The organism is Paraburkholderia ginsengiterrae (genome assembly GCF_001645125.1).
Classification (GTDB): domain Bacteria; phylum Pseudomonadota; class Gammaproteobacteria; order Burkholderiales; family Burkholderiaceae; genus Paraburkholderia; species Paraburkholderia ginsengiterrae.
This window is the reverse complement of the sequence record NZ_LXKA01000011.1, coordinates 57,100-172,442: the sequence shown is the minus strand read 5'-3', so window position 1 is coordinate 172,442 and position 115,343 is coordinate 57,100. Positions and strand designations below refer to the sequence as shown.

Below are 115,343 nucleotides of genomic sequence, written 5' to 3'. Positions count from 1 at the left end.
CGATGCGATTCCACCACATACGATTGCAGCAGCGTGTCGTGTTCGATGCCGCGCATTTCGATGCCGTAGTTGGCCAGCACCTGCTCGTCATACTTGAGATGCTGACCGACCTTCTTGTGCGTGGTGCTCTCCAGCCACGGTTTGAGCTTCGCAAGCACCTCGTCGCGCGGTAGCTGCACAGGCGCGTCTGGGCCGCGATGCGCGAGCGGCACGTATGCGGCGCGACCCGCTTCCACCGACAATGACAGCCCCACGATCTGCGCCGTCATCGGATCGAGCGACGTGGTCTCCGTGTCGAACGAGGTCAGCTCGGCCACGTTGATCTTCTCGAGCCAGGCATCGAACTGCTCCCACGTCTGCACCGTGTCGTAATGCCGTTCGTGATTCACGGTCAACGCCGGCGGCACGTCGGCGGCCGGCGCGCCCTCCACCGGCTCCGCGCTCGCGCTTTCCACCTCGCGCAGCCAGGTCTTGAAACCGTGCCGCATGAACACGTCACGCAGCTCCTCGCGCGCTTCAGGCCGGCTTGGCAGGCTTTCCCCGATCGACACGACATGCCCGGTCAGATCGCAATTGCGCTCGACGGTGACGAGCTTTTTCGCCATTGGCAGAAAATCGAGCGCGCGGCGCAGATTGTCTCCTACCGCACCTTTAATCTCGTCAGCATGTGCGACGATGCCATCTAGCGAGTCGAATTGCGTGAGCCATTTGATCGCTGTTTTCGGCCCGCACTTATCGACGCCCGGCACGTTGTCGACGGTATCGCCGATCAACGACAGGTAGTCGATGATGCGCTCCGGCGGCACGCCGAACTTGGCGATCACGCCTTCGCGGTCGAGCGTTTCGTTGGTCATCGTATTGATGAGGGTGACATGATCCGACACGAGCTGCGCCAGATCCTTGTCCCCAGTCGACACGATCACCTTCATGCCGCGCTGTTCCGCCGCGGTGCTGAGGGTGCCGATCACGTCGTCGGCCTCGACGCCTTCGATCATCAGCAACGGCCAGCCGAGCGCGCGCACGGCCACATGAATCGGCTCGATCTGGCGCGAGAGATCGTCCGGCATGGACGGACGATTCGCCTTATAGTCGGCATACCAATCGTCGCGGAACGTTTTGCCCTTGGCGTCGAACACGCACGCGCTATACTCTGCGGTGACTTCCTTGCGCATGCGCCGCAGCATGTTGATCATTCCGTAGAGCGCACCTGTCGGACCACCATCGGGGCCGCGCAGATCCGGCATCGCATGATAGGCCCGGTACAGATAACTCGAACCGTCGACCAATAGCAGGGTCTTACCTTCAAGGCTTCGTTCTTCAGGCATTATGACTAAGAGAAAAGTGATTCCGAGTCTGCGATCACTCGCAGATCAAGAGCGCGCAACGGCCAAAAAGGCGCGCGCATCGTGGCAGATGTTCACGATTATGGCAGAGTTTATCGAGGCGACCGAGTACCTCTCGGAGATTCGCCCGGCGGTCAGCATTTACGGTTCGGCGCGCCTGAAACCGAACTCGCCTTACTACAAGCTCGCCACGCAAATCGCGCGCAAGCTGTCGGATGCCGGCTTCGCGGTGATCTCCGGCGGCGGCCCGGGCATCATGGAAGCGGCCAACAAGGGCGCGCATGCCGGCAAGGCACCTTCGGTCGGACTGAACATCGAATTGCCGCATGAGCAATCGGGCAATCAGTGGCAAGACATCTCGTTGCGCTTCCGCCATTTCTTCACGCGCAAAGTCACGTTCGTGAAGAATTCGGATGCGGTGATCGTGATGCCGGGCGGCTTCGGCACGCTGGACGAACTCGCTGAAGTCCTCACGCTGATCCAGACCAAGAAGTCGCGCCACGTGCCGATCATTCTGGTGGGCGGCGAGTTCTGGGAAGGCCTGCTTGCGTGGTTCAGGAACTCGCTCTTGCCGATGGGCCTGATCAATCCGACCGACATGGACCTCATGCAGGTCATCGACGATCCGGATCAGGTGCTCGAAGCAGTGCTGAAGTTCTATGAAGACCGCGAAGAAGCCGAACCGCATCCGGCCAAGTCGGACGAAGACCGGATGTTCTATCTGTAACGTTGCGAACGCACCGTGAATATCAGCGGGCGGCCTCCTGGCCGCTCGCTTCCGCTTGGTCATTCTGATCGCCTTGCGCTTGCAGCCACTCACAGAACTGCGCCACCAGCGGCGCCTGCGCAACCTCTCGCCTCGCCACCCACCAGTAGCCGCGCGCATCGATACGCGGACCCGCCAGCGGCACCACGAGCCGCCCCGAAGCCAGTTCATCCGCGAGCAGCGGCAATGGCCCGAGCGCCACACCAAGACCATCCACTGCTGCCTGCAAGGCCAGGTAGAAGTGATCGAACGATTGCTTCTTGCGGCACCGGGCCGTCACCCCCGCCGCCGATAACCAGTTGCCCCAGGCGTCCGGCCGCGTGTCGGAATGCAGCAGCACATGCCGCGCGAGATCGTCGGCGACTTTGATCGGCGAGCGCTGCAATAGCGCGGGACTGCAGACCGGAATCTCGCTCTCGCCAAGAAAATGACCGCTCACGCAGTTGGGCCAATGCGCCGGACCGCGCCGCACCGCCACATCGAAGCTGTCCAGCGTTTCTACCGGAGCGTTCGACGTGGCCAATCTCAACTCCACGTTCGGCACCTTGCGCTGGAATTGATGCAGCCGTGGCAGCAGCCACTTCATCGCAAACGTGGGCAGCGCATTCACGCGCAGCACGTGGACGACACCCGTATCGCGCAACTGATCCGTGGCGAGCGCGATGCTGTCGAACGCGGCCTGCACGGTGGACAGATAGCGGCGGCCATCGCCGGTCAGACGCACGCGCTTGCCGCGGCGCTGGAACACCTGCACGCCCAGCCATGTTTCGAACGCCGCGACTTGCCGGCTGATTGCACCGTGCGTCACATGCAATTCGTTCGCCGCAGCCGTAAAGCTTTCATGCCGCGCCGCGGCTTCGAAGGCGCGCAGCGCCGGAAAGGGAGGGAGATTGCGAGCCATGCTTGTGATTCTAGATCACAAGCGCGCGCCCAAAAATCGTTTTGCGCGCCGCCAGTTCGGCGCTACCCTCCTGAGCTTGAACTGCAAGCTTCTCGATATGGACCAAGATCTCACTTCGACCGAGCCATCATTGGCTACGCCACCCACATTGCGGGAAATTTTTGGCGGCTTTCTCGGCCTTGGGCTGATCTCATTCGGCGGCGCGCTGCCGCTGGCGCGGCGCGCCTTGGTCGAACAACGCCGCTGGCTGAGCGCCAAAGAATTCACCGACCTGCTGGGCCTTTGCCAATTCTTGCCGGGCGGCAATGTCATCAATCTCTCGGTGGCTATGGGCATGCGCTTTCGCGGCGTGCCGGGCGCGCTGGCCGGCCTGCTCGGGCTGATCGCCGGTCCATCGCTGGTGGTGATCGGCCTCGGCGTGCTGTACGAACACACGCAAAACGACCCGCACGTGCGCCATCTGTTTGCAGGTCTCGCGGCCGCCGCGGCCGGCCTGTTGATCTCGATGGCCGTGAAAATCCTGCTGCCGTTGCGGCATGACCCGATGGCCGCGCTTATCGCGGTGCTCGGCTTCATCGCGATTGCGATCATGCGGCTGCCGCTTCTGCCCACCATGCTGGTACTGACGCCGCTCAGCATCTACATCGCGTCGAGGAGAGCACGATGAACGACACGCTCGTTTCCCTCGCCGTCATTTTCAGCCAGCTTTCACTGCTCGCGTTCGGCGGCGGCAATACGATTCTTCCGGAGATGCAGCGTCAGGTGGTGGACGTGCATCACTGGATGCCGGCCAGCGAGTTCAGCGCCTTGTTCGCGCTCGCGCAAGCCGCGCCGGGGCCGAATCTGATGGTCGTTACGTTGGTGGGCTGGCACGTGGCGGGTTGGGCGGGGATGCTGGTGGCGTCGGTGGCGAAGTTCGGGCCGTCATCGCTCGTGACGATCCTCGCGCTGCATGCATGGGAGCGCTTCAAAGACCGCCCGTGGCGGCGCTATGCACAGATGGGACTGGTGCCGGTCACGGCTGGCATCGTGGCGGCAAGTGCGGCGTTGATCGCCGAGGCGTCGGACCCGACCGCGATTGCGTGGGCGATCACCGCTTTCACCGCCGTCATGGCGATGAAGACGCGCATTCATCCGCTGTGGCTGCTGGCCGCCGGCAGCTTGATCGGGCTGACGGGGTTCGGGCAAATGTAGGTGCTGTTTTAGGTGCGGGCGGCCGGCCCGCACCTGATAAAAACCCGCTTATTGAAACGCCACTTCCGCAAAGCTGCGCAGCTTGCGACTATGCAAGCGATGCAGCCCGTTCATCCGCAGCAACTCCATAGCCTTCACACCGATCTGCAAATGCTGATCGACCTGCGCGCGATAGAACTGATCCGCCATGCCGGGCAGCTTCAGTTCGCCGTGCAAGGGCTTGTCCGACACGCACAGCAAGGTGCCGTAAGGCACCCGAAAACGGAAACCGTTGGCGGCGATCGTCGCGCTTTCCATATCGAGCGCCACCGCGCGGCTTTGCGACAGCCGCTGCACCGGCTCGCGGTGATCGCGCAATTCCCAGTTGCGGTTGTCCACGCTCGCCACCGTGCCCGTGCGCATCACGCGCTTCAATTCGGCGCCGTCCAGTTGCGTGACCTGCGCGACCGCGCGCTCCAGCGCCACCTGCACTTCGGCGAGCGCCGGAATCGGCACCCACAGCGGCAAATCGGCGTCGAGCACGTGATCCTCGCGCACATAGCCGTGCGCCAGCACATAGTCGCCGAGACGCTGCGTATTGCGCAGACCCGCGCAGTGGCCGAGCATGACCCACGCATGCGGACGCAGCACGGCGATGTGATCGGTAATGGTCTTCGCATTCGACGGTCCAACCCCGATGTTGACCATCGTGATGCCGCTGCCGTCCGCGCGCTTCAGGTGATACGCCGGCATTTGCGGCAGACGCGGCGGCGCCGTGCCTTCCTGCGCCTGTTCGCCGAGATTCTCGTTGTAGGTGATTACGTCGCCGGGCTCGACGAACGAGGTGTACTCGCTGCGATAGGCGCGCAGTTCCGCGTCGTCGGTATGAGCCATCATCGTGCGGCCGAGTTTGACGAACTCGTCGATATAGAACTGGTAGTTCGTGTACAGCACGTAGTTCTGGCAATGCGTTGGCGATGTCGCCGTATAGTGCTTCAGCCGATGCAGCGAGAAATCGACCCGCGCCGCCGTGAACAGCGCGAGCGGATGCGGCTCGCCCGGCGGCGGCTCATAGGTGCCATTGACAATGCGGTCGTCGAGCAGCGCGAGGTCCGGCGTGTCGAATACGTCGCGCATCAGGAACAGACGCTCGCGGTCCAGATCGCCCTCGAGGTGAATGCCCTCGGCGAAAGCGAAATGAATTGGAATCGGCTGTTCCGACACGCCGACTTCGATCTGCACGTGGTGGTTCTTCGCTAGCAGGCGCAATTGCTCGCGATAGTAATTGCCGAACAGATCCGGCCGCGTGACGGTCGTCTCGAACACGCCCGGCCCCGCCACAAAGCCGTACGAACGGCGCGAGTCGATATGCGTGTTCACTTCAGTGCACACTCGCACGAACGGGTAGCAGGCGCGCACCCGGCGTTCGAACAGCTCGTTGCGGCGGTAGCGCGCGAAGGCGTCGCGCAGGAACGAAGTGTTCGCTTCGTAGATCGCTGAGAGGCGGGTAACGGCCTCGGCGGCGTCGGCAAAGGATTCGGTTGGGAAGCTGTTGGCGGGAGTCTGCACCGCGCGTTGATTGGTATCGTTGTTCATCGTCATTCGCCTCGATTGATGAGACCACATTACCACGGAACCCATGATCGCCATATGTCCTGGCGAGCCTTCCCGCACAGGCCGTCATCCGGCCCGCAGGATTGCCGGCATGCGGCGCGAAAGGGGCGCAAAATAAGGCGGTCGCGCCCGAAGGCCAGGCTGGATTTGCTAGAATCGGGGCACCATATTGGAGAATCACCATGAAGCCGCTCCTTCCCGTCGCCGTTGCACTGGCCCTCGCCTTTGGCAACGCCGCGATGGCTGCCCAGCCTGTCGATGAGACTCCGCCTGCCGACGTCGCTCAATCCGCCAATGAACGGGCGGGTCTGCCAGACCTGGCGAAGATCAATCGTCCGGCCGCCGAGGTCAGCTCGAAGGTCGAAATCAACGTCCCGCGCACGCCGAGCTTCCACGAGCGCAGCGCCAACGGCACCGAAATCACCGAATACCGTGACAAAGGCAAGCCTGTCGAAATCAACGTGCATTCGAATTTTGGCACGCACTACCAGATGAGCGCACCGCTCGACACGTCGCCCACCGTGCGCGATAACGGCCGCGCGAGCACGCGCTTGCCGTCGGTGAACCTGACCTATTGACTTATTGATTGCCAAGCCGGGGCGGCGCCCCCGGTGTAGGCCACCGCCCCGGATCCGGACGCTCACGAGGCGCCCCCTGGGCCTTCAGCCTGCTTGCCGAGCCTTACCCTGGCCGTACGGTGTCGATATGCCGCAGCGCTTCGCGGCTCCGGAAGCGCGCGTTGCCGACATCGCATTTGCCACACATCGCACTGGCCCTCACCGCGCCAGCCCGACCAACCTGATCTGACGTCTCCCGCATGGCTGTCTTCACCGCTGTCACCGAATCCCAACTCGCAGAATGGATGGGCCATTACGATCTCGGCGATGTCGTCGACTTTCGCGGCATTTCCTCCGGTATTGAAAACAGCAACTTCTTTCTGACGACGACGCGCGGCGAATACGTCCTCACGATCTTCGAAAAGCTCACGGCCGAACAGCTGCCGTTCTACCTCGAACTCATGCGGCACCTGGCCGCGCACCACGTGCCGGTGCCGGACCCCATGCCTCGCGAAGACGGCGCGCTGTTCGGCACCTTGCATGGCAAGCCCGCCGCCATCGTGACCAAGCTCGAGGGCGCGCCGGAGCTGGCGCCGGGCGTCGAACACTGCGCGGAAGTCGGCCACATGCTGGCGCGCATGCACCTGGCGGGCCGCGATTACCCCCGCTACCAGCCGAACCTGCGCAGCCTGCCGTGGTGGCAGGAGACCGTGCCGACGGTCCTGCCGTTCCTCGACGGCGCGCAACGCGAGCTGCTGTCGTCCGAACTGGCGCATCAGGAGGCCTTCTTCGCCTCCGCCGATTACGCCGCGCTGCCCGGCGGCCCGTGCCATGCCGATCTGTTCCGCGACAACGCGATGTTCGCGCACGCCGCGCCGGAAACCGGCCACGAAGTACGCCTCGGCGGCTTCTTCGACTTCTATTTCGCGGGCTGCGACAAGTGGCTGTTCGACGTCGCGGTCACCGTCAACGACTGGTGCGTCGACCTCGCCACCGGCAAACTGGACGACGCGCGCACCGAAGCCCTGCTGCGGTCCTATCAGACCGTGCGCCCGTTCACCGCCGAAGAAAACCGCCATTGGGGCGACATGCTGCGTGCGGGCGCGTACCGCTTCTGGGTCTCGCGCCTGTATGATTTTCATTTGCCGCGCGCGGCCGAGCTGCTCAAACCGCACGATCCCGGCCATTTCGAGCGCATTCTGCGCGAACGCCTGTCCGGCGTAGCACTTCCTGGCATTCATATCCCATGCAACTGATCGAAGTCCCCGCGAAAGCCGGCTATGTATGGTTCCGGCAGGGTATCTGGCTGTTCCGCAAGAACCCGCTCGCGTTCCTGACGCTGTTCTTCACCTATCTGCTGGTAATGACGCTCGTGTCGCAGATTCCGGTGATCGGCGGCGTGCTGCCGCTCGCGTTCATTCCTGGCGTCGCGGTCGGGTTCATGGCGGCGTGCCGCAACACGATTGCGGGCAAGCCGGTGTTCCCGACCATTCTGGTGGACGGTTTTCACTCTTACGGCCCGGTGGTCGCCAAACGGCTGCTGGTGCTCGGCGTGCTTTACGTCGTCGCCATGGCGCTGGTGCTGGCAGGCTCCGCGCTCGCCGACGGCGGCATGCTGCTGAAGGTGATGCTCGGAGGCGCCGCGCTCGATCAGGACGCGATCGCCAACAGCAATATCCCGCTCGCGGTCATCACGGCTTTCGCGTTTTACGTGCCGGTGGCGATGATCTTCTGGTTCTCGCCGATCCTCGCCGCGTGGCATGACGTGCCGCCCGTCAAGGCCATGTTCTTCAGCATCGTCAGTTGCTGGCGCAACCGCGGGGCGTTCATTGTGTTCGGCGCGCTGTGGTTCGCCGTGGCCATGACCGTATCGCTCGGTTTGTCCGCGCTCATGCAGGCGCTGGGCGCGGGCGACTTCGCGTTCGCGATCCTGATGCCGGCCACGATGATCGTCACGACCATGCTGTATTGCTCGTTTTACGCGACCTATCGCGGCTGCTTCGGTGTGCAGACGCCCGAAACACCCGATCTGCCGACCAACAAGCCGGCGGCCTGAGCATCATTCCGGCGCGGGCGCTGTTCTGGCGCCCGCCCACACGCCCCGTTCACGGCGGCGCTTGTTTTTGCTACTTGTCTTCGCCCCTTCCCGGTCTACGCCACGCCCCCCAGTCTGCCGCCGCACTCGTCATCGCACGCCGATTTGCGGCACAATAGTTTGCACGCAATCGATTTGCACACTCTTTTTGCACGGGAGGCATCATGACCCAGCGCCTGGCTTTGCCCTTCACACTCGACGAGCAACTCTGCTTCGCCCTCTATTCGACCTCGCTCGCCATGACGAAGGCGTATAAGCCGCTACTCGACAAGCTGGGCCTGACCTACCCGCAATATCTGGCCATGCTGGCGCTCTGGGAGAGCGACGACATCACGGTCAAGGACATGGCCGCACGCCTGAACCTCGATCCGGCGACGGTCACGCCGCTGCTCAAGCGCCTCGAGACACAAGGGCTTCTGGAGCGGGTTCGCGGCGTGGACGATGAGCGCCTCGTGTATATCCGTCTCACCAAGGCCGGCTTGGCACTCAAGCGCCAGGCGCGCGAAGTGCCTGCGGAAATCCTCTGTGCGACCCAACAGACGCCCGACTTCCTGCTTCAATTGCGCGACGACCTGACCCGCCTGCGCACCACGCTCAACGATTACATGGACCACTAGCCGGAGCGTTGCAAACGCACGCTATCGCGACGATGCAAAAAAATTAATTTGCACACAAATGATTTGTGTACTATCTTTATCACATGCCGCTTCGATAGGGCTCCGCCAGAACGGCGGGCAAGGCGGAGCGGCAAACATGCAGATCCCAACAAACCAGACATAGGAGCAACACCATGAACATCCTCTACAAGGCAAGCGCAACGAGCACCGGTGGCCGCGACGGCCGCGCCGTTTCGTCGGACAACGCTTTGGACGTCAAGCTGGCAGCACCGCGTGAACTGGGCGGCAACGGCGCAGCAGGCACGAATCCGGAACAACTGTTTGCAGCCGGCTACTCGGCGTGTTTCCTGAGCGCGATGAAGTTCGTGGCCGGCCAGAAGAAGCAGGCGTTGCCGGCGGACACGCAAGTCACGGCCGAAGTCGGCATCGGCCCGAACGACAAGGGCGGTTTCGCGCTGGACATCGATCTGCGCGTCTCGCTGCCGGGCCTCGAAGCGACTGCGGCCAAGGAGCTGGTCGACGCGGCGCATCAGGTGTGCCCGTACTCGAACGCCACGCGCAACAACGTCGCGGTCCGTCTGCAAGTCGCGTAAGCTGCGGCCTCGGCCTATCGCCAGAAAATCGGCTAAGGAGCCAAGCGGCGCGGAAAACCGCGTCGCGGGCCACAAACAGCGCCCGCACCCTGCACAATAGGGGCGGGCGCTGTGCCATTTTGCGAACGCGGCATGTCTTGTGCGACGCGGGTTCGTGCCGCCTCTTGCGGTCGACGGCAAGCCCGACCGCTCACCCAGATTCCATGATCCCCGTTTCTGATGACACTAGCCCGACGACTGAACGCCGCCTTCGACACCGGTCTTGTCTGGTTTCGCCGCGACCTGCGCAGCACGGACCATGCCGCGCTCTATTACGCGCTCAAGCATTGCGAACGGATCTGGTGCGTATTCGTGTTCGACACGACGATCCTGAATCCGCTGATTGAGACCTGGCAGGCACGCCATCCGGGCGCTCAGCCGCAGGACCGCCGCGTCGAGTTTATTCTTGCGGCGCTAGGCGAACTCGATGAGGCGTTACGTGCCGCCGGCGGGGGCCTGATCGTGCTGTACGGCGATCCAGCCGAGCTGGTGCCGACGCTCGCCGACGAACTCGGCGTGGATGCTGTCTTCGCGAATCAAGACTACGAACCAGTCGCGATCGAACGCGACGAGACCGTACGCGAGCGGCTCACCGACGCCGGACGCCAATGGCTGACGTTCAAGGATCAGGTGATTTTCGAACGCGACGAAGTGCTCACCGGCCAAAACAAGCCCTTCACGGTGTTCACGCCCTATAAGAACGCGTGGCTCAAGCAGCTAACAGCCTTCGACTTGAAGCCGTACCCGGTTGAAACCTACGCGAACCATCTGGCCGCACTGCCGCCGAAGCTGGATCGCCAGTTGCCCGCGCTCGACCAACTCGGCTTTGCACCGAGCAACCTGGCTGAATTGAATCTGCCGACCGGCATGAGCGGCGCGCGGCGGCTGCTCGACGACTTCACCACCCGTATCGACAGCTACGCGGACCGGCGCGACTTCCCCGGCGCCAAAGGCCCGAGCTACCTGTCGACGCATCTGCGCTTCGGCACGGTGTCGATCCGCACGCTTGCGCGTCTCGCTCACGAGATGTCGCTGCAGCCCGACGGGCAAGGTTCGGCCACGTGGCTGTCAGAACTGATCTGGCGGGATTTTTACTTCATGATCCTGGCGCATCATCCGCGGCTGGCGAGCGGCGCGTCATTCAAGGAAGAGTACGACCTGGTACGCTGGGAACAGGGTCCGGAAGCGGACAAGGCTTTCGCCGCCTGGTGCGACGGCCGCACCGGCTATCCGCTGGTCGATGCGGCCATGCTGCAACTGAACCGCACCGGCTATATGCACAACCGCTTGCGGATGGTGACGGCGAGTTTTCTGGTGAAAGATCTGGGCGTGGACTGGCGGCTCGGCGAGCGTTATTTCGCCGAACAGCTGAACGACTTCGATTTCTCGGCCAATAACGGCGGTTGGCAATGGGCGGCGTCGACGGGTTGCGACGCGCAGCCGTACTTCCGGATCTTCAATCCGGTCACGCAATCCGAAAAATTCGATGCGGACGGCCGCTTTATCAAACGCTATTTGCCTCAGCTTGCGAAGCTGCCGGCGAAATGGATTCACGCGCCATGGCTCGCGGGCGCGGAGCGGCTCGCGGAAGCGGGCGTGGAGCTAGGCAAGGACTACCCGGCACCGATTGTGGACCATGCCGAAGCGCGGGCGCGCACGTTGATCCGTTTCGGCAAATCTGACGGCCGAACCACGGGGCAGGCGGACCGCTGATGCGCTATTTCACACGTTGCGCGGCGTTAACCTGCGCAGCGTAGGCCATGCTTAGTGCTGGCTCATCCACGACGGGTGACGCAGGTTCGCTTCACGGTCGAGCTTGCGCATACGGAATTCCAGATCGTACAGATCGGTTGCTTCAGCGAGGAATGCGTCAGCGCGTTCTTTCGCGAGCTGATCGGGCGACTTGGTCAGAAACAGAAACAGGCGGCTGAGCAGATACATGGCTAACCTCGGAAATGAGTTTAGGCGTTAACGCCTAAGGGATAACCCGTATTATAGGGAAAACCCTAGGAAAGCGCCAATACTCATTTCGAAGTGTTGCTCCAACCTCACCGGGCACCGGCCGAGGCCGCTGTGGCGGTGTTTTCCACTACGCGGCCGGCGCCGGTGCGGCGCTGGTGTCTGAAAAACTCCCACACCATGGCGCTCGCGTCCGGACCTTTGGCGGAATGGAACGGCACGGCGTCGTCGCCGCCGCTCCAGGCATGGGCGAGCCCTTGCACGCGGCAGAACCGCACCACGCGCCGACCGCCGCGCACGTAGTCGCGCATCACCACACCGCTCTTACGCTCTTCCCGCACTTCGCCCGACTTGCGCGCGCCGGTTTCGTCGACCATACGGTTCAGGCGAAGAAACTGCTCCGCCAATTGGTCCGCGTTGACCGGCGAGACCACATGGTCGGCGTCGCCGTGGATGATGATGGCCGGCATACCCGGGTAGTGCGCCACATCGACGGTCTCGTCGACCAGTTCGGCCGGTTCACCGCGTGCGCCGCGCCGCATCACGTCCATGGCCGCAATGCCGGAGCGCGCCTCGCCGAACGCGGGGCCGGAATGCAGCGCGACCGCCGCGAACCGGTCCGGATAGGTGGCGGCCAGAAGCGCCGTCAGGCCGGCTCCGGCCGAGATTCCGGCAACATAGACACGCTCGCTGTCGAAACCATGCTGCGCGACCAGCGCATCGACGAGCGACACCACTGCGCGCGCCTCAGCCCCGCCCGCGTGTTCGCCGGCGTCGTACCAATGCCAGCAGCGGTGCGAGTGCGCGTGCTTCGACTGCTCGGGATAGACCACGGCAAAGCCAAAGCGGTCGGCCAGCACGTTCATCCGCGTGCCTTCCGCGAATTCGTCGATCGACTGCGTGCAGCCGTGCAGCATCACCACCAGCGGCAGCGCCTCGCGCGCATGACCTGCCGGGACATACAGACCGTACTGAAGATGATTGACGAGACGCCCGGGAGAAGCCGGCGCCGAGTGGAACGAGCGCGTCCACGAACCGCTCGCCCAAGCAGACGCACGCGGACGCACACGCGACTCGCGGGCGGCGGGATGCGGCGCTTCCCGCTTGGCGGGCGCGCGTAGCACAGCCACTTGCTTGAGCGGGCGAACCTTGGCGGACGGCTTGCTGGTGGCGGCCTTGGCCGGTCGCGTCGTCGTCCGCTTGGCGGTTTTGCTGGCGTGGTCGGTTTGGATCGCGAGCAGCCGCTTGAGACCGCCCAGCCAGATTTTCGATAGACTTTTTGCCATCGGTGGATAACCTCGCAAAAAGGGACAGGGTCCGTTCGATAAACGATGCTTTCTTGTGCAATGCACAATAACATCATTCCTCATGCGATGCTGGAACCCTCCGCGTTATCCAGGCTTGAAATTTCCGCTCGGCGAACCTTGTCGCGCAGGCGGCGTCCAACCCCCACAAGGCTTTGCCGGCTGCTTGTTCGCCAACCGGCGTTCGGCGGCAAAAAGCCAGGCGCACGGCGCAACTGCCTTGCAGCACCCGTCTATACTGACGGTTAAATCTTTGACTTAAGCGCCTGTGTCACGTCGGCGATTCAAGCCGCTCACGCGTTAAGTCATTACCAATCCGATTCTACGCGGCCCGGGTCGCACTTTTTGCCATGCCCGATTTACCTGCTCACCTGTGGTATTCGATCACCAATCTCGGCGGCGCCGGCATCACGCTGCCGCTGGCGCTCGCGATCGCGCTCGGGCTGGCCGCCGGTTATTCGTGGCGCATGGCAGCGGGCTGGCTGCTCCTGCTCGGCGGCGCCATCGGCGTGGTGACGGTGACCAAGCTGGCGTTCCTCGGCTGGGGTGTGGGTGTGCGCGAGCTGGATTTCACCGGCGTCAGCGGCCACGCCATGCTGTCCACCGCCGTTTATCCCGTCGTTCTGTTTCTCATGCTGTTGCCCGCGCGTCCGGCCGTTCGTCTGCTCGGCGTGCTGGCTGGCCTGGCCGCGGGGATCGCGGTGGGCTTGTCGCGGGTCGTGCTGAGCGCGCACTCGCCGTCTGAAGCCATCACCGGCTGTCTGGTCGGCGCCCTGGCCGCGCTGGTATTCGTGCGTCTCGCGTGGCATGCCGAGCCGGGCCGTCTGTCGGCGCTGCCGGTTGCCGTCAGCATGATGGCGCTGGCGATATTGATGCACGGCGTGCATGTGCCGACCCAGCGCTGGGTCACGCATATCGCCCTGAAAGTGTCCGGTCATGAGCGGCCGTTCATTCGCGCCAAGTGGCGCTCCGTGCGCGATGTCCGCCCTGCAACTGCGCCGCTGTCGCAAACGCGCAATACGCTGGCGCCGCTGCAATCATCTGACGTTTGAACCCTCGCCTTCCGCTTGAAGAGCCGCGTTATGCGCGCGGCTGAATAATTGTCATGGGTCACCGCTATAACCTTTCATATATTACGATAGCGTTTTAACCCACTGCTCCGGCTCAAGCCGGACTTCAAGACCTTCATGACACTCTCCCGCCGCCTTCTGAAGCACGCGTTGTTCGTCGCCAGCACTGTCTCTGTCATGGTTAGCGCCCAGGCGCGGGCCGACGAACTGGTGGTCTCCGCCGCCGCTAGCCTGACCAACGCGTTCAAGGCGGTCAGCGAAGTGTTCGAACAGCAGCATCCGGGCACCAAGGTGCTGCTGAACTTCGGCGCCTCCGACGTGCTGATGCAGCAAATCGTCAAGGGCGCGCCCGCCGACGTGTTCGCCTCTGCGGATCAGAAAGCCATGGACAAGGCCGCCGCCGAAAAGGTCATCGTGCCGGCCACGCGCAAGGATTTCGCCGCCAATTCGCTGGTGCTGATCGTGCCGGCTGACAGCCATTTCGCGCCGGCCGGGCTGAACGATCTGACGTCGGCGAATGTGAAACGTGTCGCCTACGGCGATCCGGCCTCCGTGCCGGTCGGCCGTTATACGCAAGGCGCGCTGCAAGCCGCGGGCGTGTGGGATGCGGTGAATGCGAAAGCCGTGCTGGCCGCGAACGTGCGTCAAAGCCTGGACTACGTGTCGCGCGGCGAAGTCGACGCCGGCTTTGTTTTCAGCACCGACGCCGCGGTCATGCCCGACAAGGTGAAAGTGGCGCTGAACGTGCCGACGCAAACGCCGATCACCTATCCGATCGCGCAAGTCGAAGGCAGCCACCATGCCGCGGATGCGCAAGCGTTCGTGAATTTCGTGCTGTCGCCGGCCGGCCAGGCCGTCCTGGCGAAGTACGGTTTCAAGCCCGCGCATTAAGCCCACCCTGCGCCCCCTGGAATAACGCACGCTCATGCAACAGGCCTGGATTCCGCTCTTGCTGTCGCTGAAAGTGGCGGGCTGGGCCACCGCGCTCAATCTGGTGTTCGGTGTCGCGGCCGGCTTCGGTTTGTCGCGCTGGCGCTCCGGCGCGCGCGACGTGATCGATTCGCTGCTGACGTTGCCGCTCGTCATGCCGCCCACCGTGCTCGGTTACTACCTGCTCGTGCTGCTCGGGCGGCGCGGCGTGATTGGCGGGTGGCTCGACCGTTTCGATATCCAGCTGGTGTTCACCTGGCAGGGCGCGGTGATTGCGTCGACGGTCGTGGCTTTCCCGCTCGTGCTGAAATCGGCGCGCGCCGCTTTCGAAGCCGTCGACCCGCAACTCGAGCGGGCCGCGCGCACGCTCGGCGTCAGCGAGACGGCCGTGTTCTTTCGCGTGACGCTGCCGCTCGCCGCGCGCGGCATTCTTGCCGGCGGCCTGCTGGCCTTCGCGCGGGCGCTCGGCGAATTCGGCGCGACGCTGATGATCGCGGGCAACCTGCCGGGGCGCACGCAGACGCTGTCGGTCGCGGTCTAGGCCGCCGTGCAGGCCGGCGACGACAGCACCGCGAATTTCCTCGTGCTCGTGACCTCGGTGACGTGCGTGGTGATCCTGTTGCTCGCCGGGCGTCTCGTGCCGCAGCACTCGCTTTTGACGTCCCGCTGATATGCCTCTCACCGTCGACATCCGCAAGACCTTTGAGAGCGCCGAGCGCCGCTTTACGCTCGACGTCGCTTTCGACGCCACCTCGCAACGCGTCGTGCTGTTCGGGCCGTCCGGCGCGGGCAAGAGTCTGACCTTGCAGGCTATCGCTGGACTGCTGCGTCCCGACCATGGAACGATCACGCTGCACGGCAAGGCGCTATTCGACAGCGCGAGCGGCGTCGATCTGAAACCGCAGGCGCGCAAGATCGGTTATCTGTTTCAGGACTACGCGCTATTTCCGCATCTGAACGTGCGGCAGAACATCGGTTTTGGCTTGCAGCAGGGCTGGTTCAATGCACGCGCGCGGCACGCGCACCCGCAAGTCGACTATTGGCTCGACACGCTGGAATTGAAGAGCGTGGCGGGCAATCATCCGGTACAGCTTTCGGGTGGACAGAAGCAACGCGTGGCGCTGGCGCGAGCGCTCGTCGCGCAGCCTCAGGTGCTGTTGCTCGACGAACCGTTCTCGGCGCTCGACAGCGCGCTGCGTCAGCGCATGCGGCGCGAGTTGTCCGACCTGCAAACGCGGCTCGATATCCCGATGGTGTTGATCACACACGATCCCGACGATGTCGCCGCCTTCGGCGATCAGGTCGTGCAGATCGGCGATGGCCGCGTGCGCGAAAATCTTCCGTTCGCCGGCTACGCGCGCAGCGAGCCCTGAAAGCGGCACGATCCGGCGCGAGTGCAACGCACGCTCAGTCCTTCACTCCGAGTATCACGCTCGATGCCTTGAATGCCGCGACAGCGCTGCCGCCTTCCACGAGGCCGAGCGTATCGGCGCTTTCATTGGTGACGACCGCGGTGATCACCGCGCCGCCGTCCAGCACCAGCGACACCTCGGCATTGATCGCGCCGCGCTTCACGCTCTGCACCGTGCCGCGCAGCTGATTACGCGCCGACAGCTTGAGCGGCGCCCCGCTGCCGTTGTCGACAAGCAGCACGACCCACGACGCCTTGATCAGCGCAAACGCCACCGCGCCCTCGACGAGGCCGAGCGTCTCGGTGCTTTCATGCGTGATGACAGAGACGATCGCGTGACCGCCGGGCAGCGCCAGCGTGATCTCATCGTTGACAGTACCGCGCGAGATCGCCGACACCGTGCCATAGAGCTGATTGCGCGCGCTCGTCTTCACGCCGATGCGGCCAATCAGATCCCAATCGTTCGCGAACCCTTCGATCACCTGACCCGCGCGTTCGAGAAAGCGCCGATGCTCGCGCTCCACCGCGCGAAACGTCTCGATCAGCTTCACGGCGCGCGGCGTGAGCGTGGTGCCGCCGCCGCCCTTGCCGCCGGTCAGCCGGACGACGAGCGGCTCGCCGGCAAGATTGTTCATAGTGTCGACGGCATCCCACGCGCCTTTGTAGCTCATCCCGACGGCTTTCGCCGCACTGGTAATCGATCCGGTGTCGCCAATCGCCGCGAGCAGCGCGATGCGCGACGCACCGCCGAGCGTTTGCGCACCCGCCTGGAACCAGACCGAGCCGCCTAGTTCGAGAGGTTCGTGACGCGGATCGGTGTGGTCGGATGTCATGGCGTAGAGCGGCCGATGGCCGGGAAAAGGCGACGAATCATTATAACGACGCCAACCCGCGCCACGGCGCGCACGCTACACAGCGACGACCGCCGTCACAGCGCGTACTGCGCAATGCCGTTGCCGAACGACCAGTTCTCCTTCAGCACCTCGACGAGATTGATGAGCACGTCCTCTCGCCGCAGCCCCGGCGACTTCGCCAGTTCGTCCGCCATGCGCGCGTACAACGCTTTTTTCTGTTCGAGCGTGCGGGTGTTATTGAGCGTGATCTGGATCATCACCAGATCGTCGCTGCGCTCGACGTTCAGATACTGGTTGTCGTACACAAAATTGCCGGCATCGTGCTCGGTGATCAGCATGAAGATGTCGTCCTTCGGCACGTTGAAGGTGTCCACCAGCGAGCGCTGGATGCTGTCCGACACCGCCTTCCGGTACTCGACGGACTTGCCGGTGCGCAATGCAATTCGTGTGAGCGGCATGATGAATCTCCTTGGTTGCGTTGATGTGGTGTTGCTTGGGTAAACACACTTTAGGCGCGCTCAGTCATAATAAACAGACATCATTGATTATTTCATCTATTTATACTGAAAATGAAAGTCCTCGATCTCGATGCGGTTCGGGCCTTCGTTCTGGTCGCCGATCTGCACAGTTTCACGCGTGCCGCGGACGCGCTCGACACCACGCAATCGGCCGTCAGCCTGAAGCTCAAGCGGCTCGAAGCGCATCTGGGCAAGCAATTGCTGGAGCGCACGCCCCGCGTGGTGCGCCTCTCCGCGGACGGCAACGCGTTTCTCGGCGCGGCCCGCGACCTGTTGAACGCGCATGAACGCGCGCTGGGCTCGCTGTCGATCGAGCGGCGGCGGCTCGTGCTGGGGCTGAGCGAGCATGTCGCGGGGCCGGACCTGCCGCTGTTGCTCGGGCGGCTCAATGCCCACGATCCGGGTTTGGTCGTCGAATTGCATCTGGGTACGTCGGCGGCGCTGCTGGCGCAATTCGACGAACGCCGTCTCGACGCGGCGATCGTCCGCTACGGCGCCGACGAGCCTCCGCGCGACGACGCCCAGGCTTTGTTCAGCGAACCGCTTGGCTGGCTCGCCACGCCGGCCTGGCTGCCGCGCGTCGGCGAGCCGTTGGCGCTGGCGCTATTGAGTCCGCCGTGCAACGTGCGCGACGTGGCGCTGCGAACGCTCGTGGAGGCTGGTATCGGCTGGCAGGAGGTGTTCGTGGGCGGCGGCGTGGCCGCCGTGGGCGCCGCGGTGGCGGCGGGGCTGGCGGTGTCGCCGCTCGCGCGCAGAGTGGCGCCGCGCGGACTGGTCGACGTCGGCGCGCGGCTGGGTTTGCCGCCACTGCCGGAGTCGCGCGTGACGCTGCATTCGCGTGTGCGGGACAAGCGGTCGGTGGAGACGCTGCGGTTGGTGACGAGTGGGCTGGCGAGCGCTTGAGGCAGACGCACGCGAGATCCCATAAACCCAAGCGGCTACGGTAATTCAATGATATGGTGCCGTTCCTGTGCTCCGCCTGGAGAGGAATCCACTCATGAACAGCAGCGAAGAATGGCGGCTTGCGCAGGAGCGCGGCGCCGAGACTGCCAGGCGGCCCGCCGCACGCAGCGCATGCTACAAGCCGCGTACCAAACGTCTCGACATCATGCTGACCAACGGCATATCCCTGCTGGTGCCAGTCGCCTATATCGAAGGCCTGCACAACGCGACTGCCGCGCATCTTCGCGAAATCCAGCTCTTTGGCCTCGGTTCGGCGCTTGTGTTTCCGGCGCTCGACGTCGTGGTGTCGGTACACGGTTTGATCGACGGCGTATTCGGCTCGAAAGCTTGGATGCGCGATATCGGGCGCAGCGGCGGCAGCGTCAAATCCGAGGCAAAGTCAGCGGCTGCACGCGAAAACGGCAAGAAAGGCGGCCGTCCACGTAAAGCGGCGTGAGACGGCCTGAGCGCTTGATCAGTGCAAAATCGGCGGCAACGAACCGCTGCTGGCAGTCGCCGGATTGTTCGTTACGTTTGATGACGGGCTGGCGCTAACGTTTGCGCTTTGGGCCGGCACATTCGCATGAGATGCCGCCGGCTTCGCCGCGCCGGTTTTGGCCGCGACCTTCACCACATGAGGACGAGCCGTGTGGCCTTGGACCAGATTGGCACGCACGATCTTGCCTTGCCCCGTTTTCGCCTGAGCGACTTGCGCATGCGACGCCGCGTGTTGCTTCGCATGTGGCTTGTCACTCTGCACCATCAGGGCCGCTTTCGATGGCGTCTTGCGCGCACCTGCCGTCCCGGCCCCGCTCTTCGTTACACCCTTGGCCGCCACTGGCTTGACATGTCCCTGCGCCGCCTTATTGCTGTGTCCCGATGCCGATGCAGCCATCACGTGCGGCGCAGAATGCTTTGCACCCGCCACGTGCTTCGCGCCGGCTTTTGAACCGGCGGCAGGCTTGACCTTGGCCGCACCCGACTTTTTCTTCGGCTGTTTCGCGACATGCCCGGTCGACTCGGGCGGATTCCATACTTCGGCGTAACCCGAGGCCATGGCCGCGCCCGACACACACAACGCGGCAAACGCCGCGGCTACTGCTACTGCTCGAACCCGCATCTCCTGCTTCTCCTGATTTTCGGCTTGCATGACGAGCCGGAATTATATTCTTTTGCAAAAATCCATATTTAGACTAGAATTAATTTCAAGTACACATAAGGACTTACCCGCTCATGGCTCATGCTGCCCGTGCCACCCAGCCCGAAGCGCCGATTCGCCGGCCCGCTTCGACGCCTTCGCTAACGGAAATGTCCGCGGCGGGTCTACGCGCGTTCTTCAACATCGCGCGCGACTGGGACTTGAGCGCCGAGGAGCAAATCGTGCTGCTCGGCTCGCCCGGCCGCTCCACCTATTTCAAATGGAAGGCCACGCCGGAGACCGCCCGCCTCGGGCGCGACACGCTGGAACGCCTGTCGCTGCTGCTCGGCATCTACAAAGCGCTGCAAATCCTGCTGCCGCAGGCCAGCGCCGCGGACACCTGGATCAAGCGCCCCAACAGCGCGCCGCCATTCGGCGGCCGCCGTGCGCTGGACCGCATGCTGGCCGGCAACATCAGCGATCTCGTGGCCGTGCGCCAGTATCTCGATGCAATGCGAGGCGGCTGGGCGTGACACAACCGCATTGGCAGGACCGCTGGCGCACCGCGCCGCTCGACTGGTCGCCCGCGTATCGCGTGATTCCCACACGCTTTCCGGCCATCAATCTATTCGACCGCGTGGCTTCGCCGGAAGATTTCGACGCGCTGTACGCGCTCGAGGCCATGACCAACGACCGCTTGCGCACCGAAGTCGGCGAACTCGATCTGGTGCCACGCGAAGAGCGTCGCTTCGGGCCCGGTTACGGGCCGATCATGGCCGCGTTGACGCATCTGAATCCGCTCGGCAGCCGCTTCTCCGACGGCACCTACGGCGTGTTCTATTGCGCCCGCTCACGCGCCACCGCAATCGCCGAAACGCGTTATCACTCGGGAAAATTTCTGGCGGCGACGGCCGAGCCGCCCATGCGCCAGCAGATGCGGCTCTACACGGTCGTCGCGCAAGGCCTCGTGGTGGACATCCGCGAAGACACTACGCTCGATCTCGCGGTGCTGTCGCCCGACGACTATCTGCCCGGACAATCGCTCGGCCGCGCAGTGCGCGAAGCCGGCGCGCCAGGCATCGCGTATCCGTCCGTGCGGGATGATGGCGGGGAATGTCTCGCCGCGTTCAGCACAACGCTGCTGCGCGACTGCCATCACGCGGCGTATCTGGAATACAACTGGAACGGCACGAGTGTGGATATCGTGTTCGAACTCAACCAGATCGGCTGACGACTCAGCACGCAGGCGCGCGCCGCATCATGGCAGCGCCAGCGCCGCCGCCCCTTCCGCGCGAGCTTCGTCGACCGAGATCGACCAGCGCCGCAACGCCAGCGGCTCGACGATGGTGAGCTTGCCGCCCGGTCCGAATGCACCGGTGTCGATAAATACCTGCGAGCCGACCTGCTTGATGTCGCGCATCGGCGTATGGCCGCAATAGGTCAGCGAGAGACCGCGCTGCCGTTGTGGATCGCCATTACCCAGCGCGAGGTCGCGTCCCCATAGCAAGCGCTGGCGGGTTTCGTCGGAATAATTCCCCGCGTCGAGTTCGGCGTCCGAGCCGAAAAATTCGGCATGCAAAATATTGAAGCGGTCTTTGCCACTGCCGACTACACGTGCCAGCGGCAGCGTCTGCAGGATTTCCGCGTAATGCTGCAAGCGTTCGTCGGACAGGGCCGTCGCCCATAGGCCGCCGATGCCATACCACCACTGGCGCCGCACGCGTCCGTCGGCGACGGCGCACAGCGTGTCCTCGTGATTGCCAAGCACGGCGAAGAACCACGGCTTGTCGAGCAGCGCCAGGGCCTGTTCGGAATGCTCACCGCGGTCCACCAGATCGCCGACCGAAAAGAGCCGGTCATTCTCCGGGTCGAACGTAATCACGCGCAGCAGATAGCGCAATGCATCGACGCAGCCATGCAGATCGCCAACCACGAAGTCGCGCCCGCGCACGTTGGTCGCGTGATGTTGAACTGAATTGACGAGTACGGAAGCCATGGGATCATGATAATGCCGCACGCACGACCGTGTGTGAGCGTTGCCTATCCTATCCTGGCGCTCCGGAGAGTGAAGATGACCGAAATTCACGCGAAAGCAGGGGATTTCCGGCAGGCCTTACCGGAAATCCCATCTCTACGCGGTCACTATTGCTGAGTCCGCAATTTGGCAACCTGGTCGGCCGTCACGGTCGACTGCGGATTGCCGAACTGCTGGGTCACGTAGTTGGTGATGGCGGCCACCTGCTCGTCGGTGAGTTCGTTGCCGAAGGCGGGCATCAACACATCCGCATCCTTGGTCGTACGGCTGACGCCGTGCAGGATCACCATCGTCAGATTGTTGGCGTCGCCCGCGCCCACCGCCGAGTTGTGAATCAGCGAGGGATACGCACCCGGTGCGCTCGCGCCCACGCCCTGGCCCGTCCAGTTGTGGCACGTCGCGCAATTGGCCACGAACAGTTGCGCACCGTTCACCCCCGTGATCGCGGTGCCGCGAAGCGCCGTAACGGCGTCGGCGGGATGGCCCCATTGATCGCGCGCGCGCACTTCGCCGCCGCTGACCGCCGGCACCGTGCGCAAATACTTGACGATCGAACCGAGGTCCTCATGCGTCAGGTATTGCGTGCTGTCGCTCACCACTTCGGCCATCGGACCGGCTGCATTGGCCCGGCCAGGCGCAGCGCCGGTCGACAGGTACGACACCAGTTCGTCGTCGCTCCAGTTGCCCACGCCGCTGTTCTTGTCCGGTGTGATGTTGTAGGCGTGCCACCCGGCTTGCACCTCGCCTGAAAAACGCGAACTCGACTTCAGCCCCTGCATGAAATTACGCGGCGTATGACACTCCTCGCAATGCGCGAGTCCCTCCACCAGATACGCGCCGCGATTCCACTCGGCGCTTTGCTTGGGATCGGGCACAAAGCGGCCCTCGGTGAAATTGAACAGATTCCAGAACACCATCAGCCAGCGCTGGTTGAACGGGAATTTCAGGCTGTTGGCCGGCGGTGCGTAGTGGATCGGCGTGAGCGTATTCAGGTACGCGCGAATGGCCAGCACGTCCTGATCGGTGACCTTGGTGTACTCCGCATACGGGAACGCCGGATAAAGCCGCTCACCGCTCTTGCCGATGCCTTCATGCATCGCGCGCAGAAAATCGGCATCGTTCCATCGGCCGATGCCGGTGTCGGGGTTCGGCGTGATGTTCGGCGTCACGATAGTGCCGAACGGCGTGTTGATCTGCAGACCGCCCGCGTAAGGACGGGCTTTGTCGGCCGTGTGGCAGGCCACGCAGTCGCCGGCGCGTGCAAGGTACTCGCCGCGCTTGACCAGATCGCCGCCGGCCGCGGCAGCGGGCATTGCCGCGCCATCGGCCGGTTGTGCATTGTCGTCCGCGCGAGCCTGGAGGATGGGCAGCTCATCGTTATGCCGCGCGCCGGGGCCGTGTGCCTCGTGCCAGGCGACATAGAGCGCAAACAGCGAAAAAGCCGCCGCCAGCGTCGCGACCCTGAAGGGATGGCGGCGCGCTTGCCGCATCAGCGCATCGGCCGGTTGCACGCGAGAGGTGTTCTTCGTCATGGTGGCTCTCCGTGGCGGCTCAGATTTCGCGCTTGAGCTTGTCGGCCAGTTTCAGCGACAAGGCGGCGATCGTCAGCGTGCAATTCACCGATGCAGCGGTCGGCATTACGCCGCTGCTGGCGATGAACAGATTGGAGTGGTCATGCGTGCGGCAATCCGCGTCGACCACCGAATCCGCCGGGTCGCTGCCCATGATCGTGGTGCCCATGATGTGATTGTTGGGCGCGAAGGTGTCGTCGAACGACACCTCGGCGCCGCCGAATAGTCCGGCGATCTGTGCATACAGCTCGTGTGTATTGGCCGCGCTTTTCTTTACGTAGTCGTTGATCGAGTAGTAAATCTCGGGCTGCGGAATGCCGAGCGCGTCTTTATGATCCGCCGAGGGCAGCACGCGATTCTGCGGCTCCGGCAGATGCTCGTGAAAGCTGTTGATGTTCAGCGTGCGCGCCGCGCGATCGCGAATCTGACGGTCAAGCTCGGCACCGGTGAGACCTTTTTTCAGCAGGTCGGCGGTCACGCTCATGGTCGGCACGCCGTTCGACAGATGCAGTTTTTTCGACGAGTAATCGGAGCGGAACGCGCCGTCGCGGAAATTGACGATCGAGGTCATCTCCATCGGCCCGCGTCCGGGCCACAGCGGCTCATTGGCGAGAAAGGTGACGCCGGTGCCGGGATGGTCCATCAGATTGCGGCCCACCTGATCGGAGCTGTTACCCACGCCATGCGGAAATTTATCCGAGGTCGACATCAGCATCAGCTTGGGTGTTTCGATGCCGTTGGCGGCGAGCACGAACAGCTTGCCGGTCACGCGCGTGCTGTTGCCGCTCGGGTCCTTGTAGTGAACCGCCGTGATCAGCCCTTTGTTGTCCGCTTCGACGCGGTACACCACGGCTTCGGGAATCAGCTTCGCTCCGGCCTGCTCGGCCTTTTCCGCGTGCACCACGCCGTTGTACATCGCGGCAATCGGGCAGATCGGCATGCAATTGTTGTTGCCGCAACAGGTCGGCCGCGCATCGTAAGGACGGCTGTTGCGCGCCACCGGCTCAGGCACCACCTTGAAACCCTGTGCGTTGAGCACTTCGCTGAAGCGCTGATCCATGTACGACAGCGGCAGCGCGCTCATCGGATAAGGCCGCGAGCGCGGCGAGCCGAGATCGACCGAACTGTCGGGACCCGATACGCCAAGCTGCACTTCAGCCGCGAAATACCACGGCTCCAGCGTTTCATACGGATACGGCCAATCGCGTCCCACGCCATACAGCTTGTGCAACTGGAAGTCCGACGGCAACAGACGCCACGCGGCGGCGGCCCAGTGCCAGGTCGTGCCGCCCACCAGTCGCACGTACTGTGAGTTGTACGGATAGTCGCCCTTCTGGATCAGATAGTTGTTGGCCGGCGCGTACTCGGGATGTGGCGCATACGAGGTCGACGGATACGGCGTTGCGAAGTCCGACTTGGCCGGCGAGTTGCGGAAGTTCTCGACGATCTGCCAGCGCGGAATGCGCGGTCCCGCTTCGAGCAGGATCACCGACGCGCCGGCCAACGCCATCTGATGCGCGACCAGTCCGCCTGCCACGCCCGACCCGACCACGACGATATCGGCGGAATTTGTGTTTGCCATTGTTGCCCTCTTCGACTGGCATATCGTTGCTTGCGGTACTCGCGCGTCGATGCCTCGCCACGTCATTCAATCGAGCGATGCGGCACGCGCGAGAGGCATGCCGTTCACGCGCTCACCGGTTTCTTCGTCCAGTAGAACGGCACGTCGCGGCAATAGGACGGAATCGTCAGCACGTCCTTGACGGGATCGAACATCAGCGCTTTTTCATACGCGACCACTTCCACGTGCGGCATGTCTCCGACGAGGCCGAGATACCACGCGCGCATGATCGCGCTCACGGACTTCGCGAGCGCGGGCTGGTCGACCTGCAAGGCCTGCGTGACGGTATCGGACGGCACGCCGCCATGGCCTTGCAGCCACGTGTTGAGCGCGGCGACGTTCTGCGTGAACTGGCTGTCGGATATGGCGAGGGCCGTATAGACACGCTTGCCGAGCGTAGCGTCGAAGCCCGTGCGGCCGGTGAGGCGTTGCGAGAGTGCAAGGAACGCGTCGAGTCCGCCGCCTGCGGGTGCGTCGGCGAAGGCCGGCGTGATCCACGAGAATGGGCGACCGGTTCCGGCAAACGCAAGTGCCGCGGCTGCGGCGCATGCGCCAAGCACCCAGGTTCTGCGCGATGAGGAGAATGAAACAAACGGCGGCGGCTCGGCCGAATGCGTCACTTCGTGGTGCGCAGGGTTGTTCTCTCGAACATCTGTCATGGGGACTCCAGATGGTGAGTCATTCTCAACTTGCAATGCGGTGGCGTAGCCGTTCGCGTTGCATGGATCTCTACCCCAAACCTGGTCTGACGCCGCTCGAGCGGTCTTGTGAGCCGGCGCGATACGGGTGCGCGCCGCCTTATGCTGTGCCGATGACACTCATATGAAATCGCATGTGCCGCATGGCACGCACTGCGAAAAATACCTGCCGCCTGCCAATCGCCTTTCAACTGAAAGCGGCACGCAAGGGCGTTGCGAAAGACTATAGCCTGTGACCACCCGATTCGACAAATGGTGGTCGAGGCGCGGGTAGAATCCGCGACACTGAGAGTCCTCCACACGACAAACCATGCTCACAAAATACTATCCGCAGATTCTTCGCAACCGGCCGCGCATGGTGATCGGCCTGATATTCGGCCTTGCCGCTGCCCTCGCCGTGCCCGAACACACGCGTCCGATGGCCCGTGGACTGGTCGGCTGGGACGCCGCCGTGTGGAGCTTTCTGGTTCTGATCTGGGTGCACATGGCCACCGCCGACGAAAGCCGCGTACGTGACTTCGCCCGCCGCGACGATGAGAATGCAGGCGTGGTGCTCATGCTGATCTGCGTGGCAACCGTGGCGAGTCTTGCCGCGATCGTGCTGGAACTGGCCTCGGCGAAGGGCACGGCCGGCGCTTCCACCGTGTGGCACTACACGCTCACCGGGCTCACGATGATCGGCGCCTGGTTCATGATTCCGACTATCTTCACGCAGCATTACGCCCGGCTTTACTACGACACCGATGCTACGGAAACACCGTTGCTGTTTCCCGACCACAAGCTCCAGCCGAACTACTGGGATTTCATGTACTTCTCGTTCACCATCGCGGTCGCCTCGCAAACGTCGGACGTGGTGCTGCGCTCGCGCTCGATTCGCCGCGCCGCGCTCGCACAATCCATTCTCTCGTTCTACTTCAACGTCGCCGTACTCGGCTTGTGCGTGAATATCGCAGCGGGCCTGGTAGGCTCGTAACATGGCTGACATCATGATTCTGGGCGCATAGAGCGCCGGTTTTCACGATCACCGCCCCAGTCTTTGCGCGCGGCATGTAAAACCCGGACGCTGCCGGCCTGTTTTACATGCCGCGCCGCCTACCGCCGCGCATCCCTCCTCGCGCACGCCGGCGCATCCATCCCTCGACATCGTCCGCCAAGCGCACCCTGGCGCGCCGGCTCAACCCGGCATGACGCCACGCCGAACCGCACTGGCACAGCGTTTGCTGCGGCTAATGAGTCGCTCTGATCAGCCCGTTCCAGCAACGCATGGCGTCAAATCACCCCTTACTGGCCAGCGGGGCGACGATCTTTGCACTACATTGACCAGTACGCGCCATTGCTTCGTGCATTGCGCGGTTGCCGGCTCTGGAAGCTCAATGAGCGCTGTGATCGCATGCCAACTGCATCCACACCGCAGCAGGACGAATCTGGAAACGACCGATGGAATCTCCAAACGGGTACGCGCCGCGGATTTACTTTCTTCATTCACTTCTGGTTGGGCCGCTCGACGCATGGCCTGCGCAGTTCGCGCACGCCGCCGCGCTGGGCTTCGATCACGCGCTGATCGGCAACCTGTTCGAGCCCGGGCAGGCGGGCCACGGCCAGGTGGTCGGCAACCATGCCCGGCTGCATCCTGTGTTCGGAGCCCGGCAACCGGCGGCCGACACGATACGCACGCTTGCGAGCACCGCCCGTCAGCATGGCTTGACCTTGCTGGTCGATCTGGTGATCGACCGGATGGCCGCCGACGGCGCGCTCTATGCCGAGCACGCCGACTGGTTCCATGCCTTCGAATCGGACGAGGCGCGGCTCGATCCGCGCCATGTGCATCGCGAAGACAACGTCGCGTATGCGAACTTCAATGATGCCGGCAGCCGCGCCGCGTTGACCGGCTGGTGGACGCGGCACCTGCTGGCGCTCGCCGAAGCCGGCGTGGGCGGCTTCCGCTTCGATTCACCGCATCGCGTGCCCGCAGCCGTCTGGCGGCAGCTGGGCGACGCCGTGCGCGCAAAGCACCCTGGCGCGCGCCTGCTAGCCGCTACCCCCGGCCTCGCGCGTGGCGACCTGGCCGGGCTGGAAGGCGCGGGCTTCGACAGTGCGTTCTCCTCGGTGCGCTGGTGGGACTTCCGCGCGACCTGGATGGCCGAAGAGCACGCCGCGCTCGCGCGCATCGGCGCGCCCATCGCGTTTCCCGAAGCCCCTTACGGCACACGTCTGGCCGCCGAGCTAAGCGATGCCCACGACGCCGCCATCGTGGAACGGGCGTACCGGCGCGCGCTCTTCACGTCCGCCGCCATCGGCACGGGCTGGATGATGCCGATGGGTTTCGAATACGGCATCACCGAGCCGATGTCGCAAACGCGCGGCGACGCATCGCAGTTCTCGCTTGCCGTTCAAGCGAAGCGATTCGATCTCTCGGCGCCCATCAAGCAGGCGAACGCCGCCGCGCACAACAGCAACGTGCTGTACGCCAACGGAGAATTGCGCTCGCTCAGCGGGCCCGGCGCAGCCGCGGCGGTCCTGCTGCGCGCTAATCAGCCCGACTTGCGTACCGCCGACGAAGCGCTTCTGATCGCCATCAACCCTGAACTCAGCACGCCGGTGCGCGTCGATCCCGCGCGCTTCCTTGCGGGCGTGCCCGGCAATTTCACCCGTTTCGTGCAGCTCGACGCGCCGGCCAGCACCGAGCCCGCCTCACTTGCACCGTTCACGCTCGCGCCTGGCGCCGTCAGCCTGTTCCATGCGTCCGCGGAAAAGCCGGTCTGCCTTGCACCACCTATCGACAAGGCGAACTCGACGCGCAGCGGTCACAAGAGCGTGCTCGACGCGATCAACGCGCCGCGTGTGGCAATCGAAAGCGTGACGCCTTCCGTCGATCACGGCGCTTTCCCGGCCAAGCGCGCCGTGGGCGAGCGGGTCGAGATCAGCGCCGCGATCTTCGCCGAAGGCCACGACAAAATCGCCGCCGCCGTAATCTGGCGCGCCGCCGACGAAACCGCCTGGCACGAAGTGCTGATGACGCCTGCACCACCCGCCGGCCTCGACCTCTGGCATGCGCGCATTCCGCTCGAACGCGTGGGCCGTCACGAGTTCACCGTGATCGCGTGGCGCGATGACTTCGCCTCGCTGGTGGAGCATGTCCAGAAGAAGCTGAAAGCGAATCAGACCGTCGAGCTCGAACTCGACGAAGCCGCGCATCTGTTCGCGCTGGTGCTCGCCGAAGTAGAGACCGCCGACGGCGCCGCGACGAAACCGCTCGAACAGATCGTCAAGACGTTCACCAAGTCCGACGCGCAAGCCAAGCTCGCCATTCTCCTCGCGCCGGCCACGGCCAGCGCGATGACCGCCGCGCGCCACCGGCCCTCCCTGAGCCGCGATCCGGTCATCTACAAGCTTGACGTCGATCGGACCGCCGGGCGCTTCGCGAGTTGGTACGAGATCTTCCCGCGTTCGATGAGCGACGACGAAACGCGCCACGGCACCTTCGCGGATGTCACGACGAAACTGCCGCGCATCCGCGACATGGGTTTTGACGTGCTGTACTTCCCGCCGATTCATCCGATCGGCCTCGCGAATCGCAAAGGCCGCAATAACGCGCTGAACGCGCAGCCGGGCGACGTCGGCAGTCCGTACGCGATCGGCGGGGCGGAGGGCGGCCACACCGCCGTGCATCCGCAACTGGGCACGCTCGACGACTTCAAGGCGATGCTTGCCGCCGCGCAAGCGCATGGCCTCGAGATCGCCCTCGATTTCGCCGTGCAGTGCTCGCCGGATCACCCCTGGCTCAAGGAACATCCGACGTGGTTTGCGTGGCGACCCGACGGCACGCTGCGCTATGCGGAAAATCCACCGAAGAAGTATCAGGACATCGTCAATCCCGACTTTTATGCGCACGACGCCAAGCCCGATTTGTGGCTCGCGCTGCGCGACGTATTTCTGTTCTGGATCGCAGCGGGCGTGCATATTTTCCGCATCGACAACCCGCACACCAAACCGCTGCCATTCTGGGAATGGGTGATCGCCGATGTGCGCGCGCGCCACCCCGAGACGATTTTCCTCGCCGAAGCCTTCACGCGCCCGCGCATGATGAATCGCCTCGGCAAGATCGGCTTCTCGCAGTCCTACACGTATTTCACGTGGCGCGAGTCGAAGCGCGATTTCATCGAATACATGAGCGAGCTCACGCAGACCGGCGCGCGTGATTTCTATCGCCCGAACTTTTTCGTCAATACGCCGGACATCAATCCGCGCCATTTGCAGTCGCAAGGGCGCGCGGGCTTTCTGATTCGCGCGGCCCTTGCTTCGACGCTGGCCGGCTTGTGGGGCGTGTATAGCGGTTTCGAGCTTTGCGAAGCGGCCGCGCTGCCCAACAGCGAGGAATATCTCGACTCCGAGAAGTATCAGTTACGCGCGTGGGACTGGAACCGGCCCGGCAATATCGTCGGCGAGATCACTGCGCTGAACCGGATCCGCCGTGCGAATCCGGCGCTGCAAACGCATCTCGGCCTGACGTTTCTGCCCGCGCACAACGACCATATTCTGTTCTTCGAAAAAGCAACCGAATCGCGCGACAACGTCATAGTTGTCGCCATCAATCTCGACCCGTTCAACGAACAGGGCGCGGATATCGAACTATCGTCGGACACGTTCCAGCGATGGAATCTGCACGATCACAGCGCGCTGGAAGTCGTCGACCAGATGACCGGCGCGCGCTTCGAATGGCATGACCGCTGGCAGCACATACAGCTCGCCTCGGACCAGCCCTTCTCGATCTGGCGCCTCGCGCCGCTCGGCGGCCTGCCCGCCGAACGGCCGGATGAAGCCGACGGCGGCACCAATGGCGCCCTTCACGCAGACGCTGGCTACCAAACTCCAATGGAAGGTGGGACATGAAGCGTGACGATCCAGCTCAAACCACGTCGCAGGCCCATACCAGTGCAGCGGCCGGCAGTGCCACGAAAGCACGCTCGCATCGGCGCGGCAAACCCGCCGCCTTGAGCGACGATCCGCTCTGGTACAAGGACGCGATCATCTATCAGGTGCACATCAAGTCGTTCTTCGATGCGAACAACGACGGCGTGGGCGACTTTCCCGGCCTGATCGCGAAGCTCGACTACATCGCCGAACTGGGGGTGAACGCGATCTGGCTGCTGCCGTTCTATCCGTCGCCACGACGCGACGACGGCTACGACATCGCCGATTACCGCAGCGTGCATCCCGACTACGGCCAGATTGCCGACGTGAAACGCTTCATTCAGGAAGCGCACGCACGCGGCATTCGCGTGATCACCGAACTGGTCATCAACCACACGTCGGATCAGCACCCGTGGTTTCAGCGCGCACGCCGCGCGAAGCCGGGTTCGAACCATCGCAACTACTACGTGTGGTCCGATACCGATCAGAAGTACCAGGAAACGCGGATCATCTTTATCGATTCCGAGCCGTCGAACTGGACGCACGATCCGGTGGCGGGCGCGTATTACTGGCATCGCTTCTATTCGCATCAGCCCGATCTGAACTTCGACAATCCGGCCGTGCTGAGGGAGGTGCTGCAGGTCATGCGCTTCTGGCTCGATATGGGCATCGACGGATTGCGGCTGGACGCGGTGCCCTATCTGGTCGAACGCGAGGGCACGAACAACGAGAATCTGCCGGAAACGCACGCGGTGCTGAAGAAAATCCGCGCCACCATCGACGCCGAGTATCCGAACCGGATGCTGCTCGCGGAAGCGAACCAGTGGCCGGAAGACGTCAAGGAATACTTCGGCGAGGAAGACGAATGCCACATGGCATTTCACTTTCCGTTGATGCCGCGCATCTACATGTCGATTGCGAGCGAAGACCGGTTTCCGATTACCGACATCATGCGGCAAACGCCGGATCTCGCCGAATCGAACCAGTGGGCGATTTTCCTGCGCAACCACGACGAACTCACGCTAGAGATGGTCACGGACTCCGAGCGCGACTATCTGTGGAATACCTATGCGAGCGACCGCCGCGCGCGCCTGAATCTCGGCATACGCCGCCGCCTCGCGCCGCTGATGGAGCGCGACCGCCGCCGTATCGAGCTGATCAACTCGCTGTTGCTGTCCATGCCCGGCACGCCCGTGATCTATTACGGCGACGAACTCGGCATGGGCGACAACATTCACCTCGGCGACCGCGACGGCGTGCGCACGCCGATGCAGTGGTCGTCCGATCGCAACGGCGGTTTCTCGCGGGCCGATCCTGAACAACTCGTGCTGCCGCCGGTCATGGGTTCGCTGTACGGCTTCGACGCGGTCAATGTGGAAGCGCAAAGCCGCGACCCGCATTCGCTGCTGAACTGGACCCGGCGCATGCTCGCCACGCGGCGTGCCAAGCAGACCTTCGGGCGCGGCACGATCCGCTTCCTGAAACCAGAAAACCGCAAGATTCTCGCGTATCTGCGGGAAATGCCGGACGAGCCGCCGATTCTGTGCGTGGCGAATCTGTCGCGCGCGCCGCAAGCCGTCGAACTCGATCTGTCCGAGTTCAATGGCGCCGTGCCGATCGAAATGACCGCTGATTCCGTGTTCCCGGGCATCGGCCAACTGACTTATCTACTGACATTCCCGCCGTATGGCTTTCTGTGGTTCATGCTGTGTTCGAGCGGCCAGCGTCCTACGTGGGCGCAGGCGCATTCGGAGCCGTTGCCGGAATTCGTCACCATCGTGATCCGCGAAGGTCAAGTCGGTCCGACGCCGGAGAACGTGCGCCTGCTCGAATCGGAAGTGCTGCCCTCGTGGCTCAGCCGCCGCCGCTGGTTCGCGTCGAAGGATCAGAAGATGCATGCGGTGCACCTCGCCGCCTTGACCACGATCCCTAACGGCGGCTTTGCCTTCACCGAAATCGAAGCCGATGTGGGCAACCATACCGAACGCTACGTGGTGCCAATCGCGATTACGTGGGGCGGCGAAACCACCACGCCGCTCTTCATGCAACTGGCGCTGGCGCGCGTGCGGCGCGGCCGCAACGTCGGCCACCTGACGGACGCGTTCGCGCTGCCGATTTTCGCCCATGGCGTGATGCGCAAGCTGCGCGAACGCGCCGTGGTGCCGACCGTGCAGAAGAGCGAGATCCGATTCCTGCCCACCGAGCGTTTCACCGAACTCGACGATCTCGGCGAACGGCCGGAGATTCGCTGGCTCGCGGCCGAGCAGAGCAACAGCTCGCTCATCGTCGCCGACGCCGCCGTGCTGAAACTGGTGCGCCGTCTCGTGAGCGGCATTCATCCGGAGGCGGAAATCAGCCGCTATTTGACTCAGCTCGGTTATGCGAACACCGCGCCGCTGTATGGCGAAGTGGTGCGCGTCGATCCCGAAGGCGTGCCGCATACGCTCGCCATCCTGCAGGGCTACATCGACAATCAGGGCGATGCGTGGAACTGGTCGCTCGACTATCTGCGCCGCTCGGTGGATGAACTCGCGATCACCGCCGATACTGAGACGCCGTCTCCAACTGATCGGGATAACGAAGCCATTTTTATGGAGGGCTATAGCGAATTGGCCGGCATCATCGGCAAGCGGCTGGGCGAACTGCACGTGGCGCTCGCCTCGCAGACCGACGATCCGGCGTTCGCGCCGGAGCCCGCCAGCCAGGCGCAGGTGAAGGCATGGGTGGACGGCACGCAGGCGATGCTCGCCAGCGCGCTCGATCTGCTCGCGACGCGCATCGAGCAGATGACCGACCCCGAAACGCAGGCGCTTGCGCAGAGCCTGATCCAGCGCCGCGCGGCGCTGGTTGCTGCCGTCAACGAGCTGGTTCCCGCTGACGTATCCGCCCTGCGCATCCGGATTCACGGCGACTTCCACCTCGGCCAGGTACTGGTCGCGCAAGGCGACGCGTATCTGATCGACTTCGAAGGCGAGCCGGCACGCACGCTGGAAGAACGGCGCCAGAAGTCGAGTCCGCTGCGCGATGTGGCCGGCTTGATGCGCTCGTTGTCGTATGCGGCCGCGGCTGCGCAGTCCACCATGGAAAGCGCGCCGCAACAGACCGCCGATCGCAAGCGCATATTGTTCGAGCGTTTCCGCGCGCATGCCACCGAGAGGTTCCTCGCCGAGTACCGCATGGCCGCGGCTGAAACGCCGGCACCCCTCGTCGCGCCCGAGGCCGAACAGGCGCTGCTCGATCTGTTCCTGATCGAAAAGGCCGCCTACGAGATTCGCTACGAGGCGGCCAACCGCCCGACATGGCTCGGCTTGCCGGTGCGCGGCCTCGCCGCGCTCACGAGCCGTTTGCTCGGCGACACCGGCGAGCACGCCCAGGCTGCCTCCGCCCATGCGCCAGGCGCCGCCACGCCACCCGATCCGGCGGAGGGCGACTATGAGTGAGCATGATCCGGCCATCGGCCTCCAACCGCTCGAAATCGACGCCCTCGTCGAAGCGCGCCATCCCGATCCTTTTTCTCAGCTCGGGCTCCATCAGACCGACGCTGGTCCGGTGGTGCGCGCGCTGCTGCCGAATGCCGCGCACGTCAGCGTGATCTCGCGCGCCAACGGTTCGATGCTGGGCGAACTCGAGCAGTTGCGGCCCGGCCTCTTTGCAGGACGCGTCACGTCCGCGGCGCCGTATCGCTTGCGGATCGACTGGCATGGCGTTGTGCAGGAAATCGAGGACACCTATTCGTTTGGCCCTATACTCGGCGACGAGCCGCTCGGCCGTCTCGCGGGCGGCGATCCCTATGCGGTGCTCGAATGCCTCGGTGCGCGTCCGATGGACGTGGACGGCATACCCGGCGTGCGCTTCGCCGTGTGGGCGCCGAATGCGCGGCGCGTCTCGGTGGTGGGCGACTTCAATGCGTGGGACGGCCGCCGTCATCCCATGCGGCTGCGTCATCAGGCCGGCGTGTGGGAGTTGTTCGTGCCGCGCGTCGGTCCGGGCACGCGCTACAAATACGAACTGCTTTCGCGCGATGGCCACCCGCTGCCCCTGAAGGCCGATCCCTGCGCGATGCAGACGGAAAAGCCGCCGGGCACGGCATCGGTGGTGGCGCATGTCGATGAAGTCGAGCAGTTTCCGTGGAGCGATCACGCGTGGATCGAGTCGCGCGCCGATAAACAAACCGCGCGCGCTCCGATCTCCATCTACGAGGTGCACGCCGAATCCTGGCTGCGTATCGCGGAGGAAGGGCAGCGCGGACTCGATTGGGAAGAGCTTGCGGAGCGGCTGATTCCGTACGTGAAAGGCATGGGCTTCACGCACGTGGAGTTCATGCCGATTGCGGAGCATCCGTTCGGCGGATCGTGGGGATATCAGCCGCTTGGACAGTTCGCGCCGTCCGCGCGCTTCGGCAAACCCGAGCAGTTCGCGCACTTCGTCGACAGGGCGCACGAAGCCGGACTCGGCGTGATTCTCGACTGGGTGCCCGCGCACTTTCCGAACGACGCGCATGGCTTGGTGGACTTCGACGGCACGCCGCTCTACGAACACGCGGACCCGCGCGAAGGCTATCACCAGGATTGGAACACGATGATCTACAACCTCGGCCGCCACGAGGTGAGCGCGTTCCTGATCGCCTCGGGGCTGGCGTGGCTGAAGCGCTATCACGTCGACGGTTTGCGCGTGGACGCGGTGGCGTCGATGCTGTATCGCGACTATTCGCGCGCCGCCGGCGAGTGGGTGCCGAACATCTACGGCGGCCGCGAGAACCTCGAATCGATCGCGTTCCTGAAACGCCTGAATCACGAAGTCGGCTATGTGCCCGGCGTGCCGGGCGCGATCACGATCGCGGAGGAATCGACGGCGTGGCCGGGCGTGACGGCGCCCCTCGAAAGCGGCGGTCTCGGCTTCCAGTTCAAATGGAACATGGGCTGGATGCACGACACGCTGCACTACATGCAAGAGGATGCGATCCACCGCCGATACCATCACCACAATATGACCTTCGGGATGGTGTACGCCTACTCGGAGCGTTTCGTGCTGCCGCTTTCGCACGACGAAGTGGTGCACGGCAAAGGCTCGCTGCTCGGCAAGATGCCAGGCGACACCTGGCAGCGCTTTGCCAATCTGCGCGCCTACTTCGGTTTCATGTGGACGCATCCTGGCAAGAAGCTGCTGTTCATGGGCGGAGAATTCGGCCAGATGGCGGAATTCAACCACGACGCGTCGCCGCATTGGCATCTGCTCGACGACTCGAACCATCACGGCGTGCAGAAACTGGTGCGCGATCTGAACCGTCTGTACCACGAAGAGCCCGCGCTCTACCTGCTCGACTGCGAACCGGGCGGCTTCGACTGGCTGATCGGCGACGACAACGGCAACAGCGTATTCGCCTATCGCCGCACCGACGGCGCCGGCCGCGAACTCGTCGTGGTCTGCAACATGACGCCGGTGCCGAGAGTGGGGTACCGGATCGGCATGCCGCGCGGCGGACGCTGGGCCGAGGTGCTGAATACGGACGCCAGCGTGTACGGGGGCTCGAATATGGGAAACGGCGGCTTGATCCATACCGAACCCATGTCGAGTCACGGCTGGCCGCATTCGGCTGCGCTGACGCTGCCGCCGCTGGCGACGATCGTATTGCGCGCGGAATGACCGGCATGTTGAAACGCGGGCTCGGCGGGCGCGTTCTTCGCGCCGTGCGCGCGTTGCATAACCACCCACGATAGCGTTCGACAATCAGAACAAGGAAAGGGAATCATGTCGCATGCGTTGCCCGACCGGCTTTTGCCGGGCTTGCCCTATCCGCTCGGTGCAAGGTGGGACGGCCTCGGCGTCAACTTCGCGGTGTTCTCGGCGAACGCGCAGAAAATCGAACTCTGCCTGTTCGATCCCGCCGGCCGAAAGGAGATTCGCCGCTTCACGCTGCCTGAATGCACCGACGAAGTCTGGCACGGCTACCTGCCTAACGCGCATCCGGGGACCGCGTATGGCTTTCGTGCGCACGGACCGTATCAGCCACAGCACGGGCAGCGCTTCAACCCGCACAAGCTGCTGCTCGATCCGTATGCGCGCAAACTGGTCGGACAGTTTCGCTGGTCGGATGCGCTGTTCGGTTATCGCGTGCACTCGAATCGCGCTGACCTGTCCATCGACCGGCGCGATTCGGCGCCGGCCATGCCGAAGTGCGTCGTGGTCGACGAAGCCTTCGACTGGTCGCACGACAAACGCCCGAACGTGCCGTGGGGCGACACCATCGTCTACGAGACGCATGTGCGGGGCGCCTCGATGCTGCGCACCGATTTGCGCCAGCACGAGCGCGGCACGTTCGCGGCGCTGGCTTCGCCGGACTTCATCGAGCGTCTGTTGAAACTCGGTGTGACCGCCGTCGAACTGCTGCCCGTGCACGCGTTTCTCAACGACCGCTTTCTGGTGGAGCGCGGCCTGCGCAACTACTGGGGTTACAACACGGCGGCGTTTTTCGCGCCGGAGCCTTCGTACCTGAGCACGCACCGGCTCGACGAAATGCGCATTGCCGTGCGCCAGTTGCACGCGGCCGGCATCGAAGTCATTCTCGACGTGGTCTACAACCACACCTGCGAAGGCAACGAGATGGGACCGACGGTCTCGTGGCGCGGCCTCGACAACGCCAGTTATTACCGGCTGATCCCGGGCGACGAGCGCCACCATATCAACGACACCGGCTGCGGCAACACCGTGAATCTGCAGCATCCCCGCGTGTTGCAGATGGTGATGGATTCGCTGCGCTACTGGTCGACGGCGTTCAATATCGACGGCTTCCGCTTCGATCTCGGCGTCACCCTCGGGCGCGAGCAGCATGGTTTCGATCCGGGTTCCGGCTTCTTCGACGCGATCCGCCAGGACCCGATCCTGTCGCAGCGCAAGCTGATCTCCGAGCCGTGGGATATCGGGCCTGGCGGCTATCAGCTGGGCAATCATCCGCCGGGATTCGCGGAATGGAACGACCGTTTCCGCGACACCGTGCGCCGCTTCTGGCGTGGCGACGCGGGCTTGCGCCCCGACCTCGCCGCTCGTCTGACGGGTTCGGCCGACCTGTTCAACCGGCGCTTCAGGAAGCCGTGGGCCTCCGTCAATTTTGTGACGTCACATGACGGTTTTACGCTCGCCGACATGACGGCATACGAGCAGAAACACAACGAAAACAACGGAGAAGACAACAACGACGGCCACAATGAAAATTGCAGCCGCAACTGGGGCGCCGAAGGCACGAGCGCCGACCCCGCGATTCTCGCCACCCGCCAACGCGTGGCCCGTTCGCTGATCGCCACGCTGCTGATGGCGCTCGGCACACCGATGATCCTGGCAGGCGATGAATCGCTGCGGACGCAGAACGGAAACAACAATGCCTATTGCCAGGACAACGAAATGTCATGGCTCGACTGGGAGCATGCAGAATCGCCGGACAGCCGCCAGATGACCGAGTTCGTCGCGCGAGTGATCGCGCTGCGCAAAGCCCATCCGCTGCTGCGCGAAACGCGCTTTCTGTTCGGCGACCGCGAAGTGTTGCCGGGCCTGTTCGATGTGGGCTGGTTCGACGAAAACGGCGACCCGCTCACCATCGAAGCCTGGCAGGACCCGGAAGGCCGCGCGTTCACACTGCGGCGCGCCGGACCAGGCTTAAACGGCGAAACCGAAGTATTGTTAATGATGCTCAACGCCAATGAGGACATGCTGCGCTTTACGCCGCCCGCGCCGCATCTGGAATGGCACGTGCTGTTGGACACGGCTGAACCGGAAAGCGCGCCCCATGCGCTGGCGGTTCCCGAGGTCGAAGTGGCCGCACATGGCCTCGTGATGCTGGCCGCGCAACCGGTAGGCGAAGCCGACTGGCAGGCGGGCTGGAAGGCCGGTGCGCAGCACGGGCCGCGGCTTCTGACTGCGCTGCCGCCCGATCCGGGCGAGCATCCGCCCAGCAGCGATACGTCGCCGTCGACATAGATGAGCACTCAGGCGGCCACGGCGCCGCGGCGGAACAGCATGCAAGGTACGGCTCGAAAGCGAAACTGAAGGGGCACGAAACATGTCCGAAAGCCCGATTGATCCTCATGCGCATCATCACGCGCATTGCCTGCCCTTCGGCGCGCAACTGCTCGGCGCGGCAGGCGCGAATCCGTGCACGCGGTTTCGCTTCTGGGCGCCTTCGTGCAAGCAGGTCGAGGTGGTCATCGAAAACGGGCCGGCTCAAGGCGCGCACGGCATGACGCCAGCCGGCAACGGCTGGTTCGAAGCCGCCGTCAACACCGGCGCGGGCACGCTGTACCGCTACCGGCTGGACGGCGGGCAGGCGGTGCCCGATCCGGCGTCGCGCTTTCAGCCCCAGGACGTGCATGGACCGAGTGAAGTGATCGACCCGCGCGCGTACCGTTGGGAGCAGACCACCTGGCACGGCCGGCCCTGGGAAGAAACGGTGCTGTACGAACTTCACGTGGGCGCGATGGGCGGATATGCAGGCGTGCAGAAGCGCTTGCCGACTCTCGCCGCACTCGGCGTGACCGCCATCGAGTTGATGCCGCTGGCGGATTTCCCGGGCCGGCACAATTGGGGCTACGACGGCGTCCTGCCATTTGCGCCCGATTCCGCCTACGGCCGCCCCGAGGAACTGAAAGCGCTGATCGACGCCGCCCACGGTCTCGGCTTGATGGTGTTTCTCGACGTGGTCTACAACCACTTCGGCCCGGACGGCAATTATCTTTACCAGTACGCGCGCCCGTTTTTCCGCGAAAGCACGCACACGCCGTGGGGCCAGGCGATCGATTTCGAGCGCAGTGAAGTCAGCGACTTCTTCACGGATAACGCCGTCTACTGGATCAACGAATATCGTCTCGACGGGCTGCGCTTCGACGCCGTGCACGCCATTGGCAATCATGCGTGGCTGCGCGAATTGTCCGACCATATTCGCGCGAGGGTGCAGCATGGACGGCATGTGCATCTGGTGCTGGAAAACGAGCACAACAGCGCGAGCCTGCTGGACACGCACTTCGACGCGCAATGGAACGACGACGCGCACAACACGCTGCACGTGCTGCTTACCGGCGAAACGGAGGGCTATTACCACGCCTACGAGGAGCAGCCGATCCGGCGCCTCGCGCGCGTGCTGTCGGAAGGCTTTGCGTATCAGGGCGACCCGTCGCCGATTCACGACGGCCGGCCACGCGGCGAAGCGAGCGGGCATTTGCCGCCTGCATCGTTCGTGATGTTCCTGCAGAACCACGATCAGATCGGCAATCGCGCGTTCGGCGAACGCCTTCGAAAGCTCACTTCGGATGATGCGTTGCGCGCCGCCACCGCCCTGCTCTTGCTGTCGCCGCAAATTCCGCTGCTGTTCATGGACGAGGAATATGGCTCGACGCAACCCTTCCTGTTTTTCACGGACCACACCGGCGATCTCGCCGATGCGGTGCGCGAAGGACGACGGCGCGAATTCGCACGCTTTTCGGCGTTCAGCGACGAGAAGCAACGCGCGCAGATTCCCGATCCTAACGACGTGAAGACGTTCGGCGCGTCATCGCCGCCTGGGCCGGATGACACATCCAGGCTCGACGAAGATGAAGCGAAAGACCGCCTCGACTGGATGCACTTCTACAAGTCCGCGCTAGCCGTGCGCGCCAAGCTGATTACGCCACGCCTGAAACATGGCAAGGCCTGCGGCGTGACGGTGCTGAGCGGGGCCAACGGGGGCGACGCCAATGCGCTGATTGCCCGCTGGAAACTGGGCGACGGTGAGACGTTGTCGGCCGCGCTGAATCTCTCGAAGGAGAGTGTCATGCTCGCCGAGATTCCCGCCGGCAAAGTGATTTTCGAAACGCCGCCGCGCGTGCGCGATCAGATCGAACTCAAGACTTTGCCGCCGTATGCGTTCGTCGCGTGGCTGACCGGCGACGTCGGCGGCTATGCCATCGGCCACGATGCCCGCATCGTGGGACACCAGGAGCACCGCGCGTGACTACCCGACACTCCAATGACACGATCGTCACGCTCGCCGCGCGCGCGGGCTTCGAGGTGGAGTGGCAGGACGCCCACCACACCACGCAGCACGTGCCTGAGAGCACGCTGTCCGTGCTGCTCGAACAGATGGGTTTGCCGTGCGGCAATGCCACGCAGATCCGGCACAGCGCGGCCGCTCTGGACGCCGAATTGTCAGGCCGCAAACTGCCGCCGCTGATGACCGCGGAAATCGGCCGCGGCATTGCGTTGCCGGCCGCCGCGATCAAATCGGGAAGCCATTATCGGATCGACCTCGAAAGCGGCTCGATCATCGACGGCCGCTTTACCGCGCCCAAAGGCGAAGAAGCCCTGCTCGCACCGATCGACGAACCCGGTTATCACACGCTTGTGATCAACGACCAGCATGTGACGCTCGCGGTGGCGCCGTCGCGCTGCTACACCATCGCCGATGCCTGGCGCACGCTGCACAACAACGAGGCCGGCAGCGCCGCGTCCGCGCCTCCGCTGTGGGGCATCGCCGCGCAGTTGTACGGTCTGCGCCGCACTGGTGACGGCGGCATCGGCGATTATTCGGCGCTCGCACAATTCGCGATCGAAAGCGCGAAGCGTGGCGCGCATGCGCTCGCCGTCAGTCCGACCCACGCCATGTTCAGCGCGGAACCGAACCGCTTCAGTCCGTATTCGCCGTCGTCGCGCTTGTGGCTGAACGTCACGCATATCGATCCCGCCGCCGTGTTCGGCGGCGATGCGCTGCACGCGGCGCTCGATACCGCGCGGGCCACGCATGCCTGGTCGGCGTTCGAAGACTTGCCGTTGATCGACTGGCCGAACGCCGTCGTGCTGAAGCTGAAGGTCTTGCGCACGCTGTACGAGCGCTTCTGCACGCAGGAACGCGCGCTGGACACGCCACGCGCGCTGGAATTTCACGGCTTCTGTGAACGCGCTGGACGCGCGCTCGAAGACCACGCGCGTTTCGAAGCGCTACAGGCCGCTCAACTCGCACAAGGCGGCAACGGACACTGGCGCAACTGGCCCGACGCGTTGCGCGATCCGCGCAGCCCGGAAGTCGAAGCCTTTGCCGAGGCCAACGGCCACGAAGTCGCGTTTCATCTGTTTCTGCAATGGCTCGCCGCCAAGGGACTGTCGCACGCACAGTACGCGGCGCGCGATGCCGGCATGGCCGTCGGCCTGATCGCCGATCTCGCGGTGGGCTGCGATAGCGCCGGCAGTCACGCGTGGTCGTATCGCGACGACATGCTGCAAGGCGTGTCAGTCGGGGCGCCGCCCGATCTGTTCAATCAGGCCGGCCAGGCGTGGGGGCTGACCACCTTCTCGCCGCGCGCCATGCGCACGCAGGGATTTACCGCCTTCATCGACATGCTGCGGGCGGCGTTCGCGCATGCGGGCGGCGTGCGCATCGATCACATTCTCGGCTTGCGGCGGCTATGGCTCGTGCCCGAAGGTCAAAGCGCACGGCATGGCGCCTACCTGCGCTATCCGCTCGAAGACCTGCTGCGGCTGATCGCGCTCGAATCGTGGCGGCATCGCGCGATCGTGATCGGCGAGGACCTCGGCACCGTGCCACCCGGCTTTCGCGAGCGGCTCGACGACCATGGCCTCGCCGGGATTCGCGTGCTGTGGTTCGAAGGCGCGTACGGCGGCAGCGGTTTCAAGCCGCCGCAGCAATGGGACCGCCATGCGGTCGGCACCACGACCACGCACGATCTGCCCACCGTGGCCGGCTGGTGGCGCGGCAGCGACATTAGCTGGCGCAACAGGATCGGCCAGACCATGGCGCGTGCCGACGGCCGCGATCCCGAAGAAGTCGCCCAGCAGGAACGCGCGCGGGACCGTGCCGAGCTATGGCGCGCATTCCAGCAAGCCGGAGTAGCCGCGCCAGGTGTCGACGCGCCGCCGCCGGAGAGCGCGCCCGTGGACGAGGCGCTGGCCTTCGTCGCCGCCACGCCCGGACCGCTGGTGACATTTCCGCTGGAGGATCTGCTCGCCCAGGTCGAGCAACCCAATCTGCCCGGCTCGATCGACGAGCATCCGAACTGGCGCCGCCGCGTGGCCTTGCCGGTTGGCGAGCTGTTCGACAACGACAGCTTCTGCGACCGCCTGCTCGCGGTCGATCGCGCGCGCCACGCTTCCGCATCGGCGGCGGCTTCCAACGCTTCTTCAGAGCCTGATACGCCATGACCGTCCCACGCTCCACGCTGCGCCTCCAGTTCCATCGAGGCTTCACGTTCGACGACGCCGCGAAGCACGTCGGCTATTTCGCCGCGCTCGGCATCAGCCATCTGTACACGTCGCCCATTACGACTGCGGAGCCAGGATCGACGCACGGCTACGATACCGTCGACTACACCCAGGTCAGCGCCGAATGCGGCGGCGAGGCGGGCCTGAAGCGCCTCGCCGATCAACTGCGCGTGCACGGCATGGGCTTGATCGTAGACATCGTGCCGAACCACATGGGCGTCGGCGGCTCGAGCAACGCGTGGTGGCTCGATATCCTCGAATGGGGCCGTCACAGCGCGTATGCGCGGCATTTCGACGTGGACTGGCATTCGCCCGATCCGGCCTTGCGCGGCAAGGTGCTGCAGCCGACGCTCGGCGCGCCGTACGGCGAGGAACTCGCGGCGGGCCGCATCGCGCTGCATTTCGCTGGCGACACAGGGCGTTTTTATATCGGCTACGGACCGCATGTGTTCCCAGTGTGCCCGATCGACTACGCGTCGATTCTGCAAAGCGCCGACCGTGCCGATCTCAACGCGCTCGCCGAGCGCTTTCAAGGGGTCACGACGCAGCCTGCCGATCAGCCGCGCGCCGCGGAAGGACGCGAGATGCTGCGCGAATTCGTCGCGCAAAACGGCGGCCCGGCGATCGAGTTCGCGCTGCAGGCGTATTCGCCGCACGAGCCGGTGACGCGCGACCGCCTGCACCGGCTGATCGAGCGGCAGCATTTCCGCCTGGCATGGTGGCGCACCGCGTCGGACGAACTGAACTGGCGGCGTTTCTTCGATATTTCAGCGCTCGCGGGCGTGCGCGTGGAACGGCCCGAGGTGTTCGAGGCCGTGCATGCACTGCCTTTCCGTCTGTATCAGGAGGGCGTGGTGGACGGCTTGCGGATCGATCACATCGACGGCCTCGCCGAGCCGCGCGAATACTGTCAGCGCTTGAGGCAGCGTCTCACTGAACTGCGCGACACCGCGCCGTATGTCGTAGTGGAAAAGATTCTTGGCCGTGACGAACCGCTGCGCGACGATTGGCCCGTGGACGGCACGACCGGCTACGATTTCATGAACGACGTGGGTGCGCTGCTGCACGATCCGGACGGCGCCGAGCCGCTCGCGCAGACGTGGACCGAACTCACCGGCCGCAGCCCGCGCTTCGAAGGCGAGTGCCTTGCCGCGCGCCGCAAGATGCTCGCGGAAAACTTCCCCGCGGAACTGGACCGCGCGGCGCGTGCGTTGCATCGCATCGCACGCGACTCGCTAACCACGCGCGACTTCACCTTCACCACGCTGCGGCGGGTGCTGATCGAACTGGTCGTGCATTTTCCGGTGTATCGAATCTATCCGCAGAACGGTTTGCGCAGCACCACGGACAACCTCTACTTCGATCAGGCGCTGGCGGGCGCTCGTCACTCGCTCTCGCGCGCCGACCATGCCACGCTCGATCTCGTGAACGCGTGGCTCGGCGACAGCGCCGAAGAAGCGCCGGCCGGACGAAACGGCGCGGCGGCCCAACAAGGCCAGAATAGCGCGCCGCCGAACCATGCCGGTTCCTCGCGACGCACGGCGCAAACGCTGTTTTCCCAGTTGACCGCGCCGGTCGCCGCGAAGGCGGTGGAGGACACCGCGTGCTATCGCTACGGCCGACTGTTGTCGCGCAATGAAGTCGGCTCGGACCCGAGCGAATTCGCGCTCTCCGTCGAGCAGTTTCACGCGGCGAATCTGGAGCGCTCGCAACACTTCCCGCACGCCATGCTCGCCACGGCCACGCACGATCACAAACGCGGCGAAGACGTGCGCGCGCGGCTCGCCGTGTTGAGCGAGATCGCCCAGGACTGGGGCGCGACCTTGCGCGCGTGGTCCACGTTGAATGCGCCGCATCGCCGTGCGCTGGATGGCAAGCCGGTCAGCAGCGTTGGTCAGGACAGGGGCTACGACTGGGCACCCGGTCCCGCCGCCGAAGCGATGCTGTATCAGACACTGGTGGGCTGCTGGCCGCCGGATCTGAAACCGGACGACGCAGCGGGCGTGAAGGACCTGGCCGAGCGCGTCGCGCAATGGCAACTGAAGGCGCTGCGCGAAGCAAAACTGCAGACCAACTGGCTCGCGCCCGACGAAGCGTATGAGGCCGGCTGCCGCGACTTCCTGTTCGACATCCTGGCGCCGCAGCGGCGCGACGGATTCCTTGAGGTGTTGTCCGCGTTCGTCGAGCGAATTGGCCCTGCCGGCGCGCTCAATAGCTTGCAGCAGACGGTGTTGCGACTGGCATCGCCTGGGATTCCCGATCTTTATCAAGGCACCGAATTGTGGGACTTCAGCCTGGTGGATCCGGACAATCGCCGGCCCGTCGATTTCGCGAAACGCGACGCGTGGCTCGTGCAAACGCCGCCGTCGGATTATCTGCCGGGCTGGCGCGATGGCCGCGTGAAGCTCGCGGTCATCCAGCGCGTACTCGCGCTGCGAACGTATTTGCCGGAGTTGCTGAGTCAGAGCGTGTACTTGCCGCTTGTCGTGCGCGGCGCGCATGCACCGCATGCGATCGCGTTCGCGCGGCGGCACGGCAATGCGTGGGCGGTGGTGGTGGCAAGCCGGCTCGCTGCCGGTCTGCTCGGCGGGAACAGCGATGTGCCGATGATCGATCCGCAGGCCTGGGGGGACACCGCGGTGGAAATGCCGGCGGATCTGTCGGCCAGAGCGTTGTTCGACTGGCTGAGTCCCGCGGCACCGAAGATCGATGAGAACGGCCTGTTATATTTGCGCGACGCGTTGGGCTCGATGCCGATAGCAGTGCTGGTGGAGGAAGGTGTGCCACGCAGCTGACGGCAAGTGAAGTGTTGCGCGGTTAGGTGGAAGGCTCGGTTTAACCGCCTTCGTCGTCGAACGTTTTCGGATAGACGCGCACGAGCACGATCCTCGGCCCCTTCATCTTCTTGACCACCACGTCGAAGCGATCGAACTCGATTCGCTGCCCCTCGGTAGGCAGATCGTTCAGTGCGTGAATCACGAGGCCGCCGACCGATTCGGCCTTGCCTTCGTCGATGTCGATTCCCAGCGCGCGCTCCAGCGACACCACCGGCAAGCTGCCCTTGCCCATCAACGTGCCGTCATCCATGCGCGTCCAGTCTGCGTCGCCCTGACGGAACTCGTCGTGAATCTGGCCGACCAGCGCGCCGAGCAGATTGTCGAGCGTGAGAAAGCCAATGGGCTTCGAATGCTTGCGGCCAACCAGCGCGAAATGCGGCGCGCCCTTGCGGAAGCGGCGAAACAGTTCGAGCGCCGGCATCTCCGGCTTGACGTACTGCACGGGCCGCACGTATTTGGACAGGTCGTCGAGCGTGCTGCCGGCATGGCGCGCCAGCAGCAGGTCCTTCAAGTGGATCATGCCGGCCACGCGTTCGCCGGATGCGTCTTCGAACAGCGGATAGCGGCTAAAGCGATGCCGCGCCACCACACTCATGTTGTCGCGCAACGGCAGATCGCGCCGCAAGCCGACCATTTCATGAGCCGGGCGCATCAGGTCCGACACGGTCATGCGCGAAAAATCCAGCGAATGCGCAATCGTGTTCCACTCGTCCTGGCTGTACGCGCCGTCGGGAACGCCCAGTTCAGTTACGACGTTGGCGCGGCGGCCGCGCAGGATCAGCTTGAGTTCGTCGGTCGAATAGTGCGAGTCGTGGCCGTGGTCGGCGTCGAGGCCCGCGAGTTTGAGCACGGCGTTGGCGCTCGTATTGAGCACCCAGATGGCCGGATACATGGCCCAGTAAAAGCCGTACAACGGCGTGGCGGCCCACAGCGAAACCTTCTCCGCCTCGCGAATCGCCAGCGACTTCGGCGCCAGTTCGCCCACCACGATGTGCAGGAACGAAATGCACGAGAACGCGAAGAACAGCGAAATGCCGTGGACCAGCTTCTCCGACTCCACGCCAAGCAGGTTGAAGACCGGGTTCAGCAGTTCCGCGAACGCCGGCTCGCCGATCCAACCGAGCCCGAGCGAGGCCAGCGTAATGCCGAGCTGGCAGGCGGAGAGATAGGCGTCGAGACGGGCATGCACCTTTGCCAGCAGTTTTCCGCGCATGCCGTGCTGGGCGGCAAGGCTTTGCACGCGCGTCTGCCGCAGTTTGACCAGACCGAATTCAGCGGCCACAAAAAAACCGTTGAGGGCAACGAGAAACAACGCACCGATAAGGGCGACGACCTGGATCAAAGCGAAAGGCTCCGGCAACAAAAGTTGTCAGTATAGAGGGTGAAAGCTCGGTGAAAACTTAAACGGGCAAAGGAAGCGGCTTTGGCGGACCATTCACTGCGGGGCCGCCGCGCTCAGCGGTACACGCAGCGCCAGCCTAGCCGCGTCGCTGCCGGTTGCATCGATCTGCTCGAAGCTGCCGCCGTGGGCTTCCGCGACGCGCTTGCACAGCGCCAGCACCCACGCGATCCGTTTCGCTTCGCGCGGCTCGCCTGCCTGCTTGCGGGCAAATGCTTCCAGCACATGAGGCAACCCTGGATTCTCCAACGCCGCGCCGTTGGCTGCGTACGTGACGGTGGCATGCCATGCCGTCGCGTCCGCATGCGCCGCCAGTGTGACGGTGGCGCCCTCGCTGCTCGCTTCGACGGCGAACGTCAGCATCACCCACAGCGCGGCGGCAAGACGCTCCCGGTCGCCGTTGAGCTGCTCCGTGGCGAGGCGCGAGTCGACCGCGACTTCCACGCCGCGTGCACGCGCGAGGCCCGAGCGGACTTCCGCCACGGTTTCGTCGATGAGCGGATGCAGCGGAAACGGCGCATAGTTGAGCGCCAGCATCCTGGTTTCGGCGCGCGTGGCGTCGACGAGCGTTTCGAGCAGCTTCACCTGCTGGTCCACCCCGCTGCGAATGCCGCTGACGGCGCGCTGCGAGTTGGGGTCGTTCGCGTCGAGCTTGCGCTCAAGCACGTACGCCCAGCTATGAATGGCGTTCAACGGCCCACGCAGGTCGTGCGATACCAGCGACAGCACGTGGTCGCGCATAAACAGAGCGGTTTCCGCGCGCAGATGCGCTGTGCGTTCGGAGACCGCGAAGCCGGAAGACGCTGGTTCTGCGCCAGGCGTTCCGGTTGAAGGCGTTGTCACGATCGAGCCCTCTCAGGCAGTACAGGGTGATTGAATGAAGCCCCATTATAGGCATGCCGTCCGGCGCGGCCAGCCTGGCCGGACGGCCAACTTGCACGCAATCCGCGTGCCGCAGGACAATCACGGCAAACTCCGCAATCTCGGCGATGCAGGGCCAACGCGCCTACAATGTCGTTTTTTACGTTTTTGACCTGAGGAGCGACACATGTCGACTGTGACTACCGAATCCGGCTTGAAGTATGAAGACATCGTTGAAGGCACCGGCGCCGAAGCGGTGGCCGGCAAGACCGTCAGCGTGCATTACACCGGCTGGCTGACCGATGGCCAGAAGTTCGACTCGAGCAAGGACCGCAATGACCCGTTCGCTTTCGTGCTGGGCGGCGGCATGGTCATCAAGGGTTGGGACGAAGGCGTGCAAGGCATGAAGGTCGGCGGCACGCGCAAGCTGACCATCCCGCCGCAACTCGGCTACGGCGTGCGCGGCGCGGGCGGTGTGATTCCGCCGAATGCGACGCTCGTGTTCGAAGTCGAATTGCTCGACGTTTAAGGTTTTTGCAGTTTTGTCTTTGCGCGACGTCGCCGGATTGCACCGATGAACCACCCCGCCGTTACCGCACCTTGCGTTTCGCTTCGCCGCTACGGCGCGATCGAAGCGTCGGACGTGCACGACTTTCATCAGGTCGTGCTCGGGCTCGACGGCGCGATGGTGATGGCGGTGAACGGCGTCGCGCAGCAGATCGACGCCGGCTCCGCCTGGCTCATTCCGGCCGGTGCGCGGCACGATTACGCCGGCGTCGGCGAGAACCGGCAGTTGGTGCTGGATTTGCCGGCCTCGTCGCTGGCCGTGCCGGAGCGCCTGTTCGACCGCGCGCGGGCCGTCGCCGTCGACACCTCGCTGACGCAGCTCGTGCATCGCATCGCGGCGCACGCCGCGGGCGGCGCACAAGGCGACGATCTGGACACCCGCCGTTTCCATTGGGACGCCGCGGCGCGCCTGGGCGCAGCGCTGGTGGCCGATGCAGGCACGACGGCGGGCGCGCAAGCGCCCGGCGCCGGTCTCGACTTTGCGCGTATTGACCGCTGGCTGAGGGCGCACCTGTCGGAGCCTTTGCGGATCGCCGACCTCGCCGCCCATTGCGGCTTCGGCATGCGTCGCTTTCATCAGCTTTTTGTCGACGCTTTCGGTGAAACGCCGCATCGCTATTTGCAGCGCCTGCGGCTCGACACGTCGCTCACCCTTCTCGCCGATCCGCGGCTCTCGCTGGCCGATATCGCGCTGGACATCGGCTTTGGCGATCAGAGCGCCTACACGCACGCGTTCACGCGGCGTTTCGGGCTGGCGCCCGGCCAGTGGCGCGCGTTGCGCCACTGAGCTGCATGTCACTTCGCGAGCCGCCTGATTGGACGGCCCGCTTTCCCGCATCAAGAGCAGCGGCTCAGCCCGCCAGACCGCGTTCCAGATCGGCGCGAATATCGCCCGCGTTTTCCAGACCCACCGCGAGACGGATCAAGCCCTCGGTAATACCCGCCGCCGCACGCGCTTCCGGCGTCACACGGCCGTGCGTGGTCGTGGCCGGATGCGTGATAGTGGTACGCGTGTCACCGAGGTTGCCGGTGATCGAGCAGATCTTCGTGTTGTCGATCACGCGCCAGGCATTCGCGCGCATCTGCTCGGGCGTGTCGCCCTTCAGTTCGAACGAGAGAATCGCGCCGCCCGACTTCTGCTGACGCATAGCCAGCGCATGTTGCGGATGCGATTCGAGCCCCGGATAGAACACGCGGTTCACAGCCGGATGCGTTTCGAGCCAGCGTGCGATTTCCAGCGCATTCGCCGACTGCTTGTCGACGCGCAGCGACAGCGTTTCCATGCCCTTGAGCAGCACCCAGGCGTTGAACGCGGACAGCGTCGGCCCGGCGCTTCGCACGAACGGAAACACTTTTTCCATGATGAACTGCCTGGAGCCGACCAGCGCGCCGCCGAGCACCCGGCCCTGCCCGTCGAGGAACTTGGTGGCCGAATGCATCACGACGTCCGCGCCGAGCTTGAGCGGTTGTTGCAACGCCGGGCTGCAGAAACAGTTGTCGACCACGAAGATAGCATTGGCCGCCTTCGCGATCTTGCTGATCGCTTCAATATCGGCGACTTCGGTCAGCGGATTCGACGGCGTTTCGAGGAAGAACATCTTCGTTTCGGGGCGCACGGCGTTCTTCCATGCGTCCAGATCGGTCGGATCGACGAACGTGGTCGTAATACCGAACTTGCTGAAAATCTGCGAGAACATGCCGAGCGTCGAACCGAACAGCGCTTGCGAGCTGACCAGATGATCGCCGGCCTGCAGCGTGGACATCACCACCGACATGATCGCCGCCATCCCCGACGCCGTGGCCATGCACGCTTCTCCCCCTTCAAGCGCGGCCAGACGGTCCTGGAACATCGAGACGGTCGGGTTCGTGAAGCGCGAGTAGGTGTAGTTGTCTTCGGAGTTTTTGAATTTTTCGGCGGCGTCCGCGGCGCTCGCGAAGACGAAGCTCGAGGTCAGGAAAATCGCTTCCGAATGTTCGTTGAAGTCGCTGCGCGCGGTGCCCGAGCGGATTGCCAGCGTGTCGAAGTTCAGGGAGTCGTCCATGTTGGTTCTGGTTTCCAATGTTCCATGGCTGCGTTCGGTGGGGTTCGAGTGAAGCCGAACCGCCGCCCGACGGCAGCAACAAAAAAGCCCGCTTTTGCGTCGGCATAAGCGGGCTTCATGTGCGGGAGAAAGCTGGAGCGGAGGCGGATGAGTGCGGCTTTCCCACCTGTCGCTTTAGCTGTTTCGGGTTGCCCCGCGTCCGCAAGCTGAGATCAAATCGACGCAAGCCCTCATGCTAACACGCTCGCGGCGTGCCGTGCAGGCGTGCCGCGCCGCGAGCGGAGTCGCTTAACCTACCGACAACTGCAGATGCAGTTGCGAGCGCGCGAGGCCGCCGTCGATCGCTTCGCTCGCGGCGTCGCGGTCCGATTGCGAAGCGGGTGCGAGACGCGCGGTTTCGATGCGGTCGAGGTATTCGGTGGTGACGTCGCCGGTGACATAGTTGCCGTCGAAACACGACGCTTCGAATTCCTTCAGCGCCGGGTTGATATCGCGCACCGCCTGCTTCAGCGCGTCGACGTCCTGGTAGACCAGGTGGTCCGCGCCGATCATGCGCGCAACTTCTTCGTCCGAGCGGCCGTGGGCGACGAGTTCACCGCGCGTCGGCATGTCGATGCCGTACACGTTCGGGAATTTCACCGGCGGCGCCGCCGAGGCGAAGATCACCTTGTTCGCGCCCGCATCGCGCGCCATCTGCACGATTTCATGCGAGGTGGTACCGCGCACGATCGCGTCGTCGACGATCAGCACGTTCTTGCCCTTGAACTCGATGGCCATGGCGTTCAGCTTCTGGCGCACCGATTTCTTGCGCATCGCCTGGCCCGGCATGATGAAGGTGCGGCCCACGTAACGGTTCTTGAAGAAGCCTTCGCGATACTCCACGCCCAGCTTCTTCGCGACCTGCATCGCGGCCGGACGGGACGAATCGGGAATCGGCATCACGACGTCGATCGCGACATCGGGCAGTTCACGCTTGATCTTCTCGGCGAGGTAGTCGCCCATGCGCAGACGCACGTTGTAGACCGGCACGCCGTCGAGCACCGAGTCCGGACGCGCGAGGTACACGAGTTCGAAAATGCACGGGTTCAGGCTCGGGTTCGTAGCGCACTGCTGCGAGTGCAGATTGCCTTCGAGGTCGATGAAAATCGCTTCACCCGGCGCCACGTCGCGCACGAACTCGAAGCCGATACCTTCAATCGCTACCGACTCCGACGCCAGCATCCACTCGACGCCTTCCGCCGTTTCCTGCTTGCCGATACACAGCGGGCGGATACCGAACGGGTCACGGAAGCCGAGCAAGCCATAGCCGGCGATCAGCGAGACGATCGCGTACGACCCGCGCACACGCCGATGCACGCCCGACACAGCCTTGAACAGCGCCGCCGGATCCAGTTGCAGGCTCGAGCTCGACAACTGCAATTCGTGCGCGAGCACGTTGAGCATGACTTCCGTGTCGGAATTCGTGTTGATGTGGCGGCGGTCGATGCGGAACATCTCATCTTTCAACTGCTGCCAGTTGGTGAGATTGCCGTTGTGCGCGAGGATGATGCCGAACGGCGCGTTCACGTAGAACGGCTGGGCTTCCTCTTCGCTCGACGCGGAGCCGGCGGTCGGGTAACGGACCTGGCCGATCCCGGTCGTGCCGGGCAGGCTGCGCATGTTGCGCGTGCGGAACACGTCGCGCACCATGCCGTTAGCCTTGTGCATGTGGAAATTGCTGCCGTTCGCTGTCGCGATACCGGCGGCGTCCTGACCGCGGTGCTGCAGCAGCAGCAGGCTGTCATAGATCAGCTGATTGACCGGGGAATGGGAAACTACGCCTACGATGCCGCACATGGCATGTCCTTCAAAGGTACAAAATTCGTGATGGCAGCCGGTTTGCGCCGGAGTCCTGCCGCGTTCCTCTAACCACTCGCCTGATCGTCACACTTTGACGTAAGCAGCAAGCGGTTCGGGAAGCAACGGTTTCATTACGTGCACGCCCTCGACCGCATAGGGCCGCAGCAAGGCGTTGCGCCAGAATTCCTGTTGGGGCAGTTCGGTCAAGCCAGCCAGGGCGACCAGAATCAGCACCAGAACGACCCCGCGCACGAGGCCGAACATCAAACCGAGCGAGCGGTCCACGCCGCTCAAGCCGGTTGCCTGCACAATGCGGCTCAACAGCGCGTTCAGCACGCTTGCCACCAGCACCACGCCGATCCACACCAGCGCGAAGGCCAGCAGCCACTGGGTCAACGCGCCGCCCGGCCATGTGGACGGGATGAACGGCACGACGTAACCGACAAAGCGGCCGGCAATGAAAAACGCCGCAATCCAGCCGATCAGCCCGAATATCTCAGACAAAAAACCGCGCCATGTACCGCGCAATGCCGACAAACCGATCACCGCCATTACAGCGTAGTCGAAGGCAGTGAACATCGCTCGCTTACTGTGCCGTGCCGTTGTTGGCGCCCGACGTCAAGCCGGCCTCGCGAACCTTCGCAATGGCGGCGCTTGCCGCTGCGCGATCGGCGAATGGGCCGGCACGCAACAGCGTGAGCGTCGAGCCGTCAGCCTGCTTCCGATGTTCGGTATATGCGGGTACTCCCGCCGATTTCAACTTCGCCGCCCAATTGCGCGCGTTGGCGTCGTTCGCAAACGCGCCGAGTTGCACCGCGAAACGGCTGCCCGGGGGCGAAGCCGGGGTGCCTGAATTGGCGTCCGCGGCGGCGGCCGTGGTCGTGTCGTCCGTGCTCGGTGCCGGCGTGGCCGGTGCGGGAGCAGTCGCGGCGTTTTGCGTGACCGACGGCTTGGCCGCCGGTTTGGTCGATTTCGCCGATGCTGCCGACGCCGCTGGCGCGGTATTGGCAGCGACAGCGGGAGCCTGCGGTTTCGCCGCGGACGCTGCACTCGTCTGCGTGCTGGATTGCTTCGTAGCGCCTGACTGGCTCTGAGCGGCGGCCGTTGTTGCCGGTGCGAGACCGGAAGCGGCGAGTGCCGTGTCAGGCGTGGGATTGTCAGGGGCTACGCCGGCCTGCGTGTCTTCGTCAGCTTTGGCAAGCTTCGGCGCCGGGCGATTCGGAATCTCAATGGAGATGTCGTCCGTGACCGGCTTGGGATGCGAATCCAGCACCATGGGCAGGATCACCACAGCCGCCACGACCATGGCAATGGCGCCGACCAGCCGGCGCCGCGCACGTTGCTTTTCCGGCAACGTAGGGTCGAGCAGCATCGCATCGGCGTCGACGGTGCGCTCCGTGCGGCGGGTTCGCCGCTCCACGCGCTCGCCACCACGGGCGGCCCGGTTGGAACTGGTATTTGCGCCGCGCCGCGTGGGTGCGTCGTCTTTCTTGCCGAACGAGAAAATTCCCATGAATCGCTTGGTTCGAGCCTGGCGCCCGTTCAGTGTTGCTGCGATTTACGGTAGGCCATAACGCCTGCTACCGTATAGAAACTGCCGAAAACCACGATTCTATCATTCTCTGACGCACGTTTTAGCGCGTCTTGGTAAGCCTCTGCCGGTGTTGCGTAACGCGTCACGCTGCTGTCGGCACCCTCACCCACGCCCTGCTCCCGCAATGCCGTTTCGAGTTCTCCCGCCGACGCGGCCCGCGGGGTCGGCAGATCCGTCACGCACCAGTGGTCGATCTCGCCTTTCAGGTGGGCCAGCACGCCCGCGATGTCCTTGTCGCGCATCGCGCCGAACACCGCGTAGGTGTACGGAAAATAACCCATGTTGCCGAGGTTTTGCGTCAGCACCGCGGCGGCGTGCGGATTGTGGCCGACATCCAACACGATAGCCGGCTTGCCCGGCAGCACCTGGAATCGCCCCGGCAGTTCCACGTTGGCGAGGCCGAGGCGGATATCTTGCGCCGAGACCGGCAGCCGGTCGCGCAATGCCTCGAGACCGGCGAGCGCCGCCGACGTGTTGATCAACTGGTTCGCGCCGCGCAACGCGGGATACGCGAGCGCCGAGCGCCGCAGGGTCGGGCCGACGTAGCTCCACTGCTGGCGCTCGCTGCCCGCCTGCCCTTCATAGCGGAAATCGCGGCCGAATAGCCACAGTTCGGCGCCAATCTTCTCGGCATGATCGATCAGCGTTTGCGGCGGCACCGGGTCCGCGCAGATCGCCGGCTTGCCCGGACGGAAAATGCCGGCCTTTTCGAAGGCAATTTTCTCGCGCGTGTCGCCGAGATATTCCGTGTGATCGATGTCGATGCTGGTGATGATCGCGCAGTCCGTATCGAGAATATTTACCGCGTCGAGACGGCCGCCCAGACCGACTTCGAAAATCACCGCATCCAGCCCGCGCGACGCGAACAGGCTCATGATCGCCAGCGTCGTGAATTCGAAGTAGGTGAGCGTGACCGGTTCGTCGAGGCTCAGGCGCGCCGCCTCGACGGCTTCGAAATGCGGCAGCAGATCCGCGTCGCTCGCCATTTCGCCGTTCACCCGCGCGCGCTCGTTGAACGACAGCAGGTGCGGCGACGTGTGGCAGCCGACCGTGAAGCCCGCTTTCAGCAGAATGGCTTCGAGGATCGCGCAGGTGGAGCCCTTGCCGTTCGTGCCGCCGACCGTGATGACCGGGCATGCGAACGACAGTTGCATCGCGTCGCGTACCCGGGAGATGCGGGTCAGACCCATGTCGATACCGACCGGATGCGCGGATTCAAGGTGCGTGAGCCACGCGTCGAGGGTGGGGAATGTGGTCATCGGGTGAATCGCGGGTGGATCGCTAGTGAATCGGTCTGGCAATGACAGTATGTGCGCGGGTTCGCGCGTCACGAGACCGAGATTATCCTGGAAATGACAGCGCGCCGCTTGATTGCTCACGCGGCGCGCTATTTTTTTGACTGCTTATTTGACCGCTTGTCTGACGGCGGCCGCGCTCGGGAAGGCGCGGCGGCTCCGCTCTGGCGTTGGGCTTACGCGACGGCGTCGGCCGGCTGCTGGCCCAACAGCGCCATCAACTGCGCAATCTCTTCGCGCAGCTTGCGACGGTCGACGATCATGTCGATCGCGCCCTTCGTCAGCAGGAACTCGGCTCGCTGGAACCCTTCCGGCAGCTTTTCGCGCACCGTTTGCTCGATCACGCGCGGGCCGGCGAAGCCGATCAGCGCCTTCGGCTCAGCGATCACCACGTCGCCGAGGACCGCGAAGCTCGCCGACACGCCGCCCATGGTCGGATCGGTCAGCACGGAGATGAACGGCAGCTTGGCTTCGGAGAGCTTGGTCAGCATGGCCGTGGTCTTGGCCATCTGCATCAGCGACAGCAGGCTTTCCTGCATCCGCGCGCCGCCCGAAGCGGTGAAGCAGATAAACGGCACTTTCTGTTCGAGCGCGTTTTGCGCGCCGCGCGCGAAGCGCTCGCCGACCACCGAGCCCATCGAGCCGCCCATGAACGAGAACTCGAAGCAGGCCACCACCACCGGCAGCGTATGGATCGCGCCACCCATGACGACCATCGCGTCGGTTTCGTCGGTGTCGTCCATCGCCTCCTTGAGGCGATCCGGATACTTGCGGCTGTCCTTGAACTTCAGCGCGTCGACCGGGACGATTTCCTGACCGATTTCGTAGCGGCCTTCCGGATCGAGCAGGCCGTCGAGCCGCTCACGCGCGCCGATGCGCATGTGATGGTCGCACTTCGGGCAAACGTGCAGATTGGCCTCGACATCGTTGCGGTACAGCACCGCCTCGCACGACGGGCACTTGATCCACAGGCCTTCCGGAATCCCCTTGCGGCTCTTCGGGTCGGTCTGTTTGATTTTCGGCGGCAGCAGTTTATCGAGCCAGCTCATATTGAATCCTTCAGGGTCGACAGTCGCGCAAACGGCGGGACAAGCCCGCCGCTCACACTACAGAAGACAAAAAATAACTGTTATCGGGCAGCCGCGACGCTATCGAGCGCCTCGCGCACTTCGTCGACGAAACGCGTGAGCGTCTCGGCGGCGGTTTCGGGCGCCGCCTGTTCGAGCAATTGCACGATACGGCTGCCGATCACGACGGCATCGGACACTTCGGCTACCGCACGCGCGGTTTGCGCGTCGCGAATACCGAAACCGACGCCTACCGGCAGGGGCACGCGCGACTTGATGGCCGGGATTTTACTCGCGATGCTGGAAACGTCCAGATTTGCCGCGCCGGTCACGCCTTTCAACGACACATAATAGACGTAGCCGCTGGCAATCTTGCCGACTTCAGCGATACGCTCATCCGTAGAGGTGGGCGCAAGCAAAAAGATCGGATCGATGCCGGCAGATCGCATCTGTTCGGCGAAGTTAGCGCATTCTTCCGGCGGATAGTCGACCACCAGCACGCCATCCACACCACCCTCTTTCGCCGCCTTGGCGAACGCTTCGGCGCCCATGCGTTCGATCGGGTTGGCGTAGCCCATCAACACCACCGGGGTCGTGTCGTTGGTTTCGCGGAAGCGCTTGACGTCGGCAATCACGGAACGCAGCGACACGCCCTGTGCCAATGCGCGCTCGGACGATTGCTGGATCACCGGGCCGTCGGCCATCGGGTCGGAAAACGGCACGCCGAGCTCGATCACATCCGCGCCGCCGGCGGCGAGCGCGTGCATGAATTCAACCGTGCGGGCCGGGTCCGGGTCGCCGGCGGTCATGAACGGAATCAGACCCTTCTTACCTTGCGCGGACAGCGCGGCGAACGTGTTCTTGATACGGGACATGGAATTTTCTCGGATTTGAGTGACTGCGCGGCGTGCTCATTGCACTTCGGTCGGCCGTTGCGTTTTGGCCTTGGCCCGGCGCGGCGCGGACGGAGCAGCAGCAGCGCTGACGCGTTCGCGCGCGATCGCGCAGTAACTTTCATTGATCTCATAGCCGACGAATTCGCGCTGCTGACGCGCGCAAGCGACTGCCGTGGTGCCGCTGCCCATGAACGGGTCGAGCACGCGCCCGCCCTTTGGACAACTTGCCAGCACCATCCGCTCGACAATTTCCAGAGGCTTCTGGGTGGGATGAGCGACCCGCTCGGCGTGTTGCCGATGCAGCCGCGAAACCGACCAGACATCCTTGGGATTATAGCCAAGCTCCAGCCACTTGCTGCCTTCAAACAATTTACGCGAACGCGCCTTCTTCGTGATGGCATCGTACGGGATGCGGACGGGATCGAGATCGAAGAAGTAATCCTTCGACACCGCGAAAAAGCCGATGTTGTCGTGCACCGAAGTAAAACGGCGCACGGTGCCGCCCATGCTCGGTACGCGCCGGTCCCAGATGATTTCGTTGATCATCGTGAGTTTTGTCTTCAGGAAGCTGAAGATTTCCGGTGCGTACTGCCACGTGCAGAAAATGTAGAGCGAACCCGACGGCTTGAGCTTCGGGATGGCCAGCTCGAGCCAGCCACGCGTCCAGGCGAGAAATTCCTCGCCGGTGCGCATGTCGGAGTCGTTGCCGTAGTCCTTGCCCAGCCCATAGGGCGGATCGCAGACGATCAGGTCGATCGACTCGTCGGGAATGTTCGCCACATCGGTCAGAAAATCGCGGTTCAACAGCTGGATGCCGGCGGGCACCTGCGGCAACAGCGATGCAGGCGCACCGGCCGCCGTTGCACCGGTGGCCACGTTGGTCTCAACCGCCGGCTGCGGCTCGTCGAACTCGTCACGCATCGTCGCGGCGCTCAGAACTGAATGCCCGATCGCTCAGCGACCGTATGCATGTCCTTGTCGCCGCGGCCCGACAAATTGACCAGAAGGACCTTGTCCTTCGACAGAGTCGGCGCGAGTTTCGCGGCATAGGCCAGCGCATGGCTGGATTCCAGTGCCGGAATGATGCCTTCGATTCGGCAGCAATCGTGGAACGCTTTGAGCGCCTCTTCGTCGGTGATGCCGACATATTCCGCGCGGTTGCTCTCTTTTAGCCACGCGTGCTCAGGGCCGACGCCCGGATAGTCGAGGCCCGCCGACACCGAATGCGTCTCGATGATCTGCCCATTTTCGTCCTGCAGCAGATACGTGCGATTGCCATGCAGCACGCCAGGGCTGCCGCCAATCAACGAAGCGGCGTGGCGACCTGTTTCAAGACCATCGCCGGCTGCTTCGACACCGATCAATTTCACCGAAGTGTCGTCAATGTACGGGTAAAAGATACCCATTGCATTCGAACCGCCGCCAACGCACGCAATTACGGCATCCGGCTGACGACCGACCATCTCGGGCATTTGCACCTTGCATTCGTCGCCAATCACGCGCTGGAAATCGCGGACCATCATCGGGTACGGATGCGGCCCGGCCACCGTGCCGATGATGTAGAAGGTGTTCTCGACGTTGGTCACCCAGTCGCGCATGGCTTCGTTCAGCGCGTCCTTGAGCGTACGTGAGCCCGATTCGACCGGCACGATGGTCGCGCCGAGCAGCTTCATGCGGTACACGTTGGCAGCCTGGCGGCGCACGTCTTCCGCGCCCATATAGACCACGCATTCCATGCCGAAACGCGCGGCAATGGTGGCGGTGGCCACACCGTGCTGGCCGGCGCCGGTTTCCGCGATGACGCGCGGCTTGCCCATGCGCTTCGCCAGCAGTGCCTGGCCGATCACATTGTTGATCTTGTGCGCGCCAGTGTGGTTCAGGTCCTCACGCTTGAGGTACACCTGCGCGCCGCCGAGCATTTCGCTCCAGCGCTGTGCGTGATAAATCGGCGACGGACGGCCGACGAAATGTTTCAATTCGCGCTCGTACTCAGCGACGAATTCGGGGTCTTTCTGATATTTCTCGTACGCGACACGCAGCTCGTCGAGCGCGTGAACCAGCGTTTCAGCGACGAACACGCCGCCAAACTGGCCGAAATGGCCTCTTTCGTCAGGCAAGTTATACATGGTGATCACTCTTCTCAGTGTGGCGCGCGGGTCTCGTGCGAGACAACCGCGGCACCGGAATCATTCGGCGTCTGCCGCGCGCACCGCGCGTACGAACGCCGCCATCCGGGCGTGATCTTTCACGCCCTTGGCGCCCGGCGTTTCGATGCCGCTCGAGACATCGACCGCGTACGGGCGCACGCGATGGATCGCATCACTGACGTTTTGCGCGTTCAACCCACCACTCAAAACGGCCCGACGCGCGAGCTCTGAAGGAATAAGTGACCAATCAAAAACCTTCCCGCCACCGCCATAACCTTCGACATGGGTGTCGAACAGTAGGCCGCTGGCTGCTGAATAGTTAAGCGCCGATTTTACCAAATCGGCTGGCTGAGTGTCCGCCGCAACGCGCAACGCGCGCAACCAAGGCAAACCCGCAACGCCGGCAAGGGCTTCGCACTGCTCCGCGGTCTCGTCGCCGTGGAACTGCAACAGTGTGAGGCCGACGTTGCTAACGACTTCGCGGATCCAGTCCGGCGTGGCGTTGACAAACAGGCCGACCACCGACACGAACGGTGGCACGTCATGCACCAGTTCGACTGCCTGGGCGACGCTGACCGAACGCGGGCTGGGCGGATAGAACACCAGCCCGATTGCGTCGGCGCCGAGATCGATCGCGTGGGCGACGTCTTCCGGCTTCGACAGGCCGCATAGCTTGACGCGCGTGCGATGAGGTGCGGCTTGCTGCTGCATACCGGCTGGGGTTTCGTTCACGAGAGATTCGGGAGATTTCATGTTGGCGCTTGCTCGGTCCATACAGTACTCCATGGCACGCTGCCCGTCTGCGGCGCGGGTACGGCGAATTGCTCAGGATAGCCCACCTGCGCCAGATATAACCCGTCCGGCATGAAGGTCGGCGCGGCGCACTCGCGATCGCGGCCTGCCAGTACCTCGGCCATCCAGTCGACAGGGCGACGGCCACGGCCGATGTACACCAGACAGCCCATCACGTTGCGCACCATATGATGCAGGAACGCGTTCGCCCGAAAGCGGAAATGGACGAAGTCGCCCTGCTGCTGGATGTCGATCTGATACAGATGCTTGATCGGCGTTTTCGCCTGACATTGCGACGAACGGAACGCCGAAAAATCGTGTTCGCCGATCAGAAGCGCAGCGGCCGCGCGCATCGCTTCGAGGTCTAGCGTGGCGTGCACCCAGCCGGCCCGTGTCGCCAGCATCGGCGAGCGTACGGGATGGACATACAGCACGTAGTAATAGGTCCGCTCGAACGCCGAGAAACGTGCGTGGAACTCGTCGGGCATCGGCTTGGCCCACTGCACCGAGACCGTCTTCGGCAAGAACGCGTTGGTGCCGCGAACCCACGAAATGTCCGCGCGTTCGAGCTCCGTGTCGAAATGAACGACTTGTCCGAGACCATGCACACCCGTGTCCGTGCGGCCCGCGACGACCGTGTGCACGGGCGTTTGCGCGAACTCGCGCAGCGCTCGTTCGAGTTCGTCCTGCACGGTGTTGCCATGCGGTTGCGACTGCCAACCGCAAAACGCCGAGCCGTCGTACTGGACGCCTAACGCGATACGCTTCACGACAACGGGGCGAGCGTCGACAGCAACGCGCGAGCCTCGGTGCGCGTTGCGGGATCGTTCGTCTCGATCACTTCGTTGATGAGCGCACGCGCGCCAGAAAGATCGCCGAGTTCGATGTACTCGGCAGCCAGATCAAGCTTGTTGCGGGCGATGCGGCCGAGATCGGCCTGCGTAAATGCCGGCAACGGCTGAGCCGGGCTAGGCGGCAATTCGAGGTCGAAATCGAGTTTCAGCGCGCCGAAGCCGGACGCACCGAAGCCGGCGCCCAAGCCCGCTACCGCGGCGTGGCCCGCAGTGCCGGCGGCGATTTCGTCGGCGATATACGATTCCTCGTCCGGGTGGGGCAGCGCAGCTTGCTGCGCAGTCGCTTCCGGCGATGCCACCGGCTGGGTCGATAGCGAAGCGGGAGCATGCACGGTATCGGCGGGCGAGTCCATGCGCGGCGGCAGCGGCATGTCCAGGCTGCCGAACGCGTCGACGGCGTCGCGCGGGAATTCGGTCGGCACGGACGGGGCGTGTGCTACCGGTGGCGGCTCGAGGTGCTGCGGTGTGCGCAAATGATCTTGCGGCTCAATCGACGGTTCCAGTCGCGCGACCGGCTCGTCATCCCATTGCAGACCGTGCGCGGGCGCCTCGTGCGGCGCGGGTTCGTCGACGGGCTCGAGCGACGTCAGCGGCAACGCTTCGGCGCCGAGCTCGGCGGCGGCGGCAAGGCTGGCCGCCGTGGTCGCTCCATCGAGGTTGTCGTGATGGGCGGGGGAAAGCGGTTCGGGCGCGAACGCGCTCGGCGTAGACCCGGCGAGGTTTGGATCCGCTTGTGCAGGTTCAAATGAAGCGGGCGCTGCCGGGCGCTCCTGCCAGACGTGCTGGGGTAGGGTGAGATCGGGTGCGGGGATGGCTGGGTGAGACGCGGCTTCGCTGCCGGTTGCGGATTGTTCCGATGCCGCGTGCTCTGCTTCTGCACGTTCCGCTGCTGCATGCTCTGCCGCAGCCTGTTCTGCTGCTGCCTGTTCCGCTGTGGTACGTTCCGCCGCTGCGGTACGTTCCGCTTCGGCCCGCTCAGCTGCGGCATGCTCAGCTGCCGCCTGGTCGGCTGCCGCTCGCTCTGCAGCGGCCTGCTCAGTTGCAGCACGCTCCGCAGCGGCTCTCTCGGTCTCCGCCCGTTCTACCGCCGCGCGCTCCGCTGCTGCGTGTTCCGCTGCAGCGTGTTCCGCCGCAGCCCACTCTTCAGCAGCTTGCTCGGCGGCGGCTCGTTCCGCGTCTTCCTGCTCCGTTGCCGCGCGGTCCGCAGCGCCAGCTTCCGCAGCGCCCTCCGTTTCATGCTTCACAGGCGCCAGCGCCGCCGCATTTTGCGCCACCGCGTCGTCGCGCCCCGCCGACGCCGCATTCTCTGCCGCGACACGCTCGCGCTTCCGCCGACGCATACGCCACGCCGCCAACAATGCAACCAGCGCCGCGCCAACCGCCGCCGCTATGCTCAATTCTGTCTGCGACAGGTCGACATCATTCGACGTTGAGCCCGCCGGCGCAGCTGCGTGCGCAGGCGCCACGGCCGTTGCGGACACGCCGGCGGCCGGCTGCGCGACATTGGCAGACGGAGCGCCCGTGGCTACCGGCTTCCCGCCGATACCATGCTTCTGCAACTCCATCAGCACGCGATTTTTCAGCGCGAGCAACTGCTGCAAGCTCGAGACCTGCACACGCGGTTGCGATGCCGGCTGCGCGGCGGTCGTCGCAGGCATTGTTGCGGCACCCGATGCCGAAGCGCCTTCGGCAGCCTCGCTAGCCGAAGGTTGAATCGAGCCGGACCACTCATGCGCACCGCTGGCCGGCGCGGCTGCCGTCTGCGAACCCGCAACCGGCGCCGATGAAGCCGTGATGGCGGCTGGCGCCACCGAACTTGCCCCAACGGCTGCACTCGCTGCCGCCGAAACTGCGGGCATAGCAGGCGCCACCGCATGAGCCGCAGCACTTGCGGCGCTTGCCGCCGCCGCGCTGCCCTGTGCCGCACCGCTCGCCGCTTCCGCCGTTGCCGCCGCGTTCGGCGCGGAAGCAGGTGCAGACGACGAAGCAGAACCCGCCGCCGACGACGAAGCGGCCAAAGCACCCGACGCATCCAGCACCGGCACCGTCAACACCGCGCCCATGCGCATCCGGCTTGGATCATGGCTCATGAAGGCGTTCGGGTTCGCGTCGAACAGCGCGCGCGAAGCGCGTGCGAGCGTCGCGCGGTCGCGCGACTGCGTGACGGCAATCGCCAGGTCGTTCAACGACTGCCCCGGCCGCACCGTGATTTGGCCACCGTTCGCGTACGAAACGGAAGCGGCATCCGGCGCGCTCGCCGCATCGGCCGGCGCGGCAGCCGCGCTGCCCATGCCGGCAGCCGTCAATGCAAGCGCCACAGCGGCAACGGCCAGACGGTCCGTGCCTTTGAAATTGAACATGACCCGAAGGGATGAGAGTCGAAGGTTCATCGAGACTCCAGCCGCGTCAGCGCGCAGCCCTTTTTTGCGGTTGGAAAGAGACAAGATATTCGGAGCACACAATGAAAAAAGCGCCGCGCAAGCGCGACGCTTCTGGATTTTTCTACGCGTCGTAACCGCGTAGTTTACTTTACTTGTCGAGCACAATGCGAAGCATACGACGCAGCGGCTCCGCGGCACCCCACAGCAGCTGATCGCCGACCGTGAACGCCGACAGATATTCGCCGCCCATCGCGAGCTTGCGCACGCGGCCGACCGGCACCGTCAGCGTGCCCGTGACGAGCGCCGGGGACAGATCGCGCATCGACGCTTCGCGCTCGTTCGGCACGACCTTCACCCAGTCGTTGCCCGACGCGAGGATGCTGTTCACCTCGTCCAGCGGCACATCCTTGTTCAGCTTGATGGTCAGCGCCTGCGAATGGCAGCGCATTGCGCCAATCCGCACGCACAGGCCGTCGACCGGAATCGAGCCCGGCGTGCCCATGGCCGGCTTGCCGAGAATCTTGTTGGTTTCGGCGCCGCCCTTCCACTCTTCCTTCGACATGCCGTTGCCGAGGTCCTTGTCGATCCACGGAATCAGCGAGCCGGCGAGCGGCACGCCGAAGTGGTCCGTCGGCATGCTGTCGCTGTTCATGGCTTCGAGCACGCGGCGGTCGATGTCGAGAATCGCCGAAGCCGGGTCGGCCAGTTCGTTCTTCACCGCGCCGTGCAGCGTGCCCATTTGCGACAGCAGCTCGCGCATGTTTTGCGCGCCCGCGCCCGAAGCGGCCTGGTACGTCATGGCCGTCATCCAGTCGACGAGGTTTTCGCGGAACAGGCCGCCGAGCGCCATCAGCATCAGGCTGACAGTGCAATTGCCGCCGATGAAGTTCTTCTGGCCCTTGACCAGCGCGTTCTTGATCACGTCGAGGTTGACCGGGTCGAGAATGATGACCGCGTCGTCCTTCATGCGCAGCGACGAAGCCGCGTCGATCCAGTAGCCGTTCCAGCCCGCCGCGCGCAGCTTCGGGAACACTTCGTTCGTGTAGTCACCGCCCTGACAGGAGATGATCGCGTCGCACTTCTTCAGGTCTTCGATGCTTGTCGCGTCTTTGAGCTTGGTCTCGTTTTTGGCGAACGACGGCGCGTTGCCGCCCGCGTTGCTGGTGCTGAAAAACACCGGTTCGATCAAGTCGAAATCGCCTTCCTGCTGCATACGTTGCATCAGGACGCTGCCGACCATGCCGCGCCAACCTACGAGACCTACGTTCATGACTTCATACCCTTCGAATGGAAACTTCCCCGCATCTTTGCCCGCAGTGACCGCGCGGGGAAGATGAGCGGGCACGACGGACGATCAGCGCTTCGTGATCGTTTTCGGGGTAATCGTTTTGGTGGTAGTAATGGCGAGCTCAACCACACGGGCCGTTTTGCCGTGCAGTTTCGAAATCGAGGAGATTTGAGCCGAGAGTGCCATCGCCACAATATACACGAAAACCGGAATCCGGCGACGCCAATGTCCGCCGCTGTCGTCCGTATTGCACGCGAATCGGCCTGTTTCAAGGCCGATTCGCGCTTTAAAGGCCGTTTGACGACCTAACTACGCTTCATTCCGGCGCGTTTTACAGCGCCGCAACCACCGCGTCGCCCATGGCGACCGTGCCCACCTGCTTGCAACCCGGCGTGAGAATGTCGCCCGTGCGATAGCCCTGTTCGAGCACCTTTTTCACCGCGTTCTCGATCCGGTCCGCCTGTTCCGCCTTGTTCAGCGAATAACGCAGCATCATCGCGGCCGACAGGATGGTGGCCAGCGGATTCGCCACGCCCTTGCCGGCGATATCCGGCGCGGAACCGTGCGAAGGCTCGTACAGGCCCTTGTTGTTCTTGTCGAGCGACGCCGACGGCAGCATGCCGATCGAGCCCGTCAGCATGGCGGCCTCGTCGGACAGAATGTCGCCGAACATGTTGCCGGTGACGATCACATCGAACGACTTCGGCGCCTTGACCAGCTGCATGGCGGCGTTGTCCACGTACATGTGCGACAGCTCGACGTCCGCGTATTCCTTCGACACGTCGATCATCACGTCTTTCCAGAACTGCGACGTTTCGAGCACGTTGGCCTTATCGACCGAGGTCAGCTTCTTGCCGCGTTTTTGCGCCGCCTGAAACGCGACGTGCGCAATACGGCGCACTTCGGGTTCCGAATAACGCATCGTGTCGAAGCCTTCCTTCGAGCCGGCGAACAGGCCATCCGGCGCTTCGCGCACGCCACGCGGCGCGCCGAAGTAAATGTCGCCGTTCAATTCGCGCACGATCAGGATGTCCAGGCCCGAAACGATTTCTTCCTTCAACGACGACGCACCGGTGAGTTGCGGATAGCAGATGGCCGGACGGAAGTTCGCGAACAGCTGCAGGTGCTTGCGCAGGCCGAGAATGGCCTGCTCCGGACGCAGCGCGCGTTCGAGGCTGTCGTACTTCCAGTCGCCGACGGCGCCGAACAGGATCGCGTCGGCTTCCTTCGCCAGCGCCAGCGTCGAATCGGGCAGCGGATGGCCCTTTGCTTCGTAGCCTGCGCCGCCAACCGGCGCTTCTTCGAGTTCGAACTTTTCGCCGAGTACGTTCAGGACCTTGACGGCCTCCTTGACGATTTCGGGACCGATGCCGTCGCCCGGCAACACTGCGATCTTCATGCGAATTCCTTGATGATTGTTCTGTTCTTTGAGGCTTCTGAGCCTGAATCAGCGAACGTGCCTGAACACGCTTACGCCCTTAACCGACGATACGGTGTGCCAGCCAAGGCTGCTTCGCGATGCGCTCGGCTTCGAACTGGCGAATCTTGTCCGCATGGCGCAGCGTCAGACCGATGTCGTCGAAACCATTCAGCAAGCAGTACTTGCGGAAACCCGCGACTTCGAACGGATACTCAGCGCTGCCGTCCGACGTGCGCACCACTTGCGCTTCCAGGTCGATCGTCAGCTGGAAGCCGTTGAACGCGTAGGTTTCGTTGAACAGGTGATCGACTTGCTGCTCGGTCAGCACGATGGGCAGCAGGCCGTTCTTGAAGCAGTTGTTGTAGAAAATATCGGCGAAGCTCGACGCGATGATCGCGCGAAAGCCGTATTGCTGCAGCGCCCACGGCGCGTGCTCACGCGAGCTGCCGCAGCCGAAGTTCTGGCGCGTCAGCAGCACGGAGGCGCCTTGATAACGCGGCTGATTCAGCACGAAGTCCGGATTGAGCGGACGCTTCGAGTTGTCCTGACCCGGCTCGCCGTGGTCGAGGTAGCGCCATTCGTCGAATGCGTTCGGACCGAAACCCGTGCGCTTGATCGACTTCAGGAATTGCTTCGGAATGATCGCGTCCGTATCGACGTTTTCGCGATCGAGCGGCGCCACGACGCCGGTATGTACGATGAATTTATCCATGACGCTTGCGCCTGTTTCGAGACCGCGTCATGCGCGTGACGGCAGGAAAGCCGCCAGACGCATGACCGGCAAAAATCAAAAAACCGCTTTATTCAGCGTGATTGCTGATCGAATTGCCGAGATGTGACATGTCTTGCCCGAACCCGTGCACAGTGTTGCAGCCGGCCAGGCCAAACAGTAGGCCAGCCAGCGCGCCGAGCGCGACGCGGCGCAGGAGAGTGGTGCGATTCATGTTCTTCATCATGCGATTCATCCAAGCTTGCGAATATCGACGAAATGCCCTTCGATGGCAGCGGCCGCAGCCATTGCGGGGCTCACGAGGTGGGTACGGCCACCGGCGCCCTGACGACCCTCGAAATTACGGTTCGACGTGGACGCGCAACGCTCGCCAGGCTCCAACCGGTCGGCGTTCATGGCGAGACACATCGAGCAACCGGGTTCACGCCATTCGAATCCGGCATCGGTAAAGACCTTGTCGAGGCCTTCGCGTTCCGCCTGCGCCTTCACGAGACCCGAACCCGGCACCACCATGGCCAGACGGATGTTCGACGCCACGCGGCGGCCCAGCTTCTTCACGACGTAAGCCGCGGCGCGAATGTCTTCAATGCGCGCGTTGGTGCACGACCCGATGAAGATTTTATCCGGCTTGATCGACTCGATCGGCGCATTGGGTTCGAGCGCCATATATTTCAGCGCGCGCTCCATCGCGTCGCGCTTGACCGGGTCCTTTTCGCGTTCCGGATCCGGCACGCGGCCGTCCACGGCCGTGACCATTTCCGGCGAAGTGCCCCACGTGACTTGCGGGACGATTTCCGCGGCATTCAACTCGACCACGCGGTCGAAGTGCGCACCCTCGTCCGACGTGAACTGCTTCCAGTATTCGACCGCATGATCCCACTCGACGCCTTCCGGCGAGAACGGGCGGCCTTTCAGGTATTCGACGGTGGTGTTGTCGACCGCGACCATGCCGGCGCGCGCGCCCGCTTCGATCGCCATGTTGCAGACCGTCATACGGCCTTCCATGGACAGCGCGCGAATGGTTGAACCGCCGAATTCGATGGCATAGCCGGTGCCGCCTGCCGTGCCGATCTTGCCGATGATGGCCAGCACGATGTCTTTCGCGGTACAGCCGCGCGGCAACGGGCCCTCGACTTTCACCAACATGTTCTTGCTCTTCTTCTGCAAGAGCGTTTGCGTGGCCAGCACGTGCTCGACTTCAGACGTGCCGATGCCGTGCGCCAACGCGCCGAACGCGCCGTGAGTGGAGGTGTGCGAGTCGCCGCAGACGATCGTCATGCCCGGCAGCGTGGCACCCTGCTCCGGCCCGATGATGTGCACGATGCCCTGACGCAGGTCGTTCATCTTGAACTGCGTGATGCCATAGGCGTCGCAGTTCGAATCGAGCGTGTCCACCTGCAGTTTGGAGACCGGATCGGCAATGCCGTGGCTGCGATCCGTGGTCGGGACATTGTGGTCCGAGACAGCCAGGTTCGCGCTGATGCGCCACACCGGGCGCTCAGCCAGCTTCAGGCCTTCGAACGCCTGCGGGCTGGTGACTTCGTGCAGCAGGTGACGGTCGATGTAGAGAATCGTTGTACCGTCTTCTTCCGTGTGGACCACGTGGGTGTTCCACAATTTGTCGTAGAGAGTCTGTGCCATGGTATGCGGGGTAGTAATGACTGGACTGCGGGCTGACCGTGTCAGTCGATTATGCCACGCAGCTTCCCGCTTTGGGCCGCTCAAACAAGGAAAAAACCGATAAAAAACAGGGAGTTGGGTGGTAGTGGCGATACCTGTATTGGTGGCACCCGGCAAGCAGGCGCGACGGCCGCACACTGCGCCGCAAAGCAAAACGCCCCAACGGTGAACCCGTTGAGGCGTCTTTTATCAGCCAGAATCCGCACCCGTTCGACGCAGACCCACTACGACGACCCTGGAGGATTCAAACTCGATCAGCGTTGCGCGATCGGCTTGGCTTCACGCGGCGTGTCGCCCACGAACAGTTGGCGCGGACGGCCAATCTTCTGTTCCGGATCGGCGATCATTTCGTTCCACTGTGCAATCCAGCCCACCGTACGTGCCATCGCGAAGATACACGTGAACATCGAGGTCGGGATGCCCAGCGCGCGCTGCACGATGCCCGAATAGAAGTCGACGTTCGGGTACAGCTTGCGCGACACGAAGTATTCGTCTTCCAGCGCGATCTTTTCCAGTGCCATGGCCAGCTTGAACAGCGGGTCGTCGTGCAGGCCCAGTTCTTCGAGCACTTCGTGGCAGGTTTCGCGCATCAGCTTCGCACGCGGATCGTAGTTCTTGTAGACGCGGTGACCGAAGCCCATCAGCTTCACGCCGGAGTTCTTGTCCTTCACCTGCTTGATGAACTCAGGAATGTTGTCCACCGAGCCGATCTCTTCCAGCATGTTCAGTGCGGCTTCGTTCGCACCGCCGTGCGCCGGGCCCCACAGACACGCGATACCGGCTGCGATACACGCGAACGGATTCGCGCCCGACGAACCGGCCAGACGCACCGTCGAAGTCGACGCATTCTGCTCGTGGTCAGCGTGCAGGATCAGGATACGGTCGAGCGCGCGCACCAGCACGTCGTTGACCTTGTACTCTTCGCACGGGTTCGAGAACATCATGTGCATGAAGTTCGCGCTGTACGAGAGGTTGTTGCGCGGGTACGCAAACGGCTGGCCGATGCTGTACTTGTAGGCCATTGCCACCAGCGTCGGCAGCTTCGCGATCATGCGGATAGCCGACACTTCACGATGGCGCGGATTGTTGATGTCGAGCGAGTCGTGATAGAACGCCGACAGCGCGCCGACCGCGGCGACCAGAATCGCCATCGGGTGTGCGTCGCGACGGAAACCGCGGAAGAAGAAGTGCATCTGCTCGTGCACCATCGTGTGATTCGTGACGGTCTTCACGAACTCTTCTTTCTGCTGCGCGTTCGGCAGTTCGCCCTTCAACAACAGGTAGCAGGTTTCGAGGAAGTCGGCGTTCTGGGCGAGGTTATCGATCGGGTAGCCGCGGTACAGCAGTTCGCCCTTGTCGCCATCGATGTAGGTGATCGCCGAATTGCAAGACGCCGTCGACATGAAGCCCGGGTCGTACGTGAACTTGCCGGTCTGACCGTACAGCTTACGGATGTCGATCACGTCCGGGCCGAGAGTACCCTTGTAAATCGGCATTTCAACGCTCGGCGAATTGTCGCTGAACGATAGCGTGGCTTTAACATCTGACGGGGTCATAGCACATCCTCAATCGAAGTATGGAAACAGGGTTTCGATAATTGCACGCCTGGAACAACGGACTCGCGACGCTCTAGCCGGTCAAGCCAATCAAGCGTTTCGCAGCAGCTCCAGCACCCGGATCACGTCCGGGTCGGCCAGCTCGCCCTCCGGTTCCTTGCGCGCGAGCAGCAAGTCCATCAGGTCGTTATCGCTCAGCTCGAGCAGGCGCGTGAGTGCGCCCACATCGGCATCGCTGAGGTCATGCTCATATCGGCTGAAGAAACGTTCAAAGATCAGATCGTTTTCCAGCAGGCCCCGCCGCGCGCGCCAACGCAGGCGCGCGCGGCGGAGAGGGTCGGACTGATGCGATGTTTCGTTCATGTCAGTACGCGCCGGGCCGCCCCAACCGTACTGACTGCCCCCTCGGGGGGCAGCGAACGATAGGGAGCGCGGCGCTTATTCATCCTAGACAGCGCGGCGAACCATCAATTCCTTGATCTTGCCAATTGCCTTGGTCGGGTTCAGGCCCTTCGGGCAAACGTCGACGCAATTCATGATGGTATGGCAACGGAACAGACGGTACGGATCTTCCAGGTTGTCGAGGCGCTCACCCGTCGCTTCGTCGCGGCTGTCCGCGATGAAACGGTAGGCTTGCAGCAGGCCGGCCGGGCCGACGAACTTGTCCGGATTCCACCAGAAGCTCGGGCACGACGTCGAGCAGCTGGCGCACAGAATACATTCGTACAGGCCGTCGAGCTCGTCGCGCTCTTCCGGCGACTGCAGGCGTTCTTTTTCCGGCGGCGGCGTATCGTTGATCAGGTACGGCTTGATCGAGTGATACTGGTTGAAGAACTGCGTGAAGTCGCAGATCAGGTCGCGCACGACGGGCAGGCCCGGCAGCGGACGCAGCACGATCTTCTGCGGCAGGTCGTTCATGTTCTGCAAGCAGGCCAGACCGTTCTTGCCGTTGATGTTCATTGCGTCCGAACCGCACACGCCTTCGCGGCACGAACGGCGGAACGACAAGGTTTCGTCCATCGCCTTCAGCTTGAGCAGCGCGTCGAGCAGCATGCGTTCGTGCGAGTCGATTTCGATCTCGTACGTTTGCATGCGCGGCGCTGCGTCCTTGTCCGGATCGTAGCGGTAAATTTCAAATGTACGCTTTGCCATTTCTGAATTCCTTTGACTTGTGCCTTAGAAGGTCCGTGCTTTCGGCGGAACCGATTCGACCGTCAGCGGTTTCATGTGAACCGGCTTGTAGTCGAGGCGATCACCTTCGCTGAACCACAGCGTATGGCGCAGCCAGTTTTCGTCGTCGCGATGTTCGAAGTCGTTCTGCGCGTGCGCACCACGGCTTTCCTTGCGCGCTTCAGCGGAAACCATCGTGGCGCGTGCCACTTCGATCAGGTTCGCCACTTCCAGCGCTTCGATGCGGGCCGTGTTGAACACCTTCGACTTGTCCTTCAGATGGATGTTGTCGACACGGTCAGCCACTTCGCGGATGCGCTCGACGCCTTCAGCCAGCAGCTTCGACGTACGGAACACGCCGGCGTGTGCCTGCATCGTGCCGCGGATGTCGTTGGCGACCGATTGCGCGTACTCGCCCGAGGACGAGTTATCCAGCTTCGCCAGACGCGACAGCGCGAAGTCGGCTGCATCCGCCGGCAGCGGCTTGTGTTCCTTCATGTCCTTCACGTGCTTGACGATGTGGTTGCCGGCTGCACGGCCGAACACCACCAGGTCGAGCAGCGAGTTCGTGCCGAGACGGTTTGCACCGTGCACCGACACGCACGAGCATTCGCCCACTGCGTAAAAACCGTTGACGACTTCTTCGTGGCCCTTCGGCGTACCGACAACCTGACCGTTGATGTTCGTCGGAATGCCGCCCATCTGATAGTGGATGGTCGGCACAACCGGGATCGGCTCTTTAATGCAGTCGACGTTCGCGAACTTCATGGCGATTTCGCGGATCGACGGCAGACGCTTCATGATCGTCTCGGCGCCAATGTGCGACAGGTCGAGCAGCACGTGATCCTTGTTCGGACCCACGCCGCGGCCTTCCTTGATTTCCTGGTCCATCGAGCGCGAAACGAAGTCGCGTGGCGCCAGGTCCTTCAGCGTCGGCGCGTAGCGTTCCATGAAACGCTCGCCGTTCGAGTTACGCAGAATGCCGCCTTCACCACGCACGCCTTCGGTAATCAGCACGCCCGCGCCGGCCACGCCGGTGGGGTGGAATTGCCAGAATTCCATGTCCTGCAGTGCGATGCCCGAGCGCGCGGCCATGCCCAGGCCGTCACCGGTGTTGATGAACGCATTGGTGGACGCCGCGAAGATCCGGCCCGCGCCGCCCGTGGCGAACAGCGTGGTCTTGCCTTCGAGGATATAAACGTCGCCGGTTTCCATTTCCAGCGCGGTCACGCCAAGCACGTCGCCGTCGGCGTCGCGGATCAGATCCAGCGCCATCCATTCGACGAAGAATTGCGTCTTGGCCGCCACGTTTTGCTGGTACAGCGTGTGCAGCAGTGCGTGACCGGTACGGTCAGCCGCCGCGCAGGCGCGTTGCACCGGCTTTTCGCCGTAGTTCGCGGTGTGGCCGCCGAACGGGCGCTGGTAAATCGTGCCGTCCGCGTTGCGGTCGAACGGCATGCCCATGTGTTCCAGCTCGTAGACGGCATTCGGTGCTTCGCGGCACATGAACTCGATCGCGTCCTGGTCGCCGAGCCAGTCGGAACCCTTGATCGTGTCGTAGAAGTGGTAATGCCAGTTGTCTTCGCTCATGTTGCCGAGCGAGGCGCCAATGCCGCCTTGCGCTGCGACCGTGTGCGAACGCGTCGGGAACACCTTGGACAACACGCAGACCGACAGGCCCGCGCGCGCGAGTTGCAGCGAAGCGCGCATCCCCGAGCCGCCTGCGCCGACGATAACCACGTCAAACTTGCGACGCGGCAGAGAATTTTTGATTGCAGCCATTCTTTTACACTCTCCAGAGAATCTGCGCAGCGTAGCCCGCACACGCGAGCAGCCAGACGATCGTCAGCGCCTGAAGAAACAGACGCGTGCCAACGGGCTTCACATAGTCCATCCAGATGTCACGGATACCCACCCACGCGTGATAGAACAGCGACAGCAGCGTGACGAACGTGGCGAGCTTCATCCATTGCGTGGCGAAGATCGACGCCCAGCCGTCGTACGAGAAATCGCGCGCGCCGAAGAACCACGCGAGCAGGATCACCGTGTAGACCGCCATGATGGTGGCGGTGATGCGCTGCGCCAGCCAGTCGCGCAGGCCGTAATGCGCGCCGACGACCAGACGCTTCGAACCGATTCGGTTATTTGATGACATTTTTTAGAATGCTCCGAACAGTTTTGCCGCGAATGCGATGGTGAGCAGCGACGACACGACGAGAACGACGATGGAGGTCGACTTGCCCTTTTCCTTCGTCACTGCGTTGTGGTTCGTGTCCATCACGAGGTGACGGATACCGGCGCAGAAGTGGAACAGGAAGGCCCACGCGAGAACGAGCGTGATGAGCTTGACGACGATGTTGGAGAGGAAACCTTTGAAGACTTCGAAACTAAGTTCGGAAGTCAGGCTCTGATCGAAGAGGTACAGCAGGAACGGAAGAAAAACAAAAAGCAGACCACCGCTCACGCGGTGCAAGATCGACACTCGCCCCGCTAGCGGGAGACGGTATGCCGTCAATATCTGCCCGATACCGATGTTCCGGAATTCCGGCCTCGGTTTTTTTACGGCTTCAGCCATGCTAGACCCCTACTATGTAGTCACACTAATCCGCAATTTTAGCGCCTTTTTATATCGCGCTGCAGCGAAAACCACCACAGGTCCGTTACAGCAAGCGCGATAAAGGCGCCCTCAAACAGGCGCGCACGTGGGATGTGGCGCCCTCACACAGTCACACTCAGCTTAGATCGTTCTGATAGTAATACCCGGTTGTGACATACCAACCACGGCGCACCTCAACCGGCCGGTCTCCATATGTATAGGACACGCGCTCGACCGACAGCAATGGAAAACCAGCGGGCACATTCAGCAGGTCGGCTACGGACGGCTCGGCTGCCACCGCGCGGATCTTCTCCGTTGCGCGGATCATGCGTGTGCCGAACTCCGTCTCGAACATCGCGTAGAGGGGACCTTTATACTCCGACAAGCGCTCGAGCGTGAGCCCGCGGAACACCGCGCCGGGCAGCCAGATTTCATCGAGCACGGTCACTTCGCCGTCGAACTGCAGCAAACGCTTGATCAGCACAACCGGGTCGGCCGGCTTCAGATCGAGTTGCCGGGCAATGTCCGCCGAAGCGCGCAAGCGCCGGCATTCAAGCAGGCGGCTGACGTGCGGGTGCTCCGCACCATCGTCAGCCAGTAAGCGGAGGAAGCGAAACTGGGCGCGATCTTCGTTGTGCGTCGCAACAAAAGTACCCTTGCCCTGGCGGCGCACCAGCAGGTTGTCGGCAGCCAGCTCGTCGATCGCTTTGCGCACCGTTCCCTGGCTGACCTTGAATCTCGCCGCCAATTCGACTTCACTAGGAATGATCTCGCCGGGCTTCCACTCGCCGCTTTCCAGGCTCTGTGTAATCAACCCCTTGATCTGCTGGTACAAGGGGCTGAAAGTAGGCGCGGTGGCCGGGGCGGCAGCGGGTACACCCTCTCCCGCGACCGCCGGGCCGCTCGGATTCGTCGTGTTCGCCGGGTTCGCATTCATGCGCGCATTTCATCATAAAGGGCTAGGATGCGTCTAGGGTTTTTCCCTCAATAGATATGTCTTATATAAGACATAAGATAATGTTGACTTTGTGCCTGACGACTCCTACACTCCCTGTCGAGCAAGGGTTTGCGGGTTTTTTGAAGGCGGCTGAACGCAGCGCCGCGACGCACCGGCAGCCACTCTGCACCATGCTGTTCCCACGCAGTTCAGGTTTCGATTCGCCGCCATTCGCTGGTCAGACGCATGCCGAAACGCGCTGTTTGCAGGAGCCCGCACCGTGCAGCGGCTACCCGGCGCCCGCCCTCCCGCTCGGCAGTACAGGTTTCCGGCACGGCGGTCTCGCCGCAACGCGCCACTCGGGCCCGGCAGATTACGAGTCCGTCCGCGAAGAGTGATTTCCGCCGTGTTTCACAACGCTTCGCTGAACGCGCATATAGAATGGCGTTTTTCCTAGCGTCTAACGCATCGTCCTGGAGATTTCTCAATGGCTAAGCCCGCAAAGCGCGTTGCCGTCACCGGCGCCGCAGGTCAAATCGCTTACTCCCTGTTGTTCCGCATCGCCAATGGCGATCTGCTCGGCAAGGACCAGCCGGTTATCCTGCAACTGCTCGACCTGCCGCAAGCGCAAGGCGCCGTCAAAGGCGTCGTGATGGAACTGGATGATTGCGCATTCCCGCTGCTGTCGGGCGTCGTGATCACCGACGACCCCAAGGTTGCATTCAAGGATGCAGACGTAGCCCTGCTGGTCGGCGCGCGTCCGCGTTCGAAAGGCATGGAGCGTAAGGACCTGCTGTCGGCCAACGCGGAAATCTTCACGGTTCAGGGCAAGGCGCTGAACGACGTCGCCAGCCGCGACGTGAAGGTGCTGGTGGTCGGCAACCCGGCCAACACGAACGCGTACATCGCCATGAAGTCGGCGCCGGATCTGCCGAAGAAGAACTTCACCGCCATGCTGCGTCTGGACCACAACCGCGCGCTGTCGCAACTGGCAGCCAAGTCGGGCAAGCCGGTCGCTTCGATCGAAAAGCTCGCGGTGTGGGGCAACCACTCGCCGACCATGTACCCGGACTTCCGCGTCGCCACAGCAGAAGGTCAAGACCTGACCAAGCTGATCAACGACGAAGAGTGGAACCGCAACACGTTCATCCCGACCGTCGGCAAGCGCGGCGCGGAGATCATCGAAGCGCGCGGCCTGTCGTCGGCAGCGTCGGCGGCTAACGCTGCGATCGACCACGTGCGTGACTGGGTGCTCGGCACGAACGGCAAGTGGGTCACCATGGGTATCCCGTCGGACGGTTCGTATGGCATTCCGGAAGACATCATCTACGGTGTGCCGGTCACGTGCGAAAACGGCGAGTACAAGCGCGTCGAAGGTCTGGCAATCGACGCGTTCTCGCGCGAGAAGATGGACGGCACGCTGAACGAGCTGCTGGAAGAGCGCGAGGGCGTTCAACACCTGCTCGGCTAAGCCGCTGATGCAGACGAACCGGAGCTCCGAAGCATCACAGCGGCGGGTTCCGGTTTTTTTCGTGCGAATGCAGTACAAGCAGTACGACGTGGCATCTTGCGGTTCAATCCGTCATGTGCCACGCCAGTGCCGGCGTTCGCATCTGATCCGGGCGCGCTTTGCTGAGGTGTCAGCAGAGCGCGCCCGAATCCGATTTCCCTAAACACTACCCACACTCCTGACGCCGAAGATGCGCGCCCTCACACCCGCCGAAGTGCTGTTTGACGGCGAAGTGCCGCCCGCTGTGCTGCCTGCCTGCGATCACTACGCCGGCAGCGAGAAGCTGATGTTGAAATCGCTCGCGCTGCAGCAGCAACTCGGCCCGGTGTTCGATATCACGCTCGATTGCGAAGACGGCGCGCAGGTCGGCCGCGAGGCGGAACACGCGGAACTGGTCGCCTCGCTGCTGGGCAGCGAGCATGACCGCTTTGGCCGCGTCGGTGTGCGGATTCACGACTTCGCTCATGTGCACTGGCGCGACGACGTCCGCCTCATTCTGCGCGCTGCGAAGCGAGCGCCTGCTTACATCACCCTGCCGAAAATCCGCAACGTCCCTGACGCCGCCGAAATGCTCGCGTTCATCGAGGCGACGCGCCGCGAGCTCGGCATCACGCAACCCGTGCCGGTCCAATTGCTGATCGAAACCCACAGCGCGCTCGCGCGCGTGTTCGATCTGGCCGCGCTGCCGGGTGTCGAGGCACTGAGCTTCGGCCTGATGGATTTCGTCTCGGCGCACGACGGCGCGATTCCCGATACGGCCATGCGCTCGCCCGGCCAGTTCGATCATCCGCTGGTGCGGCGCGCGAAGCTGGAAATCTCGGCGGCTTGTCATGCACACGGCAAAGTGCCGTCGCACAACGTCAGCACGGAAGTGCGCGATATGAGCGTGGTCGCGAACGACGCCACGCGCGCGCGCAACGAGTTCGGCTACACGCGCATGTGGAGCATCCACCCGGCGCAGATCGAGGCGATCGTCGCCGCATTCGCGCCACGCGACGAAGAAATCGCCACGGCTACCGAGATCCTGCTGGCCGCGCAGTCCGCGCAATGGGGGCCGACACGCCATCGCGACACCTTGCACGACCGCGCCAGCTATCGCTACTACTGGTCGGTGCTGCGCCGCGCGCAGGCTACCGGGCGTGCCGTCCCCCAAGACGCCGCGCCGCTTTTTTCGAAAGTGGGCGCTAACGCGCAATGAGCAGGCACAAAGGAGATTGCGGGAGATGAGCGAGACAACGCAAACCGCCGGTGCACAAGGCGGTAACGAACCCCAAGGCGGCTTCAAACCGAAGAAATCCGTCGCCCTGTCCGGCGTGACGGCGGGCAACACGGCGTTGTGCACGGTCGGCAAGACCGGCAACGACCTGCATTACCGCGGCTACGACATTCTCGACCTCGCAGGCGCCTGCGAATTCGAGGAGATCGCCTACCTGCTGGTGCACGAAAAGCTGCCGACCCCGGCCGAACTGAGCGCCTACAAGACCAAGCTCAAGGCGCTGCGCGGCCTGCCCGCGAACGTGAAGGCCGCGCTCGAGTGGATTCCGGCCGCCGCCCACCCGATGGACGTGATGCGCACCGGCGTCTCGGTGCTCGGCACCGTGCTGCCGGAGAAGGACGACCACAACCTGCCGGGCGCGCGCGACATCGCCGACAAGCTGATGGCCTCGCTCGGCTCGATGCTGCTGTACTGGTACCACTACTCGCACAACGGCAAGCGTATCGAAGTCGAAACCGACGACGACTCGATCGGCGGCCATTTCCTGCATCTGCTGCACGGCGTGGAGCCGTCGAAGGCATGGGTCGACGCGATGCACGTGTCGCTGAACCTGTACGCCGAGCATGAATTCAACGCGTCGACCTTTACCGGCCGCGTGATCGCGGGCACGGGATCGGACATCTATTCGGCGATCACCGGCGCGATCGGCGCGCTGCGCGGGCCGAAGCACGGCGGCGCCAACGAGGTCGCGTTCGAGATCCAGTCGCGCTACCAGAGCCCGGACGAAGCCGAGGCGGATATTCGCCGGCGCGTGGAGAACAAGGAAGTGGTGATCGGCTTCGGCCACCCGGTGTACACGATTTCGGACCCGCGCAACAAGGTCATCAAGGAAGTCGCGAAGAAGCTCTCGAAGGAAGCAGGCAACCTCAAGCTGTTCAATATCGCCGAGCGACTTGAAACAGTGATGGCAGATGTGAAAAAGATGTTTCCAAATCTCGACTGGTTCAGCGCGGTTTCGTATCACATGATGGGTGTGCCGACCGCGATGTTCACGCCGCTCTTCGTGATCTCCCGCACTGCAGGCTGGAGCGCGCACATTATCGAGCAGCGCATCGACAACAAGATCATCCGTCCGAGCGCGAATTACACAGGCCCCGAGAATTTAAAGTTCCTGCCGCTAAATAGGAGAAAATAGCGGTCGCTGTGCGCTTCCAAAGCGCGTGCAGTTCAACCACGCGGTCGCCAGGACCGGTAGCCCGCGTCATGTTTAACTGAAATTAGATAGAAAGGTTTTCTCCATGAAAAAGCTGATGATCGCCGCCGTGATTGGCGCCCTGTCCACGACGATGCTGACTGTCGCGACTGAAGCCGCCGCACAAACGACGACCACCGCTACGAAACCGGTGGCCAAGCGCCCGCAACCGAAACGCCTGATCAAGCGCAAGCCGAATCCGGCCAAGGAAGCGAAGGTCGATCCGGTGCCGGACGGCGCGGAAAAATGGTCGTGCAACGAAGGCCTGTCTTTCGACCTGAAGGGCGACATGAAGCGTGACCAGATCGTGACGGTTCACTGGGCGAACAAGAACTACAATTTGCCGCGTGAATCGACCACCACGGGCGCTGACCGCTTCCACGACGCCGCTACCGGCATGGACCTCGTCGTGATCCCGACGAAGGCCATGTTGTTCTCGGACAAGGACAGCTCGCGTCTGGCCGACGAGTGCAAGACGGCAGCCATGACGCAAGGCGCGCCGGCTCCGACGCAATCGAACGCGATCAACAAAACCAACTAATCCGTTACATCAGGAAAGCACCCCGATGTCCGCTCCGATTTCCAACGTACGACCCGACCCGGACGCAGTCCTGGTCGATATCGTCGATTACGTTCTGGATTATCAGATCGACAGCGCGCTCGCGCTGGAAACCGCGCGTCACTGTCTGATCGATACGCTCGGCTGCGGACTCGAGGCGCTGACCTACCCCGCCTGCGCCAAGCTGATGGGACCGATCGTGCCCGGCACGATCGTCCCCAACGGCGCCAAGGTGCCGGGCACGTCGTTCCAGCTGGATCCGGTTCAGGCCGCCTTCAACATTGGCGCCATGATCCGCTGGCTCGACTTCAACGACACATGGCTGGCCGCCGAATGGGGCCATCCGTCCGATAACCTCGGCGGGATTCTGGCGACGGCCGACTGGCTCTCGCGCAGTGCCATCGCAGCGGGCAAAAAGCCGCTGGCGATGAAAGACTTGTTGATCGCCATGATCAAGGCGCACGAAATTCAAGGCTGTATCGCGCTCGAAAACTCCTTCAACAAGGTCGGGCTCGATCATGTATTGCTGGTGAAACTGGCCTCGACGGCGGTAGTCGGCCAGTTGCTCGGCCTCACGCGCGACGAGCTGATCAACGCGGTGTCGCAGGCGTTTGTCGACGGGCACGCGCTGCGCACGTACCGCCACGCGCCGAATACCGGCTCGCGTAAATCGTGGGCGGCGGGCGACGCGACCTCACGTGCGGTGCGCCTCGCGCTGATCGCGAAGACCGGCGAGATGGGTTATCCGTCGGTGCTGACGGCCAAGACGTGGGGCTTTTACGACGTGCTCTTCAAGGGCAACGCGTTCAGGTTCCAGCGGCCGTATGGCTCGTATGTGATGGAAAACGTGCTGTTCAAGATCTCGTTCCCGGCGGAATTCCACGCGCAAACCGCCGTGGAAGCCGCGATGACGCTGCATGCGCAGCTGAGCGCCGCCGGCCGCCGCGTGGAAGACATCCGCAAGATCACGATCCGCACGCACGAGGCCGCGATCCGCATCATCGACAAAAAAGGTCCGCTGAACAATCCGGCCGACCGCGATCACTGCATTCAGTACATGATCGCCGTGCCGCTGATCCACGGCCGCCTGACGGCCGCGGACTATGAAGATTCGATCGCGCAGGACGCGCGCATCGATGTGCTGCGTGCGAAGATGGAATGTGTCGAAGACGCGCAGTTCACAAAGGATTACCACGATCCGGAGAAGCGCTCGATCGCCAATGCACTGACGATCGAATTCAACGATGGGTCGTCATTCGACGAAGTCGTAGTCGAATACCCGATCGGTCATAAGCGTCGTCGCGAAGACGGGATTCCGTTGCTGGTCGAGAAGTTCAGGACCAACCTCGCGCGCCGCTTTCCGGTCAGGCAACAACTGGCGATTCTCGACGTGTCGCTGGATCAGGCACGACTCGAAGCCATGCCGGTCAATGAGTACGTCGATCTGTACGTCATCTAGTCAAGTTAAGTACTGTAGTTCCGCGATCAAACCAAGGAAAACACCATGGCCCACAACCTCCACAAAACGCTCAAGGAATTCGACAGCGGTTCCGGCAAAGGCAAGTTCTACTCCCTGCCGCAACTCGGCAAGGCACTGAACATCAAGATCGACCGCCTGCCGGTTTCGATCCGTATCGTGCTGGAATCGGTGCTGCGTAACTACGACGGCAAGAAGATCGCCGAAGAACACATCACGCAACTGGCGAACTGGAAGCCGACCGCCTCCCGCGTCGACGAAATCCCGTTCGTCGTGTCGCGCGTCGTGCTGCAAGACTTTACCGGCGTGCCGCTGCTCGCCGACATCGCTGCCATGCGCGGTGTCGCGAAGCACATGGGCAAGGATCCGAAGTCGATCGAGCCGCTGGTCCCGGTCGATCTGGTCGTCGACCACTCGGTGCAGATCGATCACTTCCGCGAAAAGAACGCGCTCGACCTGAACATGAAACTGGAATTCCAGCGCAACAACGAGCGCTACCAGTTCATGAAGTGGGGCATGCAGGCATTCGACACGTTCAAGGTCGTGCCGCCGGGCGTCGGTATCGTTCACCAGGTGAACCTGGAATACCTCGCACGCGGCGTGCACAAGAAGGCTGACGGCTCGGACACGGTGTACTACCCGGATTCGCTGGTCGGCACCGACAGCCACACCACCATGATCAACGGTATCGGCGTGGTGGGCTGGGGCGTGGGCGGTATCGAAGCGGAAGCCGGCATGCTCGGCCAGCCGGTGTACTTCCTGACGCCGGACGTGGTTGGCGTCGAACTGAAGGGCAAGCTGCGCGAAGGCTTGACGGCAACCGACCTGGTCCTGACCGTGACCGAACTGCTGCGCAAGGAAAAGGTTGTCGGCAAGTTCGTCGAGTTCTTCGGCGAAGGCACGAAGTCGCTGTCGCTGCCGGATCGTGCGACGATCGGCAACATGGCGCCGGAATACGGTGCAACCATGGGCTTTTTCCCGGTCGACGAAAAAACCATCGACTACTTCAAGGGCACGGGCCGCACCGACGCAGAAATCTCCGCCTTCGAAAACTACTTCAAGGCGCAAGGTCTGTTCGGTATTCCGAAGGCTGGCCAGATCGATTACACCAAGGTCGTCACGCTGGACCTCGGCACGGTGACGCCGTCGCTGGCAGGTCCGAAGCGCCCGCAAGACCGTATCGAAATCGGTCATGTGAAGTCGACCTTCAGCGACCTGTTCTCGAAGCCGGTGGCCGAGAACGGCTTTGCGAAGAAAGAAGCCGATCTGGACACGCAATACACGACGACCAACGGCGTCGATGTGAAGAACGGCGATGTGCTGATCGCCGCGATCACGTCGTGCACGAACACCTCGAATCCGAGCGTGCTGCTGGCCGCCGGCCTGCTGGCGAAGAAGGCTGTCGAAGCCGGCCTGACAGTCGCTCCGCACATCAAGACCTCGCTGGCTCCGGGATCGCGTATCGTCACGGAATACCTGACGAAGACCGACTTGATGAAGTACCTGGACAAGCTCGGCTTCACGCTGGCCGCTTACGGTTGCACGACCTGTATCGGTAACGCGGGCGACCTGACGCCGGAGCTGAACGAAGCGATCACGAAGAACGACATCGTCGCGGCGGCAGTGCTGTCGGGCAACCGTAACTTCGAAGCGCGTATTCACCCGAATATCCGCGCCAACTTCCTGGCTTCGCCGCCGCTGGTCGTCGCTTACGCGATCGCCGGCAACATCACGCGCGACCTGATGACCGAACCGGTCGGCAAGGGCAAAGGCGGCCGCGACATCTACCTGGGCGACATTTGGCCGACCAGCGAAGAAGTCGACGCGCTGCTCAAGTTCGCACTGGACGCAGACGCGTTCCGCAAGAACTACTCGTCGCTGACCAAGAAGGGCGACCTGTGGAGCAAGATTGAAGGCGAAGAAGGTCAGGTCTACGACTGGCCGAAGTCGACCTACATCGCTGAGCCGCCGTTCTTCGGCAGCGACTTCTCGATGACGCCGGCTGACAGCATCGCAGCGGTGAAGAACGCGCGCGCACTGGGCATCTTCGGTGACTCGGTCACGACCGACCACATCAGCCCGGCTGGCTCGATCAAGGAAGACTCGCCGGCAGGCAAGTGGCTGAAGGCAAACGGCGTGCAGAAGGCCGACTTCAACAGCTACGGCTCGCGCCGCGGCAACCACGACGTGATGATGCGCGGCACGTTCGCGAACGTCCGGATCAAGAACCTGATGATTCCGGCGAAGGCAGACGGCTCGCGCGTGGAAGGCGGCCTGACGATTCATCAGCCGAGCGGCGAACAAGAGTCGATCTATGACGCAGCAATGAAGTACATCGACGCCGGCACGCCGACCATCGTGTTCGCGGGCGAAGAGTACGGCACGGGCTCGTCGCGTGACTGGGCTGCGAAGGGTACGCAACTGCTGGGCGTGAAGGCCGTGGTCGCACGCAGCTTCGAGCGGATTCACCGTTCGAACCTGGTCGGCATGGGCGTTCTGCCGCTGCAGTTCAAGGGCTCGGATAGCGTGCAATCGCTCGGCATCACCGGCGAAGAAACGTACGACATCGAAGGCCTGGGCGACGACTTCAAGCCGCAACAGGAAGTGACGCTGGTGATCCGCGGCAAGGACGGCAAGGAAAAGCGCGTGCCGGTGCTGCTGCGTATCGACACGCCGATCGAAGTCGACTACTACAAGCACGGCGGGATTCTGCCGTTCGTGCTGCGTTCGCTGCTGGCTGCTTAAGCCTGGCGGTAACGCAAACGGCCCGGCCGTTTTGCAGGGGCTGCGTCCTGTGGAGGACGCAGCCGACTTTGAAGCCCGACCATTGGTCGGGCTTTTTTTTGCCATCAGTTGGTGTTGACCGCTCTCTCGAGTTGCGCGACGAGAGTTCGCGCACGCTCCATCAGTCCTTCAATGGCGCTTGCGTTGTGTTCCAGCGGCGCAGCACTCGCACGCCGCAGCGCTTCCATCAAGCTGTGTGCGCCGACCAGACCTACGGCGCCACTCAACCTATGCAACAGATCGCGAAGACGATCGACGCCGCCTTCCCGACGCAACTCAGCGAGGTGCTCAAGGTCGTCTTCCATCGCCCGGCGCCAGCTGTCCAGAAACGCGTGAAGGTCGACACCCTCATCGGATAGTGCATGTAGATAGCGGAGTTCGAAGTGTTCAATGGGCTCACAGGAAGTGCCGACGGAGTTGTCTCCTGGCCGCCGTGCGCCGGTTTGATTCCATGTGCATGCGGAAGAACGAGTCAGGCTGTCAGTATTCATAACCCACCAAGCCTAATCGCTCAAACGGTGCACAGCTGCAAACTCGATTAACCCTGCCAGCGACGAAATACCGAGCTTCTCCAGCAGACGGCCCTTGTAAGTACTGATGGTTTTGTCGCTAATAAACAGCGCCTCGCCAATCAGCTTATTCGACATACCTTTCGATAGCATCTGCAGGATAACGACTTCCTTGTCCGACAGCAGCGTGATCCTTTCCGCTTCATCTCCCAGGCCCAACGCAGGCACCATGCCAGTACCCTTGGATGTCACAGGAAAAACCGTGTAACCGGCGAGTACCGCCTCCACGCCGCGCATGATTTCCTTCATTTCCTGCGACTTGCCGACAAAGCCGTGCACACCTGATCGCATTGCGCGAGGCGCGAACGTGGCCGCGTCATGTCCGGACAGCACCAGCACGCGAATCGACGGATGGGCAAGCTTGAGACGCGGAATCACATCGAGCCCGCTAATGCGCGGAATATCGAGGTCCAGTATGGCGAGTTCCGGTGTGTGTTGGCGGGCCAATTCGACAGCGGTCTGTCCGTTATCGGCCTCGATGACCTCTTCAACGCCCAGCAATTGCATGAGTTGCAGCTTGATGATCATCCGGAATGCGGGATGATCATCGACAATCAGAATGGTTGACATTTTTCCCTCTTGAACACACGCCTTGCGGTACTGAGCTTGCCTTCGATGCGTGCACGCTAAGAAACCGCGACAACAAGTTCTAGATGGTGTTAAAGATTTTTCACAGATCGGGACCCACCGTGGGCACGGCGCGTAGTGCCGGATTGGCGGCGGATAGAGGCGCCCCATTCTCGAGTGCCTTGGCGTGAAAATAGCAGTTCGCTTCAGCCGACAGCCGATCGCACCGCGTCTGTAACGATGTCAATGCCGTGTGGCTATTTGCGACCGATGTGTAGGTTGTGACCGACGGCGAATTGGGCGCGCCCGCGGCTTCGTCCTGTGTGGCGCCGAGGCCGGTTTGCAGTACTGTGGCGTCTCCGAAGGCGAGCCGGTCACGCGCGGCGTGATTCGCACAACCTCCGAAGGCCAGCGCGCGCACAAGCGCCATTTGCTGGATTTTCATTGATTCTCTGCGGCAAGCGCATCTTCTTATCGAGAGCTACGAGTATGAAGACAGCCCAGTGCACAGGGAATGGGAGCACTCTTAGAATATCGTTAGAAAGTTGTGGACATGGTGCGCGTCAAATAAAACGGCACCCCTCCGGTGGTATTCAAGCCTTGACCGCTCGCGCCGCGTTTCGTCCACGCAGCCACTCAAGCGCCAGCAAGAGGCTCGTGGAAAAGACAATCAGAATCGTCGCCAGCGCCGCAATGGTCGGGCTGATGTTCTCGCGTATGCCGGTGAACATCTGCCGCGGCAGCGTAGTCTGATCCGCACCCGCGAGGAACAAGGTCACAACGACTTCATCGAACGAAGTCGCAAACGCGAACAACGCGCCTGAAATCACCCCCGGCGCGATCACCGGCAACGTAATGCGAAAGAACGTCTTCACTGGATTCGCACCCAGCGACAAACTCGCCCGCACCAGGTTGTAATTGAAACCCTGCAGCGTCGCCGCCACAGTCGTCACGACAAACGGCACGCCAAGCGACGCATGCGCGAGAATCAGCCCAATATACGTATTGGCCAACCCGAGCGGCGCAAAAAACAGATACATGCCGACGCCGACCACCACCACCGGCACGATCATCGGCGAGATCAGGATCGCCATGAGCAGCCCTTTACCGCGGAAGTTCGCTTTGGTGAGTCCGATTGCCGCCAACGTGCCGAGCACGGTTGCGACCACCGTCGCCGAGGGCGCGACGATGAAGCTGTTCTTGGCCGCCATGCGCCATTCATCGGATGCAATCAGATTCTGATACCAACGCAGCGACCAGCCCGGAATCGGGTACACGAGAAACGTGCTCGATGAAAACGACAGCGGCACGATCGCCAACACCGGCAGAATCAGATACAGCAGCGTCAGCACGGCAAGGCCGCGCAGCGCGAAATACCAGACGCGCTCGACCCACGAGGTATGCGGCGCAAAGAGAGGCTTGGCAAGTTTCATCGCGATAGACTCCGTTCAGCCAAGGCTCAATGACGAGCGCGTGAAGCGCCCGTAAATCACGTACAGCACGAGCGTCGCGGCGAGCAGCAAACCGCCGAGCGCACACGCCATGCCCCAGTTGATCGTCACGTTGGTGAAGTACGCGACGTAGTAGCTGACCATCTGATCGTTCGGCCCACCGAGCAACGCCGGCGTGATGTAGTAGCCGATCGCCAGAATGAACACCAGCAACGCGCCTGCGCCGATACCCGGATAGGTCTGCGGCACGTAGACGCGCCAGAATGCCGCGAACGGATGGCTACCGAGCGAGACTGCCGCGCGCTGATAGGTCGGCGGGATCGACTTCATCACGCTGTACAGCGGCAGAATCATGAATGGCAGCAGAATGTGCGTCATCGAAATATAGACGCCGGTCCGGTTAAACAGCAGCGACAGCGGATCGTGCAACAGCCCGCTGCCAATCAGCGCTTTGTTCACCAGCCCTTCGCTCTGCAGGATCACGATCCACGCGGCAACCCGCACGAGGATCGACGTCCAGAATGGAATCAGCACCAGAATCATCACCAGATTCGCGCGGCGCTCGGACAGCGTCGAGATCCAGTAGGCAAGCGGATAGCCGAGCAACAGCGCGAAGAACGTCACAGCTGCGCCGATCACGAAGGTACGGCTGAACACGGCGAGATAGATCTGCTGGTCAGGATCGGTCGGAATGATGTGGCCGAACGCGTCCTGCTTGTGGTCCAGCGAAGCCAGCACATAGAACGGCGAATAGGCGCCTGCGTTCTTTGCAATGGCTTGCCAATACGCGACATCGTTCCAGCGCTCGTCCAGTTCGACGAATTTCGCGTGCACCTGGGCGGGTGTCAATTGCAGGGGTTTGTTGTTGTCGTCCACGAACGGCATGGAGTGCGCCGACTTTGCGACCAATGAACGATAACCCGGAATCTCCACGTTCAGGCGTCGCGCGAGCGCGCCCATACCGTCGCTGTCGGCGACCGCGGTGAGGTCGACTGCGAGGGCGGCATACGCGGCGTCCGGCGGCGGCGCCTTGCGATCCCAGCCGTTCAACGCGGCGAGCGTATGCGGCAACGCGCTGACGACTTCGGGGTTCTGCGCGGCGCGCGTCAATAGGGCGCCAATCGGCACGACAAAAATCAGCAGCAGGAAAATCGCGAGCGGCGCGATCAGCAGCAGGGCCATGGCCCGCTTTCTGGATTCTGCGGCCTTCAATTCGCGCTTGAGTCGGCCGCTTGATTCAGGCGTCGAGTCGGCAGCCATCGTCGTCGTAGTCACACCTGTCTCCAAGGCTGCGCGCGCCTGTCCGCCGGACCCGCGCGCGCTTCATTGCATCGATACGGCGCGGCTACCCATACAGCGAGCCGCGCCTTCCAACACCAGACTCGTTACTTCGAAGCCCACGACGAAAAACGCTGCTCCAGTTCGTCGCCATGGTCGGTCCAGAACGCGAGGTTCTGCAGCACTGCGTTCTTGCCGTTAGCCGGCGAGTTCGGCAAATTGGCGAGCGTCTTCGCGTCGAGCGCCTTGATCGCCGCCACGTTGACCGGACCGTACGCGATGTTGTGCGCGTAGTCCTGCTGCGGCTTCGACGAGATCGAATAAGCGATGTACTTCTCGGCCAGCGCCTTGTTCGGCGTGCCCTTCGGAATCGCCCAGTAGTCCAGATCGTAGATGCTGCCGTTCCACACCACCTTGAGGTTCTTGCCTTCCTTCTGCGCGGCGTCGATACGGCCGTTGTACGCCGTGGACATCACCACATCACCCGCGACGAGGAACTGCGGCGGCTGCGCGCCCGCTTCCCACCACTGGATATTCGGCTTCAGTTCGTCGAGCTTCTTGAACGCGCGGTCCTGGCCTTCCTTGGTGGCGAGCACCTTGTAGACATCCTTCGGCGCCACACCGTCAGCCATCAAGGCAAATTCGAGGTTGTAGCGCGCGCCCTTGCGCATGGCCCGCTTGCCCGGGAATTTCTTGACGTCCCAGAAATCGGCCCAGCCGGTCGGCGCCGTCTTCAGCTTGTCAGCGTTGTACGCGAGCGCCGTCGACCAGACGAAGAACCCCACGCCGCAGGTTTGCGGTGCTTCCGGAATCAGATCCGACTTCTTGCCGATCTTCGACCAGTCGAGCTTCTCGTACAGGCCTTCATCGCAACCACGGCCGATATCGCCCGATTCGACTTCCACCACGTCCCAGTTCACGTGCTTGGCTTCGACCATCGCCTTCACTTTGGCCTGCTCGCCGTTGTATTCGACGGCTGTCACCTTGTTGCTGGTCTGCGATTCGAACGGCTGGTTGAAGGCGACCTTCTGCGCGTCGCCATTCGCGCCGCCGAAGTTGACGACCGTCAGTTCGGCAGCGTTGACTTGCGCGGCGCCCAGCGCGAGCGCCACAGCACCGACAGCGATGGCGCAGCGCGATTTCCCGATCTTGCTCATGGTGTGTTGCTCTCCTTTGGTGGTGTGCTTCAAGCTCAGTACGTTACGACTTTGTTATGTGCGTCTTGACTTGCCCTGCTTGCGTTGAACACGTTGCATGTTCAATGCATTCACGCTCCTGCGAACACCCGCAGATGCTCGGGTGCGAACTCCAGCGCGACCGGTGCGCCGGGCGCGAAGGACTCGAGTGCGTCGGTACCGAGCGGCACCTTGACGAAGCACTCGTCCTGCTGCGGCACACCACAACGCATGCGCACGTGGTCGCCGAAGTAGATCAGACCGCGTGCTTCGCCGGTCAGCGCATTGGCGCCGGGCCGTGACACGCCGTTGGCGAGCTTCATGCGCTCAGGCCGGATGCAAGCGACCGCCGGCGTGCCTGCCCGCGCGCCGCCGATATTGCGGCCGGTGAGGCGCGAGCCGTCGCTCAAATGGAACTCGCAATACTCGCCATCGACATTCGCAATCGTGCCGCGCAGCTTGTTGCTGTCGCCGATGAAGTTCGCCACGAACTCGTTGCACGGCGATTCGTACAGGCGATCCACGGTATCGAGTTGCTGCACGATGCCTTTGTCGAACACGGCGACGCGGTCCGACATGGTCAAGGCTTCGCCCTGATCATGTGTGACGTACACGAACGTGACGCCGAGTTTCTCGTGCAATGATTTAAGTTCGTACTGCATGTGTTCGCGCAGTTGCTTGTCCAGCGCGCCGAGCGGCTCGTCCATCAGCACCAGCTTCGGTTCGAACACCAGAGCGCGCGCGAGCGCGATACGTTGCTGCTGTCCGCCGGAAAGCTGCGCCGGATAGCGCTTGGCGAAACTCTCCATGCGCACCATTTTGAGTGCGTTGTTCGTACGATGCGCGCGCTCTTCGGCCGAGACCTTGCGCACGGTAAGCGGATAGGCGACGTTCTGCTCGACCGTCAGGTGCGGGAACAGCGCGTAGTTCTGAAACACCATGCCGATGTTGCGCTTATGCGGCGGCACCGTGTTGAGCAACGTGCCGTCGAGCCAGATTTCGCCGCCAGTGGGAAATTCGAAGCCCGCCAGCATCATCAGACAGGTGGTTTTGCCCGAACCGGACGGTCCGAGCAACGTCAGAAATTCGCCCTGATAGATATCCAGGTCGAGCTGTTTGACGACCAGTGTTTCACCGTCGTACGTCTTGCGCACACCTCGAAAGCTGACGATCACGTCATCGGTTTTCATCGTCCAAGTCTCCTCTGCGGTCCGGCTGGCTTCCCGGTCATGCGGCGGGATTGCATCAATTGCGTGGCTCACTATAGACCGTTACGGTTCTACAATATGGAACCATTTCATTATTCTGGATAGAACCACTTGGACACGGTGATTTTGTCGGACTGGCTCGCCGCGAGGCTCGAGCGCACGGCTGCCGAACCGGTCTATCGTCAGACGTTGCGACTCATGCAACAGGCCATCCTGACCGGCCAGTTGCCGCCGGGCACCAAGCTGCCCAGTTCGCGCACGCTCGCCGAAGACCTCGGCATCGCGCGCAATACGGTGCTGCACGTTTATGATCAGCTCACCGCTGAAGGGTACGTGATTTCGACCACCGGCAGCGGCACTTATGTCGCCGACACGCGGCCGGACACGGCCGCGGTGAATACGCGCGGGAAGCCCGCCGTGGCGGGCGTCGACATGGCGAGCAGCGCGACCACGGAAACCCCGAAACCGCCAAAGCACGGTCCGGACGACCTGTCCATGCGCGGACGGCGCCTGATCGACAAGGCCGGCGTGTCCGCCAAACAGTGGGGCGCGTTCATGCCGGGCGTGCCCGACGTCGCGGAGTTTCCGGCGCGCACGTGGAGCCGCCTGCAAGCGCGGCTGTGGAAAGAAGCCAATCCCGATCTGCTCACCTACGCGCCCGGCGGCGGCTACCGGCCATTGCGGCGGGCGTTGTCGGATTACCTGCGGGTGGCCCGCTCGGTGAACTGTACGCCGGATCAGATCATCATTACCACCGGCATCCATCAATCGATCGATCTGGCCGTGCGCCTGTTGACCGATGTCGGCGATCGCGCGTGGGTCGAGGAACCCTGCTATTGGGGCGCGCGCAGCGTACTGCAATCGTCAGGGATCACCCTGGTGCCGGTGCCGGTCGACGACGAAGGTCTGAATCCGCGCGAACAGGACCTGCAACAGCCGCCGCGGCTCGCGCTCGTCACGCCGTCGCATCAGTATCCGCTCGGCATGGTGATGAGTCTCGCGCGCCGCCGCACGCTGCTCGAATACGCGCGCCAGCACAACGTGTGGATCATCGAAGACGATTACGACAGCGAATTCCGCTACGGCAGCCGACCGCTCGCCTCGCTGCAAGGACTCGACGACGCGGGCCAGGTGATCTACGTCGGCAGTCTGGGGAAGATGCTGTTTCCCGGCTTGCGGATCGGCTACATGATCGCACCGGAGCATCTGGTGGACACGTTCCGCACCGGCGTCGCCGAGTTGTATCGCGAAGGCCAGTTGATGCAGCAGGCGGTGATGACCGACTTCATCATGGACGGCCATCTCACGTCGCACGTCCGGCGTATGCGTGCGCTGTACGGCGAACGCCGGCAGATTCTGATCGACGCCATTACCGCGCGCTTCGGCACCGAACTGCCCGTCATGGGCGACGAAGCCGGCCTGCATCTGGTGCTGGGCCTGCCGGATCACGCGAACGATCGCGCGGTGACGGCCGCCGCTTACGATGCCGGCGTGATCGTGCGCCCGCTCGCCAGCTACTACAGCAGCGACACGCCATCGCGGCGCGGACTGCTGCTGGGCTATGCGTGCGTGCCGAACGAGAAGATCGCTCCCGCGTTCGACACGCTCGCACGCGTAATCGAGCAAACCGCGTTGAAAGTGCCGACCCGCGCGGCGTAAGCGGCGGGTGCGGCATGAGCGGCGGGTGCGCCTGCCGCCGCAGGCACGGCGCACGGCGCACGGCGGCGGCACGATCAACGCGCGACTCTCACTTCAGGCCGAAATCGACCCGCGTCGTTGCACCCTTGTCCTTGATGCCGTCGGCGTTCAGCTTCGGCGCGACGACAAACACGCGGCTGCTGTCGATCTTGCCATCCAGATACTGCTGCACGCTCTGCGCCCGCCGTTGAGCGAGCTCGCGCAAGCTGGCGTCGTCGATCGGCGCATTGGCGGCAAGTGCGCTCTTCATGTCGTCGTCCGGCAGGCTCTTGGTCAGGCCGACAAAATTGCGCGGCTTCTTGAAGTCCGCTGACTTGTACGCGTTGGTCAGATACTTGTCGTATTCCTTCGGATCGACCGTGACGGTCGACAGATCGACGCTCTCACCGTTGCCTACCACGTCCTTGATTTTCTGCTGCTTGACGAGGCGATCGACGTAGCGTGTACGCAAGGCGGGTTCATCGACCGCCGGATCGACCCGGCCAATCAGATCCATCTTGATCGACGGCTTGTCGGCCAGCGCCTTCACGATCGCATCGAGTTTCTGGTTGTCGGTGTCGGTGAGTTTCGCCGAACCCGGCTCGAATTCGACGTAGCCCAACTCCTCGCCCTTGCCGCCGAACGCGTTGGCGATCAGCGAGAACGGCGCGGTCACCGCCTTCTGCAGCAGGTTGAGCACCGCATGCCAGATCAGGCCGCCAATGCTGAACTCCGGATTCGACAGCGACCCCGACACCGGCAGATTGACATCAATCTCGCCGCGTGAATTTTTCAGCAGCGAGATGGCAAGACGCACCGGCAGTTTGGTCGCCGTATCGTTCTCGATGTGATCGCCGAACGTGAGCTGATCGATGAACAGATGGTTGTCGGCGTTCAACTGATCGTTGTCGAGCTTATAGTGCAGATCGACGTTCAGCTTGCCCTTGGTGATCGGATACCCGGCATATTTCGCTGAATACGGCGTGAGATTGGTCAGCTCGATATCGTGCGCGCTCGCGGTCAGATCGAGCGCCGGCTTCGCGATCAGCGGATTGATCGTGCCACGGATCGACAGCGGGCCATTGGCCGCCAGTTTCGCCGCGACGTCCACCGGTGCGGGCGTGGTCGATTGCGTGCCGAACGCGCCGACCGTGCCCTGAATGCTGACCAGGTCCGCCGTGTAATTCGGCTTGATGAAGTTGTCCGTGTAGGTCACGCGGCCCTGCTGCAGCACCAGTTGGCCGAAGTGCATCTTGACCGGGCTTTGCGGCGGCGTCGCGGCGGTAACCGTGGCGGGCGTAGCCGACGCGGGTGCCACAGGCGCAGCCGCCACGGCGGAGGCCGCCTGCGGCGTCAGCGGCACGGGTTCGGCACCGCTCTTGTCGCGCGTCAGCGATTGCGGGGCGCCGCTTTCGTGCGCCACGACGTCCTTGAGGTTGAGCTTGCCCTGCGCGTCGAGCAGCACGCGTCCGTAGAACTTCGTGAACGTGACACGGCCCGCGTCGACGACTGTTCCCTGCTCGTCGTAAGTGGCCTTGAGGTTGGACAAGGCGAGCGAGCCCCACCCCGCGAACGGGTCCGAGGTCGCCTTGTCGAGCATGCGGACGTCGACGAGCGCCATGTCGCCGCGGTAGCTCGCTTTCAACGACTTCGCCTGACTCAGCGCGAGATCGCCGCTCGCATTGAGCAACGCACTCGCGATCACCGCATTCAGCTGGCTGCCGAAGTACGGTTCCAAAGCCGCAGCGTCGAGCCGGTTGGCGTTCACCTTGACGGCCACCTTGAGCGGCGTCGCCGTCACGTCGCCTTTGAGGCCGAGCGTGCCTTTCTTGTTCAGCGTCGCCTGCAAATCGACCGGCAGCGGACGGCTCAAGTCGTCGCTGATCTGCTGCACTTTCAATTGCAGCGGCGTGATGCTCAGCTTCACCGGCTGAGGCGTGGTGTTGTCGGTGAAATTGACGGTGGCGTCTTTCAGGTTCAACTCGTCGATCCTGTAATGCCACGCGGGCCCTTCCGCCTGCGCCTTCTTGACCGCGTGGACCGCGCTACGCTCCGACGCGGCTTCGTGCTCGGCCGCAAGCGAAGCAAGGTTGATGCTGCCGTTTTTCAGACGCTGTGCGTCGACCGCGAGACCGGTCGTGTCGACGCTGGCGATCTCGGCCATGCGGGCCGCCACGTCGACCTGTTTGAGTGTCACGCGGCCTTGCGCGAGCGAGATCATCGGCGCCTTGCTGCCGCGCGCCGCCAGCTTCAACGATTGCAGGTCCAGTTGCGTATCGTTGACCATGACAGCCACCGGCGACTTCGACCAGTTCGCGCCGACGTTCGCCGTGGCGGACAGCTCGCCGTCCACTACTTGCGCCGCGGTCGCGGTGTCGATGTACGGTTGCACCAGCGGCAGCTTCAGTGACTTCAGATCGACCTTCGAATTGGCGGTCTTCGCGACGAGGCCAAACTCGCCCGCCGCGCCGAGGGAGCCGGCGCTATCCTTGAAGTCGGTGTTGAGCGTGTAGTGCGCGGGCGCTGAACCCAAGGTCGAAAAATCGGTGAGCGTGACATTGAGCTTCTGCAGGCCGGCGTCGATCGGACGCGAGGCGGCGTAGTCGCGGACATTGATGGTGCCGTCATTGAGCGCGAAGCGTTTGATCGACAGATCGAGCGGCGGAGCGGCCTTCTCCGTGGCGGTGGCGCCGGAGGCCGCAACCGGGGCGCTCGCGGCCGGTTCGGACGCGGCTGAAGAAGTTGCAGCCGCAGGCGCGGGTGCGAACATTTTCTCGACGCTCAGTACGCCGTCCTTGTCGCGCGCGAGACTGGCGCTCGGGGCGTCGATACGGATATCGTCGAAGTGATAGAGGCTCTTCAGCGGCTCGAGCGTCGCGGCGGCCACGTGCACCGCGCGCGCCGCGAAAAACGGCGCCTTGCTTTGATCCTGCACGTCGACGTCGTTCATATCGACGGTGCCCGCCACGCGCAACGAAGGTGCGTCGTTGGCCATCACGAAGTTCAGCTTCAGATCGGTGGACAGCTTGCCGGACTGAACGACCACCGGCAATTTGGTCGGCACGTAGGACATGAGACGCGGCACGTCGAGCCCTTCGAAGCGCAACGACACTTCCGATTCCCGCGACGCAGCAAACGGCTTGGTCCTGCCGTCGATGGCAAGCGGGCTACCGTCGATCCGCGCACGCAGCAACGGCTCGACGAAGATATCGGTTTTCGAAGGCAGCGTGGCGATAAACGGAATGCCGAGCTTCCATTGATCGATCACATGCGTCGCGCCGAGCAGCTTGTCGTCGAATATGATCTGGCCGTTTTCGAGGCGGATGTTCGAGACGGCGAACTGCGCCGGCTTGCTGTTAGGCTTGGACGGCTGCTTCGCGAACTTGTCGATCAGATCGGTGAAATTGAAGCGTTGCGGATCAAAGCGAACAATGTGAAAGCGCGGCGAATCGAGCTGCACTTCGTCGACGATCGGCGCTCCGCGAAACAGCGAACTCCACGACGCCTGCACGATGAGCCGCGAAATGTCCACGAAGTCGCCCGCGCCGCCGCGCTCGCCGATATGCACACGATCGGCTTCGAGTTTGAGCGTGTACGGGTTGAGCGCGATACGGCCAATGGTGGCGGGGCGGTCGAGCTGTTTGCTGAGCTGTTGTTCGGCAAGATGGCGAATCAGTGGAGGCGCCGCGAAAAAGCCCAGCAGACCGAACAATACGAGGAAGATCAGCAGGCCGGTGATGACGCGCCGGGTGCGGCGCGACTGCGCGACATTGCGCACGGTCTGCATGGAAGAAGCTAACGATGCTTTATTGAGGCTTGCCATGCTCGGTTTTGGGTAGTGCGGCAGCAAGCCCGCCGCGAAAACGAAAATCCCGCAAGCGGCAGTATAAGTCGTGAATCACCGGTGAGATAGGAATGTAAGCCGCGGCTTACACAATCGTCCGCGCGGTCATAGCGCATGCCCGTCGCGGGGAGCGGCGGACATGCGTGGATGGATGCGTCATCCTGTTGTCACTGACATCACCGAAGCGCGGCTGTCACGCTTCGGCCATGGATCACTGGCGCACTACCGCCGGTGGTTGCCAGCTGCCGTCGGTGGCTTGCGGCTTTGGTGCGTACAAGCGCAGCACCAGTTGCATATCGGCGCGCGGCGCCGGCAGCCAGTTGCCGTTCTTGCTGCGCGCGGACGACACCACCACGTCGAGCGAGCCGTCGCGATTGCGGCGCGCGGCGTTGCGATCGCCGACAGCCACGCGCGCCGGCGCGCTTTCACCCAATGCGCCTTCCTTGGTGTAGGCGGTGATCGACCAGAAGCCGCGCACCGGCGGCAACTGGTTCGGCGCGAAATGGATCACGTAGCGGTTGGCGCCGTTGAGCGCGTGACCGTCGCTGTCCTGAGTCACGACCGCGCGCACTTCGTCGTCTTTCGTGCCAATGCCCGGTTGCGCATAAGCGGCATAAGCGCGCAGCGCGTAGTCGGGACCGTAGGCACCCACGCCGTCGCCGAACCAGCTCCAGCCGTTGCCGTTCAGCAGATTCGACGGCGGCGTGACGACGCGCTCATGACCGTCAGCGAGACCGGCCGCGATGGCCTCAGGCGCGTTCGGCAGCTTGACCGGCTCGACGGGCGCCACGCCGAGGTCCGAGAGGAATTTGAGCGCATGCGGATCCGCCGGTGTCGGCGGATTGTCGGGCAAAGCCTGTGCGAGCCGGCTGAAGAAGCCGTTCGCGTCGAGCGCCGCGACCTGGGCGGCCGCCGTGCCGGAAGCGGGAACGGCCGCATTGCTGCGCGGCGGCGTAATCGACACCGAGCGGGTGTCGCCTGCGTAGGCGCTCAGCGGCGCGACACGAATCGCGCGCTGCAACTTGCGGACCGCCGTCAGGTCGCGCGTGCCGTTCGACTGAATCCGCACGCTCACCCACGCGTTGCGGGTCGGCACGTCGACGCGCTTCACGCCCTTGGGCAGATCGCCCTGCCAGCCCGGGCCCACGAAGGCGATGGTCTGCGCCTTGATGCCCGCCGCATGAGTGGCGAACTGCGAACCGGTCGACCACACCACGTTGGTCCACATGTCGAGCACACGAGCGTCGACGTAGCGGCCATGCGAGTCGGGCAGAGAAACGATCACCGGCTCGCTGCCGACGTCCAGCCAGCCGGTCGAATCCAGCGTGTCGAGGCTCGGCTGAAGCGGATTGGACGCGCCGACCGGCGGCGCCGCCTGCGCATGGCGCAGCGTATTGAGCGGCGCCTGCCCCGGATCGGTACCGACCGCCGCGTCGCGCGCAACACCCATCAGAACCAGCGGATAGCCGAATACGTACGAGTCAGCGACTTCGTCCTTGATCCAGCCGGTGGACTTCTGCGTCGAGCTCGGCGTCGACGCGCAACCGGCCAGAAATGCGAGGCCTGCGAGCGATGCGCAGGTCCAGTGAATCGAAAACAGTTCTCGGCGATTTTTTATCATTCGTTCAGGTGGCGGAACGTGCGGTCCTAAGGGAGGCGCCGGTGCGCGGCGAAACCTGCCTGGGTGGCCCCCCAAGCAACAATACAGCCAGGCTGCGGTTCGCAATGCCGACAACACCGGGTTGTATCGTATCCTTGCTCACCAGGCAAGCGCATTTCAGGAATAGCGCCGGATCGTGCGCACGAGCAGTTCATTTGCGGTACGGTTGACTCTTTTTGACGTCTGCCGTGGCGCTCCCGCCAATTGCATTGCAACCGTGCTTAGGCGATTGCCGGGATCGCGATCGAGGTGACGTGGCCAGGTTAAGGCCTCCCGTGCAATCCGTTCTTGACCTTCCCATTATGGCAAGGTCAATACTGGGTTCATGACGCGGCCGGATGCCGCCACGAGCCTTGCCTACCATGACCGAACTTGCTAACCCTCTGCGCCCCACGGACCTTGTTGCCCAGCACACCCATAAGGCCGAACTCGACATCGGCGGCATGACTTGCGCCTCGTGTGCGATGCGCGTCGAAAAAGCGCTGGCGAAGGTGCCTGGCGTCGCGGGCGCGTCGGTGAATCTGGCCACTGAAACGGCCACTGTCGATCTGACCGGTGCCGACACCACCGCGGACACGCTGATCGCCGCGGTCAAGAAGGCGGGCTACGAAGCGACGTTGATCGCGCCGCCGGACGCTCCGGCAGCGGCCGTGGCCGACGATGCCAACCCAGCGGACTCCAGTGGCCGCAAGCGCAACCAGACCCGCCGGGAACTGGCGGCGGTGCTCGCCTCCGCCGTACTGACACTGCCGCTCGTCGCACCGATGGTGGGTGAATGGTTCGGCTTGCACGCGATGCTCCCGCCCTGGCTGCAACTCGGACTCGCCTCGATCGTGCAGTTCGCGTTCGGCGCGCGCTTCTATCGCGCGGCGTATCGCGCCGTGCGGGCCGGCGCCGGCAACATGGACTTGCTGGTGGCGCTCGGCACCTCGGCGGCGTACGGCATCAGTGTCTATGAACTGGCAACCCATCCGGGCGACGTGATGCATCTGTACTTTGAAGCGTCGGCGGTAGTCATTACGCTGGTGCGCTTCGGCAAGTGGCTCGAAGCGCGCGCCAAACGCCAGACGACCGACGCCATCCGCGCGCTCAACGCGCTACGCCCCGATCGCGCGCGAATCCGCGTCGGCGCCGGCGAGCGCGAGGTGCCGCTGGCGCAGGTGCGAGTCGGCACGGTGGTGATCGTGCGCCCCGGCGAGCGCGTGCCGGTCGACGGCGCGGTGCTCGAAGGCCGCACACATATCGACGAATCGCTGATCACCGGTGAAAGTCTCCCTGTGCCGAAACAGGTGGCCAATGCGGTCACTGCCGGCTCGATCAACGGCGAAGGCGCGATTGCCGTGACCACCACGGCGATCGGCGCGGAAACCACGCTCGCGCGAATCATTCGCCTCGTGGAAAGCGCGCAGGCCGAGAAGGCGCCGATCCAGCGCCTGGTCGACCGGGTTAGCGAAATCTTCGTGCCGGCGATTCTGGCGATCGCGGCACTGACGCTGGTGGGCTGGCTGATTGCCGGCGCGGGCGGCGAAACTGCGATCCTGAACGCGGTCGCAGTGCTGGTGATAGCGTGTCCTTGCGCGCTCGGACTGGCGACACCGGCCGCCATCATGGCTGGCACCGGTGTTGCCGCGCGGCACGGCGTGCTGATCAAGGATGCCGAGGCGCTAGAAACGGCGCACCGGGTCACGATTGTCGCCTTCGACAAGACCGGTACGCTGACGCTCGGTCAGCCGTCGATGACGGCGTTCGAACCGATTGGCGGCATCGGCCGCGACGACGCGCTGGAGTTGGCCGCCGTCGTGCAGCGTCACAGCGATCATCCGTTGGCGCGGGCGGTGGTCAAGGCGTATGAAGCAGCGGCGCCGAGCCGCTCGCCGGTAGCCGGCGGCGTCGATAGCGCGGCAAACAGCGCGTCGGCGAGCAGCGGCGAAGTCGTTGCGCCTGTCCGTCATGCGAGCGCGGCCCGCGCGGTGGCGGGCCGCGGCGTCGAAGCAGACGTCGACGGACGCACGCTGGCGTTAGGCAGCACACGCTGGCTCAACGAACTCGGCGTCGAACTGCCGCCGGAGCTCGCGGCGCGTGCGCAGGAGCTCGAAGCCGCCGGCAACACCGTCTCCTGGCTCATGCAACGCGATTCGCACGCGACCACGGCGCTCGCTCTGATCGCTTTCGGCGACACGGTCAAACCGACCGCACGCGCGGCCGTCGAACGGCTCGCGCAAATGGGCGTGAAAAGCGTGCTCGTCACCGGCGACAACCGGGGCAGCGCGGCGAGCGTCGCCAAGGCGCTCGGCATCGACGAATTCCACGCCGAAGTCCTGCCCGACGAAAAGGCGCGCGTGATCCACGATCTGAAAATCCGCAGCGCCGGCATCGTGGCGATGGCGGGCGACGGCATCAACGACGCTCCGGCGCTGGCCGCCGCCGACATCGGCATCGCCATGGCGACAGGCACCGACGTCGCCATGCACGCAGCCGGCATCACGCTGATGCGTGGCGACCCGGCGCTCGTGGCCGACGCCATCGACATTTCGCGCAGGACCTGGCGCAAGATCCAGCAGAACCTGTTCTGGGCGTTCGTCTACAACCTGATCGGCATTCCTCTCGCCGGCTTTGGCCTGCTGAACCCGATGCTCGCCGGCGCGGCCATGGCATTTTCGAGCGTCAGCGTCGTCACCAACGCGCTGCTGCTGCGCACCTGGCGAGGCGCGCAGGATCGTTCGGGGCGCTAACCAGACGGATGCGTCAAAACTCCACATCCAGCTCGTCGATCTCCTCCACTTCCTGCTGCGCATCGGCGATCCACTCCTGCATCTCGGGCATTGCCATGATGCGCTGTCCGTATTCGACAATCTCCGGATCCAGTTTGACGTCGTAGGTCACGAAACGCGTCACCACGGGCGCGTACATCGCGTCCGCCGCGGTACGCTCGCCAAACAGAAACGGGCCGCCGTACTGCTGCAGGCACTCGCCCCAGATCGTCACGATCCGGTCGATATCCGACTGAGCCCGCGCCCACACCTTGAAACCCGGAAAATGGGCCTTGAGGTTCATCGGCAAAGCCGAGCGCAACGAACTGAAACCTGAATGCATCTCGCCGCAAATCGAGCGGCAATGCGCTCGGGCGTGCGGGTCTTTCGGCAGCAGAGCCGCGTCCGGTTTCAATTCGTTCAGATACTCCGCAATCGCGAGCGTGTCCCAGATCTTGATGCCGTCGTGAAAGAGGCACGGCACCAGAATCGACGGCGACAGCAGCAACAGTTCGGCGCGCGCCGCGGGATCGTCGATCGGCATCACGATTTCCTCGAAAGGCAAACCGCTGAACCGGGTCAGCAGCCAGCCGCGCAACGACCATGAGGAGTAGTTCTTGCTGCTGATAGTAAGCGTGGTATTCGCCATACAGTTCTCCTCCAGATGAGGTACTCAGCCGACACCGGATACCGCGCGTGCACGTTGTCGTGCATGCACGCACCAAAGGGTGGCAATTCCGGCCCGCTCCCAGGACCCGCGCAAGTCATGTGCCAATCCGCACATACGGGCGGGACCGTGGGCAGTTATGATTGGCATGTGACTTGCCTCTGTTCGGGCTCCTTCATTTTCAAGCATTCGTGCGAAGGTTATGAACCTGTTCGCATACTCCTCCTACCAGGCTTTCGCCGACATGATGCTGCCGATGCGGCACGGTGCGGCGCTGGTGAATCATTCGCTCGACGCCTGGGCTGAGTTCGGCGAAACATCGCGTGGGCGCTCGATGCGCGCGGCCTGCGAACTGTTGATGCTGGCCGGCCTCACGCCCGTGCGGCCGCCGTTCGGCATCGACAGCGTGGTGACAGAAGGCCAGTCCGTGGCGATCGCCGAGGAAGTCGTGGCGCATACGCCGTTCTGTTCGCTGTTGCATTTCCGTAAGGACACCCAGCCTTCGACTCCGCAACCGCGCGTGCTGGTCATCGCACCGATGTCGGGCCACTTCGCGACGCTGTTGCGCGGCACCGTGCGCACCATGCTGGCCGAACATGACGTCTACATTACCGACTGGCACAACCCGCGCGATGTGCCCTTGAGCTACGGACGCTTCGGTTTCGACGAATTTGTTCAGCATGTGATCGACTTCACCGAGACGATCGGGCCCGGCGCCCATCTTCTGGCCGTGTGCCAACCGATCGTCGCCGCGCTGGCCGCGGTCGCGCTGATGGCCGCCGACGACCATCCCGCGCAGCCCGCGAGCATGACGCTGATGGCCGGCCCACTCGACACGCGCATCAACCCCACGCGCGTCAACGAGCTCGCCATGAGCAAACCGATCGAATGGTTCGAGCAGAATCTGATCAGCGCAGTGCCGTTCGGCTTCGCCGGCTCGCACCGGCGCGTCTATCCGGGCTTCGTGCAGTTGAGCGCGTTCATGTCGATGAACCTCGAGCGTCATCTGGAATCGTTCGAGACGATGTATCACGAGCGCGCCAAAGGCGACCCGGCGAAGGCCGAAACGATTCGCGCGTTCTATGAAGAATACTTCGCGACGATGGACCTGACAGCCGACTTCTACCTGGAAACTGTCGACACGGTTTTTCAGCGGCACGCACTGCCGTTGCACACCCTCGAAGTGCAGGGGCGGCTCGTCGAGCCGTCGAAAATTCGCCGCACCGCGCTGCTCACGGTCGAGGGCGAAAAAGACGATATCTGCGCGGTCGGTCAGACGCTCGCCGCGCAGGACATGTGCGACAAGCTGCGGCCGTATCTGAAGACGCATCATGTGCAAACCGGTGTCGGACACTACGGCGTGTTCAACGGACACCGCTGGGAGCGGCAAATTTATCCGCGCGTGCGGGCCGTGATTTACGACAACGAGCCGCGTGCCGTGGTCGTGAGTTCACGGGCGGGCGCGATCCGCCCGGTGCCCGCGGCCACGGCCGTCGAGGTTACGGCGGCCGCACCGGCCGCTGCGGCGGTGGTCGACGTGGAAGTGGCAGCGGTGGCGGCGAAGACCGGAGCGAATGGATCAAAGACCGACGCTGCCGTCGCCACGCCGCAAGCTTCCCGTGCTGCCCGCAAGCGGCCGCCGGCAACGCAATGAGCGCTTGATTCAACGAGCGGCCGTTTGCGTGGCGTTCGCGCTACCCCGGGCTGCCGCTCCGCTCTCGCTACACCGTGGCACTCTTCCACGGCGTAACGGCCGGCACCTCGCACGGTCCCTCGACTTCGATCGATTTGAAATCGGCCGGCGCGACGATTTCGATGTACTCCATGTCTTCCGAGTAATCGAACAGGTAGTGAACGATGCCCGGCGCCTGGTGCACGCAATCGCCGGCCGCGACGAGCGTCTCCTTGTCGCCGTACATGAAGCGCGCCCAGCCCTTCAGCATGATCACAATATGGAAATCGGCCTCATGACGGTGCCAGCCGGTGCCTTGCTCTGGTGCGTGATGCGCCTTGACGAGTTGCGCGAGTACCTTGCCGCCAGTCGCCTGCGCGATGCCCAGATCGCGGTACAGAAAAAAGTCGCGTAAGCCTTGATCCACGTAAGACGTGTCTTGCGGACGAACATGGCTGAACTGCGTGGCAAATTCGGTGGACATGATCGCGCTCCTGGAGAGTGACCGCCAATGAAAAACGACGCGTTGGAGCGTCGTTTGCAAGCATCAAGCGAGCCAGTCTGCCGTTATGCCACCGCGGGCGAGAACTTCCGCTAGCCGCGGCTAATCACGCGTTTGCGCCCTTCCTTCACCTGCGCGAGATGCGCCTCGTCCCACTCATAGAAGCCCGCGCCGCTGCGCACACCGACCCGTCCTGCCTCGACCTGCTCACGCAAGAGATCGAGCACGTCTTCGTCCTTGGCCAGTTCCGGCATCAGATGGGCGGAGATGTCGAGGAACGTGTCGAGTCCGCCCATGTCGGCGCCTTCGAGCGGCCCGACGATCCCCCAGCGGCGCCCGAGCGACGCCTTCATCACCCGATCGACCACGTCCGGCGTCGCCGCCCCGGAGCGGACGATATTCAGCGCCTCGCGCAACACCGCGAACTGCAGCCGGTTGCCGACGAAACCGGGAATAGCCTTCGTCAGCACCACCGGCTCCATGCCGATTGCGCTCATCAGCGCGGCGGTCTGCTGAGTCACTTCCGGCGCCGTCGCCGTGCCCGGCACGACTTCGACCAGCGGAATCATGTGAGGCGGATTCCAGAAATGCGCGATCACAAAGCGCTCTTTCGCGCGCAATGGCGCGGCCAGTTGATCGGGCGTAAAGCCGCTGGTGTTGCTCGCGAGGATCGCGTCATCGGCCAGCAGTTCGGTCAGCGCGCCATACAGGCGACGCTTCAGCTCGAGCACCTCCGGAATGGCCTCGATCACGAATTGCGCCGACGCCATGACGTCGAGCCGCGCATGGGTTTCGATACGCGCCAGCGCTGCCTGCTTGGCCGCCTGGTCGATGCGGCCGGCGTCGATCAGTTCGTCGAGCACCGCGGCCGCTTTCGGCGCGACGCTCGCGAGACGCGCGGGATCGACGTCGTGAACGATCGTCCTGTGTCCGTGCAGCGCGCTCTGCGTTGCTATGCCGACACCCATCAACCCCGTGCCCACCACGCCTGTCACTGCCTTGTTCACGCCGCTCTCCTGCTGCCGTCGATAAAAGCTTTCAAGCATAGCGCAGCACGCCGTTTCGCAAGACCGAACGTGACAAAGCCGGTCCTCCGTGAGGAGGGACCGGCTTTGTGGACTTCGCGCCGCGATGTGCGGCGCATATGTCGCGCGGATTAGTAGCGCGGGGGCGGCGGACGATGGTCGTCGTGGTGATGCGGATCGTAGTCGCGCGGATGATGGCGCATCCACTCGTCATGCTCCCAGTAGCGGTGACCGTCGTAGTAGCGGTCGCCGTGCCAGCCGATATTCACGTGGACATCCACCGGCCTCATGTGCGGCTGACCGTAAACCGCCGGCCCCGGACCATATTCGACACCTCCGCGTTCCTGAGCAAAAGCGCCGCCGCCCGCGAGCAACGCGCCGCCCGCCAGCAGAGTCGCGATGATCGAACGCGATATCTTGTTAAAGGTTTTCATAGCGACCTCCCGTCAAAGTGTTATCTCGAGCCGGCGTCCGTGCTGGATTCGACTCGCACCAGACGCCGTACGCTTGAGACCAACTTTAGCGGCGCAAACCGCGTGAAGACGTGAGCACTTGTAAGCGCACATTTCAGACTTGGGGACAGATTATCGGTGCGCGATTTAGCGCTCTGCGTCCGCTGCAACGCTATGCGCAGTGGTTCGACCCTATGGCGCCAGGGCAGGGTGTGAGGCGCCGTTACATCCATTTCGGGCGGGAAATATTCGGTAAGGCGAATTGCGAGCCGACCAGGCGTCAAAAAGACAAAAGCCACGGTACGCATTTCGCGAACAGTGGCTTTAAAACAGTGGCTTTAATGATGCAATGCGCACCCGAAGTGCGCGGCCATGCGCGGTATTCCGCGCTCAGGCCGGTACGACCTCGTTATTAGTCGCTCAGCTTGATGCCGAACAACGTTGCTTGCGCACGGCGCATACGGTCCGCTTCGCGGCTACGCGCTTCGTACGAGTAGTCCGCATCCAGCGGCAGATGGGGCGACGCAAAGAGGTCGCTGACCTTTTGGAACAAAGCAAAAATGAAGCTCATGGCGACTCCCGGTTGATTACTGCATTAGCTAGGGTTTTCCCTTAAGATGAATTATAGGGTTTTCCCTAGGCAAAAGCTAGTGCGATGCAGCATTTTTCGAGTGTGGTGTGTTGTCACAGGCTTTGGCAGACATGGTGCGTTGCATCATGACAACGTCCCTGTTTTTTTAAACTTGGGGTCGCAAGGAGCCGTCAGCTCCTGTCTGTTGCCGCGCGGTCGACATCGGCTTTTGCTGCGCGTGGGCTTTGTGCTTGCCACGCTTCTGCGGGGATTGGTCACGGCGGCGTCAGGCGCCACGTGACCTGGCGGAGCGCCGCAGCCGGTTCACAGCAGGTGCGGCGCTTGCCTGCTATCAGTGCGGATTGACCACTTTCGGCTTATGCGAGTGCTGCGCTCGCGCGGCGCGCTTTGCATGCGCCGGGGCCGCGGCGGCTGGCTGAGACGCAGCGGGCGCTGCTGCTGCCACCGCATCGGAAGCGGCATTCGCGGCCGCCGCGTTCGCCATCGCCATGTGGGTGTCGAGCAAACTGGCCATCGCCGCTTGCTGGTTCTGCATCATCTGTTCGATGCGGCGCTGCTGAGCCGTGGTCTCGCGCGTCAGGCGCATCAGCAGCAGCGTTTGCGTAATGCCGATGGCGACCGTCATCAGCAAGGCGCCCACCACGATCGACAGCATCCATTTCATGCGGCGCGAATGGTCGGTCGCGGCGCGGCGCTGATCGGCGATCACCCCATATAGCGCGTCGACGGTATCGGCGAACGCGGTTGCCCTCGCCCGATCGAGTTCCGGCGCGGCGCGCAGCGCAGCCGCGGCCGCTTCGGCTCGTTGCGCTTCCCGCCATGGCGCGGCAAACGCGGTGCCGGCCTGCGCTGCGGAGGCTGCTTGAGTCGTAGGTGTCTCCGCGCCCGGCTTTGGCTCGGCAGGCGTAGCGTCCGATTCCGCCGATATCCGCTCTTCCGCCACGCTGACGGGTTCGGCTGCGGCTTCCGCCGTGTCCCGCGAAGCCGAGGCCGCCTCCGCTGAAGTCGCGGAGGCGCGTTGCGGCGCATTGCCGTCACGTGAGGTCGATTGACCCGCTGCGTCGCTCGTCGCAGCACCCGATTCCGCCGACTGACGCAGCGCGGTCACGCTGCGTGCGACGGTTGCGGCCGCCATGGCCGACGTGACCGGCGTCGATGCCGCCGCCTTCTCTTCCGCGGTCGCCGCCTGCTTCGTGTCACCCAAAGCCAGCTCGCCAGCCGATGAAGCCGCCACCACCGGCTCGATTTCGAGCCCGCTCAGTTGGGCGTTGACCGGCACCGGCTCGTCGGACTTCGCAGCGCGGGGCGCGCGGCGCGCAGCGCGCGAATCCAGTGACGCGCCGTCGCCGGCGTCGATCGCGCCGACCGCTGCCAGCACCACATCGGGTAATTCGAATCCGTGCAACGTGCCTTGCCGGATGTCGATGTTCATCGCTTCCAGCGTGGCGCGGGTGGGATCGTCGGGGAACAGGTCGAGCGTGCTGTCGTCGCGGGACGCACCGCTCAGTTGGGCAAGGCGTTGTGCCGAACGCGCGGCGCGCGCCAGCTTGTTTTCAGTTTCGGTCGAGACGGTGGCCTGACGCCGCTTCTTTGAAGCGGCGCGCGGAGGCCGGGACTGCGTGGATGCTACGGAATCTGCCATAGATAAAAAAGCGGTCGTCGCCGGGAAGCGGGCGCCGAGCACCGCTCGTCAATGCCATTGGAATTTTTCGAGACCGCATTGTCGCATGGCCGCACGCCCCCGCCGAAGCCATTCGCCGAGGATTTTCCGTTTTTGAACGCATCGGCAAAACCGCCGGCAGAGACGGCCGCGATCCGCGCCGGAGTATCATCGGAACCCGTTTGCATTATGCTAGGCCGCACGCCGCCCAGCAGGGCGCTCGGCCAGGCCCCACGCCGCAACTCGCGCGACGGACATCGACAAAGTCCGTGGATGCGCCGACTTACCTTGTTTGACCAATTTGACTATGCAGAGCACGCCCCCTTCCGCCACTTCGACGATCGCACTCGCCAGCACGCTGCGCGATCACTTCGCCGGCGCGGTGCTGCCCATGTGGCGCGGACCGGGTTTCAACACCGCCCTGAAACTGCCCTACGAAGCGCTCGGTGGCGAGGACCAGCAGCCGCTCCCCGCCGAACGCTACCGGGCAATGGCCTGCGCGCGGCAGTTGTTCGTGTTCTCGCAAGCAGGCGACGCAGCCCATGCGCAGGTGCTGTTCGACTCGTTGGTGCATACCTTTCAGGACGCGCGCCACGGCGGGTGGTTTTATAGCGTGGATGCGCAAGGCGCGCCGCTCGACACCACCAAAGACCTATACACGCACGCATTCGTCGTGTTTGCCTGCGCGGAGTACGGCCGGCGCTCCGGTAATCGCGCCGCGCTGGACGTCGTGCACAGCACGTCGGAACTGATTCAGTCGCGCTTCGCCGCCGACGGCGATCTGTTCAACGCCGCACTGAGCGCGGACTTCGCCAGCGTCACGGGTACGCCGATCCAGAATCCGCTGATGCACCTGACCGAAGCCTGGCTGGCTGCCCGCGAAGTCACGCGTGACAAAACCTTCGACGCCGCGTTGCGGCGTCTGGCCGACGCAGTTGCACGTCACTTCGTGCATGAACCTACGGGTTGCATCGCCGAATTGCCAATCGGCACGGACGATAACCGCCTGGAACCCGGACACCAGTTCGAATGGTTCTGGCTGGTCAAGCAGGCGGACGCCGTGTTCGAGGGCTCGGGACTCGCCGAAGCCCTGCCCCGTGCGTTCCGCTTCGCGCAACAGCATGGCGTGGACCGGGAAACCGGCGGCGTGTGCGCCTCGCTCGATGAAACCGGCCGGATCAAGGACGCCATCCAGCGGATCTGGGCCCAGACCGAATATCTGCGCGCGCTGGCCAGCCACGACGAACCAGAGGCACTTGCCGCGCTGCCGCGGCAAATTGAGCGGTTCCAGCAACGCTTCCTGCGCCCGCAAGGCTGGTTCGAATGCAAGACGCAAACGGGAGAAGTGGCGCGCGCCGACATGCCGTCGACCACGCCCTACCACCTCGCCACGGCCTATGCGGCCTTGCCGGCCTGAATGAGGCAGAACGGGCCGGAGGCGCCTTCCGGAAGCGAGCAGTAAGAGGTGATTTAGACTCCAATATCGGTAAATTGCGTGCCGTACAACTCCAGAGCAAAGCAAATTGATCTTAAATATGCAAGATCAATACTTTTCCTGGAAATGTAATAGAAGCAATTTATCCTAGCCCCGCGGGCACTTTTTCAATCGCTTTCCAGGCTTCAAAAACGGCCGAAGCGGGGAATACCCGAATACGGGTTGGTTGGCGTCCATCTTAAAGACGTGATACAAATCGTACTTCGCGCTTCAATCTCGTGTTGAGAAATAGCGGGCGCGAACGCAACACACAACATTTACTGGATTAAAAATGGCAACAGGTACTGTGAAGTGGTTTAACGATGCAAAGGGCTTTGGCTTCATCACGCCGGACGACGGCGGCGAAGACCTGTTCGCACACTTTTCGGAAGTTCAAGGCAGCGGCTTCAAGTCCCTGCAGGAAAACCAGAAGGTGTCGTTCGAAGTTAAGCAAGGCCCGAAGGGCAAGCAAGCTGCGAACATCACGCCGGCCTAAGTACCAACAGGTATCTTGAGGCACATTTAGGCGTTTGCGTCTAATGCAAAATGGCCCGCGAAAGCGGGCCATTTTCTTTGTCTGATGTTTCTTGCTGAGCATCTGCGCCGGTCAGATCGCGCGCATCCCCGGCAACGCGAAATCCGCCGGCTGCTCATGTGCTCCGTCGAAATGTTGCGTGCGTAATACAGATTCCGAAATTTCGAACACGGAAACTGCCTGCTTCAATTGCTGCGTCTGCTGATGCAGTGAAGCCGCCGCTGCCGCGGCCTGCTCGACGAGCGCCGCATTCTGCTGCGTCATCTCATCCATCTGCACCACCGCCTGGTTCACCTGTTCGATGCCCGTGCTCTGCTCGAGCGACGAGGCGCTGATTTCCGCCATCATCTGCGTGACCCGCGAAATCGAAGCGGACACGTTGCTCATCGCTTCACCGGCATGTTCGACCAGCGCCGAGCCGCCCTGAATTTCGGCGACCGATTCGCTGATCAACGTTTTGATTTCCTTCGCCGACTGCGCGCTGCGCTGGGCAAGACCGCGCACCTCGCCTGCCACTACCGCAAAACCGCGCCCCTGCTCGCCCGCGCGCGCCGCTTCGACGGCCGCGTTCAACGCGAGAATATTGGTCTGGAACGCGATCCCGTCGATCACCGAAATGATCTCGGCGATCTTGTCCGAGCTCTGCGCGATGCCGCGCATCTTGTCGACCACCTCGTTGACCACTTCACTGCCGCGCGAGGTCGCCTCGAGCGCGGTCTCGGCAAGCGCATTGGCTGCGCGGGCGTGATCGGCGTTCTGGCGGACCGTGGCCGTCAGCTCCTCCATGCTCGACGCGGTCTCTTCGAGCGACGCCGCCTGGTTTTCCGTACGCGCCGACAGATCGGCGTTGCCGGTGGCAATTTCATCGGCGCCGAGGTGGATCGAATCGGCCGATTCGCGCACCGTCTGCACCGTGCGCGCTACGCTTGCCTGCATCTTCGCGAGGCCTGAGAACAGGCGGCCGATTTCATTGGTGCCGCGTGCGGCGATCGGCTCGTCTAGGCGCCCTTGCGCGATGCGGTCGAAGTGCCGGCCGGCTTCCTCCAATGGCGCCACCACGCCACGGCGCAGCGCCGTGTACACGCCGACCGTGCCGGCCACCAGCGCCAGCAGGATCACGATGCTGACAGCGCGAAATGTCACCATGCGCGCATCGATCGAATCGAGCGACGCACGGCTCGCCGCCTTGCCGAACAGCACGAAATTGTGCGACTCGCCGAGGTACGCGTCCTGGAACGACTGGGTCGGTTGGTCGAGAAACGCCTGGATATTGTTCGAGTCGAGATACTGCACCAGTTCTCCCAGCGCGTCGTGCAGCTTCTTGTAGCGCTCAGCGAGCGCGGCGGCACGGGCACTGTTTTCGTCGTTCGTCTTTGGTGCACTCATGAAGGCCGCGAACGACTCGTCAGCGGCCGTCAATTGCTCGCGGGCGTGCTGCACGATGTCGCTCGGCTCGGCGCCGCCGCGCACCATGCGTGTACCAGCGCGCGAGAGGTTGATGCGCGCGTCCATCAAATGCTGGGTCGTTTCATTGACCGCATCCACCTGCTTCAACGCGATGCTCGACAGATCACCCACGTCATCGTGTGTGCGCGTAAGCGACCAGAACCCCAAACCCACCGTGACGAGCTGGAAAACGCAGAACGCGGCCAAAACACACAACAGGCCGGAGGCGACCTTGATCTTGCTGAACATCGTGAATACCTAATAACGGGAGCGACCTCAGCGTTAACGGCATATGCGCGTGCGGCTTAAGACCCATTCCATCAAAGATCGTCTTACACCCCCTTTTCAGCGGCCAACTTCGCTATTGCAATCGTTTGGCGCAACAATGCGCCGCGCAATTTGCCGATTCACCTTGACGCGGTGCGGGAGCGCTTCCTAGAGTGGGTAGGGACTGCACGACGCAGGCCAGTGCAGATTGCCACTGCGGGCTACGCCCGAAGGAATCACAATGACCGACCTCCTCGACCGGGCGCGCGGCGCACTGCATGCCCAGCCGTTCAGCATGCTATTGGGCGCAGAGTTGATGCACACGAGCGGCAGCGAACTCACGCTGAGCCTGAAGATCCGCGATGAACTGCGGCAGCAGCACGGCTTCGTGCATGGCGGCGTCATCAGCTATCTCGCCGACAACGCGCTGACGTTCGCCGGCGCGCTCGTGCTCGGGCCGAAGGTCGTGACCGGGGAGTACAAGATCAACTATCTGCGCCCGGCAGTCCACGGCATGCTGATCGCGCGCGCCAAGGTCGTCTACGCGGGCCAGCATCAAGCGACCTGTCAGTGCGACGTGTATGTGATGGACGGTAACCGCGAAAAACTGATCGCAGTCGCGCAAGGCACCGTCAACCGGATCGGCGAGAACGGCGGCGAGCACGAGCATACGAGCTGATCCTCCCGCGCTTGACCAGCGCCCATCGCGTCACCCTGGAACGCGATGGGCCATATTTCGTTAAACTCGACCGCGACCTCGCCAATCGCCAGACGCGCGTCACGACACTGCGCCGTCACTGTCTCGATACTCCAGGGAGTCACATGGACGAACTCACTCTTGCCGCCGACGCGGACCGGCGCGCCCACGCTTACCTTGCCGGCATCGGCAAACGCCGCGTGTTCCCGGACGCCGCCGCCCTCGCCCAACTCGCCGCTTTCGACGAAGCCTTCCCGCAGCACGGCCACGCGCCCGCCGACGTGTTGCGCCTGCTCGACGAACACGGAACGCCCGGTACGGTGGCCTCGAATGATCCGCGCTATTACGGTTTCGTGATCGGCGCCGTATTGCCGGCTGCCGCCGCGGCCGAACGCTTGATGGGCGCGTGGGATCAGTGCGCGTCCACCTTCGACAACTCGCCGGTCGCTGCCACGCTCGAAAAGATCGCGGCGCGCTGGGTGCTCGACGCACTCGATCTGCCGCGCGAATCGGCGATCGGCTTCGGCACCAGCGCGACGGCCTGCACGCTCGTTTGCATTGCGGCCGCGCGGCGCGCGCTGCTCGCGCGCAAGGGCTGGGATTTCGACAACGATGGATTGGACGGCGCGCCACCGGTGCGCGTGGTGATCTCCGAGATGGCCCACATCACGGTGAAGAAGGCGTTGCGGGTGCTCGGGTTCGGCATGAAACGCGTCGTCGCGGCACCCGTGGACGCACATGGCCGAATCGATCCCGCGCGCTTGCCGCCGCTCGACGACATGACGATTCTCTGCGTGCAAGCCGGCGAAGTGAACACGGGCGAGTTCGATCCGTTCACGGATTTGATTCCGCGCGCCAAGGCAGCCGGCGCATGGGTTCATGTGGATGGCGCGTTCGGTCTGTGGGCGCGTGCATCCTCGAAACGGGCGCTGACCGACGGTATCGACGGTGCCGACAGTTGGACCACCGACGGCCACAAATGGCTCAACACGCCCTACGACGGCGCGATGGCGATCTGCCGGGACGCGCAGGCGCTAGCGTCGGCGATGAACAGCGATGCGGTGTACATGAGCGCGGCGCACGATGCGCAAAAAAATCTGAATTTGGAGTTCTCGCGCCGTGCGCGCGGCATTCCCATCTGGGCAGCGTTGCGTTCGCTTGGCCGCAGCGGTGTGCGGGAGATGGTCGACCGGCATTGCGCGCAGGCGTCGCGGATCGCCAATGGTCTGCGTGCTGCGGGCTTCGAGGTAGTGAATCGCGTCGTACTGAACCAGGTGCTAGTGCGGGCGAAAACCGACGCGCAGACGGTTGCGATTCGCGAGGCGGCGCAGGCGTCGGGCGAAACGTGGTTCGGGCAGACGGTCTGGCAGGGCAGGCCGGCGTTTCGTATCAGCGTGTCGTCGTGGCGCACCGAAGACACGCACGTCGATCAATTGGTGGCGCTGCTCGCGCGTTTGCTCGCGGAGCAGCGCGCCTGACCTGAGAGGCGAAAAAAAGGCCGTTCATCTGCGGAATGCAGGAACGGCCTTCCCTCATGCGGCAACAACTCGGCTAGTGCGTTATTGCACCGACGCCGCGTGCGTTGTTACTCCGCCGCATACGTCTTCTGCGTTTGCTCACCCAGACCTTCGATACCCAACCGGATAGTCTGGCCCGGCTTTAGGTACACCGGATTCGGCTTCACGCCCATGCCGACACCCGGCGGCGTGCCAGTCGAGATCACGTCGCCCGGTTGCAGGCTCATGCACTGCGACACGTACGAGACCAGCTTTGCCACGCCGAACACCATGGTCTTCGTGCTGCCGTTCTGATAGCGATGGCCGTCCACTTCGAGCCACAGGCTCAGATTCTGCGGATCGACGACTTCGTCGCGCGTGACCATCCACGGGCCAATCGGGCCGAACGTGTCGAAGCCCTTGCCCTTGTCCCACGTGCCGCCGCGTTCAATCTGCCATTCGCGTTCCGACACATCGTTTATCACGCAGTAACCGGCGACGTAATCGAGCGCGTTGGCTTCGTCGACATATTTCGCGGGTTTGCCAATCACCACGCCGAGTTCGACTTCCCAGTCGGTTTTCTTCGAGCCGCGCGGAATTTCCACGCCGTCGTTCGGCCCGCAGATCGCGCTCGTCCACTTGTTGAAGATGACTGGCTCAGTAGGCACCGGCAGATTCGATTCCGCCGCGTGATCGGCGTAGTTCAGTCCAATGCAGATGAACTTGCCGATCTTGCCGACACACGGTCCGATGCGCGGATTGCCTTCGACCAGCGGCAGCGAAGCCGGATCGAGCGCGCGCAGTTTGGCGAGTCCCTCGCTGCTCAGCACGGCGCCGTCGATATCGGCGACCACGTTCGACAGATCACGAATCTTGCCTTGTGCGTCGAGCAAGCCCGGCTTTTCCTGGCCTTTCGGCCCATAACGAAGCAGTTTCATCCTGACACTTCCTTTCAGTGGTATTCGGTTCGTAGTCGGCTGGCGTCAGTTCGACCAGCCGCCGTCGATCACATGGGCATGGCCCGTGGTGAACGACGACTCGTCGGACGCGAGATACAGCGCCAGCGCGGCGATCTCTTCCGGCTTGCCGATGCGGCCCATCGGCTGACGCGCCACGAAGGCCGCCTGCACGGCTTCCAGCGTCGCGCCCTGCGCCTGAGCCTGCGCGACGATCCGCTGTTCGAGCGACGGCGAAGCCACCGTGCCCGGGCAAATCGCGTTACAGCGTACACCACGTGTGATGAAGTCTGCAGCGACCGACTTGGTCAAGCCGATCACCGCGGCCTTGGAAGCGCTATACGCAAAGCGGTTCGGCACGCCCTTCACGCTCGACGCCGCCGACGACATGTTGATGATCGAGCCGCCGCCTTTCTCCAGCATCGCCGGCAGGAACGCGCGGATCATACGGTACATCGCCTTCACGTTCAGGTCGAACGCGAAGTCCCAATCTTCCTCGCTGCATTCGAGAATGTTGCCCGCGTGCACGAAGCCCGCGCAATTGAACAGCGCGTCGACCGGGCCGAGTTCGGCGGCCAGCGCCTTGATCGCCGCGCCGTCGCGCACGTCGAGCTTGCGCGCCTCGACCGGTTTGCCGGCCAGCCCGTCGATGCGGATATCCGTGGCGATCACACGCGCGCCTTCGCGTGCGAAGAGTTCGGCGGTGGCGAGTCCGATACCTTGTCCTGCCGCCGTGATCAGGGCCGTCTTGCCGGCCAGTCTTTGTGTCATCTACGACTCCAGTTGAATGGGCTTTGCATGTGCTGCCTGTCCCTCACGGGGATGTCCTTCAAAACGTCTCGTCCAGCCATCAAAGCCGATAGAACGCCACGGCGTTGCTGCCGAAAACCGCTTCGCGCTCGCCGTCGCTCAAGGACGCGAGCAAGGTGTTCGCCACTGAGTGCCACAGCAGATAGTCGCCGTTCAGATCCAGCACGGGCCAGTCGCTGCCCCACATCAAACGCGCCGGACCGAACGACGCCAGCAGATGTTCGACATACGGTTGCAGCGTTTCTTCAGTCCAGCCGGGCGAAGCCTCGGTCGCCAGGCCCGACAGCTTGCAGTGCACGTGTGGCAGCCTGGCCAGCCGCGTGATCGCCTCGGCCCAGCTTTGATACCCCGTGCGGCCGTAGCGGATCGGCGGCTTGGCGCCATGATCGACCACGATGCGCAGCGCAGGAAAACGTGCCGCGAACGTTTCGAGCGGCTCGACGTGGCGTGCGTAGATCAGCGCGTCGAACGCGAGATCGTGCGCAATGAGCGCTTCGATTGCCGGGACCAGATCAGCGTTCGCAATCCACGTATCGTCCGGCAGATCCTGCAGCATCGGCCGCACGCCCTTGAATTTCGGTTCCTGCGCGAGCGCTTCGATCAGGGCCGGCGCGGTAGGCAGCAGGAGCGGCACCCAGCCGACCACGCCCGCAATCGACGGCTCATGCCGCGCGAGATCCAGCAGATAACGTGTTTCGTCGAGCGTAGGCGCCGCCTGCACCACCACCGTACGGTCAATGCCCGCTCGTTCGCGCAGCGGTTTGAGATCCGCGGGGCCGAATGGCCGGTACAGGATCTTCAGTTCCGGTGTGAGCCACTCGTAGTCACCGCGAGCGGGATCCCAAAAGTGCTGGTGGGCATCGATATGCATCGTCCAATCAATCCGCTGGCACGGGCGCGCGGCTGTCGAGCAAGCCTTGACTGCGTAACGCGGACCACAGGTCCGCGGGGATCGGCTGCTCGAACGACGCGACGTTCTCGCGCAATTCGTCGGCACTGCGCGCGCCGGTCAACACGGTGGCGACCGCCGGATGCGCATACGGAAACTGCAAGGCGGCGGCCGCGAGCGGCACACCGTGGTCACGGCACACCGCCTCCAGCCGCGCGACGCGCTCGATCACTTCGCGCGGCGCTTCACCATAGTTGAATTTCAGATCGCCTCCGACGCCGCGCGCCAGAATGCCCGAGTTGAACGCGCCGCCTAACAGGATGCTGACGTTGCGCTTCTCGCATGCCGGCAAGAGGTCGTTGAGCGTACTCTGTTCGAGCAGCG

At 63.4% G+C, this 115,343-nt stretch carries 97 protein-coding genes and 1 pseudogene (2 of these 98 only partly in view); 40 read left to right on the top strand and 58 right to left on the bottom strand.

Annotation, left to right across the window (positions count from 1 at the left end; translation table 11 throughout):
- Window positions 1-1,325, bottom strand: partial view of a DNA polymerase I gene (gene polA, locus A6V37_RS00830; protein WP_064271016.1) — the start only. It extends 1,426 nt beyond the left edge of the window; the window shows 1,325 of its 2,751 coding nt (coding positions 1-1,325); its start codon is at window positions 1,323-1,325; its stop codon lies off the left edge, out of view.
- A gap of 1 nt (window position 1,326) precedes the next feature.
- On the opposite strand from polA, the gene A6V37_RS00825 reads away from it, so the two are divergent.
- Window positions 1,327-2,070 carry an LOG family protein gene (locus tag A6V37_RS00825; RefSeq protein ID WP_064271017.1) on the top strand — a complete coding sequence of 248 codons (744 nt, stop codon included), beginning with the start codon at window positions 1,327-1,329 and terminating at the stop codon, window positions 2,068-2,070.
- Between the two features lie 22 nt (window positions 2,071-2,092).
- On the opposite strand, the gene A6V37_RS00820 is transcribed toward A6V37_RS00825, so the two are convergent.
- On the bottom strand, window positions 2,093-3,010 hold the full coding sequence (locus A6V37_RS00820) for a transcriptional regulator GcvA (protein ID WP_064271018.1): 918 nt from the start codon (window positions 3,008-3,010) through the stop codon (window positions 2,093-2,095).
- A gap of 97 nt (window positions 3,011-3,107) precedes the next feature.
- Between A6V37_RS00820 and A6V37_RS00815 the strand changes: the two genes are divergently transcribed.
- Together A6V37_RS00815 and A6V37_RS00810 are read left to right on the top strand one after the other, a co-directional pair.
- On the top strand, window positions 3,108-3,677 hold the full coding sequence (locus A6V37_RS00815) for a chromate transporter (RefSeq protein WP_064285683.1): 570 nt from the start codon (window positions 3,108-3,110) through the stop codon (window positions 3,675-3,677).
- Window positions 3,674-4,204, top strand: coding sequence for a chromate transporter (locus A6V37_RS00810; protein ID WP_064271019.1), 531 nt, complete (start codon window positions 3,674-3,676; stop codon window positions 4,202-4,204). The genes A6V37_RS00815 and A6V37_RS00810 overlap by 4 nt, the downstream gene beginning before the upstream one ends.
- Window positions 4,205-4,252: 48 nt before the next feature.
- Here the strand turns inward: A6V37_RS00810 and A6V37_RS00805 are convergent, their stop codons facing one another.
- Window positions 4,253-5,779, bottom strand: a complete 1,527-nt coding sequence (locus A6V37_RS00805) for an AMP nucleosidase (RefSeq protein WP_064271289.1) — start codon at window positions 5,777-5,779, stop codon at window positions 4,253-4,255.
- 200 nt (window positions 5,780-5,979) lie between these two features.
- Between A6V37_RS00805 and A6V37_RS00800 the strand changes: the two genes are divergently transcribed.
- The 6 genes from A6V37_RS00800 (at window position 5,980) to A6V37_RS00775 (ending at window position 11,411) form a co-directional block, all read left to right on the top strand.
- Complete coding sequence (locus A6V37_RS00800; RefSeq protein WP_064271020.1) at window positions 5,980-6,375, top strand: hypothetical protein; 396 nt, start codon at window positions 5,980-5,982, stop codon at window positions 6,373-6,375.
- A gap of 239 nt (window positions 6,376-6,614) precedes the next feature.
- Window positions 6,615-7,610, top strand: coding sequence for a homoserine kinase (locus A6V37_RS00795; RefSeq protein ID WP_064271021.1), 996 nt, complete (start codon window positions 6,615-6,617; stop codon window positions 7,608-7,610).
- A complete protein-coding gene (locus A6V37_RS00790) occupies window positions 7,601-8,410 on the top strand; it encodes a BPSS1780 family membrane protein (RefSeq protein WP_064271022.1) in 810 nt (269 codons plus the stop codon). The genes A6V37_RS00795 and A6V37_RS00790 overlap by 10 nt, the downstream gene beginning before the upstream one ends.
- Window positions 8,411-8,613: 203 nt before the next feature.
- The gene (locus A6V37_RS00785; protein ID WP_064271023.1) at window positions 8,614-9,066 is read left to right on the top strand and encodes a MarR family winged helix-turn-helix transcriptional regulator; all 453 of its coding nucleotides are present in this window, start codon (window positions 8,614-8,616) and stop codon (window positions 9,064-9,066) included.
- Window positions 9,067-9,239: 173 nt separating this feature from the next.
- Complete coding sequence (locus A6V37_RS00780) at window positions 9,240-9,659, top strand: organic hydroperoxide resistance protein (protein ID WP_064271024.1); 420 nt, start codon at window positions 9,240-9,242, stop codon at window positions 9,657-9,659.
- Between the two features lie 219 nt (window positions 9,660-9,878).
- Entirely contained in the window at window positions 9,879-11,411 is a 1,533-nt protein-coding gene (locus A6V37_RS00775; RefSeq protein ID WP_064285679.1) for a cryptochrome/photolyase family protein, read from the top strand.
- 51 nt (window positions 11,412-11,462) lie between these two features.
- Here A6V37_RS00775 and A6V37_RS38575 read toward each other — a convergent pair whose 3' ends face one another.
- A complete protein-coding gene (locus tag A6V37_RS38575; RefSeq protein ID WP_064506450.1) occupies window positions 11,463-11,639 on the bottom strand; it encodes a DUF3563 family protein in 177 nt (58 codons plus the stop codon).
- A 107-nt stretch (window positions 11,640-11,746) separates the two neighbouring features.
- Window positions 11,747-12,943, bottom strand: a complete 1,197-nt coding sequence (locus tag A6V37_RS00770; RefSeq protein ID WP_064271026.1) for an extracellular catalytic domain type 1 short-chain-length polyhydroxyalkanoate depolymerase — start codon at window positions 12,941-12,943, stop codon at window positions 11,747-11,749.
- 368 nt (window positions 12,944-13,311) lie between these two features.
- Here A6V37_RS00770 and A6V37_RS00765 point away from each other — a divergent pair, with 368 nt between their 5' ends.
- The 4 genes and pseudogenes from A6V37_RS00765 (at window position 13,312) to A6V37_RS00750 (ending at window position 16,334) form a co-directional block, all read left to right on the top strand.
- Window positions 13,312-14,013: a phosphatase PAP2 family protein gene (locus A6V37_RS00765; RefSeq protein WP_064285677.1), complete on the top strand. Its 702-nt coding sequence runs from the start codon at window positions 13,312-13,314 to the stop codon at window positions 14,011-14,013.
- A gap of 135 nt (window positions 14,014-14,148) precedes the next feature.
- On the top strand, window positions 14,149-14,922 hold the full coding sequence (gene modA, locus A6V37_RS00760) for a molybdate ABC transporter substrate-binding protein (RefSeq protein ID WP_064271028.1): 774 nt from the start codon (window positions 14,149-14,151) through the stop codon (window positions 14,920-14,922).
- Window positions 14,923-14,956: 34 nt separating this feature from the next.
- Window positions 14,957-15,631, top strand: a pseudogene (gene modB / locus A6V37_RS00755) (molybdate ABC transporter permease subunit).
- A gap of 1 nt (window position 15,632) precedes the next feature.
- The gene (locus A6V37_RS00750) at window positions 15,633-16,334 is read left to right on the top strand and encodes a sulfate/molybdate ABC transporter ATP-binding protein (RefSeq protein ID WP_064271030.1); all 702 of its coding nucleotides are present in this window, start codon (window positions 15,633-15,635) and stop codon (window positions 16,332-16,334) included.
- Between the two features lie 34 nt (window positions 16,335-16,368).
- Here the strand turns inward: A6V37_RS00750 and A6V37_RS00745 are convergent, their stop codons facing one another.
- Complete coding sequence (locus A6V37_RS00745) at window positions 16,369-17,205, bottom strand: TOBE domain-containing protein (protein WP_064271031.1); 837 nt, start codon at window positions 17,203-17,205, stop codon at window positions 16,369-16,371.
- A 95-nt stretch (window positions 17,206-17,300) separates the two neighbouring features.
- Window positions 17,301-17,684, bottom strand: a complete 384-nt coding sequence (locus A6V37_RS00740; RefSeq protein WP_064271032.1) for a tautomerase family protein — start codon at window positions 17,682-17,684, stop codon at window positions 17,301-17,303.
- Window positions 17,685-17,795: 111 nt separating this feature from the next.
- On the opposite strand from A6V37_RS00740, the gene A6V37_RS00735 reads away from it, so the two are divergent.
- Window positions 17,796-18,647, top strand: a complete 852-nt coding sequence (locus A6V37_RS00735; RefSeq protein WP_064285675.1) for a LysR family transcriptional regulator — start codon at window positions 17,796-17,798, stop codon at window positions 18,645-18,647.
- A 94-nt stretch (window positions 18,648-18,741) separates the two neighbouring features.
- Window positions 18,742-19,143, top strand: a complete 402-nt coding sequence (locus A6V37_RS00730; protein WP_064271034.1) for a DUF2442 domain-containing protein — start codon at window positions 18,742-18,744, stop codon at window positions 19,141-19,143.
- An 18-nt stretch (window positions 19,144-19,161) separates the two neighbouring features.
- On the opposite strand, the gene A6V37_RS00725 is transcribed toward A6V37_RS00730, so the two are convergent.
- The gene (locus A6V37_RS00725; protein WP_242665926.1) at window positions 19,162-19,836 is read right to left on the bottom strand and encodes a hypothetical protein; all 675 of its coding nucleotides are present in this window, start codon (window positions 19,834-19,836) and stop codon (window positions 19,162-19,164) included.
- 83 nt (window positions 19,837-19,919) lie between these two features.
- Here A6V37_RS00725 and A6V37_RS00720 point away from each other — a divergent pair, with 83 nt between their 5' ends.
- Together A6V37_RS00720 and A6V37_RS00715 are read left to right on the top strand one after the other, a co-directional pair.
- The gene (locus tag A6V37_RS00720; protein ID WP_064271035.1) at window positions 19,920-20,357 is read left to right on the top strand and encodes an MbcA/ParS/Xre antitoxin family protein; all 438 of its coding nucleotides are present in this window, start codon (window positions 19,920-19,922) and stop codon (window positions 20,355-20,357) included.
- Complete coding sequence (locus A6V37_RS00715) at window positions 20,354-21,055, top strand: RES family NAD+ phosphorylase (RefSeq protein ID WP_064271036.1); 702 nt, start codon at window positions 20,354-20,356, stop codon at window positions 21,053-21,055. Before A6V37_RS00720 ends, A6V37_RS00715 begins: the two co-directional genes overlap by 4 nt.
- A 27-nt stretch (window positions 21,056-21,082) precedes the next feature.
- Here the strand turns inward: A6V37_RS00715 and A6V37_RS00710 are convergent, their stop codons facing one another.
- The 4 genes from A6V37_RS00710 to A6V37_RS00695 form a co-directional block, all read right to left on the bottom strand.
- A complete protein-coding gene (locus A6V37_RS00710) occupies window positions 21,083-21,820 on the bottom strand; it encodes a metallophosphoesterase (RefSeq protein WP_207547672.1) in 738 nt (245 codons plus the stop codon).
- Between the two features lie 146 nt (window positions 21,821-21,966).
- Window positions 21,967-23,391: a cytochrome c gene (locus A6V37_RS00705; RefSeq protein ID WP_064285673.1), complete on the bottom strand. Its 1,425-nt coding sequence runs from the start codon at window positions 23,389-23,391 to the stop codon at window positions 21,967-21,969.
- A 19-nt stretch (window positions 23,392-23,410) separates the two neighbouring features.
- Entirely contained in the window at window positions 23,411-25,012 is a 1,602-nt protein-coding gene (locus A6V37_RS00700) for a GMC family oxidoreductase (protein ID WP_064271039.1), read from the bottom strand.
- A gap of 104 nt (window positions 25,013-25,116) precedes the next feature.
- The gene (locus tag A6V37_RS00695) at window positions 25,117-25,710 is read right to left on the bottom strand and encodes a sugar dehydrogenase complex small subunit (RefSeq protein ID WP_064271040.1); all 594 of its coding nucleotides are present in this window, start codon (window positions 25,708-25,710) and stop codon (window positions 25,117-25,119) included.
- A gap of 349 nt (window positions 25,711-26,059) precedes the next feature.
- On the opposite strand from A6V37_RS00695, the gene A6V37_RS00690 reads away from it, so the two are divergent.
- The 8 genes from A6V37_RS00690 (at window position 26,060) to treY (ending at window position 45,689) form a co-directional block, all read left to right on the top strand.
- Entirely contained in the window at window positions 26,060-26,722 is a 663-nt protein-coding gene (locus tag A6V37_RS00690; protein ID WP_064271041.1) for a DUF1345 domain-containing protein, read from the top strand.
- A gap of 464 nt (window positions 26,723-27,186) precedes the next feature.
- A complete protein-coding gene (locus A6V37_RS00685; RefSeq protein WP_064285671.1) occupies window positions 27,187-30,639 on the top strand; it encodes a maltotransferase domain-containing protein in 3,453 nt (1,150 codons plus the stop codon).
- Window positions 30,636-34,100, top strand: coding sequence for a maltose alpha-D-glucosyltransferase (gene treS / locus A6V37_RS00680; RefSeq protein ID WP_064271043.1), 3,465 nt, complete (start codon window positions 30,636-30,638; stop codon window positions 34,098-34,100). Before A6V37_RS00685 ends, treS begins: the two co-directional genes overlap by 4 nt.
- A complete protein-coding gene (gene glgB / locus A6V37_RS00675; RefSeq protein ID WP_064271044.1) occupies window positions 34,093-36,303 on the top strand; it encodes a 1,4-alpha-glucan branching protein GlgB in 2,211 nt (736 codons plus the stop codon). Before treS ends, glgB begins: the two co-directional genes overlap by 8 nt.
- Before the next feature lie 105 nt (window positions 36,304-36,408).
- Entirely contained in the window at window positions 36,409-38,628 is a 2,220-nt protein-coding gene (glgX, locus tag A6V37_RS00670) for a glycogen debranching protein GlgX (protein ID WP_064271045.1), read from the top strand.
- A gap of 82 nt (window positions 38,629-38,710) precedes the next feature.
- Window positions 38,711-40,633, top strand: coding sequence for a malto-oligosyltrehalose trehalohydrolase (treZ, locus tag A6V37_RS00665; protein WP_064271046.1), 1,923 nt, complete (start codon window positions 38,711-38,713; stop codon window positions 40,631-40,633).
- A complete protein-coding gene (gene malQ / locus A6V37_RS00660) occupies window positions 40,630-42,834 on the top strand; it encodes a 4-alpha-glucanotransferase (RefSeq protein WP_064271047.1) in 2,205 nt (734 codons plus the stop codon). Before treZ ends, malQ begins: the two co-directional genes overlap by 4 nt.
- Entirely contained in the window at window positions 42,831-45,689 is a 2,859-nt protein-coding gene (gene treY, locus A6V37_RS00655; protein ID WP_064271048.1) for a malto-oligosyltrehalose synthase, read from the top strand. Before malQ ends, treY begins: the two co-directional genes overlap by 4 nt.
- A gap of 40 nt (window positions 45,690-45,729) precedes the next feature.
- Here treY and A6V37_RS00650 read toward each other — a convergent pair whose 3' ends face one another.
- Both A6V37_RS00650 and A6V37_RS00645 read right to left on the bottom strand, forming a co-directional pair.
- A complete protein-coding gene (locus tag A6V37_RS00650) occupies window positions 45,730-47,073 on the bottom strand; it encodes a hemolysin family protein (RefSeq protein ID WP_064271049.1) in 1,344 nt (447 codons plus the stop codon).
- Window positions 47,074-47,166: 93 nt separating this feature from the next.
- Entirely contained in the window at window positions 47,167-47,973 is an 807-nt protein-coding gene (locus A6V37_RS00645; protein WP_064271050.1) for a sensor histidine kinase, read from the bottom strand.
- A gap of 205 nt (window positions 47,974-48,178) precedes the next feature.
- On the opposite strand from A6V37_RS00645, the gene A6V37_RS00640 reads away from it, so the two are divergent.
- Together A6V37_RS00640 and A6V37_RS00635 are read left to right on the top strand one after the other, a co-directional pair.
- Window positions 48,179-48,520 carry an FKBP-type peptidyl-prolyl cis-trans isomerase gene (locus tag A6V37_RS00640; protein WP_006047612.1) on the top strand — a complete coding sequence of 114 codons (342 nt, stop codon included), beginning with the start codon at window positions 48,179-48,181 and terminating at the stop codon, window positions 48,518-48,520.
- 45 nt (window positions 48,521-48,565) lie between these two features.
- Window positions 48,566-49,345 (top strand): AraC family transcriptional regulator, encoded by a 780-nt coding sequence (locus tag A6V37_RS00635; RefSeq protein WP_064271051.1) that lies wholly within the window; start codon window positions 48,566-48,568, stop codon window positions 49,343-49,345.
- A 64-nt stretch (window positions 49,346-49,409) separates the two neighbouring features.
- Here the strand turns inward: A6V37_RS00635 and A6V37_RS00630 are convergent, their stop codons facing one another.
- The 24 genes from A6V37_RS00630 to A6V37_RS00515 all read right to left on the bottom strand — a co-directional run bounded on the left by A6V37_RS00630 (window position 49,410) and on the right by A6V37_RS00515 (window position 74,842).
- Window positions 49,410-50,600 carry an O-succinylhomoserine sulfhydrylase gene (locus tag A6V37_RS00630; RefSeq protein ID WP_064271052.1) on the bottom strand — a complete coding sequence of 397 codons (1,191 nt, stop codon included), beginning with the start codon at window positions 50,598-50,600 and terminating at the stop codon, window positions 49,410-49,412.
- A 288-nt stretch (window positions 50,601-50,888) separates the two neighbouring features.
- On the bottom strand, window positions 50,889-52,436 hold the full coding sequence (gene purF / locus A6V37_RS00625) for an amidophosphoribosyltransferase (protein ID WP_064285669.1): 1,548 nt from the start codon (window positions 52,434-52,436) through the stop codon (window positions 50,889-50,891).
- An 87-nt stretch (window positions 52,437-52,523) separates the two neighbouring features.
- Window positions 52,524-53,018 carry a CvpA family protein gene (locus A6V37_RS00620; RefSeq protein ID WP_064271054.1) on the bottom strand — a complete coding sequence of 165 codons (495 nt, stop codon included), beginning with the start codon at window positions 53,016-53,018 and terminating at the stop codon, window positions 52,524-52,526.
- A 7-nt stretch (window positions 53,019-53,025) separates the two neighbouring features.
- Window positions 53,026-53,952 carry an SPOR domain-containing protein gene (locus tag A6V37_RS00615; protein WP_064271055.1) on the bottom strand — a complete coding sequence of 309 codons (927 nt, stop codon included), beginning with the start codon at window positions 53,950-53,952 and terminating at the stop codon, window positions 53,026-53,028.
- Between the two features lie 29 nt (window positions 53,953-53,981).
- A complete protein-coding gene (gene folC, locus A6V37_RS00610; protein ID WP_064271056.1) occupies window positions 53,982-55,292 on the bottom strand; it encodes a bifunctional tetrahydrofolate synthase/dihydrofolate synthase in 1,311 nt (436 codons plus the stop codon).
- A 212-nt stretch (window positions 55,293-55,504) separates the two neighbouring features.
- Entirely contained in the window at window positions 55,505-56,377 is an 873-nt protein-coding gene (gene accD, locus A6V37_RS00605) for an acetyl-CoA carboxylase, carboxyltransferase subunit beta (protein WP_064285667.1), read from the bottom strand.
- Window positions 56,378-56,457: 80 nt separating this feature from the next.
- Window positions 56,458-57,270: a tryptophan synthase subunit alpha gene (gene trpA / locus A6V37_RS00600; RefSeq protein ID WP_064285665.1), complete on the bottom strand. Its 813-nt coding sequence runs from the start codon at window positions 57,268-57,270 to the stop codon at window positions 56,458-56,460.
- A 36-nt stretch (window positions 57,271-57,306) separates the two neighbouring features.
- Entirely contained in the window at window positions 57,307-58,212 is a 906-nt protein-coding gene (locus A6V37_RS00595) for a DNA-methyltransferase (RefSeq protein ID WP_064271059.1), read from the bottom strand.
- Window positions 58,213-58,223: 11 nt separating this feature from the next.
- A complete protein-coding gene (gene trpB, locus A6V37_RS00590; RefSeq protein ID WP_064271060.1) occupies window positions 58,224-59,417 on the bottom strand; it encodes a tryptophan synthase subunit beta in 1,194 nt (397 codons plus the stop codon).
- A 60-nt stretch (window positions 59,418-59,477) separates the two neighbouring features.
- On the bottom strand, window positions 59,478-60,191 hold the full coding sequence (locus A6V37_RS00585) for a phosphoribosylanthranilate isomerase (RefSeq protein WP_064271061.1): 714 nt from the start codon (window positions 60,189-60,191) through the stop codon (window positions 59,478-59,480).
- Entirely contained in the window at window positions 60,188-61,000 is an 813-nt protein-coding gene (gene truA / locus A6V37_RS00580; protein WP_064271062.1) for a tRNA pseudouridine(38-40) synthase TruA, read from the bottom strand. Before truA ends, A6V37_RS00585 begins: the two co-directional genes overlap by 4 nt.
- A complete protein-coding gene (locus A6V37_RS00575) occupies window positions 60,997-63,474 on the bottom strand; it encodes a FimV/HubP family polar landmark protein (protein ID WP_064285663.1) in 2,478 nt (825 codons plus the stop codon). Before A6V37_RS00575 ends, truA begins: the two co-directional genes overlap by 4 nt.
- A gap of 139 nt (window positions 63,475-63,613) precedes the next feature.
- Entirely contained in the window at window positions 63,614-64,735 is a 1,122-nt protein-coding gene (asd, locus tag A6V37_RS00570; RefSeq protein ID WP_064271064.1) for an aspartate-semialdehyde dehydrogenase, read from the bottom strand.
- Window positions 64,736-65,084: 349 nt separating this feature from the next.
- Window positions 65,085-66,152, bottom strand: coding sequence for a 3-isopropylmalate dehydrogenase (gene leuB, locus A6V37_RS00565; RefSeq protein ID WP_064271065.1), 1,068 nt, complete (start codon window positions 66,150-66,152; stop codon window positions 65,085-65,087).
- 79 nt (window positions 66,153-66,231) lie between these two features.
- Window positions 66,232-66,885, bottom strand: a complete 654-nt coding sequence (gene leuD, locus A6V37_RS00560) for a 3-isopropylmalate dehydratase small subunit (protein WP_064271066.1) — start codon at window positions 66,883-66,885, stop codon at window positions 66,232-66,234.
- 88 nt (window positions 66,886-66,973) lie between these two features.
- The gene (locus A6V37_RS00555; RefSeq protein WP_064271291.1) at window positions 66,974-67,129 is read right to left on the bottom strand and encodes an entericidin A/B family lipoprotein; all 156 of its coding nucleotides are present in this window, start codon (window positions 67,127-67,129) and stop codon (window positions 66,974-66,976) included.
- Window positions 67,130-67,134: 5 nt separating this feature from the next.
- Window positions 67,135-68,544: a 3-isopropylmalate dehydratase large subunit gene (gene leuC / locus A6V37_RS00550; RefSeq protein ID WP_064271067.1), complete on the bottom strand. Its 1,410-nt coding sequence runs from the start codon at window positions 68,542-68,544 to the stop codon at window positions 67,135-67,137.
- 293 nt (window positions 68,545-68,837) lie between these two features.
- Window positions 68,838-70,139, bottom strand: a complete 1,302-nt coding sequence (gltA, locus tag A6V37_RS00545) for a citrate synthase (RefSeq protein ID WP_064271068.1) — start codon at window positions 70,137-70,139, stop codon at window positions 68,838-68,840.
- 90 nt (window positions 70,140-70,229) lie between these two features.
- Window positions 70,230-70,502: an FAD assembly factor SdhE gene (locus A6V37_RS00540; protein ID WP_064271069.1), complete on the bottom strand. Its 273-nt coding sequence runs from the start codon at window positions 70,500-70,502 to the stop codon at window positions 70,230-70,232.
- Window positions 70,503-70,586: 84 nt separating this feature from the next.
- Window positions 70,587-71,291 (bottom strand): succinate dehydrogenase iron-sulfur subunit, encoded by a 705-nt coding sequence (locus A6V37_RS00535; RefSeq protein ID WP_054034792.1) that lies wholly within the window; start codon window positions 71,289-71,291, stop codon window positions 70,587-70,589.
- Between the two features lie 24 nt (window positions 71,292-71,315).
- Window positions 71,316-73,091 (bottom strand): succinate dehydrogenase flavoprotein subunit, encoded by a 1,776-nt coding sequence (gene sdhA / locus A6V37_RS00530; RefSeq protein WP_064271070.1) that lies wholly within the window; start codon window positions 73,089-73,091, stop codon window positions 71,316-71,318.
- 4 nt (window positions 73,092-73,095) lie between these two features.
- Entirely contained in the window at window positions 73,096-73,464 is a 369-nt protein-coding gene (gene sdhD, locus A6V37_RS00525) for a succinate dehydrogenase, hydrophobic membrane anchor protein (RefSeq protein ID WP_064271071.1), read from the bottom strand.
- Window positions 73,465-73,467: 3 nt separating this feature from the next.
- Window positions 73,468-73,884, bottom strand: coding sequence for a succinate dehydrogenase, cytochrome b556 subunit (gene sdhC / locus A6V37_RS00520; protein ID WP_064271072.1), 417 nt, complete (start codon window positions 73,882-73,884; stop codon window positions 73,468-73,470).
- Window positions 73,885-74,041: 157 nt separating this feature from the next.
- The gene (locus tag A6V37_RS00515) at window positions 74,042-74,842 is read right to left on the bottom strand and encodes a GntR family transcriptional regulator (protein ID WP_064285661.1); all 801 of its coding nucleotides are present in this window, start codon (window positions 74,840-74,842) and stop codon (window positions 74,042-74,044) included.
- A 487-nt stretch (window positions 74,843-75,329) separates the two neighbouring features.
- Here A6V37_RS00515 and A6V37_RS00510 point away from each other — a divergent pair, with 487 nt between their 5' ends.
- The 6 genes from A6V37_RS00510 (at window position 75,330) to acnA (ending at window position 83,601) form a co-directional block, all read left to right on the top strand.
- Window positions 75,330-76,313 carry a malate dehydrogenase gene (locus A6V37_RS00510; protein ID WP_064285659.1) on the top strand — a complete coding sequence of 328 codons (984 nt, stop codon included), beginning with the start codon at window positions 75,330-75,332 and terminating at the stop codon, window positions 76,311-76,313.
- A 229-nt stretch (window positions 76,314-76,542) separates the two neighbouring features.
- Window positions 76,543-77,550 (top strand): HpcH/HpaI aldolase/citrate lyase family protein, encoded by a 1,008-nt coding sequence (locus A6V37_RS00505; protein ID WP_064271075.1) that lies wholly within the window; start codon window positions 76,543-76,545, stop codon window positions 77,548-77,550.
- 25 nt (window positions 77,551-77,575) lie between these two features.
- Window positions 77,576-78,763, top strand: a complete 1,188-nt coding sequence (gene prpC, locus A6V37_RS00500) for a bifunctional 2-methylcitrate synthase/citrate synthase (RefSeq protein ID WP_064271076.1) — start codon at window positions 77,576-77,578, stop codon at window positions 78,761-78,763.
- A gap of 103 nt (window positions 78,764-78,866) precedes the next feature.
- Window positions 78,867-79,361: a hypothetical protein gene (locus tag A6V37_RS00495; RefSeq protein ID WP_064271077.1), complete on the top strand. Its 495-nt coding sequence runs from the start codon at window positions 78,867-78,869 to the stop codon at window positions 79,359-79,361.
- Window positions 79,362-79,386: 25 nt separating this feature from the next.
- Complete coding sequence (locus A6V37_RS00490) at window positions 79,387-80,838, top strand: bifunctional 2-methylcitrate dehydratase/aconitate hydratase (protein ID WP_064285657.1); 1,452 nt, start codon at window positions 79,387-79,389, stop codon at window positions 80,836-80,838.
- 45 nt (window positions 80,839-80,883) lie between these two features.
- The gene (acnA, locus tag A6V37_RS00485) at window positions 80,884-83,601 is read left to right on the top strand and encodes an aconitate hydratase AcnA (protein WP_064271079.1); all 2,718 of its coding nucleotides are present in this window, start codon (window positions 80,884-80,886) and stop codon (window positions 83,599-83,601) included.
- Window positions 83,602-83,705: 104 nt separating this feature from the next.
- Here acnA and A6V37_RS42980 read toward each other — a convergent pair whose 3' ends face one another.
- From A6V37_RS42980 to A6V37_RS00450, 7 genes are all read right to left on the bottom strand, one after another.
- Window positions 83,706-83,945, bottom strand: a complete 240-nt coding sequence (locus tag A6V37_RS42980) for a hypothetical protein (RefSeq protein WP_341845723.1) — start codon at window positions 83,943-83,945, stop codon at window positions 83,706-83,708.
- A 198-nt stretch (window positions 83,946-84,143) separates the two neighbouring features.
- On the bottom strand, window positions 84,144-84,779 hold the full coding sequence (locus tag A6V37_RS00475) for a response regulator transcription factor (RefSeq protein ID WP_064271080.1): 636 nt from the start codon (window positions 84,777-84,779) through the stop codon (window positions 84,144-84,146).
- A 100-nt stretch (window positions 84,780-84,879) separates the two neighbouring features.
- Window positions 84,880-85,221, bottom strand: a complete 342-nt coding sequence (locus A6V37_RS00470; RefSeq protein WP_131799939.1) for a hypothetical protein — start codon at window positions 85,219-85,221, stop codon at window positions 84,880-84,882.
- 148 nt (window positions 85,222-85,369) lie between these two features.
- A complete protein-coding gene (locus A6V37_RS00465) occupies window positions 85,370-86,209 on the bottom strand; it encodes an ABC transporter permease (RefSeq protein ID WP_064271082.1) in 840 nt (279 codons plus the stop codon).
- 15 nt (window positions 86,210-86,224) lie between these two features.
- Window positions 86,225-87,502, bottom strand: a complete 1,278-nt coding sequence (locus tag A6V37_RS00460; RefSeq protein ID WP_064271083.1) for an ABC transporter permease — start codon at window positions 87,500-87,502, stop codon at window positions 86,225-86,227.
- A 110-nt stretch (window positions 87,503-87,612) separates the two neighbouring features.
- Window positions 87,613-88,662: an ABC transporter substrate-binding protein gene (locus A6V37_RS00455; RefSeq protein WP_064271084.1), complete on the bottom strand. Its 1,050-nt coding sequence runs from the start codon at window positions 88,660-88,662 to the stop codon at window positions 87,613-87,615.
- 110 nt (window positions 88,663-88,772) lie between these two features.
- On the bottom strand, window positions 88,773-89,870 hold the full coding sequence (locus tag A6V37_RS00450) for an ABC transporter ATP-binding protein (RefSeq protein WP_064271085.1): 1,098 nt from the start codon (window positions 89,868-89,870) through the stop codon (window positions 88,773-88,775).
- A gap of 129 nt (window positions 89,871-89,999) precedes the next feature.
- Between A6V37_RS00450 and pdxR the strand changes: the two genes are divergently transcribed.
- A complete protein-coding gene (gene pdxR, locus A6V37_RS00445; protein WP_064271086.1) occupies window positions 90,000-91,547 on the top strand; it encodes a MocR-like pyridoxine biosynthesis transcription factor PdxR in 1,548 nt (515 codons plus the stop codon).
- 88 nt (window positions 91,548-91,635) lie between these two features.
- Here pdxR and A6V37_RS00440 read toward each other — a convergent pair whose 3' ends face one another.
- Both A6V37_RS00440 and A6V37_RS00435 read right to left on the bottom strand, forming a co-directional pair.
- A complete protein-coding gene (locus A6V37_RS00440; protein ID WP_064271087.1) occupies window positions 91,636-95,388 on the bottom strand; it encodes a DUF748 domain-containing protein in 3,753 nt (1,250 codons plus the stop codon).
- A gap of 232 nt (window positions 95,389-95,620) precedes the next feature.
- Entirely contained in the window at window positions 95,621-97,030 is a 1,410-nt protein-coding gene (locus tag A6V37_RS00435) for a DUF1254 domain-containing protein (RefSeq protein ID WP_064285653.1), read from the bottom strand.
- 401 nt (window positions 97,031-97,431) lie between these two features.
- Here A6V37_RS00435 and A6V37_RS00430 point away from each other — a divergent pair, with 401 nt between their 5' ends.
- Window positions 97,432-99,801, top strand: coding sequence for a heavy metal translocating P-type ATPase (locus A6V37_RS00430; RefSeq protein WP_425262266.1), 2,370 nt, complete (start codon window positions 97,432-97,434; stop codon window positions 99,799-99,801).
- 13 nt (window positions 99,802-99,814) lie between these two features.
- On the opposite strand, the gene A6V37_RS00425 is transcribed toward A6V37_RS00430, so the two are convergent.
- Complete coding sequence (locus A6V37_RS00425; protein WP_064271090.1) at window positions 99,815-100,468, bottom strand: glutathione S-transferase family protein; 654 nt, start codon at window positions 100,466-100,468, stop codon at window positions 99,815-99,817.
- Between the two features lie 220 nt (window positions 100,469-100,688).
- Here A6V37_RS00425 and A6V37_RS00420 point away from each other — a divergent pair, with 220 nt between their 5' ends.
- A complete protein-coding gene (locus tag A6V37_RS00420) occupies window positions 100,689-102,140 on the top strand; it encodes a polyhydroxyalkanoate depolymerase (RefSeq protein WP_064285649.1) in 1,452 nt (483 codons plus the stop codon).
- Window positions 102,141-102,207: 67 nt separating this feature from the next.
- Here the strand turns inward: A6V37_RS00420 and A6V37_RS00415 are convergent, their stop codons facing one another.
- The 5 genes from A6V37_RS00415 to A6V37_RS00400 form a co-directional block, all read right to left on the bottom strand.
- Window positions 102,208-102,642, bottom strand: coding sequence for a cupin domain-containing protein (locus A6V37_RS00415; RefSeq protein ID WP_064271092.1), 435 nt, complete (start codon window positions 102,640-102,642; stop codon window positions 102,208-102,210).
- A 110-nt stretch (window positions 102,643-102,752) separates the two neighbouring features.
- Window positions 102,753-103,706 (bottom strand): 3-hydroxyacyl-CoA dehydrogenase family protein, encoded by a 954-nt coding sequence (locus A6V37_RS00410; protein WP_207547673.1) that lies wholly within the window; start codon window positions 103,704-103,706, stop codon window positions 102,753-102,755.
- A gap of 110 nt (window positions 103,707-103,816) precedes the next feature.
- Window positions 103,817-104,119 (bottom strand): hypothetical protein, encoded by a 303-nt coding sequence (locus A6V37_RS00405; protein ID WP_064271093.1) that lies wholly within the window; start codon window positions 104,117-104,119, stop codon window positions 103,817-103,819.
- Window positions 104,120-104,549: 430 nt separating this feature from the next.
- Window positions 104,550-104,708, bottom strand: a complete 159-nt coding sequence (locus tag A6V37_RS41175) for a hypothetical protein (protein ID WP_165614481.1) — start codon at window positions 104,706-104,708, stop codon at window positions 104,550-104,552.
- Between the two features lie 352 nt (window positions 104,709-105,060).
- Entirely contained in the window at window positions 105,061-106,371 is a 1,311-nt protein-coding gene (locus A6V37_RS00400; RefSeq protein ID WP_064285647.1) for a hypothetical protein, read from the bottom strand.
- 325 nt (window positions 106,372-106,696) lie between these two features.
- On the opposite strand from A6V37_RS00400, the gene A6V37_RS00395 reads away from it, so the two are divergent.
- Both A6V37_RS00395 and A6V37_RS00390 read left to right on the top strand, forming a co-directional pair.
- Complete coding sequence (locus tag A6V37_RS00395) at window positions 106,697-107,806, top strand: AGE family epimerase/isomerase (RefSeq protein ID WP_064271095.1); 1,110 nt, start codon at window positions 106,697-106,699, stop codon at window positions 107,804-107,806.
- 349 nt (window positions 107,807-108,155) lie between these two features.
- Window positions 108,156-108,359, top strand: coding sequence for a cold-shock protein (locus A6V37_RS00390; protein WP_006047528.1), 204 nt, complete (start codon window positions 108,156-108,158; stop codon window positions 108,357-108,359).
- A 111-nt stretch (window positions 108,360-108,470) separates the two neighbouring features.
- Here A6V37_RS00390 and A6V37_RS00385 read toward each other — a convergent pair whose 3' ends face one another.
- Entirely contained in the window at window positions 108,471-110,093 is a 1,623-nt protein-coding gene (locus A6V37_RS00385; RefSeq protein ID WP_064271096.1) for a methyl-accepting chemotaxis protein, read from the bottom strand.
- Window positions 110,094-110,352: 259 nt separating this feature from the next.
- Between A6V37_RS00385 and A6V37_RS00380 the strand changes: the two genes are divergently transcribed.
- Together A6V37_RS00380 and A6V37_RS00375 are read left to right on the top strand one after the other, a co-directional pair.
- Window positions 110,353-110,790 (top strand): PaaI family thioesterase, encoded by a 438-nt coding sequence (locus A6V37_RS00380; RefSeq protein ID WP_064271097.1) that lies wholly within the window; start codon window positions 110,353-110,355, stop codon window positions 110,788-110,790.
- Between the two features lie 143 nt (window positions 110,791-110,933).
- Window positions 110,934-112,286, top strand: a complete 1,353-nt coding sequence (locus A6V37_RS00375) for a pyridoxal phosphate-dependent decarboxylase family protein (RefSeq protein WP_064271098.1) — start codon at window positions 110,934-110,936, stop codon at window positions 112,284-112,286.
- A gap of 107 nt (window positions 112,287-112,393) precedes the next feature.
- Here A6V37_RS00375 and A6V37_RS00370 read toward each other — a convergent pair whose 3' ends face one another.
- The 4 genes from A6V37_RS00370 to A6V37_RS00355 form a co-directional block, all read right to left on the bottom strand.
- Entirely contained in the window at window positions 112,394-113,242 is an 849-nt protein-coding gene (locus A6V37_RS00370; protein ID WP_064271099.1) for an ureidoglycolate lyase, read from the bottom strand.
- Between the two features lie 45 nt (window positions 113,243-113,287).
- A complete protein-coding gene (locus tag A6V37_RS00365) occupies window positions 113,288-114,031 on the bottom strand; it encodes an SDR family oxidoreductase (protein ID WP_064271100.1) in 744 nt (247 codons plus the stop codon).
- Between the two features lie 79 nt (window positions 114,032-114,110).
- Window positions 114,111-114,941, bottom strand: coding sequence for an amidohydrolase family protein (locus A6V37_RS00360; protein WP_064271101.1), 831 nt, complete (start codon window positions 114,939-114,941; stop codon window positions 114,111-114,113).
- A gap of 7 nt (window positions 114,942-114,948) precedes the next feature.
- Window positions 114,949-115,343, bottom strand: partial view of an aldo/keto reductase gene (locus A6V37_RS00355; protein WP_064271293.1) — the 3' portion only. 646 nt of this gene lie beyond the right edge of the window; 395 of the gene's 1,041 nt are visible here — the last part of the coding sequence; its start codon lies off the right edge, out of view — the gene reads right to left on this strand; it ends in the stop codon at window positions 114,949-114,951.

Coding starts and splice junctions, on each gene's coding strand:
- A6V37_RS00825 (WP_064271017.1), top strand. CDS start 1,327: ATGACTAAGAGAAAAGTGATTCCGAGTCTGCGATCACTCGCAGATCAA.
- A6V37_RS00820 (WP_064271018.1), bottom strand. CDS start 3,010: ATGGCTCGCAATCTCCCTCCCTTTCCGGCGCTGCGCGCCTTCGAAGCC.
- A6V37_RS00815 (WP_064285683.1), top strand. CDS start 3,108: ATGGACCAAGATCTCACTTCGACCGAGCCATCATTGGCTACGCCACCC.
- A6V37_RS00810 (WP_064271019.1), top strand. CDS start 3,674: ATGAACGACACGCTCGTTTCCCTCGCCGTCATTTTCAGCCAGCTTTCA.
- A6V37_RS00805 (WP_064271289.1), bottom strand. CDS start 5,779: ATGAACAACGATACCAATCAACGCGCGGTGCAGACTCCCGCCAACAGC.
- A6V37_RS00800 (WP_064271020.1), top strand. CDS start 5,980: ATGAAGCCGCTCCTTCCCGTCGCCGTTGCACTGGCCCTCGCCTTTGGC.
- A6V37_RS00795 (WP_064271021.1), top strand. CDS start 6,615: ATGGCTGTCTTCACCGCTGTCACCGAATCCCAACTCGCAGAATGGATG.
- A6V37_RS00790 (WP_064271022.1), top strand. CDS start 7,601: ATGCAACTGATCGAAGTCCCCGCGAAAGCCGGCTATGTATGGTTCCGG.
- A6V37_RS00785 (WP_064271023.1), top strand. CDS start 8,614: ATGACCCAGCGCCTGGCTTTGCCCTTCACACTCGACGAGCAACTCTGC.
- A6V37_RS00780 (WP_064271024.1), top strand. CDS start 9,240: ATGAACATCCTCTACAAGGCAAGCGCAACGAGCACCGGTGGCCGCGAC.
- A6V37_RS00775 (WP_064285679.1), top strand. CDS start 9,879: ATGACACTAGCCCGACGACTGAACGCCGCCTTCGACACCGGTCTTGTC.
- A6V37_RS38575 (WP_064506450.1), bottom strand. CDS start 11,639: ATGTATCTGCTCAGCCGCCTGTTTCTGTTTCTGACCAAGTCGCCCGAT.
- A6V37_RS00770 (WP_064271026.1), bottom strand. CDS start 12,943: ATGGCAAAAAGTCTATCGAAAATCTGGCTGGGCGGTCTCAAGCGGCTG.
- A6V37_RS00765 (WP_064285677.1), top strand. CDS start 13,312: ATGCCCGATTTACCTGCTCACCTGTGGTATTCGATCACCAATCTCGGC.
- modA (WP_064271028.1), top strand. CDS start 14,149: ATGACACTCTCCCGCCGCCTTCTGAAGCACGCGTTGTTCGTCGCCAGC.
- A6V37_RS00750 (WP_064271030.1), top strand. CDS start 15,633: ATGCCTCTCACCGTCGACATCCGCAAGACCTTTGAGAGCGCCGAGCGC.
- A6V37_RS00745 (WP_064271031.1), bottom strand. CDS start 17,205: ATGACATCCGACCACACCGATCCGCGTCACGAACCTCTCGAACTAGGC.
- A6V37_RS00740 (WP_064271032.1), bottom strand. CDS start 17,684: ATGCCGCTCACACGAATTGCATTGCGCACCGGCAAGTCCGTCGAGTAC.
- A6V37_RS00735 (WP_064285675.1), top strand. CDS start 17,796: ATGAAAGTCCTCGATCTCGATGCGGTTCGGGCCTTCGTTCTGGTCGCC.
- A6V37_RS00730 (WP_064271034.1), top strand. CDS start 18,742: ATGAACAGCAGCGAAGAATGGCGGCTTGCGCAGGAGCGCGGCGCCGAG.
- A6V37_RS00725 (WP_242665926.1), bottom strand. CDS start 19,836: ATGCAAGCCGAAAATCAGGAGAAGCAGGAGATGCGGGTTCGAGCAGTA.
- A6V37_RS00720 (WP_064271035.1), top strand. CDS start 19,920: ATGGCTCATGCTGCCCGTGCCACCCAGCCCGAAGCGCCGATTCGCCGG.
- A6V37_RS00710 (WP_207547672.1), bottom strand. CDS start 21,820: ATGGCTTCCGTACTCGTCAATTCAGTTCAACATCACGCGACCAACGTG.
- A6V37_RS00705 (WP_064285673.1), bottom strand. CDS start 23,391: ATGACGAAGAACACCTCTCGCGTGCAACCGGCCGATGCGCTGATGCGG.
- A6V37_RS00700 (WP_064271039.1), bottom strand. CDS start 25,012: ATGGCAAACACAAATTCCGCCGATATCGTCGTGGTCGGGTCGGGCGTG.
- A6V37_RS00695 (WP_064271040.1), bottom strand. CDS start 25,710: ATGACAGATGTTCGAGAGAACAACCCTGCGCACCACGAAGTGACGCAT.
- A6V37_RS00690 (WP_064271041.1), top strand. CDS start 26,060: ATGCTCACAAAATACTATCCGCAGATTCTTCGCAACCGGCCGCGCATG.
- A6V37_RS00685 (WP_064285671.1), top strand. CDS start 27,187: ATGGAATCTCCAAACGGGTACGCGCCGCGGATTTACTTTCTTCATTCA.
- treS (WP_064271043.1), top strand. CDS start 30,636: ATGAAGCGTGACGATCCAGCTCAAACCACGTCGCAGGCCCATACCAGT.
- glgB (WP_064271044.1), top strand. CDS start 34,093: ATGAGTGAGCATGATCCGGCCATCGGCCTCCAACCGCTCGAAATCGAC.
- glgX (WP_064271045.1), top strand. CDS start 36,409: ATGTCGCATGCGTTGCCCGACCGGCTTTTGCCGGGCTTGCCCTATCCG.
- treZ (WP_064271046.1), top strand. CDS start 38,711: ATGTCCGAAAGCCCGATTGATCCTCATGCGCATCATCACGCGCATTGC.
- treY (WP_064271048.1), top strand. CDS start 42,831: ATGACCGTCCCACGCTCCACGCTGCGCCTCCAGTTCCATCGAGGCTTC.
- A6V37_RS00640 (WP_006047612.1), top strand. CDS start 48,179: ATGTCGACTGTGACTACCGAATCCGGCTTGAAGTATGAAGACATCGTT.
- A6V37_RS00635 (WP_064271051.1), top strand. CDS start 48,566: ATGAACCACCCCGCCGTTACCGCACCTTGCGTTTCGCTTCGCCGCTAC.
- A6V37_RS00630 (WP_064271052.1), bottom strand. CDS start 50,600: ATGGACGACTCCCTGAACTTCGACACGCTGGCAATCCGCTCGGGCACC.
- purF (WP_064285669.1), bottom strand. CDS start 52,436: ATGTGCGGCATCGTAGGCGTAGTTTCCCATTCCCCGGTCAATCAGCTG.
- A6V37_RS00620 (WP_064271054.1), bottom strand. CDS start 53,018: ATGTTCACTGCCTTCGACTACGCTGTAATGGCGGTGATCGGTTTGTCG.
- A6V37_RS00615 (WP_064271055.1), bottom strand. CDS start 53,952: ATGGGAATTTTCTCGTTCGGCAAGAAAGACGACGCACCCACGCGGCGC.
- folC (WP_064271056.1), bottom strand. CDS start 55,292: ATGACCACATTCCCCACCCTCGACGCGTGGCTCACGCACCTTGAATCC.
- accD (WP_064285667.1), bottom strand. CDS start 56,377: ATGAGCTGGCTCGATAAACTGCTGCCGCCGAAAATCAAACAGACCGAC.
- trpA (WP_064285665.1), bottom strand. CDS start 57,270: ATGTCCCGTATCAAGAACACGTTCGCCGCGCTGTCCGCGCAAGGTAAG.
- A6V37_RS00595 (WP_064271059.1), bottom strand. CDS start 58,212: ATGCGTGACGAGTTCGACGAGCCGCAGCCGGCGGTTGAGACCAACGTG.
- trpB (WP_064271060.1), bottom strand. CDS start 59,417: ATGTATAACTTGCCTGACGAAAGAGGCCATTTCGGCCAGTTTGGCGGC.
- A6V37_RS00585 (WP_064271061.1), bottom strand. CDS start 60,191: ATGAAATCTCCCGAATCTCTCGTGAACGAAACCCCAGCCGGTATGCAG.
- A6V37_RS00575 (WP_064285663.1), bottom strand. CDS start 63,474: ATGAACCTTCGACTCTCATCCCTTCGGGTCATGTTCAATTTCAAAGGC.
- asd (WP_064271064.1), bottom strand. CDS start 64,735: ATGAACGTAGGTCTCGTAGGTTGGCGCGGCATGGTCGGCAGCGTCCTG.
- leuB (WP_064271065.1), bottom strand. CDS start 66,152: ATGAAGATCGCAGTGTTGCCGGGCGACGGCATCGGTCCCGAAATCGTC.
- leuD (WP_064271066.1), bottom strand. CDS start 66,885: ATGGATAAATTCATCGTACATACCGGCGTCGTGGCGCCGCTCGATCGC.
- A6V37_RS00555 (WP_064271291.1), bottom strand. CDS start 67,129: ATGATGAAGAACATGAATCGCACCACTCTCCTGCGCCGCGTCGCGCTC.
- leuC (WP_064271067.1), bottom strand. CDS start 68,544: ATGGCACAGACTCTCTACGACAAATTGTGGAACACCCACGTGGTCCAC.
- gltA (WP_064271068.1), bottom strand. CDS start 70,139: ATGACCCCGTCAGATGTTAAAGCCACGCTATCGTTCAGCGACAATTCG.
- A6V37_RS00540 (WP_064271069.1), bottom strand. CDS start 70,502: ATGAACGAAACATCGCATCAGTCCGACCCTCTCCGCCGCGCGCGCCTG.
- A6V37_RS00535 (WP_054034792.1), bottom strand. CDS start 71,291: ATGGCAAAGCGTACATTTGAAATTTACCGCTACGATCCGGACAAGGAC.
- sdhA (WP_064271070.1), bottom strand. CDS start 73,091: ATGGCTGCAATCAAAAATTCTCTGCCGCGTCGCAAGTTTGACGTGGTT.
- sdhD (WP_064271071.1), bottom strand. CDS start 73,464: ATGTCATCAAATAACCGAATCGGTTCGAAGCGTCTGGTCGTCGGCGCG.
- sdhC (WP_064271072.1), bottom strand. CDS start 73,884: ATGGCTGAAGCCGTAAAAAAACCGAGGCCGGAATTCCGGAACATCGGT.
- A6V37_RS00515 (WP_064285661.1), bottom strand. CDS start 74,842: ATGAATGCGAACCCGGCGAACACGACGAATCCGAGCGGCCCGGCGGTC.
- A6V37_RS00510 (WP_064285659.1), top strand. CDS start 75,330: ATGGCTAAGCCCGCAAAGCGCGTTGCCGTCACCGGCGCCGCAGGTCAA.
- A6V37_RS00505 (WP_064271075.1), top strand. CDS start 76,543: ATGCGCGCCCTCACACCCGCCGAAGTGCTGTTTGACGGCGAAGTGCCG.
- prpC (WP_064271076.1), top strand. CDS start 77,576: ATGAGCGAGACAACGCAAACCGCCGGTGCACAAGGCGGTAACGAACCC.
- A6V37_RS00495 (WP_064271077.1), top strand. CDS start 78,867: ATGAAAAAGCTGATGATCGCCGCCGTGATTGGCGCCCTGTCCACGACG.
- A6V37_RS00490 (WP_064285657.1), top strand. CDS start 79,387: ATGTCCGCTCCGATTTCCAACGTACGACCCGACCCGGACGCAGTCCTG.
- acnA (WP_064271079.1), top strand. CDS start 80,884: ATGGCCCACAACCTCCACAAAACGCTCAAGGAATTCGACAGCGGTTCC.
- A6V37_RS42980 (WP_341845723.1), bottom strand. CDS start 83,945: ATGGAAGACGACCTTGAGCACCTCGCTGAGTTGCGTCGGGAAGGCGGC.
- A6V37_RS00475 (WP_064271080.1), bottom strand. CDS start 84,779: ATGTCAACCATTCTGATTGTCGATGATCATCCCGCATTCCGGATGATC.
- A6V37_RS00470 (WP_131799939.1), bottom strand. CDS start 85,221: ATGAAAATCCAGCAAATGGCGCTTGTGCGCGCGCTGGCCTTCGGAGGT.
- A6V37_RS00465 (WP_064271082.1), bottom strand. CDS start 86,209: ATGAAACTTGCCAAGCCTCTCTTTGCGCCGCATACCTCGTGGGTCGAG.
- A6V37_RS00455 (WP_064271084.1), bottom strand. CDS start 88,662: ATGAGCAAGATCGGGAAATCGCGCTGCGCCATCGCTGTCGGTGCTGTG.
- A6V37_RS00450 (WP_064271085.1), bottom strand. CDS start 89,870: ATGAAAACCGATGACGTGATCGTCAGCTTTCGAGGTGTGCGCAAGACG.
- A6V37_RS00440 (WP_064271087.1), bottom strand. CDS start 95,388: ATGGCAAGCCTCAATAAAGCATCGTTAGCTTCTTCCATGCAGACCGTG.
- A6V37_RS00435 (WP_064285653.1), bottom strand. CDS start 97,030: ATGATAAAAAATCGCCGAGAACTGTTTTCGATTCACTGGACCTGCGCA.
- A6V37_RS00430 (WP_425262266.1), top strand. CDS start 97,432: ATGACCGAACTTGCTAACCCTCTGCGCCCCACGGACCTTGTTGCCCAG.
- A6V37_RS00425 (WP_064271090.1), bottom strand. CDS start 100,468: ATGGCGAATACCACGCTTACTATCAGCAGCAAGAACTACTCCTCATGG.
- A6V37_RS00420 (WP_064285649.1), top strand. CDS start 100,689: ATGAACCTGTTCGCATACTCCTCCTACCAGGCTTTCGCCGACATGATG.
- A6V37_RS00415 (WP_064271092.1), bottom strand. CDS start 102,642: ATGTCCACCGAATTTGCCACGCAGTTCAGCCATGTTCGTCCGCAAGAC.
- A6V37_RS00410 (WP_207547673.1), bottom strand. CDS start 103,706: ATGCTTGAAAGCTTTTATCGACGGCAGCAGGAGAGCGGCGTGAACAAG.
- A6V37_RS00405 (WP_064271093.1), bottom strand. CDS start 104,119: ATGAAAACCTTTAACAAGATATCGCGTTCGATCATCGCGACTCTGCTG.
- A6V37_RS41175 (WP_165614481.1), bottom strand. CDS start 104,708: ATGAGCTTCATTTTTGCTTTGTTCCAAAAGGTCAGCGACCTCTTTGCG.
- A6V37_RS00400 (WP_064285647.1), bottom strand. CDS start 106,371: ATGGCAGATTCCGTAGCATCCACGCAGTCCCGGCCTCCGCGCGCCGCT.
- A6V37_RS00395 (WP_064271095.1), top strand. CDS start 106,697: ATGCAGAGCACGCCCCCTTCCGCCACTTCGACGATCGCACTCGCCAGC.
- A6V37_RS00390 (WP_006047528.1), top strand. CDS start 108,156: ATGGCAACAGGTACTGTGAAGTGGTTTAACGATGCAAAGGGCTTTGGC.
- A6V37_RS00385 (WP_064271096.1), bottom strand. CDS start 110,093: ATGTTCAGCAAGATCAAGGTCGCCTCCGGCCTGTTGTGTGTTTTGGCC.
- A6V37_RS00380 (WP_064271097.1), top strand. CDS start 110,353: ATGACCGACCTCCTCGACCGGGCGCGCGGCGCACTGCATGCCCAGCCG.
- A6V37_RS00375 (WP_064271098.1), top strand. CDS start 110,934: ATGGACGAACTCACTCTTGCCGCCGACGCGGACCGGCGCGCCCACGCT.
- A6V37_RS00370 (WP_064271099.1), bottom strand. CDS start 113,242: ATGAAACTGCTTCGTTATGGGCCGAAAGGCCAGGAAAAGCCGGGCTTG.
- A6V37_RS00365 (WP_064271100.1), bottom strand. CDS start 114,031: ATGACACAAAGACTGGCCGGCAAGACGGCCCTGATCACGGCGGCAGGA.
- A6V37_RS00360 (WP_064271101.1), bottom strand. CDS start 114,941: ATGCATATCGATGCCCACCAGCACTTTTGGGATCCCGCTCGCGGTGAC.